Below are 115343 nucleotides of genomic sequence, written 5' to 3' on the forward strand. Positions count from 1 at the left end.
AAACAGTTAAATTTCGATAATACAGTACTTATTTATTATCTTAGACGCAAAATTAATTGCGGGGTTTAATCAAACACTCAAAAATACTAAATATTTTTATTTTTGTAAAAAATGCTGCTCAACAGCAATTTAACGCATATTTTGATAATATAATTTTCAATTAAAGAATGAGTAAAGGAATTACAAGCCGTAGTGAGGATTATTCACAATGGTACAACGATCTAGTCATTAAGGCAGATCTTGCAGAGTATTCTGCAGTAAGGGGATGTATGGTCATCAAGCCATACGGATATGCGATTTGGGAGCGCATGCAAGCGATCCTGGATAAGCGTTTCAAAGAAACAGGCCACTCAAACGCCTATTTCCCCTTATTTATCCCCAAATCATTCTTTTCCAAAGAAGCTTCCCACGTTGAAGGTTTTGCTACCGAATGTGCTGTGGTAACCCATTACCGTCTAAAAAATGATGGCAATGGTAAGATAGTTGTTGATGAAGAGGCTAAACTGGAGGAAGAACTTATCGTTCGTCCAACTTCTGAAACCATTATCTGGAATACCTACAGAGGCTGGATCGAATCTTACCGTGACCTTCCTATTCTGGTTAACCAATGGGCCAATGTGGTTCGTTGGGAAATGCGTACGCGTTTATTCCTGAGAACTGCCGAATTCCTTTGGCAGGAGGGACATACCGCACATGCGACCAAGGAAGAAGCAATCGCAGAAGCAGAACAAATGTTGGAAGTATACGCAGAATTCGCGGAAGGAACCTTAGCTGTGCCGGTGGTTCGCGGTCGTAAAACCGAGAACGAGCGTTTTGCAGGAGCGCTTGATACCCTTTGTATAGAAGCGTTGATGCAGGATGGAAAAGCATTACAGGCAGGAACTTCCCATTTCCTTGGACAAAACTTTGCAAAAGCTTTTGATGTGAAATTCACATCAAAAGAAGGCAAGTTGGACTACGTATGGGCAACTTCTTGGGGTGTTTCCACACGTTTGATGGGCGCATTGATCATGGCGCATTCCGATGATCAAGGATTGGTATTGCCTCCAAAATTGGCACCTATCCAGGTGGTCATTGTACCTATATTTAAAACGGAGGAGGAAAAGGCGAATATTGATGCCTTCGTGAATCAGTTGAACAGTTCCCTTAAAGCGCAAGGAATCTCCGTAAAATACGACGACCGTGATACCCAACGTCCAGGATTCAAATTCGCAGAATGGGAATTGAAAGGTGTTCCATTGCGCGTTGCCGTTGGTGCACGTGATATGCAGAATGGAACTGTGGAGCTTGCCCGTCGCGATACCCAGACGAAAGAAACAGTAGAACAAAATGGTTTGGCAGAACGAATCATCGGATTATTGGATGAAATCCAAGATAATATTTACCAAAAAGCATTGAACTTCAGAGATACCCATATTACTGAAGTTAATTCATATGATGAGTTCAAACAGGTTTTGGAAGAAAAGGGTGGCTTTATTTCCTGTCATTGGGATGGAACCGTAGAAACGGAGAAACGTGTGAAAGAGGAAACCAAGGCAACTATCCGTTGTATTCCATTGGATGCAAAAGACGAAGAAGGTGTTTGTATTTTCACTGGTAAACCTTCTAATAAAAGAGTGCTTTTCGCAAAGGCTTATTAATGAAAAGAATTTTGATATTGGGCTGTGGATGGCTGGCCGAAGAGTTTGCCCATCTACAGCTTAAAAATATGAATCAAGTCTGGGCTACCACGACTACTGAAGAAAAATACCATCGCCTTAAAAACGATGGTATTTTTGCCTATGTCCATAATTTTGTTGGAGCAATAAATAAGGCGTCCAATACAATAGAATCCAACCCAGAAAATATTCTTGCGGAAAGCTTGAAAAACTTCGGTCCTTTTGATCTCATATTGACATCCATTCCAGCAACCAATAGAAATACAGTTGAAGAGCTCCAAATCCGATTTTCAAATGTTTATTCTTTATTAAGTACACTCGAATTCGAGCAACATATTTTTCTGAGTTCTGTAGGCATCTATCCCGATATGAATGGTTTTTTTGATGAATCCTATCATCAGACAACAAAATTGAACCCCAAATTACTTATGGCAGAAGAAGCAATGTTGAAATTACCTAATACCCATGTCTTCCGCTTGGGTGGTCTATTTGGCAAACAACGCATTTTTGCAAAATATTTTGAGGACAGAATCGTCCAGACTGGAGATCAACCTGCCAATTTTATCCATTTGGAAGATGTTTGTGGGGTACTGGATCAGGCACTGAACAAGGGTTTAAAAGAAACCATATATAACCTGGTAACACCTGAACATCCTTTGAAAAAAGAAGTAATCCTTGCCTCGGCAGAAAAATACGGCTACAGAAAGCCAGCCGGTTTCCAATCGGAAAACAGTTTTCAGAAGATCGTTTCAGGCAATAAAATCGCACAGGAGTTGAATTATGGATTTAAATATCCTTCTCCATTGTATTTTTAATAACTTAGTCAGATTAAAATTTACAGATATGAATTATAAGTTTGCAACCAAAGCAATTCATGCTGGTCAAGAATCAGACCCTACAACAGGGGCCGTAATGACTCCGATATACCAAACATCAACTTACCAACAAAAATCGCCAGGCGACCATAAAGGATTTGAGTACTCCAGAGGTACCAACCCTACCCGTAAAGCATTGGAAGATTGCCTTGCGGCTTTAGAAAACGGAAAACATGGTTTAGCCTTTTCCAGTGGGATGGCGGCTACCGATTGTGTATTGCGTTTATTGAAACCGGGCGATGAAGTGGTAACCGGTGATGATCTATATGGTGGTTCTTACCGTATTTTTACCAAGGTTTACGAGCCATTGGGAATCGTATTTAAATTTGTGAATACCTCCGATCCAGAGGCGGTAAGGGCAGCGATAAGCGATAATACCAAGTTGATCTGGGTAGAAACACCGACCAATCCGACCTTAAAATTGGCAGATATTGCCGCTATTGCTGAAATCGCGAAAGCAAGCAATGCCTTATATGCAGTAGATAATACCTTTGCATCTCCTTATTTACAGAATCCATTGGATCTGGGAGCTGACATCGTTATGCATTCCGTGACCAAATATCTGGGAGGTCACTCCGATGTGGTCATGGGCGCATTGATCGTCAATGATGAAGAGCTATATAAACAATTGTGGTTTTATTATAATGCCTGTGGTGGAACTCCAGGTCCTCAGGACGCTTTCTTGGTGTTACGTGGTATAAAAACCTTACATCTTCGGATGAGAGCACATTGTGAAAATGGAAGGGCAATAGCTGAATACCTTAAAAACCATCCTAAGATCGAAAAGATTTACTGGCCAGGATTTACAGACCATCCAGGACATGATGTAGCCAAAAAACAGATGAAGGACTTCGGAGGAATGGTTTCCATCGTATTAAAAGGTGCTGATCTGCAGGAAACATTCCGAATCGCTTCCCAATTCATGGTGTTTACCTTGGCAGAATCGCTAGGTGGTGTGGAGTCACTGATCAACCATCCTGCCACCATGACACATGGATCTATTCCCAAAGAAGCTCGTGAAAAAGTGGGTGTGGTAGATAATTTATTGCGATTGTCCGTTGGGGTAGAGGATGCGGAAGATTTAATCGCTGACTTGGAACAAGCGTTGGGAAAATAATTGATCAACAAGGATCATATCCATCAATTTATTCTCATTATTATTTTTAATAGCTCACATACTTTTGTACATTTGTGCAGCTTTTATTAGGATTTAACAATTATGGAAAATACAACAGTAGAAAGACCAGCAAAACATACGGACAATAACGCAAACCGTACCGAATATTATGTTCAATTAACCATTGCTATCGTAATCGGTTTAGTAGGGGTATTCATTCGTTTTGTACCAGATGTAATCCCGGCTTTGGGACAGATGGGATCTATATTCTCTTGGATTGCTAACATTGCTATCATTATTGCTTCTTTCTTAGCATTCAGAGTTGTTTTCGCAATCTTAGGTTTCGGAAAAAAATAAGGTTTATTCCTAAAGGGTTTTAAAACTCGAAAGTCTAAACTAAGGATATTTAAAAGGCCTTGAATCATTTGATCCAAGGCCTTTTTTTATGGGCGATGTTTCCAGCGCCCAATTTATATTTTCAATTGGAAATTCCGCTTTCCAATTAATTTAAGATCGACCAAGTAGCGTATGGAATTCTTGATAAAGCCAAGATCAAACCCAATACATAAAAAATCAAAACCGTTTGGTTTGCTTTTTTAGGATCCGCAATTTTCTTTGCTTTAGAATATCCAATAGTAATCAATACGATCGCAAGAACCATCGCGATAGGATGTTCAACGGTGTACAACCTGGAAACACTATCCTTCATGGTTTCGCCCGAAAGGTTCTCAAAACCTCTTGAGGAAGTGAAGTATAGTATAAAACCAATAATCAATTGTAAGTGGGCACTGATCAATCCGATCAAAGCAATCTTACGGTTGAAAGGTTTGTTGCCCGCATAATTAGCTAAGGTGATCAAGATCGCGACCACTAAGGCAAGTAGCAATACAATTGCTAATGTGGAATGTAGATGTAGCATAGTTTCTATAAATTTCAATCACAAATATACTATTTTGAAAGTCGTTTGTCGCCTAATTCTTTAAACTCTGACTTAGCTTTGAAATTAGGGAAGGTATTTTCCATGGATAGGGTATATCCTATGTCAAAGAATAACCTGGTATCCGCGATTATCCCATCAAATTTCCAGTTTTCATCCACTTGATCGGTTACCGCATGGTATCTTCCGGCCAGTGCATTCCGACGGGTAGCTAAAGCAGCAGTATCCGTTTCTAAATAATCTCCCGCACTGCCCATATATAATCCAGGAATTCCCTGTTTCACAAAGTTGAAATGATCCGAACGATAAAATCCACCAGAGGTAGGACTCCCTTCAGGTTTTAAGGTTCTACCGAATTTCTCGCCCGATCTGATGGCATAATCCTCCAGTTCCGTCTGTCCGGTTCCTACCACCGAAAACCCATTTTGTGCTCCAACCGGATTAAAGGAATCCATGTTCAGGTTGGCCACTGTTTTGTTCAATGGGAAAATAGGATGCTCCGCATAATATTGGGAGCCCAATAATCCTTGTTCCTCAGCCGTTACAGCTAAAAATACGATCGTTCTTTCCGGTTTTACCTTTGCGGCTTTGAAAGCCTTTGCGATTTCAAACAAAGCGGCCACCCCAGTTGCATTGTCTATTGCACCATTGAAGATGGAATCTCCGTTGGATACCTCTCCAATTCCTAAATGGTCCCAATGAGCGGTATAAATAATCGTTTCGTCCGCACGCTTGCTTCCTTCGATCTTTGCCAGTACATTATTTGATTTCGATTCCCGGAAACTGTTTTTTAAGGCGACGTTCGTGGTTAGATTCATCGGTACAGGCTTAAATCCTTTTTTCTTGGCATCTTCCATAACCTTCGGATCAAAACCAGCAGCCTTGAATAATTTGTTTGCTGTTTCACCTGTTACCCAACCTTGAAAAGCCACTTGGTTCTTTCCTTTGTTTTCAGGAACCAATGACAATTGCGGACCAGTCCAACCACCTCTTACCACATTCCAACCGTAGCTGGCGGCAGCCGTTTCATGGATGATCAGGACACCTGCAGCACCCTGTCTGGATGCTTCCTCAAATTTATAGGTCCAGCGACCATAATAGGTCATGGTATCTGCTTTAAACAGATTTTTATCATAGCGGCCAGGATCAGAAACCATCACCACAACGGTCTTTCCTTTCACATCCAAACCCTCGTAATCATTCCAATTGTATTCTGGAGCCACGATTCCAAATCCTACAAAAACCAGCTCTGTATTTTCTACCTGGATGTTTTCTTCCATCCTTGGCGAACCGATCACATAATCATCCAAAAAATCAACCGTAACATCGGTATTTTTCCCCTTGAAGGTAAGCGTATTCTCCACCGGTTTGGCGTCGATCTCCACCATAGGCACCTCTTGGAAATAAGAATTTCCGTTCCCTGGTGCTAAGCCCAGGGCCTTAAATTGCTCTTGAATATAATTTACCGTGAGGGTATCGCCTTTTGTAAAGGGTTTTCTGCCCAAAAATTCATCCGATGCTAAAGTGGCCACATAGTTTTTGAAGCCTTCCTCCGTGATGGCATGGATGGCTGTGGAATCCAACTTACCGCTATCAAAGCTTCCAGATTCGGAACCTGATTTACAGGATACCAAACCCAGTAAAGCCGCAGCAAAAAAATAGGTCGTTTTTTTCATTTTTAATGGTTTTATGGTTTTTCTATCGGAAAAACTTCAGCAATTGGATGGAAAAGATAGATCCGCTGGCTAGAAACCTCCAGGCATTTATACCTTTTTCGAAGTTTCTCCTGTTTCTGGAATATCCTTCCGCTCTTGATACTGAAGTACTGTTGGAACTCCAGCGTGTCAATCGTCACGATCTCCTCCCGTTTGCTGTCATAGTTTTTCAACGTCTTGTATAGATTCAGATCGGTGCAGCTAGAAGCTGCTGGATTGTTCATATACTTGACCAAAGCGCTGGTCACATCTGCCGGAAATAGATTCAATCTGATGAAGGGATCCATTAATCCCTTAAAGTTATTCTTCCATTCCGTCCCATGTGGCCTAACCTTGTTCTTGTGGTTCTGCCAGGTTTTCAGATGGGCAAATTCATGAACCGTGGTGATGAGAAAAGAAAATGGATTCAAATCATGGTTAATGGTAATCTGATGGGGTTCATTTTTGAATGGCGAACGATAATCGCCGAGTTTTGAACTCCGTGATTTGGTCACCTTGAACCTACAGGCAGTATCATTGATCCATTGGGAAATGATCGGCGCTGCAGCTTCTGGAATATACTTGCTCAACTGTTTGCTAAAATCCGGCATGAACTACAAACATATTAGTTTAACATTAGAATTAATAATATAAAATATTCAAATTTCCCGTTGGAAACAGAATTAACTATATTTGAGGGTAAGTCAAAACATACATGTTAAGTAAACTGCTGATAAAAAACTATGCATTGATAGATGCATTGGATATTTCATTCGACCATAAACTCAATATCATTACCGGAGAAACCGGAGCCGGTAAATCCATCATTATGGGGGCATTGGGACTAATCCTGGGCAACCGTGCCGAAAGCAAACATTTTTTTGATGAAAAATCAAAATGTATCATTGAAGGACATTTTGATGTGCAGCATTATCAGTTGCAGGATCTCTTTCAGCAGCTTGATCTGGATTATGATGACTTATCCATTATCCGTCGAGAAATTCATGCCGACGGAAAATCCCGTGCATTTGTAAATGATACACCCGTGACCTTGCAGACCTTGAAGGTATTAGGCGAGCGATTGATCGATATCCATTCCCAGCATGCCACCTTACAGATCAATACCGAAGCTTTTCAGTTGTTGGTATTGGATACCGTAGCCCAGCATACTGACTTTTTGCAGGATTATAAACAACAATACCAAAGCTATAAGAAGTCCAGTCAGGAGCTTAAAGATATGGAAGAGGACCTGGCAAAATCCAGGGCGGAATACGATTATCAGCAATTTATTTTCAATGAATTGGAACAGGCGAATCTGCAGGAAGGAGAGCAGGCTGAAATGGAAGCCGAGCAGAGCCAATTGGAGAACGCGGAAGAGATCAAGCGCCAATTCCATGCAGCAGGTCAAGTCCTTCAAGGGGAAGAGATCAATGTATTGGATAGTCTGAAAGCTGCATCTAATGCGGTGCAGCAAGGAATCCGTTATTTGCCTTCTGCTGAACATATAAATGAACGCATGCAATCAGTGATCATTGAATTGAAGGATATTGCAGCAGAAGTGGAGCAGATCGCGGATGGGGTAAGTATGGATGAAGAAAGATTGACCTTGATAAATGAACGTTTAACAGTGCTTTATGATCTTCAGAAAAAGCATCGGGTGGATCATGTGGAAGGGTTGATTCAATTGCGCGAGGAATTGGAAAGTAAAATGCAGTCTTCTTCGGATTTGGAAGAAAAGATCGAAGCATTGAAGAAAAGTTTGGAAGTAGTATTTGCAGGGCTTCAAACGAAAGCGGAAAAGATCAGCTTGAATCGGGAGAAGGCGACTAAGATATTGGAGAAGGAGGTGACACAGGTATTGGCGAGGGTGGGAATGCCACATGCGCAATTGAAGGTGGAACTGAAAAGATTGGATAAATTTAAATCGACGGGACAGGATGAAGTTTCCTTTCTGTTTTCGGCAAATAAGGGGCAATCTTTGCAGGCTATTCATAAGGTAGCTTCGGGAGGGGAGTTGTCGAGGGTGATGTTGGCGATTAAGTCGCTGGTGGCAAAAACTTCGGCTTTGCCTACGATAATTTTTGATGAGATTGATACGGGGATATCGGGAGAGGTGGCTTTAAGGGTTGGGGAATTGATGGAAGAACTGGCGGAGAATATGCAGGTGATCAGTATTACGCATTTGCCTCAGATTGCTTCACAGGGTGATAGCCACTTTAAGGTGTATAAAGAAGATAAAGGCGAAAAAACAAAATCTAATATTGTGTTGATGGATAAGGAGGAGAGGGTTATGGAAATTGCGCAGATGTTAAGTGGAGCGAATCCGGAAGCCACAGCTGTACAACATGCACGGGAAATGTTGAAGTAGGTTATCGTCATTGCGAGGCTTACGTCATTGCGAGGAGGTACGACGAAGCAATCTTTGAACTATGCCTCCAGAGCATCAATCTTTTGTCATGCTGAGCGGAGTCGAAGGATCTGTACGGTTACAAACGAACAGATCCTTCGACTCCGCTCAGCATGACATGCGGGAAGATTGCTTCGTTCCTCGCAATGACGAATGGCTCCTCGCATTAACGAAAACCTCGCAATGACGAGTATATCTAATTACCTACCAAACCCTCCGTCAATCCAACTTTGATTAACATTTTTTCAGGTCTAACAGGTGCTCCAGTACCTCTATATTCCGCATAAACAGCAACCGATCCAACAGCATAATTTGCAGTGAAATGGTAATCACGAATGGTTCCTGGCAAAAGCTCATAAAGATTGGAATGACTCTCAAACAAAGCTGCTACACTTACAATTCCATCTTCAAAAATTACTTCATCTAAATCCGGCTCATCAATGATTAATTCATAAGTTGGACGATCAGCAGTAATTGCTTTCCAAGCTGAAGGTTCAATAGTATACACATACGTATAAGTCCTAGTAGAGTTCGGATCCATTACCTCTTTAGTACAAGAACTAAAGCTGACCAAACTTGCTGTTGCAATTGCAAAGGCTAATAAAAGTTTTTTCATGAGAAGAGTTATTATATTGTTATTAATCTGTTTCTTATGGGTTAAGACAACCCAAACCCCAAAAAGTTTAAACCTTTTTAACAAATATTTTGCCATAAAAAAAGCCGGATGAGTATCATCCGGCCTTTCCTATACAAAATTGAACTTAGTCTTTTTTCTTATTATCCTTAGATTCAGAGGCTAAAGAAGAATCATCCTTCTGGTTTTTTTCGGCAGAAGAAACCACAATTTCTTGTTTTTCTTCATTGTAATCCACCAAAATAGTGTCCCCATTTTTCAGATCTCCTTTAAGGATCTCCTCTGCGATTGGGTCTTCCAAATATTTCTGGATCGCACGTTTCAACGGACGGGCTCCAAAATTACTGTCATAACCTTTCTCTGCAATATGGTTCTTCGCTTTCTCTGTCAAGTTGATCGGATGTCCCAATGCTTCGATACGGGCGAATAAAGATTTCAATTCAATATCAATGATTTTGAAGATATGATCTTTGTTCAACGAGTTGAAGACAATAACATCATCAATACGGTTCAAGAACTCTGGTGCAAAAGCACGTTTTAAAGCCGTTTCAATCACACCTCTGGAATGAGAATCAGCTTGGTTCTCTTTCGCAGCGGTTGTGAAACCAACCCCTTGACCAAACTCTTTCAATTGGCGTGCACCAATGTTCGAAGTCATGATAATGATGGTATTGCGGAAGTCCACCTTACGACCCAAACTATCAGTCAACTGTCCTTCGTCCAAAACCTGTAACAACAGGTTGAAAACATCCGGGTGAGCTTTTTCGATCTCATCCAACAAGACAACTGCATACGGCTTACGACGAACCTTCTCGGTCAACTGACCTCCTTCTTCATAACCAACATATCCTGGAGGCGCTCCCACCAAGCGGGATACCGCGAATTTCTCCATATATTCACTCATGTCGATCTGAATCAATGCATCTTCCGAATCAAACATGAAACGTGCAAGTTCTTTTGCCAATTCCGTTTTACCAACGCCGGTCGGACCTAAGAAGATGAAGGAACCAATAGGTTTCTTCGGATCTTTCAATCCTGCTCTGGTACGTTGGATCGCTTTCACCAATTTCTGAACAGCATCATCCTGGCCGATGATACGACCTTTCATGGAATCGCCCATGTTCAATAATTTCTGGCTGTCCGTTTGGTTCACACGTTGAACTGGAATACCAGTCATCATGGATACTACCTCGGCCACATTATCTTCCGTTACGGTATATCGTTTGGTTTTGGTTTCCGCTTCCCAAGCTGTTTTTTCCTTCTCTAATTCCTCGATCAATTTTTTCTCGGTATCACGAAGTTTAGCAGCTTCTTCATATTTCTGCGAACGAACGACCTTGTTCTTCTCTACTTTCACATCCTCTATCTTCTCTTCGATATCGATGATACTCTGAGGGACATGGATATTGTTCAAGTGTACACGAGAACCTGATTCATCCAAGGCATCGATAGCCTTGTCTGGTAAGAAACGATCCGTAATATAGCGCGTAGTCAAAGACACACAAGCCTCGATGGCTTCTGGGGTATAGGTTACATTGTGGTGTTCCTCATACTTGTCCTTGATACGGTTCAAAATCTCGATCGTATCATCATAGGTAGTCGGCTCCACCGTTACCTTTTGGAAACGACGATCCAATGCGCCATCTTTCTCTATATACTGACGGTATTCATCCAAGGTAGTTGCCCCGATACATTGGATCTCTCCACGAGCCAATGCCGGTTTGAACATGTTCGATGCATCCAATGAACCTGATGCACCTCCAGCACCAACAATGGTGTGGATCTCATCAATGAACAGAATTACATCTGGTGATTTTTCCAATTCGTTCATCACCGCTTTCATCCGCTCCTCAAACTGACCGCGGTATTTTGTACCTGCAACCAAGGATGCCAAATCTAGGGTAACTACACGTTTATTGAATAGCACACGAGAAACCTTCCGTTGGATAATCCGTAAAGCCAATCCCTCAGCAATGGCTGATTTACCAACTCCTGGTTCTCCAATCAAAATCGGATTGTTCTTCTTCCTTCTGGAAAGAATCTGAGATACTCGTTCAATTTCTTTTTCACGACCAACGATCGGATCCAATTTACCTTCCTCCGCTGCTTTCGTCAAGTCACGACCGAAATTATCCAAAACTGGAGTTTTCGATTTGATATCAGAAACCTTCTTAGGGGTTGTAAATTGCGATTCTTCTTCGTTATAATCCTCGTCACCTCCGGAAGGCGAATTCGATGCCTCGTCGGTGATGCTGGTCGCATTCTGTTCTACTTCTGTTTTGAAAACATTGTAGGAAACATTGAACTGTGATAAAATCTGTGAAGCAATATTATCCTCATCCCGTAGGATGGCCAATAATAAATGTTCGGTTCCAATAATATCACTTTTGAATATCTTAGCTTCCAAATAGGTAATCTTCAATACTTTTTCTGCCTGTTTAGTCAGTGGCATGTTACTGATCGATGTACGGGAAACAGAAGGCCCCATAACGGCCTCCTCTATGGCTTGCCTTACAGCGGCCATGTCAACGCCGATATTCTTCAATATCTTGATCGCTACTCCATCGCCCTCACGGATAAGACCAAGTAATAAATGCTCTGTGCCTATATACTCGTGTCTTAAGCGAAGTGCTTCTTCTCGAGAGTACGAGATCACGTCTTTGACCCGGGGTGAAAATTTTGCTTCCATTAAATTCCTTTCTCTATTAAATCGGGTGATAATTGTATAAATGTAATAAAAATACCCTTTACACCCTTTTGTTACTTTATATTTTTATCAACAATTAGACCATAGCGCGAAAACTATCAAATTGTCAGTAATTCCATTATCTTTGTGGAAAAAGTTTCATCATCCTTATGTCAGACGAGAAAATTATCTTTTCCATGGCAGGCGTGAATAAAATTCACCCGCCATCCAAGCAAGTACTCAAGAATATCTATCTATCCTTTTTCTATGGAGCTAAAATAGGGGTCATTGGTTTAAATGGTTCCGGAAAATCTTCCCTATTGAAAATCATCGCCGGTATCGATAAATCCTACCAGGGCGAAGTGGTGTTCTCACCAGGTTATTCTGTAGGTTATTTAGCACAGGAACCCGAATTGGATAAAACAAAGACGGTATTGGAGATTGTGGAAGAAGGTGTTGCTGAAACAAAAGCCATCCTTCAGGAATATGAAGATATCAATGAAAAGTTTGGTCTGCCGGAAGTCTATGAGAATCCTGATGAAATGGATAAATTATTGGCTAGGCAAGGCGAGTTACAGGATATGATCGATGCGAGCAATGCCTGGGAATTGGATTCGAAATTGGAACGCGCCATGGATGCTTTACGTTGTCCGGAGCCGGATACCTTAATTGCCAATTTGTCAGGGGGTGAGCGAAGAAGGGTGGCGTTATGTCGTCTTTTATTGCAAGAACCAGATGTCTTGTTGTTGGATGAGCCTACCAACCACTTGGATGCCGAATCCATCGATTGGTTAGAGCAACATTTACAGCAATATAAAGGTACGGTAATCGCCGTTACACACGACCGTTACTTCTTGGATAATGTAGCCGGTTGGATCCTGGAATTAGACCGTGGTGAAGGTATTCCTTGGAAAGGGAATTATTCTTCCTGGTTAGATCAGAAAGCCAAACGTTTGGCTCAGGAAGAAAAACAGGAAACCAAGCGTCAGAAAACATTAGAACGCGAATTGGAATGGGTAAAAATGGCACCAAAAGCCAGACATGCCAAATCCAAAGCCCGTTTACATAATTATGAAAAATTAGCCTCTGAGGAGACCAAAGAACGCGAAGAGAAATTGGAGCTGTTCATTCCTCCAGGCCTTCGATTAGGCAATGTGGTGATCGAAACAACCAATGTATCCAAAGCCTATGGCGATCGGATCTTATTTGAAAATTTAAGCTTCTCCCTTCCTCCAGCAGGTATTGTGGGTATTATCGGTCCAAATGGTGCCGGTAAAACGACCCTTTTCCGATTGATCACAGGTCAGGAAGAACCAGATTCGGGAACATTCCGGGTAGGAGAGACCGTGGCTCTGGGCTATGTAGACCAGATGCACGATGATCTGGATGCCAACAAATCCGTTTGGGAAAATATTACCGATGGAAATGAGAACATCCAATTAGGAAATCGTCCGGTGAATTCCCGTGCTTATGTTTCCAAATTCAATTTCAATGGCGCCGACCAACAGAAGAAAATCGCTGTATTATCCGGTGGTGAACGAAATAGGGTACACTTGGCCATTACCTTGAAAAAGGGATCCAATGTGCTATTACTCGATGAGCCGACCAATGACATCGATGTGAATACCCTGCGGGCCTTGGAAGAAGGTTTGGAGAATTTCGGTGGATGTGCGGTGATCATCTCCCACGACCGTTGGTTCCTAAACCGCATCTGTACGCATATTCTTGCCTTTGAAGGGGATTCGCAAGTCTACTTCTTCGAAGGAAATTATACCGAATACGAAGAGAACAGAAAGAAACGTTTAGGTGATGTAGGTCCGAAAAGAATTAAGTATAAAAAACTTGTAAAATAAAGATTATTGGAAACCGCCAAGTTACTCGAAGCTATCATTGAAAATGCCATCGATGGGATTATTACGATTGATAACCATGGAAATGTGGAAAGCATAAACCCTGCCGCATTAGAACTCTTCGGATATGATGCCGAAGAGGTGATCGGGAATAATATTTCTATGTTGATGCCTGAGCCAGACCGTTCCAATCATGACCGTTATATTTCAAACTATGAAGAAACAGGTCACAAACGGATTATAGGTATTGGTAGGGAAGTGCGGGGACTGAAAAAAGATGGTACAACCTTCCCTTTCCGTTTGGCAGTTAGCGAAGTGTTCTATAAGGATCGGAAAATCTTTACCGGATTCGTGCATGACCTCACCAAAGAGAAGAAAGCCGAGATCGAACTAAAGAAACATACCCAAGAATTGGAATGGAAGGTGCGGGAAAGAACAAAAGACCTGATCAAATTGGTTTCCGAGCTGGAAAAGGCGAAAGCTGATGTCAGTGTTTCCCTTGAAAAGGAAAAGGAATTGAACCAATTGAAATCAAGATTTGTTTCCATGGCATCCCATGAATTCCGGACCCCATTGAGCTCTGTGCAATTGTCGGCCTCCTTGATTGATCGCTATGTAGAAAAATCGGAATATGCCCCCATTGAAAAACATACCAATCGGATCAAAAATTCTGTTCAGCTGTTGAATACGATCCTCAATGATTTTCTGAACTTAGAAAAACTGGAAGCGGGAGTCGTCGTGGTCAATAAAAGTGATGTGAACATGGTACAGTTGGGTGAAGAGATCGCAGAAGAAATGCAGATGATCTGTAAAAAGAACCAACATATCATCTACCAACATACGGGCGAAGAGGCGAACTTCTTTATCGATCCTAATCTGTTGAAAAACAGTATCATCAACTTGATTTCCAATGCCATAAAATATTCCGGAGAAGATACCTTCATTGAGTTCAATACGGAGATTGGCAAGGATTCGCTTGTGGTAACCGTAAAGGACAATGGTATTGGTATCCCATTGGAAGATCAGGTAAACCTGTTCGAACCTTTCTTCCGTGCAAATAATACAGGCAATATCCCTGGTACCGGTCTGGGGCTGAACATCGTGAAACGCTATGTTGAACTCATGGGCGGTAAAATGGAATATTGGTCCGCCGTGAATGAAGGCGCAATTTTTAAAATGAATTTCATCCAATAAGAATGGAAAAAAGAAGAATCTTAATTATTGAAGATAATAGTGATATCAGGGAAAGTACAGCAGAAATCCTGGAATTGACCGGAGAGTATTCGGTCATGGTGGCTCCTGAAGGAAAAACAGGCGTAGACCTGGCGATCAAACATCGCCCTGATATGATTCTTTGCGATATCATGATGCCTGAACTGGATGGTTATGGGGTATTGTATATGTTGAGCAAACACGAAAATACCCAAGATATCCCTTTTATTTTCCTGACGGCCAAGTCGGAAAAAGCCGATGTGAGAAAAGCCATGGAAATGGGGGCAGATGATTACCTGACCAAACCATTTGATGACCTGGAATTGCTGAATGCTATTGAAAGTAGGTTCAAAAAACGTTCGCAGATCCAAGCCAAGGCCGTACCATCGGCAGATAGTTTCCGATTGGATGAACAGGAACAAGCCTACCTGCTTCAGGACCTGGCCAGCCATGGCCGAATGAAGACCATTAAAAAGAAACAGACCATCTATGAAGCTGGTGACACCCCACTTTATGTATATTATATCAAAAAGGGAAAGGTTCGCAGTTTTCTAAATTATAAGGATGGTAGGGAATTATCCACCAATATCTACATTGAGGATCAATTCTTCGGCCTGGAATCGGTGTTGCTGAACACCAAATATGGCGACAATACCTCCACCCTGGAAGATGCGGAAATCGCCCTTATCCATAAGGATAATTTCTTTGAACTGCTCTATAAAAAACCAGCGATTGCCTCTAAATTGATTAAGGTATTATCCCAGAATATTTTAGAAAAAGAGGAGCAGATGCTCGGCTTTGCCTATGATTCTGTTCGTAAGCGTGTGGCAAATGCCTTGGTCAATGTTGCGGAAAAATCAGGATCGGCAAATGATGAAGTCACCATCAAAATTTCCCGGGACGACCTTGCTGCCTTAGCGGGTACCGCCAATGAAACCATTAGCCGCATGTTGGCTGATTTTAAAGATGAAAAACTTTTAACCAAAGAAGGAAATGCGATCCGCATATTCTCCGTCGTACGATTAAAGAATATCAAACAATAAGCTGGCTCCTTAAACCGTGATATATATCACTTTCTGGGCTGATGCAGTTCACTGAATATAGTGAATGTATACAGTACCTTTGAATTGTTTATATATCTAACTTAAGGATGAGAGTGATTGCATATAACATTTTAGGTCCCGAAAAGGAATACTTGGCCATAGCAAATGCGAAGGTCCATGATCTGACTTTGGTGACCAATGAATTGAATTTCAGTACAATGCATTATGCTTTGGGAAAGGAAGCTGTTATCATATCTGAACGTGATATATTAGATCGGGTCATGTTGGCGGAATTGAGCAGGATAGGCGTGAAAAGTATTGTCACACGATCTTCCACCACCGAACATATCGATCTGGATTTCGCAGGTGAGTTGAAAATGCATGTAGCCAACGTCCCTTTTGAAACATCCTTAGAAGATATTGCCAAAAGAACCATCCAAAACCTTACCCAATGGATGGTCGGCGGTTGTGCAGGAGATGCCTGCCAATGCAAGATGGACTGCGCAAACAAAATGAAATTCGGTTAATATGGAAATAGATAGATTCAATGCCCTCATTCATAAATACAATGTGGCAGCACCTCGATATACCAGCTACCCAACTGTTCCTTTCTGGGAAAATGACCACTTCAACGAACAAGACTGGAGATTAAGGGTCTCCGAAAATTTTAAGGATTCCAAAGAACAGGGGATCAGTATCTATGTACATTTACCTTTTTGCGAAAGCCTGTGTACCTATTGTGGATGCAACACGCGAATTACCAAAAACCATCAGGTAGAAGATCCTTATATCACCTCCATCTTGAAGGAATGGAAAATGTATAAGGAGATTCTGGGCAATGAATCTTTGAAAATTGCGGAAATCCACCTTGGTGGTGGCACACCAACTTTTTTCCAGGCCGAAAACCTGCACCGGCTGATTGCTGGATTGATGGAGGGAAATCAACGTGCGGAAGGCGCTTCTTTTTCTTTCGAAGCCCATCCTGCGAATACGACTTACGAACATTTAAAAACATTATACGACTTAGGCTTCAAACGCCTCAGTTTAGGGATCCAGGATTTTGATGAAAAAGTCCAGTTCATCATCAATAGGCATCAGACCGTTGAGGATGTTGCACGGGTGATGAAGGATGCCAGAGCTATTGGATATGACTCTATCAATTTTGACCTGATCTATGGTCTTCCGCTGCAAACTGCAGAATCGGTGAGCATGACCATCGAACATTCCTTGATCCTTAATCCGGATCGGATCTCCTTCTATAGTTATGCCCATGTGCCTTGGATCAAACCTGGCCAACGTAGATTTACTGAACATGATTTGCCAGTTGGCGAAGAAAAGTTAAATTTATATAAACTTGGAAAACAGATGATACAGGAAGCTGGTTTTGAAGATGTGGGTATGGACCACTTTGCAAAACCGGAGGATGAACTGTATAAAGCATCCAAAAATGGAACCTTACACCGTAATTTCATGGGTTATGCCGATAGGTATAAGCCTTTGTTGATCGGTTTGGGGGTTTCTTCAATCTCGGATGCTTGGACCGCTTTTGCACAGAATGTGAAAACGGTAGAGGAATACCATAAATTGATTGCCGAAAATAAATTACCGGTTTTTAAAGGTCATTTGTTGAATGAAGAAGATGTACTGGTAAGACAATATATTTTGGATATGATGTGTAGGGGAAAAGTATCCCTAAAACCTCATGAAGAGATAAATATTGGTATCTTAGAAAGACTTCAACCTTTACAGTTGGATGGACTTGCCGAAATCAATGGCCTGGAAGTTCAGATCACTGAAGTAGGAAAGTCCTTCTTGAGAAATGTGTGTATGGCTTTTGATGTGCGTTTGCAACGTACGAAGGAAAGAGAGAATCTATTCAGCCAAGCGATATAAGCGACTTCAAAAAACGAATCTTTAAAACAATTTATCAGGAGATTGGAATGGCGATCAACAGTAAATTAAAATTGAATACTAGCTGTTACCACTGTGGTGATCAAGTGGAAGAAACAGCCTATGTGCTGGATGATCATGATTTCTGCTGTTTGGGCTGTCAAACAGTCTACCAGATCCTCAATGAAAACAACCTAGCAAGTTATTATAAATACAATACTCATCCCGGTAAATCCCAAAAGAACCAAAAGGAGGACCTTTCCTACTTGGACGAACCCAATATTGTTGCCAAATTGGTGGATTACCAAGATGAGGAAATGGCCATTATCACCTTTTACGTACCTGCCATCCATTGCAGTTCCTGTATCTGGTTATTGGAAAACCTGTATAAACTGAATCCTGGCGTGAAGACATCCCAAGTGGATTTCATGAAAAAACAGGCCAGTATTACGTTCCATAAAAAGGAAATTTCCCTACGGGAATTGGTGGGGCTGCTCCATAATATTGGTTACGACCCGAAGATCACCCTTCAGGATGTGGTTAAGGAAGGGAAGAAATTCAATCAGAACAAACTCATCGCCAAAATCGTCGTAGCGGGGTTCTGTTTCGGAAATTCCATGATGATCTCCTTTCCGGAATATTTCGGAATGGCGGCCTTCGAAAAACAATACGCCAATTTCTTTGGCTATATGAACCTGGCCTTTGGCCTTCCGGTATTATTATATAGTGCGTCTGATTATTTTAAATCTGCCTGGATCAGTTTAAAACAAAAGCGCTTAAACCTGGATGTTCCTTTGGCATTAGGGATATTTGTGCTCTTCTTCCGTTCGGCATACGAAATTATTTCCCAAACAGGAGCTGGATTTATGGATACCCTATGTAGTTTGGTGTTCTTTATCCTGATCGGTAAATGGGTGCAGCAGCGTACCTATTACCACATCTCCTTTGAAAGGGATTACCGTTCTTATTTTCCGGTAGCCGTGACCGTGATCAAGGAGCATACTGAAAAACCTACGCAGATCGGAGATCTGCAGGTGGGCGACCGGATCTTGGTAAGGAACAATGAAATCATTCCGGCAGATGCGATTTTATTGAATGGGCATGCATCCGTGGATTTCAGTTTTGTAACCGGAGAAAGTAAACCTGTTGAAAAGGTATTGGGCGAAGTCGTCTATGCGGGTGGGCGGCAGATGGGAGAAGCCATCGAGCTGGAAGTGGTGAAAGCGGTTTCCCAAAGTTACCTGACCAAACTGTGGAACAACGACAGTTTTAAACAGTACGAAAAGAAATTCGATACCTTCATTGGCTATATCAGTAAATATTTTACCATCGGTCTTTTGGCGGTGGCCTTTGTTTCCTGTGCATATTGGTTACTTGGTGGAAATGCGGATAAAGCTTGGGCAGCCTTTACAGCCGTATTGATTATTGCCTGCCCTTGTGCCTTGGCATTAAGTTCGCCATTTACCCTTTCCGCAGCATTGAGCATCTTTGATAAGAATAAACTGTATATCAAGAATACAGCTGCTATCGAGCAGATGGCTGCCATCGATACCATGGTCTTTGATAAAACAGGAACCATATCCTCACCAAATGCCTCCAGTATGTATTTTGAAGGATCTTTATCCAGTTTGGATAAGAACCTGATCTATTCCCTCTGTCGAAATTCCAACCACCCTTTGAGCCGTGAGATCATCAAATGGTTAGGGGATGGGCAATTGTTGCCGATTTCTGATTATGAAGAGGTGGCAGGTAGAGGGCAATCTGCAAAATACCAAGATTATAGCATCCGATTGGGAAGTGCCAGTTATGTGGGATCCCAAAAGGTAGATTTGGAAGGATCGGTTGTATATGTACGGATCAACGATGCAATCAAGGGTTTCTTTACCTTGGAACAATCCTGGCGACCAGGATTGGCAGACGTCATCAACCAATTCAAAGGAGAATCCTATAGTCTTCACCTGATCTCAGGTGATAATGAGCGTCGGGCAGACGCATTGAAAATGATCTTTCCGCAGGGTTCGAAACTGTTGTTCAATCAGACACCGGGGGAAAAATTGGAGCGGATTCATGATTGGCAAAACCAAGATCAAAAAGTGTGTATGTTGGGCGATGGCTTGAACGATGCCGGTGCTTTGCGAAAAGCGGATATCGGAATAGCCGTATCGGATGATATCAATAACTTTTCTCCGGGCTGTGATGCCATCTTGGATGGCGATTCATTTGATAAATTGCCCAAATTCTTTGCGTTTAGCAAAGATGCGGTGAAAGTGATCAAGATGAGTTTCATCATTTCCCTGATGTATAATAGCATAGGTCTGAGTTTTGCCGTGCAAGGGACCATGTCGCCATTATTTGCGGCTATTTTGATGCCGATCAGTACGGTTACGATAATTTCATTCACCAGTTTGATGACCCGGTGGTATGCAAAACGAAGAAATTTAATTTAAATTTGTAGGTATGAACATCATATTTATGTTAATCGGTTGTAGTGTGCTTATTGCGCTGTTCTTTCTTGGCGCCTTCTTTTGGGCGAGCAAGAATGGACAACATGAGGATACCTATACACCATCGGTTCGAATCCTCTTCGATGATGAACCGCAGGAAGAGGGGAAAGAACCCGCTAAAAAATAGGCTGAGACCCCAAAAATCACAGTTTTTTTACAGAGTTCATGCTTTTATTGATATTCGGCATGGTATCTTTGTAACATGTTTCGATTGTTCCATTTCTTGGCACTTTTTGGTTATCTGAACTTGCTCTGTTTTGAGGTGAACAGCAGCTGCTTCTTTAATTCTGGAGAGGTAAAAACCAATGAAACATTCGTAGAAGTTTTGTTGGAAGAAGTGCTCAACATGAAGCACGCGGATTCCGACGAAGCTATCCCCAATATTTTTTTTGATGATTACCGCGCAATGTCCTTAATATTAGGTCTTTTGCCCGCTATTCTTATATTTTCCTGGTTATTGGTCCGCGTCAAGGAGCTGATTAAAACCCAGGATCATCCCTTTTACCTTTCGAAAACATTATGCCTTCCCGGCTATTATAGTTTTCTGTATCGGTACAGACCTTTCTAATTTCTTTCGCTAGGTTCTATTTTTTAATTGAACCCTGGCCATTGCATGTCTGCAATGGCTGAATTCCATGTGTATCTATTTTTTTATTACCCGAATTATATTTTATAATGAAGAATCGTTTCTTGATGCTTCCATTGGTTGGAAGTGCAATTTTCTTTGCTGCTTGTACAGCAAATAGTAATGAACAGCAAACTACTACAACGTCCAAGGTAGTGCCTGTTACTCAACTTATCCAAAAAGACACCGTGATCTTTAAGGAATATATTGCCGATATCCAATCGCAACGGAATGTGGAACTACGGTCTAGACTGACTGGGTTTTTGAATAAGATCTATGTAGATGAAGGGGCTTATGTAAGAAAAGGTCAGGTACTGTTCTCATTGACCGATGAAGAGTACAAAGCGGATCATGCCCAAGCACAGGCCGCTGTCAATTCAGCGATGGCAGAAGTGAAAAAAGTGGAACTGGAAATGGAAAGAACCCAAAAATTGGTCGATAAGAATATTGTTAGTAGATCCGAATATGAGTTATTACGTGTGCAGTTAAAAGCGGCGCATGCCAAGGTGAAAGAAGCCGAGGCAATTCTACATCAAGCAAAAACAAAATTAGCACATACCCAAATCAGGGCCCCATTTGATGGTCGGATCGATCGTATCTTACTCCGAGAAGGATCCCTATTGGAAGAAGGCTCCTTGTTGACCAGCATTTCAGACCAACAACTGGTCAATGTGTATTTTGATATTTCGGAAACAGAATATTTGGAAATCGCATCCGACCCCAGTTTTAACCGAAATCATTTCAAGAAAGAGGTACAGTTGATCCTTGCCAATGGAACGTTGTATCCACATAAGGGCACGGCTGAAATTGTGGAGAGCGAGTTTGAATCCAGTACCGGATCTATTTCCCTACGTGCAAAATTCCCTAATCCGGATGGATTGTTGAAACATGGGGCAACGGGCAGAATTGGGGTACCAACCCAAACCGGCAACCTGTTATTGGTACATCAGAAATCGGTGTTGGAAATTCAGGATAAGGCCTATGTATATACCCTAAAAGGAGACACGGTACAAATGACGCCATTTAAGAACGGGCGCCGTGTAGGACATTACTACGTGGTGGAAGATGGGCTAGCAGAAAATACCAAAGTGGTTTATGAAGGCGTACAATCCTTAAGGGATGGTATGCGGGTACAGCCTAAACTGATGAACAACTAAAGGGGGGATTGGATAGATGTTTGAAAAATTTATTAAGAGACCGGTGTTATCATTGGTCATCTCCATATTCATAACCTTATTAGGCCTTTTGGCCCTTTTTACCTTGCCTATTACGCAGTTCCCGGATATTGTTCCGCCGTCAGTAGTGGTGACAGCGAGCTATACCGGGGCAAATGCTGAGGTAAGTACCAATGCCGTCGCCATTCCATTAGAAAGGGCAATCAATGGGGTGGCCGGCATGACGTACATGAACTCCGTATCGACCAATAATGGAAATACGTTGATTCAGGTTTTTTTCAAGGTAGGTACTGATCCGGACATCGCCGCCGTGAATGTGCAGAACCGAGTGACCACCGTGCTGGACGAACTTCCGGAGGAAGTGATAAAAGCAGGGGTGACCACCGAAAAAGAAGTGAACAGTATGCTCATGTACCTCAATCTATATAGTGAGGATGAAACAGCCGATGAACGGTTCATCTACAACTTTACCGATATCAATATCCTGAAGGAACTGAAGCGTATTGAAGGTGTTGGGTTTGCACAGATCATGGGAATGAAAGATTATGCCATGCGCATCTGGGTGAAACCTGATCGATTATCATCCTATTCGATCTCTACCGAAGAATTGGTCGCGGCATTACGCCGTCAGAATATCGAGGCCGCACCAGGTCAAACAGGGATCAGTTCCGATAAAACGGTGAACATGCAACAATATGTGCTTCGCTATCCTGGAAAATTCACTGAAATCAGTGAATACGAGAACATACCGATCCGTGCCAACGTGGATGGATCTATCATCCGGGTAAAGGATATCGCTGAGGTGGAGTTCGGTTCATTGGATTATGAAATGGTTTCCAAAACTGACGGTCGACCTTCTGCATCGATCATGATCAAACAATTACCTGGATCCAATGCGCAGGAAGTGATCCAGCGCGTGAAAGATAGAATGGCCGAATTGCAGGCCGCTACTTTTCCGCCAGGTATGAAATATACCATGGGATATGATGTTTCTCGGTTCTTGAATGCATCCATCTCTTCGGTATTGATTACCTTGATCGAAGCCTTTATATTGGTTTTCCTAGTGGTATTTATTTTCCTTCAGGATTTTAGGGCTACCATCATTCCTATTTTGGCAGTGCCTGTATGTTTGATCGGTTCTTTATTTTTTATGCAGATGATGGGTTTCTCCATCAACTTATTGACTCTTTTTGCGCTGGTGCTCGCCATTGGAATTGTGGTCGATAATGGTATTGTCGTCGTCGAGGCCGTCTATGCCAAAATGGAGGAGGAGCACCTCTCTCCAATGGAAGCGACTTTGGCGGCTATGGATGAAGTGGGTTCTGCAGTAATTGCCATAACCTTAGTCATGTCGGCCGTGTTTGTTCCGGTGGCATTTCTTTCTGGGCCGGTGGGGATTTTCTATAGGCAATTCTCGCTTACCTTAGCTGCAGCTATCGTAATCTCTGGAATCAATGCCCTGACCTTAACGCCAGCACTATGTGCCATCATTCTGCGATCTCCACACGATAAGAAGCCGGGGAATGGTCCTTTGGATCGGTTTTTCCGTGGATTCAATAAGGTTTATAATCGGATCAGTGGTGGCTATAAGAATGTGCTCGGCCGAATTGCCGGCCGTAGGATCATCACCTTGGCCGCTCTGGCAGGTATGTTCGTGATCACCTGGGGATCTGCATCCATATTACCCTCGGGATTTATCCCAACAGAAGATCAGGGGATGATCTATGTAGCGGTAACCACCCCTCCTGGAGCAACCGTTGATCGGACAGAAGCGGTTCTGAACGAAGTGGATGCTATATCCCGAGAATTGGACGTGGTAGAAACCGTTTCCATCCTTGCAGGATATAGTATCGTAACAGAGGTTTCGGGTGCATCCTATGGTATGGGGATGATCAACCTTAAGGCTTGGGATGAAAGAGAACAATCCGTAGACGATGTGATGAAGGTACTACGTGAAAAAACAGCCCATATTGCCGATGCAGAGATTGAATTCTTTCCACCTCCTACGGTTCCAGGCTTCGGAAATTCATCGGGTTTTGAGTTGAGGCTATTGGATCGTAGTGGTAATGAGGATCTGGCGAAGACCAATGAAGTGGTCAAGGATTTTATCAATGATCTTCAGGCCAATGAGGTGATCGAAAGCGCAAGTACCACTTTTGATGTGAATTTTCCGCAGTACATGCTGGAGATTGACTATGATTTAGCGGCTAAAAAGGGTATTTCAGTAGAGAATTCCATGAATACCTTACAAACTTTATTGGGAAGTTTATATGCGACGAACTTTATCCGCTACGGACAGATGTATAAGGTCATGGTACAATCTGATGCTTTTTCAAGACAAAGACCTGAAGATGTACTGAATCTATATGTAAAAACTGCCGATGGCGAGATGGTTCCCTATTCTTCTTTCATGACAATGAAACGGGTGTATGGCCCAGAACAGATCACCCGATATAACATGTTCACATCGGCGATGATCACGGGTCAGGCTGCACCTGGCTTTAGTTCCGGTCAGGCTATCGATGCGGTGGAAGAAATTTCAAAGGTCCTTCCCCAAGGTTATGAGATTGAATGGTCGGGCATGACCCGGGAACAGAAGATATCCGGTAATCAAGCGGGATATATCTTTTTACTTTGTTTGGTCTTTGTATATCTCTTATTGGCAGCACAGTACGAAAGTTTTCTACTTCCGCTACCGGTTATTCTTTGTCTGCCTGCTGGTGTATTTGGCGCTTTTATCTTCCTCAAGATATTTGGGTTGGAAAATAACATCTATGCGCAGGTAGCATTGGTCATGCTGATCGGTTTGTTGGGAAAGAATGCGATTTTGATCGTGGAATATGCAAACCTGAAAAGAAAACAGGGAATGGATGTACTTACAGCTTCTATTGAAGGTGCGGTTGCGCGATTACGACCAATTTTGATGACATCCTTTGCCTTTGCAGCGGGCTTGATTCCGTTGATGTTGGCTTCGGGAGCTGGTGCGATCGGAAACCGGACCATCGGAACCGCTTCAGTTGGTGGTATGGTAATCGGTACAATTCTAGGTGTGATCGTTATACCTGGTTTGATCGTGCTGTTTTCCAAAAGAAATAAAAAGAAAAAAATGAAATCTTTGAATAAGGGTGCAGCGGTGCTATCCGTTTTGGTCATTACGTTGTTGGGTTCATGTGCTATACCAAAACAGACTGCCCAACAAAATCTTCCAACAGCGATCGGCGAATCGGCAAATGCCTTTTTGCAAGACAGTTTATCGGTTGGAAGTTTGGCGTGGAAGGACGTTTTTACTAATCAGGAATTAGCGTCCTTGATCGATTCTGCATTGATAAATAACTTGGATGTTCGTCAGACCATCCACCGTATTGAGGTGGCACAAGCGAATTTCAGGTTCCGAAAATCCGCTCTTTATCCTACTTTGGAAGGTGCCGTAGAAGCGGGGCTGCGAAAATATGGACATTACACCGAATCCGGGATCGGAAATTATGATTCCAATTTTTCGGAAAACCTAAAAGAGGATGAAAAATTACCGGAACCATTTATCCCGGATTATTTTGTAGGGGTCCGTTCTTCTTGGGAGATCGATCTTTGGGGAAAATTGCGGAACAGGAGGGAAGCTGCCTTTTCCCAATTGCTGTCGGAAACCGAAACTCGTCGATTGTTGGAAACAGAATTGATCGCCAGTATTTCCTCGGCCTATTATGAACTGTTGAGCTTGGATGAGAAAGTGGCCGTTTATGAGGAAAACATCAAATTGCACGAGCGGGCTCTCGAAATTATCGAAGCGCAGAAGGAAGCTGGTCGTGCGGATGAGTTGGCTGTTCAGCAGTTCAGATCCATCTTGGCCGAATCAAAAGCCAATCGGGAATTGGCAGAACAGGAGATCCTGGCTTATGAACATCAGATCAACGCCTTGCTGGGTAGGGTATATCAACCCATCTCCCGAAAAACAAAAGCATTGGCGGAGGAATTGTTATTTGCCGATCTACAGGTCGGTAATTTGGAAGATGTGCTGAATAACCGTTTGGATATCCGAAGAGCAGGTCTGGACATGAAAGCAGAATACCATGAACTGGAAGCCGCTCGCTTATCCTTTTTGCCAGAGGTTGCCATCAGTCCTTACCTAGGACTGCAATCTTTTAGCCTGGATAAACTTTTTAGCCTGGATAAATCCGTCACATACGGTTTGTTTGGAGGCATAACGATGCCGATTTTTAAACAAAGGGAATTGAAATCACAGTATGAGATCATGAAAGCCAAGTATGGGATCAGTTTTTTGGAATATGAAAAGTTGGTGCTGAACGCGGTCAATGAGGTTTCTCTGGCCATCAATACCCAAGATGCGATTGCAAAGCGGGAGGTACATGTTCGGGATCAGGTTCTTGCGCTGGAGTCTGCCATTGCAGCAGCTGAAGAACTTTTTATTGCTGGAAGAGTAAATTACCTGGATATCATTACTGCTCAAAAGAGCATGATCGCGGCTCAGGTTGCAGAGGTGGATGTCAATAAGGAGAAACTATTAAACCAAATTGTGCTTTACAAAGCCCTTGGTGGTGGATGGAGGTAGGGGATTGCTTCGTTCCTCGCAATGACGCAGGGCCTCGCATTGACGCAGAGTCTTGCGATGACGCAGAGTCTCGCAATGCGAGGAGGTACGACGAAGCACACCCTCGTCATTGCGAGGAGGTACGAGGAAGCACACCCTCGTCATTGCGAGGAGGCACGAGGAAGCAATCTTTGGACATGCGGCTCCCCATGTCATCCTGAGCATCGCCGAAGGATCTGTACGTGTACCACATGTAGATGCTTCGACTGCGCTCAGCATGACATGGCTCGAAGATTGCTTCGTTCCTCGCAATGACGCAGGGTCCCCGCAATGACGCAGAGCCCCCCAAGTTGCCTTCGATGCAAAACCATGGTGAAAGCAATGCTAAAGTATGCTTTTCCTATGGTCAACATCCATTTTCGTGCTTTTTCCCTGCTTCCATCCTGCTTCAGATACGCACCAAGTGGGTTCCGGAGCAAAATATGTTTACCTATCAGCAGGCCAACATGGATAAATGGGATAAAATCCCTCCGGTACAAACCTATCCTGCATCCCCGGACACAAATTTATCCACCATTGCCACAGCGCTTTACACGGTAACCGTAAAAAATGTTCACCGGGGGTCTTGGAAATATGGATGGGAAGTCCCTATCTTTGCACCACTCCGCAAGGGAGGGACGGCCGAACGGCCACTGAAATAAGGGTAGATGCAGGTTGCTATTTGGGGGATTCCCCGGGCCAACGATGCACGGAAAAAAAGCTCCAAAAAATTATTTTAAAATAAATTTTGCGGAACCGAAAAAACCTTCTACCTTTGCAGTCCCAACCACGGGGAACGGCAGCCGGCGCGACGCTGGCAGCCCACAGAAATGACAGTTCCAAGGTGCTGCAGTGCACACCGAAAAACATACAGATGCCGAAGCGCGAGCGGAGGCGGAGAGTTCTTTAAGATTTTATGATCATGTAACGCAGCGAGTAGTCGGAAGACGAAAGCTGAAAATTAAGACGATCTACAGATCGATCGATTTCAGATTTCCGGGAGCAGGACAGAGATACAAAAAACAAGACGTTTCTATTTTTATGAATAGTCACGGTCTTACACTTCATTCTACAATGGAGAGTTTGATCCTGGCTCAGGATGAACGCTAGCGGCAGGCCTAATACATGCAAGTCGAACGGGATCCGGTGGTAGCTTGCTACCATCGGTGAGAGTGGCGCACGGGTGCGTAACGCGTGAGCAACCTACCCATATCAGGGGGATAGCCCGGAGAAATCCGGATTAACACCGCATGCAACCATTAGATGGCATCATCATATGGTTAAATATTCATAGGATATGGATGGGCTCGCGTGACATTAGCTAGTTGGTGGGGTAACGGCCCACCAAGGCGACGATGTCTAGGGGCTCTGAGAGGAGAATCCCCCACACTGGTACTGAGACACGGACCAGACTCCTACGGGAGGCAGCAGTAAGGAATATTGGTCAATGGGGGCAACCCTGAACCAGCCATGCCGCGTGCAGGATGACTGCCCTATGGGTTGTAAACTGCTTTTGCCGGGGAATAAACCCCTCCACGAGTGGAGGGCTGAATGTACCCGGAGAATAAGGATCGGCTAACTCCGTGCCAGCAGCCGCGGTAATACGGAGGATCCGAGCGTTATCCGGATTTATTGGGTTTAAAGGGTGCGTAGGCGGCACTTTAAGTCAGGGGTGAAAGACGGCAGCTCAACTGTCGCAGTGCCCTTGATACTGAAGTGCTTGAATGCGGTTGAAGACGGCGGAATGAGACAAGTAGCGGTGAAATGCATAGATATGTCTCAGAACACCGATTGCGAAGGCAGCTGTCTAAGCCGTTATTGACGCTGATGCACGAAAGCGTGGGGATCGAACAGGATTAGATACCCTGGTAGTCCACGCCCTAAACGATGATGACTCGATGTTTGCGATATACAGTAAGCGTCCAAGCGAAAGCGTTAAGTCATCCACCTGGGGAGTACGCCCGCAAGGGTGAAACTCAAAGGAATTGACGGGGGCCCGCACAAGCGGAGGAGCATGTGGTTTAATTCGATGATACGCGAGGAACCTTACCCGGGCTTGAAAGTTACTGAAGCATCCAGAGACGGATGCGTCCTTCGGGACAGGAAACTAGGTGCTGCATGGCTGTCGTCAGCTCGTGCCGTGAGGTGTTGGGTTAAGTCCCGCAACGAGCGCAACCCCTATGTTTAGTTGCCAGCACGTCAAGGTGGGGACTCTAAACAGACTGCCTGCGCAAGCAGAGAGGAAGGCGGGGACGACGTCAAGTCATCATGGCCCTTACGTCCGGGGCTACACACGTGCTACAATGGATGGTACAGCGGGCAGCTACACAGCAATGTGATGCCAATCTCGAAAAGCCATTCACAGTTCGGATCGGGGTCTGCAACTCGACCCCGTGAAGTTGGATTCGCTAGTAATCGCGTATCAGCAATGACGCGGTGAATACGTTCCCGGGCCTTGTACACACCGCCCGTCAAGCCATGAAAGCTGGGGGTACCTAAAGCATGTAACCGCAAGGAGCGTGTCAGGGTAAAACCGGTAATTGGGGCTAAGTCGTAACAAGGTAGCCGTACCGGAAGGTGCGGCTGGAATACCTCCTTTCTGGGGCCTGTACCCGGCCTCGCTGCATAACAGATCATAGATGATGGATAACAGACTCATAAAGAAGAAAGTGCCCGCCCGGACGGAGTCCAGGACGGTGTCGCGAGAAGAGATGAAGATAGCCAGTCCCGTAGCTCAGTTGGTTAGAGCACTACACTGATAATGTAGGGGTCAGCAGTTCAAATCTGCTCGGGACTACCAGGATACGGAAGGGGAATTAGCTCAGCTGGCTAGAGCACCTGCCTTGCACGCAGGGGGTCAACGGTTCGAATCCGTTATTCTCCACAGGCCTTCCCGCAAGGGGAAGGGATGAGAGTTCTTTGACATATTGGAAGAAAAGAGATAACAAGAGAAGACAACAGAGGAGAAGTGCCCACGGGCATGGATCCAAAGCAACGCACCATCTGGCAAAAGGGATGGTGGCGTGAAGAAAGTAAACAAGGGCACACGGGGGATGTCTAGGCTCTCAGAGGCGATGAAGGACGTGATAAGCTGCGATAAGCCACGGGGATCGGCAAATGCGACTCGATCCGTGGATCTCCGAATGGGGCAACCCGGCATGTTGAAGACATGCCATCAAATGAAGCGAACGCGCCGAACTGAAACATCTAAGTAAGCGTAGGAGGAGAAAATAACAATGATTTCCCAAGTAGTGGCGAGCGAACGGGAAAGAGCCCAAACCATACCTGTTACGGCAGATATGGGGTTGTAGGACCACGATATTGTACTGTGCTATGAACTGGAAGCAGGTGGGAAACTGCGCGATAAGGGTGAGAGCCCCGTACAGGCAAAGAATACAGGCATAGTGGTATCCTGAGTACCGCGGGACCGGAGAAATCCTGTGGGAATCCGCCAGCACCATCTGGCAAGGCTAAATACTCCTGAGAGACCGATAGTGGACCAGTACCGTGAGGGAAAGATGAAAAGAACCCCGAACAGGGGAGTGAAAAGAACCTGAAACCGTGTGCTTACAAGCGGTCGGAGCGGAGCGATTCCGTGACGGCGTGCCTTTTGCATAATGAGCCTACGAGTTACTCTTGTCCGGCAAGGTTAATCGATTAAGTCGAGGAGCCGAAGCGAAAGCGAGTCTGAACAGGGCGCACAGTCGGATGAGGTAGACGCGAAACCTTGTGATCTACCCTTGGGCAGGTTGAAGGTGCGGTAACACGTACTGGAGGACCGAACCGATAAACGTTGAAAAGTTTCCGGATGACCTGAGGGTAGGGGTGAAAGGCCAATCAAACTGGGAAATAGCTCGTACTCCCCGAAATGTTTTTAGGAACAGCGTCGGCATATGAGTCTAGCAGAGGTAGAGCTACCGATTGGGTGCGGGGGAGTCAAATCCTACCAAATCCAGACGAACTCCGAATGCTGCTAGATATGGCCGGCAGTGAGGCTTTGGGTGCTAAGGTCCAAGGCCGAGAGGGAAAGAACCCAGACCATCAGCTAAGGTCCCCAAATCCGTTCTAAGTTGAACTAACGAGGTCCGGTTGCCCAGACAGCTAGGATGTTGGCTTGGAAGCAGCCATTCATTTAAAGAGTGCGTAACAGCTCACTAGTCGAGCGGCCGGGCGTGGATAATAAACGGGCATCAAGAACGGTACCGAAGCTATGGATTGCAGATGAATCTGCACTGGTAGGGGAGCATTCCATAGGGGGCGAATCCGGCAGGTGACTGTCGGTGGACCTTATGGAAAAGCAAATGTAGGCATAAGTAACGATAAGGCGGGTGGGAAACCCGCCCACCGAAAGACTAAGGTTTCCTGATCAACGCTAATCGGATCAGGGTCAGTCGGGACCTAAGGCGCATCCGAATGGAGGCAGCCGATGGACAACGGGTCAACATTCCCGTACTGTTCCTTACTGCGATGTGGTGACGGAGTAGTGACACTGCCGCGAGCTGACGGAATAGCTCGTTGAAGCGCAAAGGTATTGGACCGGTAGGCAAATCCGCCGGTACAGCCGAAGCGCGATAGTACTGCAAACCTCCGGGGGCGCAGATAGTGCAGGTAATCAGACTTCCGAGAAAACCCGCTAAGCTTCAGGTAAGGAACACCCGTACCGTAAACCGACACAGGTGGTCGAGGAGAGGATCCTAAGGTGCTCGAGTGAATCATGGCTAAGGAACTCGGCAAAATGGCCCTGTAACTTCGGGAGAAGGGGCGCTTCCTCCAGCGATGGAGAAGCCGCAGTGAAAAGGCCCAGGCGACTGTTTAGCAAAAACATATGGCTTTGCGAAATCGAAAGATGAAGTATAAGGCCTGACACCTGCCCGGTGCTGGAAGGTTAAGAGGGGATGTCATCCGCAAGGAGAAGCATTGAATCGAAGCCCCAGTAAACGGCGGCCGTAACTATAACGGTCCTAAGGTAGCGAAATTCCTTGTCGGGTAAGTTCCGACCTGCACGAATGGTGTAACGATCTGGGCGCTGTCTCAGCCATGAGCTCGGTGAAATTGTGGTATCGGTGAAGACGCCGGTTACCCGCAACGGGACGGAAAGACCCCATGAACCTTCACTATAGCTTAACATTGAGATTGGGTACAGGATGTGTAGGATAGGCGGGAGTAATTGAAGCGGTTTCGCCAGGAACCGTGGATACGACCTTGAAATACCGCCCTTTCTGTATCCGGTTTCTAACTCGCCCAAGGCGAGGACATTGTTTGGTGGGTAGTTTGACTGGGGTGGTCGCCTCCAAAAAGGTAACGGAGGCTTTCAAAGGTAAGCTCAGTACGCTTGGTAACCGTACGTGGAGTGCAATGGCATAAGCTTGCTTGACTGTGAGACCTACAAGTCGACCAGGGTCGAAAGACGGACATAGTGATCCGGTGGTTCTGTATGGAAGGGCCATCGCTCAAAGGATAAAAGGTACTCTGGGGATAACAGGCTGATCTCCCCCAAGAGCTCATATCGACGGGGAGGTTTGGCACCTCGATGTCGGCTCGTCACATCCTGGGGCTGGAGAAGGTCCCAAGGGTTGGGCTGTTCGCCCATTAAAGTGGCACGCGAGCTGGGTTCAGAACGTCGCGAGACAGTTCGGTCCCTATCTGTTGTGGGCGCTGGAAGTTTGAGTGGATCTGACCTTAGTACGAGAGGACCGGGTTGGACGGACCGCTGGTGAACCTGTTATGCCGCCAGGTGTACGGCAGGGTAGCTACGTCCGGGATAGATAAGCGCTGAAAGCATCTAAGTGCGAAACTAGCCACGAGATGAGACTTCCTCATAAGGGCCGTCGGAGATGACGACGTTGATAGGCCACAGGTGTAAAGGTTGAGAGACCAAAGCCGAGTGGTACTAATAACCCGAAGCTTTCCAATGCGGATAGTACTGTTGTCCTCTCTCTTTTTTGATCCTTTCTTCCAATAACATGTCAATGACGTGTTCAGTAACTACTATCTAGTAGTTAGTATTTAGACTGCTGCATGCGTGCTACAGTGTCAATTTCAGACAGAACATAGAACAATATCTCATAAAGATCTTCAGGTGCCTATATCGGCGGTGTCCACCTCTTCCCATTCCGAACAGAGAAGTTAAGCCCGCCAGAGCCGATGGTATTGCCGTAACAGGTGGGAGAGTAGGTCGGCGCCTAATTTTACAAAGGAGCCCCGTTATCGATAGATGACGGGGCTTTCTGTTTTTATAGCACCCTACGCGTCATTGCGAGGAACGAAGCAATCTTCCCGCATGTCATGCTGAGCGGAGTCGAAGCATCTACATGTGGTACCCGTACAGATCCTTCGACTGCGCTCAGGATGACATAAGGCGCAGCATATCCAAAGATTGCTTCCTCGTACCTCCTCGCAATGACGGAGGGCGCCATAGGTCTAACTACTTAATACTAACTACTAAATACTATTAAAGGAAATCAAAGATTTCCTTTATCTTTGCAACCAATGGGTACACAACTAGATAACGGGGTTAAACCATATAACCATTATGGGGCTTACCTGAAGGAGAAATATGCGGGGCAGCGGGTTTTTAAGGTCATTGTGGATGGTAATTTTACCTGTCCGAACAGGGATGGCAGTAAAGGCTACGGCGGTTGTACCTATTGTAATGTGGATTCTTTTACGCCGGATACGGCCAGGAAGATCCCAAGTATTAAGGAACAGGTGGAGAATGGGATCGCTCGTGCGCGCAATAGTTATGGCGCTGAGAAATTCATTATCTATTTTCAGCCCAATACCAATACCTATGCGCCGACTCATCTGTTGAAGATGATGTATGATGAAGCCTTGAGCATCTGTCCGGAACATACCCTTGGTTTATCGGTGGGTACAAGACCCGATTGTTTGGATTTTGAGAAGATTGCTCTCTTGGAGAGTTACACCGATAGGTTCGATGTAGATCTGGAGATGGGGATGGAATCCATCTATAATGAGACCTTGGAACGCATCAATAGAGGTTGTTCCCACGATGAATTCAATCATGCCATGAAGATGTTGGAGAACACCAATCTAGACCTTTGTGTGCATACCATCTTTGGTTTTCCTTGGGAAACGGAAGAAATGATGTTGAAATATGCGGAGGAGATCAATAAACATCCAAAGATCAAGTTTGTTAAACTGCATCATTTACATATTGTGGAAGGTTCGATCATGGGTGTCAAATATAAACGGGAGCCGTTCGAATTGTTTACCATTGAAGGTTATACCGAATTCCTTGCGAAATTCATTCCTTTATTGAGACCAGATATTATTATCCAACGGATTTTTGGAATAGCTGATAAAGAACTTTTGATCGCTCCAAATTGGGGATTTCCAAAATCAGGGATTCAGACAAAGATCGATAAGGGATTGGAAGAACTGGGTGTGAAACAAGGTTCAGCCTATGTTCCCGAAGCAATTGTTTAAGAACTGTATTACTTATATAAAGCATAAAAGAGGGCTGAAATTAATTTCAGCCCTCTTTTATGCTTTAAATGTAACTTAAACTTTTTCCATATTATTTACCTAAAACAAGTTTCCTTAAGTTAGCAGATAGCGATCTATCGCTCCACAATAGACTTCAGATCCGCAGGAGAATAATAGATGGATTTCAAGGTCTTGTCATCGCCTTCACGGAACACCAAATATTTACCATCAATTTCTTTATAATAAGAATCCACTCCTTTTGCTTTGTAGTGTGCTTGGGTTTCGATAGCTTCTTGTTCTGTTGTGCAGGCTTTGCTCATATTGGAACGCTGAACTTCATTGAATAGATCGTTGAATTTATCCTTCAATCCGAATTCCAGGATGGCACCCGACAATACATATTGAATATCGCAAAGGGCATCCGCAATTTCTACCAAATCCTTATCATCGATGGCCTCTTGAAGCTCTTTCAATTCTTCGGCAATCAGGGAAACTCGCAGCTTACATCGAGCTTCAGAAGGGATGGTTGGTTTATCTAGAATAGGATGTTGAAAGGTAGTATGGAACTCAGCAACTGAAGTTAAACATTTTGGGTCTGTCATAATAATTCAAATTTTATTAAAAATACAAAAGATAGCGGAATTTATGAAAAATGAAAGGCCATCAATTCCAGATTATACAATAAAAAAAGGCACTTACGTGCCTTCTTCTATTATTTCATTAAGTGTTTCAACTGTATGATTTCTTTATCATCCAAGTATCTCCAACGTCCGCGAGGAAGATCTTTTTTGGTCAGGTTCGCATAGACCACACGGTCCAATTTAACCACATCATAACCTAAAGATTCGAATATACGACGAACGATACGGTTTTTACCAGAGTGGATCTGAATGCCTACTTCACGTTTGGAAGCACCCATTACATAACTCAGATCATCAGGTTTCACAAAACCATCTTCCAGTTCCACACCGAATTGGATCTTATTGAAATCACCTTGTGTAAGGCTCTTATCCAACTCCACATTGTAGATCTTGCTGATGTTATTTCTTGGGTGGGATAATTTTTCCGCCAGGTTTCCGTCATTGGTCAACAACAGCAATCCTGTGGTATTTCTATCCAAACGCCCAACCGGATAGATTCTTTCCTTGGTCGCTTTGGATACCAATTGCATCACTGTTTTGCGCTCCTGAGGATCATCCGTGGTGGTAATATAGTCCTTTGGTTTATTCAATAACACATAGACCATTTTCTCACGCTTCAAACGCTCATCATTGTATCTGATTTCGTCTTTTGCAGGATCTACCTTGGTACCTAATTCCGTTACGGCAACACCGTTCACAGAAATTACACCGGCTTCGATCAATTCATCCGCTTTACGGCGTGAACAAATACCTGAATTGGCAATATAACGGTTCAAACGGATCAAGCCATCATCTTCAGGCTCAGCGAATGAACGCTCTTGCGCAGGTTTTCTTGTTCTATAAGTTGTTTTTCTGTCGCCACGATCTTCGCGCTTTCCAGAAAATTTACTGTCTCTGTCAAATTTCTTATACCCACCTTCAGAACGATCTCTTCCTTCTGAACGGTCGAATTTCTTATCCCGGTCGAATTTCTTGAAACCTGAATCTCTTCCTTCGGAACGATCAAATTTCTTGAATCCTCCTTCCGAACGGTCTCTTCCTTCGGAACGATCAAATTTCTTATCACGGTCGAATTTCTTGAAACCTGATTCTCTTCCTTCCGAACGATCAAATTTCTTGAATCCTCCTTCAGATTTATCAAACTTCTTGAATCCTCCTTCTGAGCGATCTCTACCTTCGGAACGATCAAATTTCTTATCGCGGTCGAATTTCTTGAAACCTGAATCTCTACCTTCTGATTTATCAAACTTTTTAAATCCACCTTCAGATTTATCAAATTTCTTAAATCCTCCTTCCGAACGATCGAATTTCTTGAATCCTCCATCACGGTTATCGGAGCGGCCAAATTTTTGGTCTCTATCGTTGTTACGGAAATTGTCGGATGAATTACGGTTGGAATCTCTTTTTGCGTTAAAAGAACCTTTATCGGATCTTTTACGGTCTCCGAAGCTTTCTGAGTTGCTTCTGTTTTTTCTGGACTTGTCGTCTCGACTGTTCCTGTTGCTACTAAATGGCATAATTTTCAAAAAAAAATTGAGCTACAAAGATAGCTATATTAATTGATTTTACTCTTTTTTATTTGTAAATGTTTCAATGTCCCTTATAAGGTGTGTTAGCGCCTCTTTAAACGGTTAAAAACTGTTAAAACTCATAACTATTTGGTAGATAACAAAATATGTCTTACCTTTGGAGCTTGATTTTCACCAAGCTGTCTTTTGATCGGTATTTTACGCGTGGATAGGATAGCAGTAAGGGATTGAATGATAAAAAAAAGAGTATTATGTTGTAGTGCACTTTTGACTGTAATGTTGTTGTCAAAACTGTACTCAAACCCACAGCCAGACATGGTTTCGGACCCTTTTAGAAAGGCGTTAAACCATTCAATGAAAACCAATGTAGCAACAACGTTGGCTGAATTGAAAAAGAATGAAAAGGATGATTTTTATTCGAGCATCTCATTCGCGAATGAAGAGATTCCATTGGAACAAGAAAGCGTTAAGCGTAAATTGGACAAGTACCTGCGCAAGTTTTCTTATTTAGAGCGATCATCGCATCAGATTCATCGCAAGGCGGACCAACTCCTACCTCGGATCGCCAAAATCCTCAAAAGCTATGGTATTCCCGACGATTTCAAATACATTGCGGTAGTTGAAAGTAGTCTGAATCCTGGAACTACATCGCATAAAGGCGCAGGTGGTTATTGGCAATTCATGCCAGCTACTGCAAGGCTTTATGGATTACGTGTCAACGGCAAAGTGGATGATCGTTTAGACCTAACCAAATCTACCCATGCAGCAGCACGGTACCTGAAATCACTTTATAGTGAGTTTGGTGACTGGACCCTTGTAGCTGCAGCCTACAACGTGGGCGGTGGAAGCCTTCGCGGTTCTTTAAAAAGACAACGTAAGGACAACTATTACGACCTAAAATTAAATGCCGAAACAGCCGCTTATGTCTACAAAATCATCTCCATGAAGACGGTTTTGGAAAAAGGATAAGCCCTCAAGAAGAACAATCTTATTTATTATATATGCAAGGAAACCCAAAAGGTTTCCTTTTTCTATTTATTCCTTTCTGAAAAGTAAACAAATTTTACCCTGTCATAGAAATGTCACGAAAATCTTCTGTCATGTTGGTAAATTTAAAAAGTGTTTATTAAATTTATTAGTGATTGCGTAGCACATCTAACCAATGAAAACGGAAAAATAACCTGCCTATGGCCAATCTGAGCGCATAACTTAAAAAAGTGATTCATATCATTATTTCTTGCTTCCTATTATCATTAGAATGTCATCGTGATACTGCTACTTTTGAACAAGTTAACTTAATATAAAGAATAATGCAGGTAGAGCAATTTAATTATGACAACAAGATTGTCAGAGATTTTGGAATCGCGACTGTAATCTGGGGAATCATCGGTATGACGGTCGGCCTAATCGCTGCATGTCAGCTGGTATGGCCGGAAGTCAACTTCGGGTTGCAGTTTACAACATTTGGTCGGATTAGACCATTGCACACCAATGCTGTGATTTTTGCGTTTGTGGGAAATGCAATCTTCATGGGAGCTTATTACTCCATGCAACGGGTGCTAAAAGCTAGGATGTTTAGCGATATGCTAAGTAAAATCCATTTCTGGGGATGGCAATTAATCATTGTAGCCTCCGCAATTACCCTTCCTCTAGGTCTGACCACTTCGCATGAATATGCGGAAATGGAATGGCCGATCGATTTAGCCATTACCATTATCTGGGTGGTTTTTGGTGTTAACATGTTCGGTACGATTATTAAACGTAGAGAACGTCATATGTATGTAGCCGTTTGGTTCTACATTGCCACGTTTGTAACCGTTGCTGTACTGCATATTGTTAACTCTGTACAGTTGCCAATTTCGATGTGGAAGAGTTATTACGTTTATGCAGGTGTTCAGGATGCCTTGGTGCAGTGGTGGTATGGCCACAATGCGGTTGCATTCTTCTTGACTACCCCATTCTTAGGGATGATGTACTATTTCTTACCTAAGATGGCTAACCGTCCTGTTTATTCTTATAAATTAAGTATCCTTCACTTTTGGTCGTTAATCTTTATCTATATCTGGGCAGGTCCTCACCACTTGTTGTATACCTCGCTACCGAGCTGGGTACAATCTTTAGGTGTGGTCTTCTCGATCATGTTGATCGCCCCAAGTTGGGGAGGTATGATCAATGGTCTATTGACCCTTCGTGGAGCATGGGATAAAGTTCGTACAGAACCTACCTTAAAATTCATGGTAGTCGCATTGACCTGTTATGGTATGGCTACTTTTGAAGGGCCGATGCTATCCCTAAAACAAGTAAATGCGATTGCGCACTTTACCGACTGGATCGTTGCCCACGTTCACGTAGGTGCTCTAGGTTGGAACGGATTCATGACCTTCGCCATTTTATATTGGTTGATCCCTAGAATCTATAGAACTCAACTATATTCTAAGAAATTGGCGAATACCCACTTCTGGATCGGTACATTAGGTATTCTTTTCTACGCTATCCCGATGTATTGGGCAGCTGTTGTACAAGGTTTGATGTGGAAGGACTTTACACCAGAAGGTGTATTGAAATATCCTAACTTCTTGGCAACAACCTTAGAGATTCTTCCAATGCACATGATGCGTGCGGTAGGTGGTTTATTGTACTTATCTGGAGTAATCCTGATGACCTACAACTTGGTGAAAACCATTAAAACAGGATCGCTATTGGCTGATGAGCCTGCTGAAGCACCAGCTCTAGAACCAGTAGTGGTTACAGAAAGAGCACAACACCGTCGTTTAGAGCGTAAGCCGCTTTTATTCATGGTGCTATCCTTGATCGCTATCTTGATTGGTGGTTTGGTAGAGATGATCCCAACTTTTACGGTCAGCAGTAATATTCCGAAGATCGAATCGGTTAAACCTTATACCGCCCTGGAATTGACCGGAAGGGATCTGTATATCCGTGAGGGATGTGTTAACTGTCACTCACAAACTATCCGCCCATTCCGTTCGGAGACCGCTCGTTACGGCGAGTATTCCAAAGCAGGGGAGTTCATTTACGATATGCCATTCCTTTGGGGATCGAAACGTACAGGACCAGATTTACACCGTATCGGTGGCAAGTATCCACATAAATGGCATTATGACCATATGTTGGATCCGACCATCACATCACCGGGAAGTATCATGCCTCCATACCCATGGTTGATCGATCAGGAGATCAGTTATAAATACTTAACTGCGAAAATGAAAGCCATGAGAAATCTAGGTGTTCCGTATAGTGATGACGAGGTGATCAACGCTGTTGAACATGCGCAGGCACAGGCAGCAGCCATTACGAAAGACCTTGCGGCCAACCAGGTTCAAGTAGAACCTACGAAGGAAATTGTAGCCATGATCGCTTACCTACAACGTTTAGGTACGGATATTAAAGCTGCTCCAGCGAAAAAAGAGGAAGCAGCAGCATCAAATGGTTCTAATTAATGACTATCTAAAAAATTAAAAGCTATGTGGAAGCAAATTACTGACTTACATGGGGACGAGATTTATATGATAATCTCCTTGTTGATCTTCTTAACATTCTTCATTGCGGTTTCGATCATGTTGATCCGGATGAAAAAGAGCTTTGTTGATTACATGAAAGAACTACCGTTTGAGGAGTCTGAAAATGAATTGAAGAACTTACCTGAATCGAAATAATTATGAATTTTATAGTATTATTGGCAGACGCGGCACCCTCAACTGATATGACATTGGGGACCGGGAATATGTACAACGATATCTTTTACTTGGTTGTGTTCCTGGTGTTGTTAGCTGTTTTGATAGCGGCCATTGCCATCAATCGTGCCTTACGTTCCATGCTAAAGGTGACTATGCCGGAGGTGGTAAAAGAGGAAACTCGTTTAGCAGCGGAGAGAAAGGCAGCACGCAAGAATTACTGGCGTGGCGCGTGGAACTATTTCATGGGGCTAAAACCTATGGAGCAAGAAAAAGAATTGGTTATCGATCATGAATACGATGGTATCCAAGAATTGAACAATCCCATCCCGGTATGGTTCAACGCCTTGTTCTATTCCACCTGTTTATTCGCGGTGGTCTATCTATTGATCTACCAAGTCTTTGGTATCGGTTTGAACCAGGATCAGGAGTATGAGCAGGAAATGGCAAAAGCAGAAACCGAGAAACAGGCGTTCCTTGCGCAATCAGCCAATCTTTTTGATGAGAATTCCATCACCATCGATGAAACAGGGATGTTGGCAGCCAATGGTAAAGCGATCTTTGCCACCAACTGTGTAGCCTGTCATGGTGGAGCGGGTGAAGGCGGAATCGGTCCTAACTTAGCCGACCGTTTCTGGATCCACGGTGGGGAGATCAAGGACATCTTTAAGACCGTAAAATACGGTGTGCCTGATAAGGGAATGGTGCCTTGGGAACAAACATTGACCCCAGCACAGATTGCAGAGGTAAGTAATTACATCATAACTTTAAGGGATACCAAACCTGCCAATCCAAAAGGAGCAGAAGGTCCTGAGGTGGTGAAGTATGAAAGTGAAGGAGGGTCTGCTTCCTCAGAAGCAGCAGCGACTGATAGCACAGCCACTGCAAATTAATCAAACAAATTTGTATCAATAATATCATGGGAATAGTAGTAAGTGAAGCCGGAAAACCAAATCAACCTGAAAAATCGAAAAGACAATGGATCTACGCCAAAAAGCCTGGCGGTAAGCTCTATAACTATCGACAGGTGGTCGGTTATGGCTTACTACTATTCTTTTTCTTAGGACCCATCATTAAAATAAATGGAAATCCTTTCTTGATGTTCAACATCGTAGAAAGGAAATTCTCCATATTTGGGAACCTATTCTATCCACAGGATTTCCATATCTTCCTTTTTGGAATGCTCATCGTGATGGTGTGCATCGTGCTGTTCACCGCGGTGTATGGCCGAGTCTGGTGTGGTTGGACTTGTCCGCAGACCATTTTTATGGAACTGATCTTCCGACGGGTTGAATACCTTATCGAAGGAGACTGGACACAACAAAAGAAATTGAATGAAGGTCCGGATACCGATGCGAAAGCCTGGAAGAAAGTGCTCAAACACAGTATCTTTCTGCTGATATCCTTTGCCATTTCCAATCTGTTTCTCGCCTACATCATCGGCGCAGATGCTTTACTCAAAATAGCAACCGATCCTATCGATCAACATATCGTTGGGTTCCTATCCATCCTTGTCTTTACCTTGGTCTTTTACTTTGTGTTTGCCTTTGTTAGGGAAATCGTCTGTACCCGGATTTGTCCTTATGGAAGATTACAGGGTGTATTATTGGATGATAATTCGGTAACTGTTGCCTACAATACGGCAAGGGGAGAACCCAGAGGAAAAATCAAAAAAGGGGATGATACCCCGAAAGGCGATTGTATTGATTGCCATTTGTGTGTACATGTTTGTCCTACGGGGATTGACATCCGCAAAGGCCCTCAATTGGAATGTGTTTCCTGTACGGCATGTATCGATGTCTGTGATGCTGTAATGGATAAGATCGATAAACCTAGAAGGTTGATCGGATTTTATACCCTGGCACAAGCCGAAGGAAAGGAAAGCATAGCAGAAAGCAAAAAGAAAAACACCCGTACTTGGGTTTATACATTGATTTTGCTGGTATTAATGGGTATCTTCGGGTTTATGATTTTCAGCCGTTCGGATGTGGATGGTAGGCTTCTGCGCGCAAAGGGTAGTACCTATCAATTAAAGGACGATGGAACAGTATCTAACCTGTATACCTTAGAAGTATTGAACAAGACGAGTAAGGATATTGATTTCGAGCTGGTAAGTCCTGATCCTGGTGTAAGGATCCAGATCGTGAATCCTATTTCGCATTTGGCGAAAGAAGGAAGCGCAAAATTAAGTCTTTTCCTGATCAGGGATCAGAAAGATATCAAGACGTATAAATCTGATATTAAAGTGGATATTAAAGCAGGAGATAAGGTGATAGACCAAATGGAAACCACCTTTATTGCTCCACCTAAAAAATAAATAAAATGAACTGGGGTTATAAAATAGTTTTTGGATTAGGGGCCTTTATGCTTTTCATAGTTGGCGCCGGTGTGTATATGGTCAGTAATGATTCCGATTCGTTGGTAGATCCTGATTATTATGAAAAGGGATTAAATTATGATGATACCTATCATAAAAAAGAAAACCTGCTGAATCACGAGGCGAAGCCTAACATGCAGGTGACGAAGGATACATTGACCATCACATTTGTGGCTGTAGGAAATAAAGGTAATTTAAATTTCAAGCGACCGGATAATGGGAAGCTTGATAAAACCCTTCCTTTTGCTACCCAGACCAACCAGTTCAAATTGCCTTTGTCGAGTTTTGAGAAAGGGAATTGGAATGTAGAGATCGATTGGAAGAATGGTGACCTGGATTACCTTTCTGACCAGGCACTTTTTATACAGTAACAAGATGACCTATCACTATCTAGCGTTTTTTATGGGGCTGCTTGGTAGTATCCATTGTGCCGTCATGTGCGGGCCATTATTGTTGGCTGTTCAGGCTGGGCAACAGGTTTCCTGGAAAACTACCTTCAACAAGCTTCTGTACCAATTTGGTCGAATACTTACCTATGGGCTACTGGGTTTGTTCTTGGGGCTGATCGGGAATGTGGCAGCTGTTCAAGGATGGCAACAGGTCTTTAGTTTGGTGACTGGTCTGATCTTGTTCAGTATTGGTCTGTTTTATATGTTCGGAAAATCATCGAGTCAATTGGCGGCTTTCCAAACAAAAGCCATTCAGCCTTTTGCCAAATTCATGGGCAAATGGTTGTATCGTCCCGGTGGGAGTTTTGTTGCAGGTGTACTAAATGGGGTACTGCCCTGTGGGATGGTCTATATGGCCTTGGCATCCGCCGTGAATGCCGATTCCATGCTCAATAGTTTTTTGTTTATGATCCTGTTCGGCTTAGGTACTTTGCCGCTTCTTTTACTATTTTCCTTTGCCGGTAATTTCCCAAGACGAATTTTTAAGAAGGGATTTAGTTCCGTACTGCCTGTGCTTTTTCTACTGATGGGGATGTGGTTTATCCTTCGTGGTGCCAACTTGGATATCCCTTATCTAAGTCCGTTATTGCATGTGGATGGTGCACTGAATTGCGTCATGTAAAAAATCTGTTTTCTTCCTAAACATTTTCTTTAGTATCTTGTCTTTCATAGACCAATATGAAGGAACATTTAGACACCGCTATATTATTTTTGGAGCAATGGGGATGGATCCCTATGCTGATCGTTTATATAGGTGTAACCATTACCATTCTGATCGAAAATCGCAATCCCACTAAGACTATTTCTTGGGTGATGGTGATTGTGTTTATTCCCTTTGTGGGCTTGATCCTGTATTACCTTTTTGGACAGAAGTTTTCCAAGGTAAAGAAAATGAAGCGGATCAACCAGGAACAGACCCTACGCCTCAAAAAAGAGTTCCAGCGTTTGGAACCATTGATGCTTTGGTCGATCCGGAATATTCATGATAAAATAGGTGATCTGTCCCGGGTCTTTTCTTATTTGAAAAACGAAAAGCTCTCGACTCCGACTTTGAACAATGAAGTGAAATTATTGGTCAACGGAGAGCAGAAATTCCCGCTGTTCCTTCAATCATTGGAAGAGGCTAAGCATTCCATTCATATGGAATATTATATTTTCGATGTGGATAATATCGGGATGCAGGTATTGGATCTTCTGGAGAAAAAGGCTGCCGAAGGGGTAAAGGTCCGACTGATCGTGGATAGTTTTGGTTCGCCGAAACTGGTGCGGTACATGCGGAAAAAGAAAGATTCCAAGATTGAATTTCAACCTTTCCTGCCTGTTACTTTTACTTCCCTGGCGAACAGTAATTACCGGAACCACCGGAAAATCGCGGTGATAGATGGGTATACGGCCTATATTGGAGGTATCAATATTTCCGATCGTTATATCAACCCGAATGAATTTGGACTCTATTGGCGGGATACCTCTGTAAGGATAAAAGGAAATGCTGCAGCTATGTTCCAGATCAGTTTCTGGAATTCCTGGAACCAGACTGAAGGGGAATCCTTCAACTTGGAAGATGGCTATTTCAAGGATACCGCTACGGTATCCGAAGAATTAAGTGCTGTTGCATTGGCATCGAGTGATCCTGGATCTATCGGGCCATTCAACATGGAAGCATTGCTGATCAGTATTGGGGAGGCAAGTGAGCGAATCCAACTCTGCACACCTTATTATATTCCGACGGAAGAACTGGCAACTGCCCTTAAAACGGCCGCCGCAGCTGGGGTAGAGGTAGAGCTGATGATTCCGGAGATGGGTGACTCCTGGATTGTACAGCATGCCTGTTACTCCTTCATCAAACCATTATTGGAACGAGGAGTCAAGGTTTATTTTTATAGCAAAGGATTTTTGCATGCCAAGACGGCCATCATCGATGGTAAGATCGCATATGTTGGAACGGTCAATCTCGATTTCCGAAGTTTCTATATCAATTATGAGGTAGCTGCCGTGATCTCCAATAAAGAATTCTGCAAAGAGATGGAGGAACAGTTTGCCATTGATAAATCAAATTCTGTATTGATCACCGCTAGAGATTGGAAGAAAAGAAAGGCATGGAAACGGGGCATCGATTCCTTATGTCGTCTTTTTGCGCCCCTACTCTAGGGAAAAGCTGTTAAAAATCCTTAACAGCCATCCGTCTTCCCCAAAAAATCGATATATTTAGCTTTTTGAAAACGAATTTTAGATGAGTAGACTTAACCGAATATTATTCGCTCTTATTGCTTTTATTGCCAGCCTGTCACAGGTAAATGCTCAAGTAAAACCTGCAATCCCTATTAATACAGCGGTAGAAAACGTTCAAAAGTATTTTTCTGTATATCCTGTAGAAAAGGTGCATCTCCATTTTGATAAACCTTATTATGCCGTGGGGGACACCCTTTGGTTCAAAACCTATCTGAATACCAATCTTTTTAATTATGCCTCCAGTAAAGTGGCTTATGTGGAAGTGATCAACGGGCGAGATTCCTTGATCCAAACCATGCGTATCCCATTGAAAAATGGAGGTGGATTTGGTCAGTTGGTGCTGGATCCCCAGTTCTATGCGCAGGATAATTATAGGTTTCGTGCTTACACCAAATGGATGATGAATTTTGACCTGGATTATTATTTCAATAAGGTTGTAACCGTAGGTGATGCCATCAATAAGAAATTGGGTGCTCAAGTGAGTTTCGCGCCAGATGGAAGTCGCACAAAAACGACTATGCAGTTCCGGTCGAAAGATGGGAAATTGTTGGCTAAAAGAAAATTGACCTGGGAAGCCAATGATGGTTGGGATGCTTTTGATAAAGGAAAAGCAGAGACGGATGAGATGGGACGTGTGGTCTTGAACCTATCCAATAAAGAAAGGGAGAAATTCAAAAAAGGAAGGATTGTCGTGAAGTTGGAGGATGGAGAGACCTTGGTTGGGAATTATCCTTTGGCAAATGCCCTTTGGGATGCGGATGTTCAGTTTTTTCCGGAAGGTGGTGACCTGATTGCCGGCCTAAGCAAAAAAGTAGCCTTTAAAGCGGTAGAGTCTTCTGGTAAAGGAGCGAAGGTAAAGGGTAAGATTATTGATAGTAAAAAGAAAGAAGTAGCTACTTTTGCTGATTTGGGAATGGGTATGGGTTCATTTTCCATGGTTCCCCAGCCAGGAGAAACCTATAAGGCTGTCGTAAGTTTCGAAAATGGAACCGAAAAGACATTTGACCTGCCAGCTGTGGTTGAAAATAAACTCAATGTGATCTATGTTTCCCAGGATGCAGAGTCTATAAATATTGGTTTGGTGACCAATGAAACTTATTTCAAGCAGATAGAAGGGAAACCATATTATATTTTTGGACAATTGAATGGACATTTGATCTATGCCGCACAGGTATCCATCAAAAATTCTGCAGTTTCCATTAAAGTTCCTTTGAGTGAATTGCCGAATGGAATCGTTCAATTGACCTTAATCTCTCCGGATGGACAACCGCTATCGGAACGATTGGTCTATGTTCAGCCTCAGCAATTAATAGACATCAAAATTTCCACGGATAAACCAAGCTATGCGAAGAAAGACTTGGTAAAACTAAAACTGAACCTGAATAATTACTTGGATAGTATCCCTGCCACTTATTCTGTTTCGGTCATTGATGAAACAAAGGTTCCTTTTAATGATGATGAAGAAAGGGGCATTGTAAGTAATATGCTCGTGAATTCGGATCTAAAGGGCTATGTGGAGAAACCGAATTATTATTTCAATCCTAAGAACGAGAATCGATTGGAGGCACTGGATGCCTTGATGATGACCCAGGGTTTCCGAAGATTTGATTATAAGGACCTGATCCAAGGAAAACTGCCAACTGTGCGTTATATGCCAGAGGAAGGTATCGTGATTTCGGGAACTTTAAGAGATAATACTGGGAAGTTGCAGAACAATGCCGGATTGTTGTTGACCATACCTGGTGCTGCGATCAAGCGTGATGCTTATACGGATCCACAAGGTCGTTTTATATTTGATAAGTTGGTGTTCAATGATTCGTTGAAGGCTACGGTAAATGCAAGAAGTAATCCTAATTATAGAAGTTTGGTGATCAATATGGACCCTACGGAGTTTCCGAGGATTGATGATACGAATGCTTATAAAAGTGCCGCGATCTACAATATCGATGAGAATCTTTCGGCTTACCTGGACAATAGCAAAAAGGAATTCCGGACTTCCACGTTGATCGAGGAGGTTGTGGTGACCCAAAAAGTTGAAAGCAAACAGACGAGTAAGGATTTCTCGGCGCTCTCTGGGCTTTCGATGCCGGAACACCGTATCGATGGTAGTCGATTGAATGGCTGTAATGTATTGACCATGTGTTTGAATACAATATTAACAGGGATTACCTATGATTCCAATACCTTGAAATATTATATTACAAGAAATTATAATCAGGGGAGCAGGGTGCCGGTTCAATTCTTTTTGAATGGTATGCCGATCGATGAAAACTCCTTGAATTCCATTCAGATTCCGGATATTGAAGGGATTGAGATCTTTTTGAGAGATGATCTGGGGACTGTAAGGAATGTTTACCAGAATGATGGGGTGGTATCTATTATCACCAAAAAAGAAAAGAAACAACCTCGGATGACGATGGCACAGATTGAGGCGATGTTGCCGAAATCAAATGTGATCGATTTTAATCCTTTGGGTTATGTGAAGACCAGGAAATTCTATGTTCCGAAATATAGTACTGCGGAAAGTAAAGCCACTAGCGATTATCGGACTACGGTGTATTGGAATCCGGATGTGAATGTGGTTAAGAATGGAGAGGTAAATCTGGAGTTTTATAATGCCGATGGTGTTGGGAAGTATAAGGTGGTGGTTGAAGGTAATGATCTGGGAGGCAATGTGGGTAGACAGGTTTATTATTATGATGTGAAGTAGGAATTGTTAAGTCTGGTCATGGCGGGGGATTAGCGTCATTGCGAGGGTTCTGCGTCATTGCGAGGAGGTACGACGAAGCAATCTTTGAACTTTGTCATCCTGAGCTGCGTCGAAGGATCTGTACGTTTTTGTACGAACAGATGGTTCGACTACGATGACATATCGAAAGATTGCTTCGTTCCTCGCAATGACGAGTATGGTTGCAATGACGAGTAACCTCGCAATGACGAGATAGGTTATTATAGCAGCAGCCCTTTACTGCACCGGCTCATTATGTTTCTTAACAACTTCCCGTTTTCCAGTCTCTGGGTCGATTTCCAACTCAGTCTGCTTAACCAAAACAGCAAAGGAAGAAGGCTGTATTCCTTTACCATATTTCACTGCATACTCCTTCGTAAACTCTGCGCCAAAATAGAGAATCGCTGCTGAGTAATAAACCCACGCCAAGAGGATAATAATGGATCCAGCGGCTCCAAATGAGCTTGCAGTCACATTCTTCGAAAGGTACAACGAGATCAAGAACTTTCCTAACATAAATAGGAGAGCCGTAAATAAAGCTCCACCCAAAATATCCTTAAACCTAACCTTCGCATCCGGAAGGAAAGCATAGATGATCCCAAAAAGAGAGGTGATCACCAGAAAGGTAATTCCCGTATTCACCCAATCAATCAACGCAATATCCCAATTCCCCATAAACTGATTAAAATAATCCGTCATAATTCCTATAACCGAAGAAATAATCAGGGAGGCCATCAATAAAAACACCAGACCGATGATCATGGAAAAGGAGATCAACCTATTGATAATAATCTTCAGCCATCCTTTTTTAGGTTTCGGCTTCACCTTCCAGATATTATTGATGGAGTTTTGGATATCCACGAAAATAGTGGTGGAAGTAAACATCAAGGTTGCTGTACCGATGATGATCCCAATATTGGACTTGCTATCCAAAGAAAGATTATGTACGGTAGATTCGAGTAGGGTAGCGATTTCTTTACCGAAAATATCATTCAGTTCCTGCAATACCTGTTCGCGCGCGCCTTCACTTCCATCCAATGCGCTGCCGTAAAAAAATCCTAAAGTCCAAGTGAGGATAAGGAGGAGGGGACCTATGGAAAAAACCGTATAATAAGCCAAGGATGCGCTCATTTTCATACAATTGTCTTCTGCGAACGCATTTCCTGCATTCATTAATAAACCCCAAAATTCCTTGATCTTGGTCCAGATCGTGTTTAACATTATTCCGAGTAGATTTGCTTGATGTTTTCTTCGTTACGTTTGGTGATCACTTTACGCTTAAGACTCAATTTTGGTGTTAGCTCACCACCATCGATCGTCCATTCTTTAGACAGTAAAATGAATTTTTTTACCTGTTCCCACTTTCCAAAGTTAGCCATTGATTGGGATATTATCTGTTCATATTTCGATAATACTTCAGGCTGCTTGATTGCTTCCTCTTTGGAATTATAAGGAATGCCTTTATGTTTACAGTATTTCTCCAATTCCTCAAATGCCGGAACGATCAATGCCGAAGGGAATCGCTGATTCTCTCCAACCACCATCACCTGTGCAATAAGCGTGGATTCCATCAATTTATTTTCAATGACCTGAGGGGCCACATATTTTCCACCCGCAGTCTTGAACATTTCTTTTTTGCGATCGGTAATCCGTAAAAACCCATCCGGAGTCAGCTCACCGATATCGCCGGTATGGAAGAATCCTTCTTCGTCGATGGCTTCTTTGGTGGCCTCATCGTTTTTATAATAGCCGATGGTAATACTTGGACCTTTCACCAGGATTTCGCCATCCTGGGCGATCTTCACTTCCAGGTTTTTCAACACACGGCCTACTGTTCCAAATTTTACATCTTCATCTTTCCAGGAATTTACGGCAATCACTGGCGAAGTCTCGGTCAAACCATAACCTTCCAATACTTTGATTCCAGCTGCCCAGAATACGCGTGCCAACCTTTCCTGAAGCGCGGCACCACCTGAGATGATCAATTTGATGTTTCCACCTAATGCTTCCTTCCATTTACTGAAGATCAACTTTCGCGCTATACCCAATTGGAAATTATAGAAGGAAGAGTTTTTCTGCGGCTCTTGATAGCGAAGACCCAAGTTCAATGCCCAGAAGAACAAAGATTTTTTGATTCCGGTTAAGTTCTTTCCTTTCTCCACCACCTTGTCGTATACTTTTTCCAGTACCCTTGGCACTGTAGTGAATAGATCAGGTTTTACCTCATTGATGTCCACAACGATATTGTCCAAGTTTTCGGCATAATAGATCTGAACACCTTTTGAAAAATACATGTACACCACCATTCTTTCGAAGATATGGCATAAAGGAAGAAAGCTTAACGCTTTTTTATATTCATCTGTTACTAGGTGATTACAGGCTTCTACATTGCTGATGATGTTTTTATGGGATAGAAATACCCCTTTCGGCTTTCCAGTGGTACCAGAGGTGTAAATGAGCGTTAATAGATCATCCAATCCTACAGCCTCCCGATAAGGGGTCAGGTCTGTATTCTGTTGCTTACCCAGTTCAACCACCTCTTTATAGGATTTTCTTCCTTGGATAACATCAAAGGTGAAAGATTCCAATTCCAGGTTGTTTTCTTTTAAGGCATTATCCGCTTTCACAGATAGTTCCTCATTACTCACAAAAAGAAGTTTTACTTCGGCGTCATTTAAAATGTAAACTAGATCTTGATTGGAAAGGGTAGGATAGAGGGGGACAGTAGCAGCACCAATTTGATTACAGGCAAAATCGATGAAATTCCATTCGGGTCGATTCCCGGACATAATCGCTATCCGATCACCCTTTTGGATGCCTTTTGCAAGTAATCCTTTACTTAAACTTTCTACTATTTCTACAAACTCTTCAGTTGAATAGGTTTTCCAAGAACTTCCTGCGCGCCCAGCAACCATGATTTCTTTGCTGTACTTATTCTTATAATTAATGACCAGGTCATACAGTTTATTCAATTTGCTCATGTTGTCTCCTCCTAAATAATAATTCCTTAATTGGTTATTGATACTATAGGTAGACTAATATATAATTTTTTAGGTAAAAACTATGCGTGCAGAATAAATTTTTGACTGAAAATATACAAAAAGCGCGTTTTTTCCGTTAGAAAATTAATGTTACTTTTGAATTAAATTAGATGTTATAATGAATAGAATTTTACAAATCACTTTTATTTCTGTTATTACTTTTTTGGGGTTTTCAACGGCTGCACAAGCGCAATTGACGACACAACATGCTATCGGAGCGCGATTCGGATCGGCCACTGGTATTACCTATCGATATACCCTTAGCCCGGATAGGGCCATTGAAGGGATCATGAGTGTTCAAAGTAACTCTAAATCAAGTAGATTCCGTTTGGTAGGATTGTATCAATACCATAAACCATTGATCGATGACCTTTCCTGGTTCTGGGGATTTGGTGGTAGTGTGGGTTCTTATACTGGTAAGGCGTATACTGATGCGAATGGAAAAAGATTTGATAAGTATTCGGAACTAGCTTTGAGTATTGATGGTATTGCAGGTTTGGAATATAAGATTCCTTCAGCGCCTATCGCGATTACGTTGGATGCAAAACCTTATTTTGATTTCTTGCAGGAAAGTGGATTTAGGATTGTGGATGGATTGGGATTTTCGGTGAGATATACTTTTTAGGTTTTAATTGCGTCATTGCGAGGAACTGCGTCATTGCGAGGAGGTACGACGAAGCAATCTTTGGACTTTGTCATGTGTGGACTTTGTCATGTGTGGACTTTGTCATCCTGAGCGTAGTCGAAGGATCTGTACGGTTGTATACGAACAGATGCTTCGACTACGCTCAGCATGACATGCGGGAAGTCAGCATGACATGCGGGAAGATTGCTTCGTTCCTCGCAATGACGCAATTTCTCCCAATGACGTTAGTCCTCGCAATGAAGGATTTACTCAACCTAAGGCAAATAAATTACCCCAAACTCAACCAAACATCCCCTAATCTTCTTTCTTCCTCGCTTGCTTCCGGGTTTCTTTCAATATAATACGACACTTTTTCACTTGCCTTCAGTTTTACAGGAATCTCCATCATCAAACCATCCCTCGCCACCAAAATAACCACTTCATCCCCAACCTGGCTATAAGTCATTGCTTGATCCAATTCCCGACCCTGCTGATCCAAACGATTTCCATTAACCGCAATAATCTCATCATCCACATTCAAACCATACTCCCAAGCACTGGAATTCCGATCAACAGCTTTAATGGTTGTCCTGCCATCCGAATGGGAAACCTTAATTCCCAAACTACTGGTCTGATTCAATTTATTTTGATCAATAAACTGATAACCTACCTTATTGAAATAAGCGTTATAATCCAATTCTGTAATCTCATACACCGCTTTAAAGATCTCTTTCAGCGAAACGCCTGTAACCTCTTCTGCCAAAGCCTGAAATTCCTTCTCCTCTATACCTCGGTTCTCCATCAAATAAAACCGCTCATAAGCAGCACGCATCACATCATCCAAACACTTCTCACCATTGGTTCCAACAATAATACTAATGTCTATCATACAGGCCAACATCGCTCCTTTATTATAATAGGAAATACTTACATTCGGTGAATTCTCATCCGGACGATATTGCTTTATCCAAGTATCAAAACTAGATAAACCGACAGATTGCAATAAATGACCAGGTCTATTCAACACCAAATTAAATTCCGAAACCAGTTCATTCAAATATTCCACCTCATTCCTAAATCCACATCTTCTTGTAATCAGGTTATCGTAATATGCTGTAAATCCCTCGAAGATCCATAATAATGGCGTATAGTTTTCCTGTTCATAATCAAAAGGGCCCAAGTTCTTCGGACGCAACCTTTTCACATTCCACAGATGGAAATATTCATGTGCTACTAAGCTCAGGAAATTATTATAACCAATATTGGTAATATAGGCATTACGAGAAGCTGCTAGGACCGTCGAATTCAAATGTTCCAAACCACCATGTGCGCTTTGGTAGTTATGCGTGATAAATACATAGCGATCATTCGGGTTAGAACCCCAGATTCGGGTCTCTTCAGCAACAATCTTTTGAATATCCCGCGTCAATTGGTCTTTATTGTAATTTCCTTGTCCCACCATCGCAAATTCATGCGGTATTCCTGCTGCCTGGAAATGCCAAATATCCTGGTTTCCAATCTCCAAAGGAGAATCATAAAGGATATCAAAATCCTCAGCATAATAGACTAATTCCCCAACCTCGGTTTGTGCCAAACCGGTAGATACATAGGACCACTGAGGTGGTAAAATCACTTGTACGGTGGAGGCATGGCTCAATTGACCATCCACGTAAAGAAAAGTTCCGGCAGGACTGATAAAGGCGTGGCTATCATCCACAAAATTGGTTCGCACCGATCTTTCAAAGGAATAAACCCGGTAGGAACACGCAAAATCATGCCCATAGCTATATACGCGCCAAGTGTTCTTGGAGATTTTACTCACCAATAGCTTTTCACCATCCTTACTCAAGGCAGTTACCTGTTCAACATTCTTGGAGAATTCTCGGATCAGGTAGGAGCCAGGAGTCCATACCGGCATTTTAAGGTCGATATAAGGCTGGCTAAAGCCTTCGATGAACAGGCTTACCTCCACATAATGCGCCTGTGGTTCGATAAAAGAAAGTTGAAAGTGTATGCTGCTTGTATTCATGGTAAATTATTAAACGTAAAAAGGGAAGCTTAGTTTGACTTCCCTTATTTTCTTTTATATACCTCAAAGGTATAATCAAATTGATGTTTCTCGTCTTTTTGATGAGCATCCGAACTGATCAAATCCCAATCCTGTTCAGGTAATTCCGGGAAGAAAGCATCGGCATCTTTTATATCGGTATGTACGCGAGTTAGCAGAACCTTATCTGCTATCCCCAAAGTCTGTTTATAGATCTGTGCACCACCGATGATAAATATCTCATTTTCATCCCTGCAATAGGTCAAAACCTCCGGAATGCTATTGGCCACATCAACATCCTCATGAATGCTTGTTGCGGTTCTGGATACGACGATGTTCCTTCTACCGGGCAAGGGTTTACCGATCGATTCAAAGGTATTCCTGCCCATCACGATGGAATGGTCCATCGTCTTTTCCTTGAAATATTTGAAATCATTTGGAAGATGCCAAGGCATCTGATTACCTTTTCCAATGGCATTGTTTTCTGCGGCAGCGACGATTAAAGTAACTGTTGGTTGGCTAGAAATCATGAATTTTATGTTTGTTAAACCGCTACTGGAGCTTTAATATGTGGATGACTTTCGTAATTAACCAGTTCAAAATCCTCAAATTTGAAGTCGAATATATCCTTTACTTCTGGATTGATGATCATTTGTGGTAAAGGCTTAGGATCGCGGCTCAATTGCAGTTCCGTTTGTTCAAAATGGTTACTGTAAATGTGCGCATCACCAAGGGTATGCACGAATTCTGCCGCTTCCATATCACAAACCTGCGCAACCATCATGGTCAATAAGGCATAAGAAGCAATATTGAACGGTACGCCTAAGAAGATATCGGCACTACGTTGATACAATTGGCAAGAAAGCTGTGGTTTTAGGATTCCTTTTTCCGGCTGGGCTGGTGCCACATAGAATTGGAAAAAGGCATGACATGGAGGTAAGGCCATGTTTTCAATCTCCGCCACATTCCAAGCTGAAACTATGATCCTTCTAGAATCCGGCGAGTTTTTAAGCTGGTGGATTATTTGGCTGATCTGGTCGATATGACGGCCATCAGGACTAGGCCATGAACGCCACTGCGAACCATATACCGGTCCTAGATTTCCATCTTCATCGGCCCATTCATCCCAAATACTCACCCCATTATCCTTAAGGTATTTGATATTGGTTTCCCCTTTCAAAAACCAGATCAATTCGTGTATAATCGATCTTAAATGAAGCTTTTTGGTGGTCACCAAAGGAAAACCTTCTTTTAGATTGAAACGCATTTGGTATCCAAAAACACTTTTAGTTCCTGTTCCTGTTCTATCTGTTTTTTCGACCCCTGTCTTGTAAACATGATCCAATAGATCCAAATACTGTTTCATAGCTATTCTTTCCTTTTTCGAGTTAGCTACGAAGATACCTTTTTTTAAATCATCAGAATATCACAATTTTTCAACAACTAACAATTTGAGTCTTTTTGTGTATTTTTGCAAAATATCATGGGAAAAAAAGTTGCTTTCTATACCTTGGGATGTAAACTGAACTTTTCAGAAACATCTTCCATTGGTCGGATTTTCAAAGATGCAGGTTACGAGACGACGCCTTTCAACAGTGCGGCGGATGTATATGTAATCAATACGTGTTCTGTTACAGATCATGCGGATCGAAAGTGCCGAAAGGTGGTGAAAGAAGCGTTGAAACATTCCCCTAACGCCTACATTACCATCGTAGGTTGTTATGCACAATTGAAACCCAAAGAAATTTCTGAAATTCCGGGCGTCGATATGGTCTTAGGTGCTGCTGAAAAGTTCAATATCCTGGAGCATATCAACGATCTGACCAAGAATGAGAAAACGGTGGTGCATAATGCACCGATTGATGAAACCCATCAATTTGTTTCCGCTTTTTCCATTGGGGATAGAACCCGTACCTTTTTGAAGGTTCAGGATGGATGTGATTATTCCTGTACATTCTGTACCATTCCGTTGGCACGCGGTGCAAGCCGCTCCGGTAAGATAGAAGATATCGTAAAACAGGCGGAAGAGATTGCCGCTTCTGGCGTTAAGGAAATCGTACTGACAGGAGTAAATATCGGTGATTTTGGTGTCCGTGACGGAAAGCGTCAAGATCGTTTTGTCGACTTGGTAAAAGCCTTGGATGAGGTGGAAGGAATTGACCGAATCCGGATATCCAGCATTGAGCCAAACTTATTGACCAATGAAATCATCGAATTTGTAGCCCAATCCAAACGTTTTGTGCCTCACTTCCATATGCCTTTACAATCTGGAAATAATAATGTACTGGCAAAAATGCGGAGAAGATATAAAAGGGAATTATACGCTGAAAGGGTCGCAAAGATTAAAAGTTTGATGCCTAATTGTTGTATTGGGGTGGATGTAATCGTAGGTTTTCCTGGCGAAACACGGGAGGATTTTATCGATACCTATAACTTCCTGAATGAGATGGATATTTCCTACCTGCATGTCTTTACTTATTCTGAACGAGAGAATACCATCGCTGCCCAAATGGAGGGAGCTGTACCGGGAGCACAACGTAGCGACCGCAGTAAAATGCTCCATATCCTATCCGAAAAGAAAAGAAGATCCTTCTATGAAAGCCAATTAGGTGCAGAAGACCTTATTCTTTTTGAAGGGGATATCAAAGATGGCTATATGCATGGCTTTTCCAGAAATTATGTTAAAGTACGCACCGCTTATGATCCGCTATTGGTGAACGAGGTGGTTCCTGTGAAATTCTTGAGCATATCAGAGAATGGAGATGTAGATATTGAGGAAATCCCTGAAATCCTGACCCACTAATTTTCATTAAAAAGCTATTTTCCTATTTAGCCGGATAGATTTGATGGAGGGAGATCTTATTTCCCTCGGAGTCTTCAAATTCGGCCAGGATATTCCTGGTCTGGGGATCGATGAATTTATCCTTTAAGATCCTTGCGTTTTTATACTTTACCCTTCTTAGGACATCCTCGATCTCCAAGGTCTTAAAATGAAATACTGCTTTATTTTCTTGCAATTCTTCTGCTGCATGCTGAACCAATATACCTTGCTGGCCGGTTTCGGGAATTTCAAACTCCACCCTATGAGCTGAGGTTATTTCAGGATGCGGAGGCAAAAAACGGAAGCTGAATACATGCTTGTAAAATGCTATGGCACGGCTTAATTCAAAAACGGGGATCTGGATCTGATAATCTTTATTGGACATAATGAGCTTGTTAATCAATCGTTTATCAAATCTACGGTTTTTATAAAAAAAATATGGCTGCCTAAAAACTTAGGCAGCCATATTTCTTATTTCATCGGAAAATTACTTGTTCCGTTGTCTGAAACTTTCAAATTCCTTATGCAATCTTAATAATTTAAATGTTGAACTGATCAGCTCATTTGTCTCCAATAAAATAGAGAAGTACAAGCGGCTGTTTTTAGGACTATTCTCGGAGGTACGGATCCTATCGATCTGTTTATCCAATAGATTATTGATGTAATCTTGGATTTCTTCCCTATCCCGAATATGCTCATCAATTTTAGAGAAGTCCAATCTTCGGTAGGTATTATGGATCTGGGAGAACCAGTTACCAATCTGCTCCACCACGTATTTCAAATCCTTGGCCTGGCTAATGCGCAGGTGTTTATGGTTGTTGTCCACATGGGATAGGGCATTGGAATTGATAACAGCAACATTCTCCACCATATCCTGTAAATAACCCAAGGAAATGATATAATAACGGCTTCCTTTAACCGAACTATCATCCAGGTTCCGAATGAATTCGTACATGGCGTTATTGGTACTGTTCAGGTCATTGAGCAGTTTCTTCACCAATTTCTTATTGGTACTGAGTGCAACCAGATCCTCCTTGATCAACGAGTCAATGGCTTCCTTATAGAATATATTGGTCTTGGAGAAGGTTTCACTGATCTGCTGGGCACTGGTTTCAATAACCTGTTGAAGCCCGATAATATCAGATTTCTCCAGATTTAATTCCTGTAATGCCTTAGCCTTGATTTTTTTATCGTGGCTTTTCGCGTTTCTATATAATAATAGAGCTAATACCACTAGGGAAATCACGAAGGTTATAATACCACCGATCTTCAGGAAATAGGCAAAGATAAATGCACCAGAAAAGGCACATGCTGCGGTTACAAACCAACCCCCAATTACATGGAATACTCCAGAAACGCGGTAAACAGCACTTTCTCTTCCCCATGCACGATCCGCAAATGCAGTACCCATCGCGACCATGAAGGTTACATAAGTAGTGGATAAAGGTAATTTCATCGAAGTACCCAAAGCAATCAAGATACTGGCCACCATCAGGTTAACCGAAGCCCTGATCATGTCGAACATAGGCTCATCCTTACTTTTCTTCTTTTTAAGCCCCGGATCGATCATCGGGTTTTCAAACTTCTTATCTATGCTAGCTTGCATGGTTCTTGGCATCACATAGGAAAGAACGGAACCTACGCGGATAAACCCTCTAACAATGGATCTGGAAAGTTTGTTGGATTTGAACTTTTCATTGCCATCGCCTTGGTTAGACAAGCTCATCTCCGTTTCGATAACGGTTTTTGCTTTTTTAGAAGTCCAAAGGGTTATAACCATTACTATACCTGCAAATAATAATGCCCATAAAGGCGCTACAATTTCCGAAGAGGCCAAGGCTCCCATGGTATATGCATCTGGGTCAGCTCCTGGAACAGACTGGAAGATATCCACAGACTGCATCGCAGCAACCGGTACACCGATAAAGTTGACCAAGTCATTTCCAGCGAAAGATAAGGCCAAAGCAAATGTTCCGATACCAATGATAACCTTTAGGATATTATACCCTAATAGGTTGATGATATAACTCACTAAGGTGAACACGACGAAGCTTATTCCTAACAATAATAGTTCATGGTGTTTCACCCAATCTTTAATATTATCACTTAAAAAGGAGACTTCTTTCAGTCCTTTGATCAGGATGAAATAGGAGATGGCTGCCATAGCAATACCACCGAAAAATACCCCTATGGTCTTTAATTTCTTCTCAAATTGAAAGGTGAACAGTACCCTGGAGATGTATTGCACGATCATACCTAAGGTAAAGGATATGAGTACAGATAAGAGGATACTATACACGATTTCAGAGGCCTTATCCGTATTGATATAGGAAGATAGGGTTGCCCAGCTTTGATCGGTGGTTACTATTTTGTAGATCGCCAAACAAAAGGCTGCCCCTAATAGCTCAAATACGATGGAAACCGTTGTGGAGGTCGGTAAACCGAAAAAGTTGAATACGTCCAACAAGATGATATCCGTGATCATGACGGCGAGGAAAATGGTAATGACATCATCAAAGGTGAATTTCCCGGGGACATAGATTCCCGATCGGGCAATTTCCATCATACCACTTGAAAACACCGATCCAAAAAGGATCCCTAAGCTGGCAATGATCATGATGCTCTTAAAGGGTAGGGCTTTAGATCCGATTGCCGAGTTTAAGAAATTAACGGCATCATTACTTACCCCAACCATTAGGTCAATGACCGCCAGAACAGCTAAGGTAATGAGAACGAGATAGAGATAATTTTCCATAAATCAAAATACGCAAGTAAATGCTACTAATGTTAAATATTTGAGTTTGACTTCACTAAATTTTTCCAAGCGATTACCAAAAGTATAAATAATACACCAAACCATTTCAAGTAACTTACCGATTCGTCTAAAATGAGGTAAGACATGCACACCGCTACAGGTAATTCTACTGCACTCAAAACCGCTCCCAGAGAATAGCCTGTCTTGGGTAATCCATAGGCAAATAACAAGGGTGGAATTATTGTTCCGAAAACAGCCAATAATAACCCGTATGGTAGAATTCCAGTAAATGTTGTTGGATGGAATAGACTGAAAGGCTGAAGGAGGATAAAAACCAAAAGGCATGCACCGGTAATCATCAGGGCTGATTTATGGAGTGCCGAATAATCATTTCCAATCCTGCCATTCACGATCATAAAGATGGAATAGGCTGTGGCAGCCAATAGCCCATAAACGATACCTTCCAGAGAAAAGTTCTCCAGTGGTTCCTCCAGGATGCCGGTAGCAAAAAGGGTTCCGGCCAAGATCAGGACGATCATTAAGATCTGTGTCCAATCCGGTTTTGCCTTAAAAAAGAGGAATTCGATCAATTGTCCGATCCAGATATATTGCATCAGGAGCACGATGGCCAAGGAAGCAGGTACAAGTTGTACACATTTGTAATAAAGGATGCTAACCGTACCGGTGCTCACCCCACTGAGGATGATCTTCCAAGCGGGTGTTTTCTTTTTGTCGTATGCTATTTTTTCTTTTTTGCCGAAGAGTAACCAGAGGAGCCAAAGGATCAGGGCACCAAATAAAGCTTGTGTGCCTGTCACTTCACCGAGATTATAGCCTTGCTCGTAGGCTTTTTTTACGAAGGTAGATAGGATGCCGAAACTGGCAGCACCAATGAAGACAGCGATTGCTCCCTGTGTTTTTTTCATATCTTGCAAAGTAACAGAATAAATGAAACAATTTCACAATTGTGGAAAAGTTCAGTTTGTAATTGCTTGCTGCATAAAGGTATTTTTGGTTAATGGATATGCGATTTAGGTTTGGTTTATTGTTGGTTTTGCTGCCGCTGCTTTTTTTAGGATCCTGTGGTGTTAAGAAAAAAACATTGGGAAGCTCCAGTTCCGCTGGTGGCTATCGGAAAGATGCCCCGCTTTCTGACGCCTCGGATGCCCGTGGAATGGAATTCTCGGGGAACAAACTTGAAAACTATGCAAATTTATTGGGTGTTCGCGCAAAAGACTTGGACAGTAAATCCCTGTACATGATGATTGATGATTGGATGGGGACTCCACATCGCATGGGAGGGTTGGATAAAAAAGGGGTAGATTGTTCGGGTTTTGTTGGCATGCTCTATCAAAAGGTATATGGAAAGGATCTCCCTCGGACCTCACGCGATATGGCCGAAAATATCAAAAGAAAATATGACAATCAACTGAAAGAAGGGGATCTGGTGTTCTTCTCATTTGGAGGCAGAAACATCGATCATGTGGGCATATATCTCCATAACGGCAAATTCGTTCATGTATCGACTCGGAAAGGAGTCATTATTTCCAGTCTGAAGGATGCTTGGTACGCGAAGTATTTTACCTGCTGCGGTACCCCAAGTAGTTAATTGTCGTTTAAATGCTTACTTTTGTGCAGAATTTGAAATAACATGTCAGACAGAAGCAAAAAGATATTCCTAGCCCTCAGCATTATAGTTCCATTTATGCTGTATTGTGTGTTTTACTATTCCAATATGATCAAGAATGCTCCTTTCCGTTTTACGGATTTTGAGTCATTGGAATTGACCTACGGCTTTCCGGATTCCATGCTGAATTACTATAACTCAAAAACCCATCAGTACAATTACCTAACCAAAGAAGGACAATTGGTAAAAGATACGCTGACACTGAAAAAAGATGAGTTATTGTATTTACATAGAAAAGCACAGGAGTTTGGATTTTGGAATGTGGATAATGATATGATTACCCCAGAGGAGGGAAGAAAGCAGGGGCAACGTGTAGCTCGTTATAAACTTACCTTCACCTATAAAGAAAAATCAAAAACCGTTACCATGGATGCGGATTATCCCGGAAATCCGAAGATGGTAGAAGCAGCCAGAACTACAGTAGACGAAGTTTTGCGTATGCTCGCTTCAGCAAAAGCAAAATAAGTTATTTATTAATTTAGGCTTAACGGTAATTTTACGATACAGCCATACCTTTGTCATAAGTAATTTGTTTCAATAAATTGTTTGGTGATTAAAAGGTTATTAGGTAAAACAATGAAAAAAGGTCGATGTGATATCGACCTTTTTTTATGATGTAAGTCATGGTTTGTAGAGTTTTGGCTAGAAGCTAAATTATTCAGCAGGTATTTCACGAATTTTATTAATAGGTAAATTTTTATTTATTAACTTGTCTTAAATTATTACAATTATGGAGACAAAAATTTCATCTAAATTCATCGCGGAGCTGATTGGAACATTCGGCTTGGTATTGTTTGGTTGTGGTGCAGCAGCAGTTGCGGGCGGTACTACTCTGGCACAAACTTCAGGATTGGGCTTGTTGGGAATTTCGTTAGCCTTCGGGTTGTCGGTTGTGGTGTTTGCATATGCCATTGGTGGTATTTCGGGTTGTCATATCAACCCTGCGGTAACTATTGGTGTATTGGTAGCAGGTAAAATATCTGCTAAAGATGCTGTTATTTATATAGCAGCACAGATCTTAGGCGCTATTCTAGGTGCTTTTGTTTTAAAGACCATTCTTGCGGGTCAAATGGCCGGCTTTAATCCAGGCGAATGGGCGTACGGGTCTAATGGTTGGGGTTCTGGCTATCAGAACGAATACAACATGACAGCGGCATTCGTAACAGAGGCTGTCCTTACTGCCATCTTTCTTTTTGTTATTTTGGGTACTACCTCCAAAGTAGGCAATGGTACCATGGCTGGGCTAGCTATCGGTTTTACCTTAGTGTTGATCCACATGGTGGCTATTCCTATCACGGGTACTTCGGTTAATCCGGCACGTAGCTTGGGTCCTGCCATTTTTGCTGGCGGTGAAGCCATCTCGCAGTTATGGTTGTTCCTGGTCGCTCCAGTATTGGGTGCCATTGTGGGCGCCGTAATCTGGAAAGTTACTTATCAAGAACCAAAAGCGGTGGCATAGTGTTTCGAGTGACAAATTAATTTTATTGGAAATCTTTTATGGTGCAGTTCAATGGGGAGCTGCACTTTTTTTTGCCATAAAATGACTATCTTCGTGTATGGATAATTTTATTGTTTCTGCGCGGAAATATAGACCGGTTACTTTCGATTCGGTTGTTGGCCAGCAACACATCACAGGTACTTTAAAAAATGCAATTCACAACCAACAATTAGCCCAGGCATTCTTGTTTTGTGGTCCTCGTGGTGTTGGTAAAACAACCTGTGCCCGCATCCTAGCAAAAACAATAAACTGTGAGAATATTTCCGAGAATGTGGAAGCTTGTGGAACCTGTGATTCCTGTAAATCTTTCCAGAACGGTAATTCCTTCAGTATCCATGAATTGGATGCCGCCTCGAACAACTCGGTGGAAGATATCCGATCTTTGATCGATCAGGTGCGCATTCCGCCCCAAACCGGGAAATATAAGATCTATATCATCGATGAGGTGCACATGCTTTCCCAACAGGCCTTCAATGCTTTTTTGAAGACACTGGAAGAGCCACCTTCCTACGCCATCTTTATTTTGGCGACCACCGAAAAACATAAGATTCTCCCTACCATTCTATCCCGTTGTCAGATATTTGATTTCAATAGGATCAAGGTAGAGGATATGGCAAACCATCTGGCCGCGATTGCCTCCAAAGAAGGAGTGACTTTTGAAGCTGATGGATTACATGTCATTGCCCAAAAAGCAGATGGTGGTTTAAGGGATGCCTTATCCATATTTGACCAGATCGTCAGCTTCTCTAATAAAAACTTGACCTACAAAGCCGTAATTGATAATCTGAACATCTTGGATTATGATTATTTCTTTCAGATTTTGGATGCGGTGAATAAAGAGGATGCAGCAAATGTATTATTGACCTTTGATCAGATCCTGAATAAGGGATTTGATGCAGGTCACTTCATTGCAGGGTTGTCCTCGCATATCAGAAATCTTTTGGTCACAAAAGATCCATCTACCCTGAAATTATTGGAAACCAGTGAGAATGTGAAGAAACGTTATCTTGATCAATCTCAGTTGATTTCCAGTGGTATACTCTTGTCTGCATTGAATATTTCCAATCAATGCGAAGTCAATTACAGGACCAGTAAGAACCAACGGTTACAAGTGGAATTGGCCTTACTCAAAATGTGCCATTTGGCCAGTGCCATTCAGTTAGCTAACCATGGGATATCAGCAAATGCTGAACTAAAAAAAAAACTCCCTGAGTCAGGGTTAAGCAATACAGCGCAAGTAGCGTCAGTAGCAGCTCCAGCTGGTCAGCCGAAAGAATCTCCAGCGATTAATCATGCTAAGCCGGTCCCATCCGCATTTGTTGCTCCAACCCCTGAAAAAAAAGCTCCTGTGGAGCAAGCAGCGCCTGCGCCTGCACCTACGCAGTCAGCCCCTTCTGTTAATGGTTGGGGACAGATAAAGCCATCCATAGCGGTGCCTGACCTGAAAAAAATATTCCTGCCCAAAAGCGAAACAGATAAGGAAGAGAATGAACTTGTCCAAGGGTCAGAATTTCTGGAAGTGACCACCAATGCTTTTCTTGGGAAATGGAATGCCTTTGCGGAGAAATTAAAATCCGAAAATAAACTTACCTTATTTACGATCATGACTGCCAATACGCCCACCCTTCAGGGAACGAAAATCCTGGTAGAGGTAGAAAATATGGTGCAGATGGATGGATTGAAACTCGGTAAGATCGATATCCTGAATTACCTACGGGTTCAGCTCCGAAATTTTGCCTTGGAAATTGAAGGCGTGATGGTGGAAAAGTCGAAAGAAAGAAAGCCTTATACCTCTCAAGAGAAATACCAAGCCATGCTTGCCAAGAATCCGGCCTTGGAACAATTGCGAAAAACATTTGATTTAGGGCTTAGCTAATCAATAAATTACTACTTTTGTAGCAAATCGATAATACATGCAACAATTTCAGCGTAGAGAAGGAAGAGAAAAGAGAGAGACTAATCAAATGGTATTTGGTATCCGTGCGGTTATGGAAGCCATTGACAGTGGAAAAGAGATTGAATCTCTTTTTGTTCAACGTGGTCTTTCAGGGCCATTATTTGCTGAATTCAAGGCAATGGTTAAGGAATATGAACTTTCGTTTCAACAAGTTCCTATCGAGAAGCTGAACCGCATTACAAAAAAGAATCACCAAGGGGTCATTGCCGTTATTTCCCCTATAACTTACCATAACGTAGAAGATATCCTTCCAGAGATCTATGAGAAGGGTGAAACACCTTTGTTCATTATGTTGGATGGAGTTACCGATGTGCGTAACATGGGCGCTATTGCCCGTACCGCAGAATGTGCTGGTGTACATGCGATCATCGTTCCTAAAAAAGGATCTGCAGAGATCAATCCGGATGCGATTAAAACATCCGCAGGTGCATTATATAAAATCCCAGTCTGCCGTCAGGATTCCTTATCCAAAACAGGTAAATTCCTGATCGAGTCTGGTGTACAGTTGGTGGTAAGTACCGAAAAGACCGAAGAATCCATTTATTCGGTTGATTATACCGTTCCTACCTGTATCATTATGGGTGCGGAAGATGTCGGTGTTTCCGATGATCTGATTCGTATCTCTGATAAATTAGCGAAGATACCGATGTTCGGAGAGATTGAATCCCTCAATGTTTCCGTATCTGCAGGAGTGGTCATCTATGAAGCACTTCGTCAAAGACACAAGGCATAAATAAGTGAATAAGCTTCGGAAATCCGTCCATAGACATTTTAGGGTTTATCGGTATGTGATGTACCGAGAGACCTTAGTTGATTTCAGGGAACATTTTTGGTCATTTGTCGGTGCCTTCATTGGTATCGGCATTATTGCTTTTATACAATCCCATCAATTACCTTTGATGGAGAATATCTTTCTGATCGGTTCATTTGGTGCTTCAGCAGTGCTGGTGTATGGTGCTATCCAAAGTCCTTTGGCGCAGCCTAGGAACCTGGTAGGGGGCCATGTGGTATCTGCTTTGGTCGGTGTAACAATTGGGAAGATCATGCCGGATATTATCTGGTTGACAGCACCACTTGCAGTAGCATGCTCCATAGTGGCTATGCAGGTTACACGGAGTTTACATCCTCCAGGCGGGGCAACGGCTTTGATAGCCGTCTCGGGTGGGACCAAGATCAGTGCATTAGGTTATTGGTATGTCCTAACGCCGGTATTTTCTGGAGCATTAATTCTATTATTGGTTGCTTTGGTATTCAATAACATCACCAATAAAAGACATTATCCTATCAAACGTTCGAGATTAAGAAGATCCAGGCGTAGGGAAATAAAGAAAAGGTTTAAAACCATCTCCTAATCAGCATCTAAAAAAAAGATCATAAAAAAGCCCGAAATTAATATTTCGGGCTTTGCATATTTAATATTAACTATTAATATCTGCTTTTGGATTCTCTACGGCCTTTGCCAGAAGAGAAGTCGCGGAATCCACCGCCGGAGTTTCTGTCTCTACGACCTGAACCACCATTGCGTGAACCGTAGCTTCCACCTCTTTCACGGTCTCCGCCTGAACGACGACTACCACCTCTTCCTCCGCGGTCTGAAGATCTACCTTCGCCAGAAACTTCGATACGAACGTTTCTACCGTTGAAATCTACACCTTGGAAGCCTTGGAATACGCGTTCTACCTCTTCATCCTGTACTTCGAAGAACGTAAATACTCCTTTTAGATCGATCTTACCGATTGATTTTCCAGAAATCTTACTTTTGTTACAGATGAAGGATAACATGTCACCTCTGCTGAATTCATCTACCGAACCTAAGTTGATAAATAAACGAGTGAATCCTTTAGATGCTTGACGACGACCATCTCTATCTCTTCCTTCTCTTTCGCGACCATTATCACGACCGTCGATATTCAAATCAGGAGCGTCTTCGTAGTAATTTAAGAATCTATTGAATTCTAAAGATGCAAAACGTTTTACGATCTCCTCTTTGGAAAGATCTTGAAGGCTTTCTAAGATTTGAGGAAGGAACGTATTGATCCTATCTTCGTGTACTTCTACGTTATGCACTTTATCGATGATTGCGAAAAGCTGTTTCTCACAAACCTCAGTTCCTTGAGGAACTTGTTTGCGGATGAATTCTTTTCCAATGATCTTTTCGATATGACGAATTTTGCTCATTTCTTTCACATTGATCAAAGAAATAGAGATACCCGTTTTACCGGCACGAGCTGTACGGCCTGAACGGTGGGTATAGTTTTCTGTTTCGTCAGGTAATGAATAGTTGATAACGTGTGTTACGTCATTTACGTCGATACCACGAGCAGCAACATCCGTAGCAATTAATAATTGCAAGTTGCGTTCGCGATAGCGTTTCATTACTTTATCGCGTTGTTGTTGAGAAAGGTCACCATGTAAAGAATCGGCATTGTAGCCATCTTTGATCAAAGCTTCCGCAATCTCTTGGGTTTCAATTTTAGTACGACAGAACACAATACCAAAGATCTCTGGGTAAAAATCTACGATGCGTTTGAAAGCAGCGTATTTATCTTTCGCCTTGATCATGTAATAATGGTGTTCGATGTTCGTATTACCGGTGTTCTTTGTACCTACAGTTAACTCAAAAGGGTTAGTCATGTAGTTTTGGGCAATACGACGTACTTCTTTAGGCATGGTTGCTGAAAACAACCACGTTTTTTTGTCGTCAGGAGTTTCGGAAAGGATATTGTTGATGTCCTCTTGGAAACCCATGTTCAACATTTCATCAGCTTCATCTAATACGACATAACGTACGTTAGAGAAGTCGATGGCATTACGGCCGATGATATCAAGCATACGACCTGGGGTAGCAACAACGATTTGAACACCGCGACGGATCTGTCTCAATTGATCGCTGATGTTTGCACCACCATATACGGCAACCACGTGCACATTGTCTAAATGTTTGGCAAATTTTTCTAGGTCTCTTGCAATTTGCAAACACAGCTCGCGCGTTGGACAAAGTACCAATGCTTGTGGTTGTTTCGATGAAAAGTCTAGTTGTTCTAAAAGAGGAAGACCAAATGCCGCAGTCTTCCCTGTACCTGTTTGGGCTAATCCGACAAAATCGTCGTTACCAGTCAGTAATACAGGAATGGCTTTTTCCTGGATGGGAGAAGGTTTTTCGAAACCTAACTCAGTGATGGCAGAAACAATCTCATGACGGATTCCCAGTTCTAAAAATGGGTTCATGAAATAAATTATACAATAGGCACAATTGCCTAAGGCGGTGCAAAGATAAGAACAATTATTGGTTTTTCCTATTGTTCAATACTTTATGTTTATGAAGGGCTTGATAATCAATAAATTTGTAGCTGAAAAGGAATCGGATGTAGCTGCGAAATAATAAGTAAGTGATTTTTTATTAAACCAACATAACGCTAAAAAGTATCCCTGAACAAGAAATATGATTCTGCAAAAGGGCTTTTAGTAAAAATAATCGTCCGATTTAAATCAATGATTATAAAACAATACTAAAAATAGGGTACATAAAATGATAAATTGTCAAAAAATTGTTGATATTTTTAATTTTTTTGTAGGTTTGAGTTAATAACTTATTAATCTAATTTATGTGGTATAAAAAATCAATTGCAAAGTTAGTTTCAGAAGCGGAACAGAGCGGCGAAGGAACCTTAAAGAGGACCTTATCCAGTTCAGGACTAATTGCATTAGGGATCGGTGCTATCATTGGAGCCGGTCTTTTTTCGTTAACAGGAATTGCTGCGGCAGATCATGCCGGACCAGCAGTAATGTTATCTTTCATAGTGGCAGCGGTTGGTTGTGCATTCGCAGGTTTGTGTTATGCTGAATTTGCATCCATGATCCCGGTAGCAGGTAGTGCCTATACCTATTCCTATGCAACAATGGGTGAATTCATGGCCTGGATCATCGGTTGGGATCTGGTGCTGGAATATGCCTTAGCAGGTGCCACCGTTGCGGTCAGTTGGTCTCAGTATTTCAATGAGCTCATGCAGATCATGGGTATCCATCTTCCTCAGCAGCTGTTGGCTGGTCCTTGGGAGGGCGGGATGATCAATCTTCCTGCGATTATTATTGTTTGTTTATTATCACTTCTGTTAATGCGGGGAACGCAGGAATCTTCTGTTGTTAACAATATCTTGGTTATTCTGAAAGTTAGTGTGGTGATCTTGTTCATCGTTTTAGGATGGCAGTTCATCAACCCTGCTAACCATACGCCATTTATCCCGACGAACGAAGGGGAGGAGCTGGTAAAACAAGGTAAGATGGGCTGGGGAGAATTCTTCTCCAGTGGTTATTTTGGACATTACGGTATCTCCGGTATACTACGTGCATCAGCAGTGGTTTTCTTTGCCTTTATCGGTTTTGATGCGGTAAGTACTGCGGCTCAGGAAGCGAAGAACCCGAAGAAAGGCATGCCGATCGGTATTATTGGTTCCTTGGTGATCTGTACCATTCTTTACGTGTTGTTCTCTTATGTGATGACGGGGTTAGCGCCTTATACCGCTTTCTCTGGTGATGCGAAGCCAGTTGCCACAGCTTTTGAAAAAACCGGTTATCATTTCTTGAATACTGCGATGATTGTTACGATTATTGCTGGTTATACTTCCGTTATCCTGGTGATGTTATTGGGTCAGAGCCGCGTGTTCTATTCCATGAGTAAGGATGGCTTGTTGCCAAAGATCTTCTCAGATCTTTCCAAACGTCAAACGCCTTGGAAAACCAATCTGATCTTCATGGTTTTTGTGAGTATTTTCGCAGGATTTGTTCCGGTATCTGATTTGGGACATATGGTAAGTATCGGTACTTTATTTGCCTTTACGTTGGTATGTATAGGTGTTTTAGTATTACGCAAGACCAATCCGAATATCGAAAGACCTTTCAAAACGCCATTGGTTCCATTGGTTCCAATTTTAGGAATTTTGGTGTGTATCGCGATGATGGCATCCCTTCCGTTGGTGAGCTGGGAGCGTTTAGGAATTTGGATGGCTATTGGTGTAGCAATCTATTTCTTGTACGGTTATAGACACAGTAAACTACGTATGGAGCGGGAGGCTCAAGGGAAGATAGGTTCTCAAGAGTAAATATTACAAGATTAAAGATAATTTAAACAGCAGTAGCCATTAGGTTGCTGCTTTTTTTTAAAAAATTAAGTTTTGATATGTTATAATGTTGTTATAACTTTATTGGTATGAAAACTAAAATTAGAAAAATCGGTAATTCTTTTGGTATAATCATAGGAAAACAAATTCTTGACCAACTCCATATTACGGATGAAGTTTCTTTATCAGTAAAAGATTCAAAAATCATTATTGAAGCTGTCAAATCAAAACCTCGTGAAAACTGGGAAGAAAAACTATTAAAAGCTAACTCTTTAAAAGATAAAGGAGATTTAGAATATTTTGATAATGATTTTGATAAAACTGAATGGACATGGTAAAAAGATTTGAAATTTATTTTGTTGATCTTAATCCTACGATAGGAAGCGAAATAAATAAAATTAGACCTGCTGTTATAGTTTCACCAAATGAAATGAATAATGCTTTAAACACAGTAATTATTGCACCTCTAACATCAACTTTAAAACCTTATCCTATGCGTGTCAATTGTATTGTTGATGGGAAAAAGGGTCAGATAGCATTAGACCACTTAAGGTCTATTGATAAAACAAGATTAATATCTAAAATGGGAATAATTGAATTCACTACACAAAAAGAACTTATAAGTACTTTAATAGAAATGTTTTCTTAATATTAATCCCAAAAGCGATCATAAATTCCATTCATGAAAAATATTGTCTGCTTACTATTATTTTTAGATATAAATAAGGCTAAGGATTATTTAACAAAGATTACTCAAAATTGAAAAGTATAACAGTCGTGTAGCGGACCTATCTTTATTTCAGAAAAAACATTAACATAAAAAAGCTGTATCCGAAAAGGGGATACAGCTTTTTGTCTTCATATTGCATGTACATTGTAGGCAGGGTGTAAGTGAGGTGTAAGTGCCTTTTAGCACTTACATCTCACTTACACCTCGAACCAAATTTGTACTAATTATTGTAATCAATAAAAAGATATTGCACTAAACCTACTCCTCACACTTTTTGAAAATTGTTGTTGCAATATGACCTCCAAAACCAAATGTATTACTCATTGCATGGTTAACTTGTCTTTGCTTTCATTTCGCTATTATCCCCCTGTAGTGTGGAGGTAGCACGAGTATTTAAATAATGGAAACGGTGGTGAAATTTATTCCTCGCAAGCCATATTTTATAGTAGGCAAATTTTTGTATACTTTTTTTTATTGAATGGATATTTTTTAACAAATGGTAAGTGGTGCTATTTATAATATTTTCAATTTTGAATCAAATCATTTAAGCTATGAGTTCAAAAAAAGTATTATTAACAGGGATTAGTGGTTTTCTAGGGTCCCATACAGCTATACAGCTATTGGAAAAAGGTTATGAAGTAAGAGGAACATTGAGAAATCTTGAACGCGCACCTGCTATAAAGGAAGTCATTGCAAGACACACGAATAAGATTGGAAATCTAACAATTGTGAAAGCAGACTTAAGAAATGGAAAGATATGGAATGATTTGATGGAAGGTATAGATTTTGTTCAACATATCGCATCTCCATTCCCAAGGGAATTACCTAAGCATGAAGATGACTTGATCATTCCTGCTAAAGAAGGAGTAATGCATATATTAGAGGCAGCAATAAAAAATAAAGTTAAACGGGTCGTATTAACATCTTCTTGTGCAGCAGTCGTATACGGTAAAACGAATGAACAACTTAAGCATCCTATGGACGAGTCTATTTGGACTGATATCAACAATAATAAAGATAACGCACCATATTTTAAAAGTAAAACCATTGCAGAAAGAACAGCTTGGCAATTTATGGAAGAAAATCCTTCTGAATTAGAATTTGTTTCTGTTTTACCGGGAGCAATACTTGGACCAGTTTTGGAGGAAGATTTCGGAACTTCGGCAAATATTGTGATCAAATTAATGGAAGGAAAAATGCCAGCAGTCCCACAGATTGGATTTGAAATAATTGATGTTCGGTCTGTTTCAGATGCGTTGATCAAAGCTATGGAAACTCCTCAGGCTGCGAATAACCGATACTTAATTTCCTCTGGATTTTTAATGATGAAAGAAATCGCACAAATACTTAAAAGGGAATATCCAAATATGAAAATACCGCAGAAGGAACTACCTAATTTTATGGTGAAAATTCTATCGAAATTTGACGCTACACTTAAACCTATTCTGATTGATTTGGGCGTAAAACGGCGAGTAACTTCTGAAAAGGCTAGGAATGAGTTAGGTTGGCAACCGATCCCTACAGAGGAAGCTGTCCTTTCTTGTGCCAAAAGTATTTTTGAACAAGGAATATTATAATTATGGAAAAACTACTTTCTTCACTATCGTTTGGTGGAATCTTATCCGAAATGGATATTCAACTTTTTGCATCCTGTTTTAAGGAGAAAATCATGAAAACGGGTGATTTTTTTCTGGAATATAATGACATTGCTAGAGAGATTGCATTTTTGGAAAAAGGTATCCTTAGAATGTATTCTCCAAGCATTGATGGTTCCGAAATTACAAAATATTTTATACGTGAGGGCCAATTTACAGTAGATCTTGAGAGCTATTATGCGGTAAAAGCCTCAACAGAATCCATCCAGGCGGTAACTAATACGGTGATTTTTACTATTGGTAAATCTGAAATTGAAAAATTAAGTAAAGAAATCCCTAACCTATATATTTATATAAAGACCATTACGGAAATGAGTCTACTAAATAAAATAAAAGATAATGATTTTTTGCATTTTGGTGATGCAAAGACTAAGTATCGTGAATTTTTAAGACGTTATCCTGACCTGGCATTGCAGGTCCCGCAACAATATGTTGCATCTTACTTGAAAATTACATCCCAATCATTAAGTCGGATACGTCGAGAGATCAAATAATAAAATCATTTGATGAAAAACTCCTCATAAAATTAATTAAGGAACAAATAGTTAGAGGTAAACATACCTGGCGAAGGAGAAGTCAAAAAGCAAGAGGCCGTATCAAACATTTGATACGGCCTCTTCCAAATTTATTTTAATAGTATCTACTAGTATAAAGTAAATTCTACACGTCTGTTTTGTTGACGACCTTCTGCAGTTGCATTGGTAGCGATAGGTTGGTTAGGACCGTAACCTGTAGCTTCGATGCGGGAAGCGTTAGCACCTTTAGATACTAAATACGCTTTTACTGATTCAGCACGCTCTTTAGACAAACGTAAGTTTGTTTGCATAGAACCTGTGTTGTCTGTGTGACCAGCAAGTTTCAAGCTGAAGTTTTTCTCGATCAATAAAGCAGCAACTCTGTTCAATGATGCGTAAGAAGTAGGACGGATAGTCGCTTTACCTAAATCGAATTCTAGGTTTTTGATCGCCTCATCTACTACTTTTTTATCTTCTTCCGTAACAACGATTTTCTCTACTACTTTAGTTTCGTTTTTCATTTCTGGAAGTGGACATCCTGAACCATCTACTTTAGTTCCAGCAGGTGTGTTCGGACATTTGTCGAATTTATTCGCAACACCATCACCATCATCATCTTTCAAATCGTTATTGATCGTAGAGATTTCAGATTTCAATTGTTCGTTAGCAGCCATCAATGCATCACGTTCTGCTTTCAATTCGTCATAGTTAGCTTTGATTGTCGCTACTGGGTTGCTGTTTCCTAAGTAAGGTTTGCTACCATCACCCAAAGCGATCTCTAAACCTGCGTGAGCATAAGAGAATAGGTCGTTTTTGTATTGACCACCCGCTTTACCATCGAAATCCTGGTTAGCCCAGTTCAATTGGTATCCTAAATCGATGTTGATTCCTTTAGCTACTGCGAATTTGAAACCAGCATCAACTGGTACGTATAGTTTAGTTTGAGATTCTGCAGTTGCAGCAGTTCCATCAGCTGTTGTTGTAGTTGTTTCGAAGTTCATCGCACCTAAACCAACTGCCATATAAGGCTTGATGATGCTGTTGAAGAATCTCCAGTTTGTGTTCGCTGCAGTGAATTCACCAGATAGCGCAACAGACCAAGGAAGTTTAGTTTCAAATTCAGAAACCATCGTACCTGTTGCATTTTCATTTACACCAGCTACTTTACCACCTAGGTATTGTGCTTTCAATCCGAAAGAAGGAGAGATTTGTTTTTTGATGTATGCGCTGTATCCAACATTGTGCTTCAACTTATCGAAACCATCTCTGTTGAATCCGAAGATGTTAGATTGGTTCAACACACCAGCATTGATTCCGATAGACCAGGTTCTGTATTCTGTTGAAGGACCTAAGATCGTCGTTCCATCTACTGTAGTGGTGTTTTGAGCGAATGCTGTAGTTGCAAGTAGACCTGCTACTGCAAGCATGCTAGCTTTTTTAAAGTAAAGTGTTTTCATATATGTTTTATGCTATTTTGCCATACATGACAAAATTGTTGCCAAAATGTTTGTATCCTGGCAACAATTATTTACTCGAGAAAATTTTTGTAGTTATTTTGCTATAAGAACTCTAGCGAAGAAAGTAGGGATTTGGATGTTAAATGCCAGTTTCTTAATGACATTACCCTCCGTCCACTGGCGGAAAACACTCTTTTTACTTTTTGTAAGCAATAAAATATCCACTTGCTCATCAATTAGGACGGATGTGATGCCCTGTGCAACACTTTCTTTCTTGCCCATGAACAAGGTCTGTGGTTTGATGATGTAGGAAATATCATGGATTTGCAGTTCCGATTCGATACGGTTGATCCAGTTTTTGAAATCAGCATCGATATCCTTGATGGCTCTATCGGAAGCATTCACATGGATCAAGATCAATTGATAATCTACCTTGAACAAGGGAATGGCCTGCGCTAAAGCTGTTAATTCCGCCTCTTTGAAATTACAAAGCAAGGCGATCTTGTTTTTCTTATAGGTTTTTGCAGAATCAGGAATGGCCAAAACTGGTGTTGTGGTATTCATGATCGTATCGTAGGTATTACTGCCGATAAAAACAGCTTCTAATCCAGAAGAACCTTGTGTGCCCATAACCACTGCATCATAAGCCGTTGCATTGGTTACCGCTTTGATCTCATCATAAAGATTCCCTTCTTTAAACAATCCTTCGATGCTAAGCCCAGGGAATTTAGTCCGGTATTCGTTCAACAGGTCTTCCATGTTTTGTTTGGCCTCTGGAACACGAGGGTCAATTAGAGGAGACTCTCCGGTCACATTGGCGTAGCTGTTGGAATGCTGCGAGAAAACGTGAATAAGGTCGATGCTATGTCCAGCATCCTTGGCCAATTCGCAAGCGTAGTTCAACGCTGTATTGGAATATTCAGAGAAATCAATAGGTATTAGTAATTTGCCCATGAGCTATTGTTTATAATGTTTTAAACTTTTTCAAAAAATGCAGGTTTGTTCAATTCCAGTGCGATGGCCTTGGAAACCGAAGACTTGAACAAACGTTCAAAGAATGTTTTTCGGCTTGGAGTAACCAGGATGATGCTTGGGTTGACCTGGTCGATGAGGTTGTTCACCACTTCTGGCACGGTATCCAAGGATTCATCATCGTTATGAACCTGTTCAGAAATACTGTTCACATGACCAATACCCACCATTTCACGGATGTTGAACGCCCAAGAATTCAAGGTATCATCCACATTCTGTTTCTTGTTGCTATCCTTGAATACATGGATCAAGGTTAGTTCATCCACGTTGGCGATCCATTTCATGTAGGCTTTTAAGGTGTCCAATTCCTCAGGTTTGAAATTGGTCAATAAAGCCACATGTGTATTGTCCAATTGGGTAGGTTTATTAGGAATAACCAAAACCGGGATTTCAGATTTGGCAGCCACCGCAAGGGTGGTACTTCCATAGTAGATCGGTTTATGCTGGCTTTCGCCGGATGCACCCATGATGATCATGCCATAATTGTTGTTGCTGGATAATTCGGTCAGCTTATCGATGATCAGGCTGCGGGAGCATTCAAAGGTAATGGAAAGACCAGGGTGTCGCTGCAGTAATTCATCCTTCAATTCCTGGATAGATTCATCTGCTTTGAGCGTCGGGTCATTCGGTTCTTGCGCTCCTTCATCCAATACCGAAGAAGTGGTGTAGCTATGTAATAAATGTATGCCGTAATCTTTGGATTCCGCCAGTTCACAAGCGTATTCTGCAGCGTATTTTGCATTGCTGGAGAAGTCCGTTGGAACGATAATGGTCATCTTCATGTATTTCGAGTCTATGTTTTTCAGTGTTTAAATTTACTAAAATTATCCCTATTTTTAGTAGTTTTGCGTTAAAATTCATATATCATCACCAATGACAAGTAGAGAAATTCGTCAGGCTTTTTTAGATTATTTCAAGAGTAAAGGACATCAGATTGTTCCATCGGCACCAGTAGTGGTAAAAAACGACCCCACCTTAATGTTCACGAACGCGGGCATGAACCAGTTCAAGGATTTGTTTTTAGGGGAGGCCGCCATTAAATACCCACGTGTGGCCGATACGCAACGTTGTCTTCGTGTATCTGGAAAGCATAACGATTTGGAAGAGGTGGGGATAGATACCTACCACCATACCTTGTTTGAAATGCTAGGGAATTGGTCCTTTGGCGATTACTTCAAGAAAGAGGCGATTGCTTGGGCTTGGGAACTGTTGACCGAAGTATTCAAACTGGATAAGGACCGTCTATACGTGACGATTTTTGAAGGTGATGCTGCTGAAGGTTTGGAGCGGGATATGGAGGCTTATGATTTCTGGAAGGAACTGATTGCAGAAGATCGCATCCTTCTTGGAAACAAAAAAGATAATTTCTGGGAGATGGGTGACATGGGGCCATGTGGTCCATGTTCCGAGATCCATTACGATATGCGTCCGGATTCGGAACGCGCAGTTGTTGCTGGTCAGCAATTGGTGAATGCGGATGATCCGCAGGTGATCGAAATCTGGAACTTGGTATTTATGCAGTTCAACAGGCTGAAAGATGGTTCGTTGGTGCAATTGCCAGCGAAACATGTAGATACAGGGATGGGTTTCGAGCGTTTGGTTCGTTGTATCCAAGGAAAATCTTCCAACTATGATACGGATGTGTTCCAACCATTGATCCAGTTTCTCGTGGAGAAATCCGGGATTGTTTATGGAGCAGATGAAAAAACGGATATCGCGATGCGCGTATTATCCGACCATATCCGTGCGGTGAGCTTTGCCATTGCAGATGGACAATTGCCATCCAACAATAAGGCAGGTTATGTAATCCGTAGGATATTGAGAAGAGCCGTTCGCTATGCCTATACCTTCCTGAATTTCAAAATACCGTTTATCCATGAGTTGGTGCCCGTTTTGGCGGAGCAGTTCAAAGGGGTGTTTGATGAACTATACCAACAGCAGGATTTCGTGGAGAAGGTCGTTTTGGAAGAAGAAGTATCTTTCTTGCGTACCTTGACCGCGGGTATACAACGATTTGAAAATTATATTGAAACCAATTCAAATATTGATGGCAACTTTGCTTTCGAGCTGTTTGATACCTTCGGATTTCCGATCGACTTGACCGAGCTATTGGCAAGAGAAAAAGGGCTTTCGGTAGATATGGACGGTTTCCAAAAGGCATTGACTGCCCAAAAAGAACGCTCTCGTGCGGCTACGGCCATTGATACGGGCGATTGGGTACTGGTAAATGAAGATCAGGAAAGTGAATTTGTGGGCTATGATCAATTGACAAGCCAAACAGAGATCCTGAAATATCGTAAAGTATCCGCCAAAGGAAAAGAACAATATCAATTAGTGCTTGCCGAAACACCTTTTTATGCAGAAGGTGGTGGTCAGGTAGGCGATACAGGTTATTTACGCTCGCTTGAATCTAACGAGAAGGTAGCAATCGTGGATACGAAAAAAGAGAATGGCCTGTTCATTCATTATACAGATCAATTGCCGACCAGTTTGGAAGGTGGTTTTGAAGCTGTAGTGAATGTGTCGAAAAGGAAAGATACGGAAGCGAATCACTCGGCAACCCATTTGATGCATGCGGCACTGAAGCAGGTATTGGGCGAGCATGTCAACCAAAAGGGATCGTTGGTATCACCGGATGTGCTGCGTTTTGACTTTTCCCATTTCTCCAAATTGAGCTATGAGGAGATCAAACAGATCGAAGATATCGTAAATGCGAAGATCAGGGAGAACATCCTGTTGAAAGAGGAACGCAATGTGCCGTATCAGAAAGCGATCGAATCGGGAGTTACTGCATTGTTCGGTGAGAAATATGGTGATCATGTACGTGTGATTACGTTTGATGATGCATATTCCAAAGAACTTTGTGGTGGTACGCATGTAAAAGGAACGGGAGAGATCGGTTTCTTTAAGATCATGTCGGAATCGGCTGTTGCAGCAGGAGTAAGACGGATCGAGGCTATTACTGGTACCAAAGCGGCTCAGGTAATCCGTGAATATTTTGAATTGATGGGTAATTTCAAGGAATTATTGAACAATCCAAAAGATTTTGTTTCGGCTTTAAGCAAAGTGATCGATGAAAATCATTCCTTGAAGAAAGAGATCGAAAATTACATCAAGGAGAAATCCCAAGGATTGATGAATGATCTGAAATCCAAATTAGAGCAGATTGATGGGGTGAATTATTTGGCTACCGTAGTAGAATTGCCGAATGCCGATGCGGTAAAAACATTGGCATACACCTTAAAAGGTGCCGTTGATAACCTGTTTTTGGTATTGGGTGCTGATTTTGATGGAAAACCAAGCTTAACGGTGATGATCTCTGATGGTTTGGCTAAAGAAAAGGGATACCATGCCGGAAATATCGTTCGCGAGTTAGCGAAAGAGATCCAAGGTGGAGGTGGTGGTCAGCCATTCTTTGCCACTGCCGGCGGTAAAGATGCCAAAGGATTGGAAAAGGCCATTGCAAAAGCAAGGGAATTCGTAAAATAAACAAGATGAATAAATTTGTAAAACATGTGGGAATATTCAGCAGTTTGCTGTTGGGGCTTTCCGCATGTTCCAATAAAGATACCATTCTGGTAACCGGAGAGATCAATAATCCGGGTAATGTAAAAGTAGTGAACTTCTTTGAGGGCGACCGGAAATTGGATTCCACCTTTATCGCAGATGGGAATCGATTCAAATTCGAAAGACCAGCTACGCAGGAACGCTTATTGACCTTGCAGGTAGGGAACAATAGGTATCCTATTATCCTGGAACCAGGGAAGGAACTGAAGTTTGTGGTAGATCTGCAACAACCGGAGACCTATGATGTTCAAGGATCTGATCTTACCCAGAAATTAAAGGAATTCGCGCCATTGAAATCGAGGATCGATTTTGTGCGGGACTCGCTGCAGCAGGTTTTCACCAAGGCTACTGCCGAAATCGGAAGTAATGAAGTGCAGAATCTCCGTGCTGAAATGCTGATGAAATTTGAGCCTTATTTCAAAGATTATACGGCTAAGGCGGTTGACTTTGCGGATAAGAACAAGGATTTGGCCGGTTTCTATGCCATGACCACCTTAGATCCTGAAATGTCGGAAAGTGAATTGATCACCTATACCGACCAGATCAAGGATCTGTTTGTGGAGAACAGGTATGTGAACGAATTCCGCGCCGAGGTGGATAAGTTAAGGAAATTGGCGGTTGGGCAAAAGGCGCCTGAAATCACGGGGTATACACCTGATAATAAAACAGTGAAGCTGTCTGATTATAAAGGAAAAGTTGTTCTTGTGGATTTTTGGGCATCCTGGTGTATGCCATGTCGGGAAGAGAACCCTAACCTGGTCAACCTTTATGCAAAATTAAAGGATAAGAATTTTACTATCCTTGGGGTTTCCTTGGATGATAACCCGGGATCCTGGATGCGCGCCATTTCGGATGATCAGTTAACATGGACAAATATCTCCGATCTGAAGGCCTGGAGTTCGCCTTTGATTATCGATTATTCCATTAAAGGGATACCAGCATCGTATATTTTGGATACCGAAGGAAAGATCATAGCCAAGAATTTAAGAGGCAAATCATTGGAAGATTTCTTAACTAAATATTTAAATTAAGAAAAAGCCATTGTTAAGTATTTTTAACCACTTAACAATTTGGTAATATTTGGTTAACTTTATTTTATGATTAAGTACATATCTTAGCAAAAAATATTCAGAATATGGCTAATAAGCAAAAGATACTGGTTGTTGATGATGAGGCAGATATAGTTGAATTAATTTCCTACAATTTAACTAAAGAAGGTTACCAGGTATTTACCGCACCAAATGGAAAAGTGGCTTTAAAAGTAGCCAAAGAATCCAACCCCGATTTAATTATTTTAGATGTGATGATGCCTGAGATGGATGGTATCGAAACATGCCGTTTATTAAGGGCTCTTCCAGAGTTCAAGCAGACCTTTATGGTATTCTTGACCGCTAGGAGCGAGGAGTATTCGGAAATTGCGGGATTTCATGTTGGGGCGGATGATTATATTGCCAAGCCGATTAAACCACGTGCTTTGATGAGCCGTATCAATGCGATCTTACGTAGAAATGCTGCGGATAACATTGATGATTCTACTACGGATAAGTTGGAGATTTCCGATCTGGTTATTGATAGGGATTCCTTCTTGGTTTATCGCGGCGAAGAAAAGTTTGTATTGGCAAAGAAAGAATTTGAATTATTATATCTTTTGGCATCTAAACCAAATAAGGTTTTTTCAAGAGAGCAGATATTAAAAGCCATCTGGGAGGATTCGGTAGTTGTTACAAATCGTACGATCGATGTGCATATCCGAAAGCTTCGAGAAAAAATAGGCGATACCTATGTAACCACTGTTAAAGGAGTGGGTTATAAATTTGAACTCGATAAATAAAATATTTTTTTAAAGAACCGAACTTCGTTCGGTTTTTGTTTTTATTAATTCTGCAATCGATTGCGCGGAAAATATTTATATTTGGCGCGTATTTAACAAGAAACTTAAATTAAAATAATCAAATATGTGTGGAATCGTCGGTTATACCGGAACGCGACAAGCCTATCCAATTGTTATTGATGGCTTAAAGAAATTAGAATATCGTGGTTATGACAGTGCCGGTGTTGCACTTCAACAAGGCGATAAATTGCAGGTGTTTAAAAAGGCTGGTAAAGTTGCAGCTTTGGAAGAATTTGTAGGCGATCAATCCACGGCTGGCACCACAGGAATTGGTCATACCCGTTGGGCAACCCACGGCGAGCCTTCAGACCGTAACGCACATCCCCATTATTCCAAATCTGGAAAATTGGCCATGATCCACAATGGTATCATTGAGAATTATGCCCAGATCAAGAACGAATTGCTGAAAGATGGCTATGAGTTCCATTCGGATACGGATTCGGAGGTTTTGTTGAATTTTATTGAAGACATTAAAGAGAACAATGATTGTAGCTTGGAAGAGGCTATCCGTATAGCCTTAAAACGCGTTACAGGAGCATATGTGATTCTTTTGATTGCAGCGGATCAACCTGATACGATCATTGCAGCGAGAAAGGGAAGTCCATTGGTGATCGGAATTGGTCAGAATGAGCATTTCTTAGGTTCTGATGCTTCACCGATGTTGGCATATACCAAAGAAGTAGTCTATATCAATGATTATGAATTGGCGATTGTAAAGCCTGACGAATTGATTCTGAAGAATCTCGGTAACGAGATCATCACACCTTTTGTTCAGAAATTAGACCTTGAATTGGCAGCGATCGAGAAGGGTGGTTTCGACCATTTCATGTTGAAGGAAATCTTCGAACAACCGATCACCATTGCGGATTCGCTAAGAGGACGTTTGGTATTGAACGAGGACCGTATTATCCTGAGTGGTATCGATGCTATCAAAGATAAATTAATGGCGGCTCGTAGGATCATCATTGTGGCTTGTGGAACAAGCTGGCATGCAGGTCTGGTTGCAGAATATGTGATCGAGGAGCTGTGCCGAATCAATGTGGAAGTGGAATATGCATCCGAATTCCGTTATAGAAACCCTATTGTTGATGCGGATGATGTGATTATTGCTATTTCCCAAAGTGGGGAGACTGCAGATACCCTGGTCGCTTTGGAAAGAGCAAAACAGCAGGGAGCGACCATTTTTGGTATTGTGAATGTGGTAGGTTCATCCATTGCGCGGATTTCCCATGCAGGTTGTTATACCCATGCTGGACCGGAGATCGGGGTGGCGAGTACCAAAGCCTATACTGCCCAATTGGCTGTATTGATGCTGTTGGCATTAAAAGTTGCCAAAGAAAAAGGTACCATATCTGCAGAACGCTTTACCGAACTATCGCAGGAATTGAACAATATTCCGGAGAAAGTTCAATGGGTATTGGACAATGAAGTGGATAATATCAAAGCGATCGCTTATAAATATAAAGATGCGCATGATGTGCTTTATTTAGGTAGAGGCTATAACTTCCCTACTGCCTTGGAAGGTGCATTAAAATTGAAGGAAATTTCCTACATCCATGCAGAAGGATACCCAGCTGCGGAAATGAAACATGGTCCAATCGCATTGGTCGATGATCAACTTCCGGTGGTGTTTATTGCAAGTAAGGATGCTTATCATGAGAAAATCGTCAGCAATATCCAGGAGATCAAAGCGCGTAAGGGAAAGGTTATTTCCGTGGTTTCGGAAGGCGATGAGATTACCCCGAGCATCTCGGATGATGTAATGTTCGTACCTGTTGTTGATGAGGTGATCGCACCATTATTGACCGTGGTTCCTTTACAGTTGCTTTCTTATTATATCGGTGTTTATCGTGGATTGGATGTTGATAAACCAAGAAATCTAGCGAAATCGGTTACAGTAGAGTAGGAGGTTTATGGGGTACATCAATAAAATTCCATTAAGCCGTATTGGATACGACTTTATTCCGCAGGCTTATCTGCCTGAAGGAAAAGATGAATATTATCTACGATTTAAACAACAGAAAAACGAAAAACAATATCGCAACCTAACGGAGGAAGAGATCCAGATCTTGGAGTCCAATAGTAATGAATCTACCAATTGGAATGATGTACTGGTGACGGATAAATTTCTTCCGCGCCAGATCAAAAGGTCCAAATTCTATGGCTTGGTCCGTATCGGTGATATGGAGGAGGTCTATCTGGAATACAGGGATATCCGTTTAGCTGTTGGGATCTATAATTCCCAAGTGATCAGTTGTGATATCGGTGACTGTGTTGTCCTGCATCAGGTGCGCTATATTGCGCATTATATTGTAGGCAATGAAGTGATCCTGTTGAATGTGAATGAAATGGAGACCAGTTCCAACGCGAAGTTCGGGAATGGGATCTTGAAGGAGGGGGATCAGGATTACAGCCGGATCTATCTGGAACTGTGCAATGAGAATGGTGGCCGATCGGTACTGCCATTTGATGGGATGCAGGCGGCGGATGTTTACCTCTGGACCAGGAACAGACAGGATAAGAAATTGCAGCAACGTTTTTGGGATATCACTAATAACGGTTTTGATACTACAAGAGGATATTATAGTGAGATTGGTGATCGTACGGTCATCAAGAATTCGCATACGATCAAAAATGTGAAGATCGGGTCTGATGCCTATATCAAGGGAATCAGTAAGCTAAAGAACCTAACGGTAAATTCTACTGCCGAAGCCTATACGCAGATCGGTGAGGGATGTGAGTTGGTGAATGGGATCATCGGCTATGGTTGCCGGGTGTTTTACGGTGTAAAAGCGGTGAGGTTTATATTATCTTCCTATTCGCAACTGAAATATGGCGCGCGTTTGATCAACTCCTTTTTGGGAGATAATTCGACCATATCCTGTTGTGAGGTATTGAATTCCTTGATCTTTCCGGCGCATGAGCAGCATCATAACAATTCTTTTCTATGTGCGGCATTGATCAAAGGACAGAGCAATATGGCTGCTGGAGCTACGGTTGGTTCCAACCATAATTCACGTGGCGCAGATGGAGAGATCATTGCAGGTAGAGGATTCTGGCCGGGCTTATGTGTCAGTCTGAAGCATAACTCCAGGTTTTCATCCTATACTTTAATTGTAAAGGGTGATTTCTTGCATGAACTGGATATCAAGATCCCTTTTTCGTTGATCAGTAATGATACGGCAAATGATCGGTTGGTGATTATACCAGGTTACTGGTTCATGTATAACATGTATGCCTTAATGCGGAATACCAATAAGTTCATCAGCAGGGATAAACGGAGTTTTAAGAACCAGTATTTTGAATATGATATTTTAGCACCGGATACGGTGAATGAGCTTTTTACTTCCCTAAAAGAGATCGAGATTGCCGTAGGGCATTCGATTAACTCTACGGATGCGATATCTTGGTTAGAAGGGGAAGGAGATTCTAAGGTGGAGATCACGCTGCAGAATGCGGAATTTTCGAAGCGGAAGGTGGTATTGATGAAGCCAAGGGAGTCTTATAAATTGTTCAGGAAGTTGATTCGATATTATGCGGTTTGTCAGATCTTGGATCAGGTTGAGCCGGAATATTTTGAAGCTTTCTGTGCCTCGATTTCGGATCTGGAGGTTAAACGGGAGGAATTTGAGAATATTGGTTCGCAGTTGATGCCGGTTTCGAAATTGGATGCGTTGTTGGGGGATATTAAGGAGGAAAGGCTTGATACTTGGACGGATATCCATCATCGGTACCATGAAATCAGTGCGGATTATTTAAAGGATAAATTGATCCATGCGGTCGCTTCCTTGCAGGAGGTGACTGCTATATCGGCTTCAAAATGGGATCGTGGTTTTTGGGAGGATGTGTTGGATGAGGCTCTGGAGACCAAGACTTGGATCTGTGAGGAGATCTATAAATCGAGGAGCAAGGATTATAGTAATCCGTTTAGGCTGATGGTTTATGAGAATGAAGAAGAGATGAATGAGGTAGTGGGAAGATTGGAGGATAATAGTTTTATCAATCAGCAAACAGCGGAATTGGAGAGATTTAAGGCTGCTGTGGATGGTATTAGAGCGGTGATAGGGATTAAGGTCGAAGAAGAGGGGTAGGAGGCAATCGCGTCATTGGGATTGAGGCCTAAGGCATTGTGTGAAGGGGGGGCATGGGATGGCATGGCATGGCAAGAAGCCCATCGCGTCATTGCGAGGAGGCACGACGAAGCAATCTTTCGTCGTGCCTTTTTTTGTTTTATTGAATGGTATTTTTTGTCGCTCTATTCGGTACTGTTTGTCATCCTAGGCGTTTCTTTTTGTCATCCTGAGCGAAGCCGAAGGATCTCTACGCTAGTGCACGAACAGATGCTTCGACTACGCTCAGCATGACAAGTTCAAAGATTGCTTCGTTCCTCGCAATGACGTGAGGATTGCTTCGTGCCTCGCAATGACGGTGGTCTCGCAATGACGTGGAGGATTGCTTCGTGCCTCGCAATGACGGGAAGAAAGGTGCAATGACGCTACTTCAGCTCCTTGATTTTTATGCTTCTAAAAGAAACATTATCTCCATGATCCTGCAGCAATATATGGCCTTGCTCTGCTTCCCCAAACCTTTCCCAATCCTTATACTTACTTCCGGCCACCAATTTCCTGAACTCTTCCGATCCCCTCACAAACTCCAACATCTTAAACCCATTCAAATAATAAGTAACCTTATTATTAGGCTCCACCACGATCCTTCCCCTGTTCCATACCCCAATCGGTTTACGAGGTCTTGGGTTCCGATCCGAAGTAATCAGATCGTATAACGACGCCAAGGTCCTATTCCCATTCTTTCCTAATTTTGCATCCGGATGCAAAGCATCATCCAAAATCTGATATTCCGGTCCAATACTCGATCCAGCAGTCTTCTCATTCAAGGTCACAAAATACTTCACCCCTGAATTCGCCCCCGGTGTCAATTTAAAATCAAAGGACAGATCAAAGGCCTTGTACTGCTTTTCCGTAATAATATCCCCACCATTCGTAGATTCTCCACCATCCGATTTCTGCACGGAGATAATCCCATCCTTGATATTCCAGCCTTTCTCCGGAAACTTACTTCCTTTCGCACTTATCCAACCAGCATGATCCTTTCCATTGAACAACAGCTTATACCCATTCGCCTGCTCATCCCTACTCAATTGATTGGCATTGGTATTCACGATATAAACCTCTTTCGGAAAAGCCTTGGGTTTCAGATTCTCCGTCTGGATTTTTATATTCTTAAAATAAACCTTCTTTCCATCCAAATTATCCGGTATGCTATGTACCTGCAGCGCAATAAACCCAGTAGCATCCAAACTATCCACTACATACGATGTCGGAACTCCATTGATCCAAGTCCTCGTCTCATTCCCAATGGCTTCAATCCGCACATGGTTGAATTCCTCCGTTTTATACGCATTCCGTGCCACTGGATTCAGATCCAATGGATATAACCATTCCCTTCTTCCTTCATCATAAATACCTCCGGTCCAGGCACGCTCCGTAGGATCGATTTCTACTTGCCGACCATACACCCTTCCTCTGCCATTATTCCCTTTAGGATCGATATGACTCCGCGTCTGAATGCCCGAATTGGTACTATTCCCTTCCAGTTTAACATCCAACTCCAGGATAAAATCGCCATATTCCCTATCCGTAACCAAAAAAGAATTAGGTGTTTTCTTGGTCATCACCCCTACGATACTATTATCTTCTACCAAATATTTGGCATTACCGCCGGCTGTTTTCCAGCCACTAAGGTCTTTGCCATTAAACAAGTCTTTCCAATTGCCGCTGCCACCTGAAGATTTGGTCGTACTGCAGGAAATGCCTACCGAAGATAATCCAAGAATTAAACAGGAGCTAAAAAATAGGCTACGAGGTCTTTTTAGATTTAACATGAGAATATGTGTAACAGGTTTATGATTATGTCAACAAATGATACCGAAATTAGGATTTTTTTTTAATTTTAAGATATAATCATAAAATTAACATAAACCTAGACGTTCAAATGATGAACCATCATTTTTCCCGAAGAAGTTTTATTAAGAAGTCGGTAATTGCTGGGGGAGCAGTAACATTGGCCCATAGTGGCATCGGCAATATCTTAATGGCCAAACCCAATGAGCGCGTTAATTTAGCGGCTGTAGGGATTGGAAACAGGGCTGCGGAGATTCTTTTGGAATTCCACAAGACCGGGCTTTGTAATATTGTGGCGCTTTGTGATACCGATATGGGTGCAAAGCATACTCAGGCAATTCTAGAGAAATTTCCGGAGGTTCCTCGCTTTCAGGATTTCCGCGTGATGTTTGATAAGATGGGGAATCAGATCGATGCGGTATCCGTCGGAGTGCCCGATTTTTCGCATTTCCCGATTACCATGATGGCCCTGGATCTGGGTAAGCATGTATATGTAGAAAAACCAATGGCAAGGACGTTCCAGGAAGTGGAACTGATGATGGCCAAAGCAAAGAAAAACCCTAAATTGGCGACCCAAATGGGTAACCAGGGACATTCAGAAGCCAACTATTTCCAATTCAAAGCGTGGAAGGATGCAGGCATCATTGAGGATGTAACACAGATTGTAGGGCATATGAACATGCCTAGGCGTTGGCATGGCTGGGATGTGAACATGAAGAATTTTCCCACGGCAGAACCAATTCCAAGTACATTGGATTGGGAACTGTGGCAGATGCAGACTTTAGGACATAATTACAACAAGGATTTTATCAACGGCCAGTGGCGTTGCTGGTTTGATTTTGGAATGGGAGCCTTAGGTGACTGGGGAGCCCATATTTTGGATACCGCCCATGAGTTTTTGGACCTGGGCTTACCATCGGAAGTTTCGGCCATAAAATTGGATGGTCATAATTCTTTCTTTTTTCCGATGTCTTCTACTTTAAAATTCAGTTTCCCGAAACGTAAGCGCATGCCTGCTTTGGATATCATGTGGTATGATGGTCTGGATAACCTGCCGCCTATTCCCAATGGGTATGGCGTTTCTGGTCTGGATCCCAATATTCCGCCACCAAGTACCGGAAAAATGGAACCTGCCAAATTGAATCCTGGTAAAATAATATATTCCAAGGATTTAACGTTCAAAGGAGGGTCCCATGGTAGTACATTGAGTACCATTCCAGAGGAAAAGGCGCAAGATATGGCATCAAAATTACCGGAAGTAGCGAAATCGCCTTCCAACCATTTTGCGAATTTCCTGAAAGCCTGTATGGGGCAGGAAAAAGCGCGTTCGCCTTTTGAAATTGCTGGGCCTTTAAGCCAAGTGTTCTGCTTGGGCGTAATAGCACAAAGATTAAACACGACATTTAAATTCGATCGGGAGAAAAAAGAGATCGTGAATGATAAATTTGCGAATGCGCTCCTGATGGGGCCACCACCTAAAAAAGGTTGGGAACAATATTATATCGTATAAAAAAAACAATAAATAAGAGATGATCAAACAATTAGCTTATGGACTAGCATTTACAGGGATGTTAGGAATGACATTAACATCATGTAATTCTGGTGCGCAAGAGAAAAAAGAAGAAGAAGTGCATAATCCAGCCTCACAAACCATTCCAGAAGAATCCAAAGACCTTTTGGGAAGATGGGATTTGACCGTTGATAAAGGTGGAAATCAAGTTCCTTCCTGGATTGAAATCAAATTATCCGGTTTCTCTACGTTGGTAGGATATTGGGTAGGGGATAGTGGCAGTAGCCGTCCAATCTCACATATAAAATTGGCCAATGGAAAGTTCACTTTTGCCATTCCTCCACAATGGGAAGGTGGTGAAGGTGATTTCGTTATTGAAGGAGAATTGGCCGCTGGCGAACTGAAAGGTACGATTACCTCGAACAAAGGCGAAAAGTATAGCTTTACAGGTGTTAAAGCGCCTTATCTTGTACGTGCGAATGCACCTACTTGGGGAACTCCAGTGGAACTGTTTAATGGTAAGGATCTGACGAATTGGAAACCATCGAATGAGAACAATAAATGGGTAGTAAAGGATGGTATCCTGACCAATGAAGCAGCTGGTGCCAACCTGATCACCGAGCAGAAATTTGATGATTTCAAGATCGATGTGGAGTTTAGGTATCCAGAAGGCAGTAATTCAGGCTTATACTTAAGAGGTCGTTACGAAGTTCAGATCGAGGACTCTCCTAAAGATAGACATCCTGGAGCCTTGTTTTTTGCAGGTGTTTATGGTTTCTTAGCGCCAAATGAGATGGTGGCTTTGGGACCCAATGAATGGCAGAAAATGGAAATTACCTTGGTTGGAAGATTGGTGACCATCGTAGCGAATGGAAAAACGGTGATCAGTAATCAGGAAATCCCTGGAATTACGGGTGGCGCGTTGGATAGCAAGGAAGGCGAACCTGGACCGATTTATATCCAAGGTGATCATGGACCAATAGAGTTCCGCAAAATCACGATTACCCCCGCTAAATAATCAATTTATATGTCAGAAAAACTGCCTTTATAATTCCAATAAAGGCAGTTTTTTTGAACAAATACTCCTGGTTTTTGTTCTATTATACAAAATCTTGTATAATCTTCAATAATAATTTCAGATGGACTATCTCAAAATTCCCAAATATTTTGCCTCGAGTATGTTAATTTACTTTGCCATGAACAATCCTCTCTCTGCCCAGAATAAAGACTTAAATAATCTAAAGGATCCCAGATTAGAAGTGGTTTCTTCTTTTGATAAATCGCAGCCCATAGGTGTTTCCGTCAGTTCGGATAATCGGGTGTTTGTTTCCTTCCCAAAAAGAGAGCCTTATACTATGGGTTTGGCCGAAATCGTGAATGGTAAGCGTACTGCTTTTCCTTCTGCTAAAAATGGCAAGGATCCTATCCTGAAACAAACTGATTTTATCAATGTTCAGGATATTTATGTAGATACAAAAGATGTGCTATGGGTACTGGATTCAAAACCTGCCTCCAACAGCTCCATTTTTGGAAAAGGAAGTTCAGATGAAAAAGAAGGTGGTAAATTCACCCTTTATGGAATCGACCTTGCTGATCAGAATGCGGTTTCTAAATATGTATTTGAAGATTTGGACAAGGAAAAGTCTGCTTTGAATGATGTTCGGGTGGATACAGAAAAGCACATGGCTTACTTTTCAGATCCGGGTCAAGCGGGAATTGTGGTGTTGGACTTAAAAACAGGCAAGACAAGGACCGTGCTCAAAAACAGCCGATTTACGAAGGCAGATCCGAAGGTTGTTCTTTCTTATCAGGGCAAGGAAATGCGGGATGCGAAAGGCAATCCATTCAAATCGAATGTGAATGGAATTGCATTGACAAAGGATAATAAATGGTTCTATTTTAAACCCATCAATGCCCATCATCTCTATCGAATAGAAACGAAATATTTGGGGGATACAGAATTATCTGAAAAAGAACTAATCAGTAAAGTAGAAGATATGGGGGAAGTTGGCATTACACATGGTTTGGTAGCGGATAAGAAAGGAAATATCTATCTGACGACTTCCTTGGATTACTCGATCAGAAGATTGACTCCAGAAGGAGATTTAGAAATGGTCGTTCAGGATAGTAGATTGATCTGGCCAGATTCGCTAGGTGTAGGATCTGATGGATATCTTTATTTCTCCTGTGCGCAGATGCAGTTGCTTCCAAACTGGAATAATGGTGAGGATAAGGTAGAATACCCTTTCCAGGTGTATCGCGTTAAGGTGTTATAGGGAGTTTTTAACAGTTAAATTAACTGAAGGATCTATTTTCTTAAACACCGATTTGTACAACAACAATATCTTCGTTTTGATAGGATGGGTGGTAATGGCTAATGGAACCGGTACTTTTATAGTACTGCAATTCTTCATAAACCATCTTTTTTAATATTCCCTTACCTTTACCATGGATAAATTTGATCTCGGGATAGCCCCAATAGATTGCGGCATCCAGCATTTCTCTCAAATGATCTAGGCTTTCCGCCAATAACTCATCAATTTCGTAACTATCTAAATCGCCGATAAAAGCCTCAGCATGCAAATCGACAGTTTTAGGAGGACGGGAAAGGGATCTAGCCATGGAATGGGAAATAGCTAATTATTGTTCGTTCAGGATTCCGGGTACCAATGCTTTTGCTGAATCAATCTTTTCGGATTCCAATAACGCGATATAATTTTTTAGGCGCTGATAGGTTTGCGATTGCGGTGCAAAATCTTCCAGGTAGTTATAGGCATCCTGAAAATAAGCGGCTATCTGTTCACTTTCAATGGCCGGAGTGTTGTCCATACCAATGGTAAGGGTAGTAAAATACCTGTTGTATTGCTCTTTTGCCTCTTGCCCTACAACGGTGTTTTGTGTTGCTTTTGAGAAATCTTCCCACCAGATCACCCTTTGCACCAAAGATTGGTAGGGAATGGCGATGGCCGCATCTTCCGCATACCCCTCCATATTCTCTTTTCCTAATTGCTGAAGGTAGATTTCGAAGTTGGAAGAGATATAAGGGTAAAACTGTTCCTGAAGGTAGAATGGGTTTTGTTGAAGGCTGAACATCCCTTCTGATTGCCTTACGCGGAAGCCGTTGCTATTGATGGCTTTATAAACAGATTCCAATTCTGATGGAACGGATTTCTTTCCGCCATCAAATTCAATTCCCACTAAGGATTCATAATTTGTTTTATCATCGAATACATTCCGATTGGCATAAAGGGAAACTTTATCCAAGTAGTCCAAGATGATGGAAACGCCTTGATCATTCATCAAGGTATCCTCCTTATCTTCGAAAAGTTCCTTGAATTTTGCAGTGACCTTGCTTACGCTGTTCACATCGCTTGAATCCAATGCCAGGATAAAGTCTTCTAGTTTTTCTGCTTTGGTAAGTACGTGTTCTTTTCCATCAACGATTCGGATATCCGAAGAGTCCGTTTTGTTCTCATTGTTGGACACACAACTTGCAAAAAATAATACAAGCATTATACACCCTATGCTGAATCTCATGTCTTTCAATTTTATTATGTTTCAAACTTCGGTTAATTATCTACAGCATCCAAATTTTACCATCAATTCTTATGTCTTATTAACAACAATTATACATGGGGATTTGTGTTAGTTTATTGAATATTTGTATAAAGAGGATAGGTTTTAGGGTTTGATGATTGTGAATGTTAAATTATTGTCCAACTAATCAAGGGATTAATTTAATGTTTTAATGAGGGGCTTGAAGGTGACGGGTAAAGATTGTATATTTGTGCCACACAAAACAAAGGTGATACCTTTTCGGGGTGTAGCGTAGCCCGGTATCGCGCCACATTTGGGATGTGGAGGTCGTAGGTTCGAATCCTGCCACCCCGACAAAAGCCACTGATAATCAGTGGCTTTTTCTTTTTTCGGACACATTTCGGACAAATTATATCTGAATATTGATTATTCAATAACCTAAGCAAAGTTAAGTTAAGCTAGAAGAATAACCCTTCTTAAAGAATGATTGGAGCATAATGCTTGTTTCTACAGAGCGTGAAAAGTTCATCTTATTCTTATAAAAAATCAAGAGGGCTAGGAGTCTTTTGCTTGTCTATGTCAGTGATATGAGTGTAGATCATAGTCGTTTTTATATTTTCATGACCCAATAACTCTTTTACAATTCGGATATCGATACCTGATTGGATTAAATGTGTGGCATAAGAATGTCGCAATGTATGTACAGAGCCTTCCGACTGAACATTTGCTTTGATCAATGCTTTTTTCAGAATCAACTGTACACTTCGTTCGCTATACTTGCCACCCTTCTCACCTTCGAAGAGGTACTCCTTTGGCTTGAATGCTTGATAATAATGTCTCAAAGTCGCCAGCAATTTGTCTGGTAATGATACAATCCGATCTTTATTACCTTTGCTTTGATGGATTCTGATAATTCCATCGGAAGATTTTATGTCTTTGATTTTGAGATTCAACAGTTCGCTAAGACGTAGTCCACAACTATAGATTGTCATCAGAATAGCCTTGTGTTTTAGATTTTGAGTGCTGTCGAGAATATTTCTTACTTCTTCTTTTGAAAAGAATTTAGGTAATTTAGAAAATGAGCGTTTCGGGTATAAGTAATCCAGTTGGATTTTTTTGTCCAATATCAGTTCGTACATCTTCTTGATTGCGCCCACTAATCCTTTTTGATAGGAAACACTAATTTTCCCATTTTGAACTTTTTCGTTTATAAACGCCTCAATATCTGACAGTGGAATTTCTTCAAGGGAGGGATATTTGCTAACATGTTTAAGAAATATACTAGCGTAATCCTTGTACGATCTAATGGTATTGCCAGCATATCTCTGCATCAGCAATCTCTTTTCGAAGGTTTCAAGTATGATTTCGCTATTCATATCAGGGAAATAGTATTTTATAATATTTTGTTTCGCTATTTGTGCGGTTTTATTTTTTAAATACAAATATATCAATATCTTATGTAGAAAGAAAAGTCAAATAACGAAACACGTATATAGGGCTGGTTAAGCGAAATTTTCCGTATATTCGTTTCGTTAAAACAGATGTTGTACGACATAGTAAAACCGAACCAAACAAAATGAAAGTCAGAGAAGAAAAGTTAAGAACAATTATAGAATGGTCGGAGAAAAACGAAGATGTAAGAGTTCTTCTTCTGACAAGTTCACTTGTAAATCCTTTAGCACTTGTTGACGAATTTAGTGATTTAGACATTGAATTTGTTTTTGAGGATAATACAAATTACATTTCAGACAAAAGCTGGACGCTTAAATTCGGAAATCCAATTGCTATGATTGAAGAAGACGAAAGTTGTTTTAACCATAAACACGCAATGAAAATGCTACTTTATGAAGACGGTGTGAAAGTAGATTTTAAACTTTACAGCAAATCAAAATTTATAAAGGAAACGCAAGAGAAAGAATTACCAGAAGATTGGGATATTGGTTATAAAATTTTAATTGATAAAGATGGTATTACAAAGCAAATGCTGAAACCAACTTATCAAATTTCCATTATCAAAAAACCGTCTGAAAAAGAGTTTCAAAATCTAATAAACGATTTTTGGTGGGACACAACTTACGTGGCAAAGTGTCTTGTGAGAGATGAAATATTCTATGCGAAATTTATGTCGGAAACCGTTATTCGCACAGAATATTTAATTCCTTTAATTGAATGGCACATTGCAAGTGAACACAATTGGAACATAACGACCAATAAATATGGACGACTTTTCAAAAAGTATCTTAACCAGGAAATGTGGGCTAAAACAGAACAAACATTTTCAGGGAGCGATATAAAGGAAAATTGGACTGCTCTATTTTCAATGACTGATTTAGTTTCAGAAATAGGAACTGAATTGTCAAAAAAATTAGAGTACAAATACCCGGATAAATTAGAAAATGACATACGAAAATATTTAGCTGGACTAAAACCCAAAACATAACTACGTCGTACAACATCGTATTGGCAATAGGCGGGCTGAACGGCTTCGTATCAACGGAAGTGCAAAATTCAACTTCTGTTCTTTGATTAAAGTTCAGTGCTAAAAATCCCGCCCATCGCCAATACGCGGCACGTTAGCGGAAATTTTAATGAGACTCGATATGGAATACAACTTTAGAGATAAAAATTACAAGGTTTCTAAATTCAAGACTTTTTTAACAAATGAACTTAAAAAACAAGAAATTGAAACTGTTTATCAATTCTTACTTGAATTTATTCAAAGTAATGACTTCGAATATAAAGATATGTTGTCAATTTTAAGTAGATATATAGATTACTCACATAAATTTAATGTTATAGAGGTAAAAATATATGAATTTGTAAATTACAATCTTGAAAAATATGCAGATAAAGATAAAATCGAAAATGTGTTACCAACATCTAATTTGATTTATCAAATTAGCGCCGATTATTCATTAAAATTTATAGATGAAAATCTTGACAAGATTTATAACAACACAAAAGAGAAAGTCGAAATTTTATTATTCAAAGCTGATATATTAATTGAAAGAAAGGAATTTGATAAAGCATTTTCATTATTGCGAGACTGCTCTAACCAAAGTTATGATCTATACATTTTCGATTCCCTAGAATTAAAAAGGACTATATACGAAAAGATGGCAATCATTGGAGAGTTAGAGAAAAAAAGTGATGTAGCAATAAACTATTACATCTATTATAGTGCTTTCCAAGCAAGTTTGGAGTTTCTCCACTTTCCCTATTTAAATACTTATCGAAATTTTAGAATACCCTATTCAATCATAGAAAATCCGAATGATGAAATAATTTCATTAGGTCATCATTTAGATAATAGAAATTTAAATATTAATGAATTCAATAGTTTTTTGCAAGAAATTTATAAAGTTGAAATTCCAAGAGCATTTAAACTAGAAAATCTTGATATTGATACATTTAGTGTTTCTGACTCTCCGATAAAGGAACTCACCTATTATTCAAACTATGTTATGAATCTAAATGTTCAAGAATTGGTCTCAACAATAGAATTCATTGTAGCGCAAAAAATAAAAAACTTCCGCTAACAGTGTATTGGCAAAAGACGGGGTGAATATTGTCTTTGAGAATTCAGTTAACAAAACCCGCAAAATTGCTTTTCATATTTCTTTTTTTCGTAAATTAGAAATCTGAAAAAGCATTTTGCTCAGGTTCGGTTTCCTTTGAAATTTTCTGCAAGGTAGCCCGTCCTTCGCCAATACTTTTTCCGTTAGCAACCATTTTAAAACAATCGAACAAAGAAAATGACACTTGGCGAAAAAATAAGTTTACAAAGAAAAAGCAAAGGCTTTTCACAGGAGTCACTTGCTGATAATTGTGGAATTTCAATACGCACTGTTCAAAGAATAGAAAACGGTCAAACCACCCCAAGACCGTACACCTTAAAAGTAATCGCTGATTTTTTGGATTTGCCTGAAGAAAAATTGGAATTTAAGACCAACCCTGAATTGCCAAAAGAAAATCTGTCAAAAATCAACTTAATTAATTCTTCAGCACTATTAGGTATTTTGATACCCTTTTTAAATATTATTATTCCTACAATTTTGTGGAGGCAGAACAAGGATAACCTTTTAGTTAATCAAAAAGGACGAAAAGTTATTAGTTTTCAAATATTGTGGTTTATCTTCTCATTAACAATTTTGTTAGTAACACATTTTCTGCATTATAAGATAACAGGGCAATTTGTATCTGGTCGAATTCCGATGGTGGTAATTGCCTATATAATCCTTCTGATGATTAATGTGTACTTCATTATCAAAAACGCTACACGACTAAAGGAACAAAACACTGAAATCTACCCTTCAATTCCTAATATATTGTAAATTAAGCAATTGTCGTAAAAATGACGCAGTAATGACGTAGCGGAAGAGGTTTATTAAGGATAATTTTGTCCGAAAATAAATCTTTTATAAAATGAAAAAAACACTTTTAGTTTTAATTGCTATAACACTCATATCAGCAATCTCTATAGTTCTGTTTTCCTATTTAACAGGTAGCCCATCCTATCCTAAATCTGTTGTTCAAACTACAATTCATTCAAAAATATTGAATGAAGACAGGGAAATCATCATCCATCTTCCGAGATATTACGACAAGAACAAGGATTATCCTGTAATATACGTACTTGACGGAAGTTCACAGGACAAACACATAGCCAATAAGTTCGACATTTTATCAACGGCTGGTTATATTCCTGAAACGATTGTTGTAGGGCTTCCAAATGTGAGTGGAAAAGGGAGACAAAGAGATTATACGCCACCTTATATGAGAATGGATATAGACGAAAAAAACAGTCCATTAGGAAAAGCAGACTACTTTTTATCATTTATGGAAAAAGAGCTTTTCCCATATATAGAGAAAAATTATTCGGTTTCAAAAATTCGTTTACTTGCAGGAAATTCAAGAGGCGGACTTTTAGTAATCTACTCTCTGCTTTACAAACCTGATTTATTTGCAGGTAGGTTTTGTTTTAGCCCTGCTTTGTGGAGAGACGATAACTTAATTGTGAAAAAAACTTCGGACTTTCTTGCAGAAAACCAAAATTTGAACTCATTTCTGTATTTGAGCATCGGGGGCGAAGAAAATGACAAAATGAAAAGTGGATACACGGAAATGATTGAAACATTGAACCATGAACAAAACAAACAATTGGTTTGGCATTCAGACATCACCAAAAATGCAGACCATCAAAATAACGCTGAAATATCTGCATCTATTGCAATCAGAAAATGGTTTGACTTTTTAAAAGCAACGGAATAAAAACGGTTGCTAACATCGTATTGGCAATAGTGGGGCTGACAGTTGTAAACTCAACATTTGTAATTCTATTGTGCATTTGTGCATATGTTGGGCTGACGTTTTTCAAATACCCCACCATCGCCAATACGTAGCCGTTATTCAACCTCTTTTAGCTTTTTGATTTCTTCTCGCCTCCTATCTATACTGTATAATAGTTTGTTTTCCTCTTCTCTTTTAATCACCAAATCGTGGAATTTATCAGAGTTTAGAGAGTATGCGGAATCGATGTGCGCAGTAATATCTGGCATTTCCAAAGTCATCATCCGGTAACGAAGTTCATACGATGTCTTATCACCGATCTGTCGATCCTTTTCCAGTAACATACCTAATCCCAATGAAATAATGACCGAAAATAATATCATGATAATAATCACGGGTGTGGATTTAAGGTCAACACCGTAAACGTGTTTTATATTCACGCTGTCGGGTATCTTGGATAATTTGGCAACTATTTCATTTTCCTTTTCAGTCAATATTGAAAGGTGTTTGCGTGTTGCTTCGGAACTCCTGTTTGCTAAATCTTCCAAAGAGCCGTAATCCTTGATGATCTTGGATAAGATGTCGTGTTCCTGTTTGATAAAGGCTTTTATCTGGGTTAGATGTTCCTGATCCTTTGCACGCATATCGTGAAATTCCTGCATCGCTTTTTCATTTGCCGAGAGCAACGATACAATGGTCGGCATGATGCGTACAATATCCTCCGTAATGAGGTCTGTGTTCTCCTGTAGGGAATCGACCTGCTGTTTGATGTTTTCCAGTTCTGTCTGCATAATTTCTAACGTTTTAAATTACTGTTCTTTTTCTTTTTTCGCTTTTTGATAAAGGGATCTTTCTGTTCTGGTGTAATTTCGGGGATCGAGAATAAAGCGGATGCTATATCACCGATAGTTTCGCCGATACTGGTATCTGTCAGGTGACCTGTCGAAACGTTGCTTTCCACCTTGTGGAATTGTTCCTGTACGTTATCGATCCCGTTCAATGCCTTGTCGATCTGTCCGAAGCTCAACGAACGGTCTACGGCAGAACCCTGAAATACCTGTCCGTTCTTGGAAAATGAAACGCCCTGTATTTCATCTGTTCCCGACCGGTACTTAAACTGGATTTCCACACCCCTGTACCGTATATAGTTTTCCAGTTCAGCCCAGTTTTTGCTGTGGCGTAGACCTGCCTTGACAGTATCGTAAATCTGGTATCTTGTCCTGTCGTTACCTTTGAGCCGTCCTCTGTTGACATTCTCTTTGCCCTCGGACTGCTTGAAGCCATACATGGCATTGAGTTCCTTACAGGCTTTAAAGCTCTTGTACCTCCCATTGCTGTTGGAGATAGTCTTGCCATAATCGTTCACACGGTTGTAAATGATGTGGATGTGATCGTGTTTGCGGTCATGATGTCTGACCATCAGACACTGTGTATCCTTGATCCCCATTTTGGAGAGATACCGCTTGGCGGATGACACCATGATGTCCTTGTTCAGCATGTTCTTGTCATCGGTATTCCATGAGAGAATAATATGCCCGACTGCCTTGCCCAATCTGGGGTTCAGCATCCGCTGAAAATTAAAATCCTGTGCAATGGTCTTAGCCGAATCCGTCCGCAGTCCGTTAGCGTGGATGATCTCACTGTCTTTTTTCAGCACATACCCCACACATCCGCCGAATGATTTCCCCTCAATTATCTTCGCTATCATGGCGCAGTAGTTTATCGATACAATGGTTGATGTGGCTGATCGTATTCCGGCACTCCGTTGCCACGTCAAGCAATCCTGTTTGGTGGGCTTTCTTTGTCAACTGGTTGAGGTTGTTCGAAGCTCCTGTGATTGCCCTGAACGCTTTCAACTGTTCTTGTGTAAACCTCGGCACGATCTTGCGAAGGATCGCACTTTTACGTACCCATTCTGATTTGCTCATGCCTGCGGTTTCTGCATTATGCAGAACCTTTTTATGTTCCGTTTCATCGAAACGGACATTGATCCTAAACCGCTTTTTATTTTCCAGTGCGGGTCTACCGCCTTTGTTCTTTGTGTCTGTCATGATGTTCTTTTTTCGCTGCGACCATCGGGAGCTTATCGGTTTTGGGGTCACCAAAACACAACCTTGCTTCTTACCTATTCGATAACTTTCTCCCATTTTGTGTTTTGTTGTTTTCATCTCTAATTAAGGTCTGGATGAGATAGTCATTGACATCTTTTATTTCACAATTCTTTATCTGCAATTTTTCCATTCCATTTTTTAAGACATGTGTGTTTTCAAAATGACTTCTTAAAAAATTATAAGCATTTAAACCGCTCATATCTGCGTCCATATAACTTGTTATGATATTATGTCGCTGGAGGAACGGGAATGATTTTTGGAGGTTCGCTGTCGTGTTTAGGATACAGTAATTGGCGTCTAAATACGGCTTACCAGCGTTCTTTTTTAAAGTCATATAGGAAAGCCAGTCGGTAAACCCTTCAAGCAATACAACGTCCTTATTGCTATTGTCAATTGTGGTAATATCCTTAGTTAGTAGCGAACGTTTGTCGTAGCTGTTGCGCAGTTCGAACCCACCTGAATCATTTTTGAAGCATACTGCAAAAAATATCTGTCCTTTTGCTGTACGATAATAGATTTCCTGACAATAGTTTGTGGCAATTTCTAAATCTATTTTACGAACATTAGTCAGGTAATCCGTTAGTGCTTTGTTTTTGAGAGGTTTTACAGCGAGTATGGTGTAACTCCGATCATTTTCATCTTGGATGATCGGAGTTTTGTCTAATACGGTTTGCTGGTGAAAAGAAAAGATATTTTTTCTTTCATCAGCCCAATCTAATATTGTTGATAGGTTATCTGTATTCAAAAATTTCATAAGAAAATCGATGTTGTTACCACCGTAACCTTCCGAATGAGAATACCAGATGTTTCTATGAATGTCAATTTTTGTTGAAGGTGTTTTTTCGTTACCTCCATTGAACGGGTTTTTGAGCCATGCTTCACGGCTGTTTAATTTGGTACATGGTATCTGTAGGTGTTGTAAAATAGATGTTAGCGGTATTCGTTTTAATTCATCACATGTCATAATCATAATTTTTATATAGGTTTAGTTTAGTCTATTACTATATAGGGGCAGACTAAACTAAACCTGTTTTTAATAGTAAAATTCAGGGTTGAATCTGTAGATCTTGTCATTCTTAATGATCATCCTTTTGTTTTCCAAAAAAGTCTTTAACTGTTTGGCTTTATTGATTCCGAAATTGAATCCTTTGGATAAATAAGCATCCCTTAATTTGGTTATATACTCTTCGTAGGTACAGTTGATCTCGCCATCCTTGAACATTTCCTGTAGTACTTCACGGTGATTTTCTTCGGAAAGCTCCTGATAGCTGAATCCTTTTCTAGATTTGAGATTTGTTGTGTCAAAGTTCTCGTCTAGTACGGGTATGCCATCATCGATAAAAAAGGTGAAAGGTTCAAACTCGATATCCCTGATGAATTTTGGTGCTACTGTACTATAATTTGCATCCAGATCACTTTTAGTTATCTGGAGAATTGATTCTGCTTTGTTATTGAGCTCAGTTCCTAGGTGCCCTCTAGTATTATCATCTCCCTTGTTTAGATGGAGTACCGTATGGATATGGATATTCAGTTCCTGTGACCATTTCATAAGCTTATTGGTGATTTCCGTGGCTTCGGTAGCGTTATTGATATCGTAAACCAAATCCCTGATCCCATCTATGATGACCAGTCCGATCCTGTCCGCATATTTGAAAAGCGCGTATTCGATAATATTGATACGTTCCTTCGTCGGGTATTCTCTTAAGGAGATGAACTTTAGATTCTCGTGGACTTCTGTCGTAGGGTAGTCGATGAGTTTGTAGATTCTTGAAAGTAGCCTGTGGCAATGGAATTTACTCTGCTCTGTATCACAATACAGTATAACTGGACGGGTTGGAGGAACTTTAACTTTATATTGTAGTATCTGCTTTCTACTCAATGCGGCTGCGACCAATGAAATTACATTGAATGTTTTTCTGCTCTTTGCCTTTCCCGTGGACGCACTGAAATTGCCCAGTGTACCAATGACAGAGTCGGAGTTACTGATGGTTATCATGATGGGTGGTTCTAAGAAATTATCTGTTATCTCTACTATGGCTCTGTCCAGTGCTCTGGCTGTTTCCTGGTTAAGTGGAATCATTATTTACCTCCTTTGTTTTGGTTGAATCCTGCCATCGAAGCCACTACTTCATGCTTTTTGAAATAGATACGCTTTCCCATACGCATGTAGGGAATACGTCCCTGTTTCATCCATTCAGTCAGACTGACCAGAGAAATGTCGAGTTCATCGGCCATTTCTCTTTTTGTCAAAAGCTTTTCGGTAGGTGTGTTGTTTGCGGTGTGCGATGTCTTTTGGACATCCGAGATAATAAGGTGGAGTTCTTCCCTTATTGCATCCTTGATACAATCTCTAAGGGCTTTTTGGTCAAATTGAATCATACTTTGCTCATGTTTACATATTTAATAATTCGAAGTCGTGGGATACGAATTCGAGTGAGTTAACATGAGCAAAGATGGCTTTATAGCCATTTTTGGATGCCTTTCGGAGGATGAAAGGCAAAAACAATTACTAAGCAGCTGATTTTCAGCTGATCTTGGTTTTTCGTTTGGAAACCTTTATTTCAAAAATTCTGTCTTTTTCTCTTACTGCGGTGGTGCTGTCAAAATAGTTCAGTGCTGTTCCTAGTGGAATTTCTTCATCATTGACCTTGAAATGGTTTGAAACTATCTTAGCCCATGTTTTGTGTGGAAACTCTGAAAACATGGTTTCTTGATCGGCATGTTCTATGGATGGGTTCGGGATTAATCCAATAGTGTCAAATAAGCTAAATAAGTGGTTTTTGTCTGCGCAGCTTACCTTAATCTTATGTTGTGGAGCTACTACAAAATCTTCGAGTTGTTTTTTTAGGGTTTTGATCTCTTGTATCAATCTTAGATTTCGTTCACTTTCGGTACCTATAACTCCCCAAATGTCGCGTGATTTCAGTCTGTCAATAAAGTTTTCAGTCTTTTCGATATATCCTTCGTATTTTTTCTTGTCGTCCCAGACGTAGGATCTATTTTTTGCCTTGGATTTGAAATGTTCTATTTCATCTTCGCAAACAGCGACTACTTTTTTGAAGAATTTTTCTTCGTTTTCACTGTCGCTCTGTTTGAAAAAATGGTCTAAATGGTATTCATAATACGATATGAACCTTTCAGGATGTAGCGTTAATACCTTATTTACAAAGTGTCTATCGGACATTGATCTGGGCTGGAAAAAGCGCAATAGTGGAAGTCCAATGTCGAAATGATGGTTTGAGGATTTGAAAGCTTGTTTGAATTTAAAATATCTGTCCGCCATAGTATTAAAATTTATTTAGTGCGTCAATTAACGAGTCTGTGCTTGCCGATTCATATTTCATTAAAGTCCGTATGTCGGAATGTGCCGTAAGTTTTTGCACAAGCGTAATTGGAACGTTTCTGCTCAATAGGTTCGTTACCATTGATCTCCTACCGACATGGCTGGACAAAAAATCATATTTATTTTTTTCTATCACCAGCTTTTGTTTTCCCGAATATCGGGTGATCTTAATGGTTTCGTTCATTCCTGCAAGTTTACCCACCGTTTTGATGTACTCGTTAAACTTCTGGTTTGATATTTTAGGTACATTGTAGTTGATGCGTTCCAGAATATCTTTTGCAGGGGCTATGTATCCCTCAAAAGGAACGATTACTCTTTTTTTTACCTTGATGGAAATAAAATCCCAAGCATTGTTTTTGATGTCATTTCTGTCAAAATTGATCAGATCCTCAAAACGCTGTCCTGTGTAGCACAACAAGCAAAATAAATCCCTGACCCTTTCCATGCTGGGTTTGTCCGAAAGGTCATGGTTCATCAGTTTTTCTATTTCCTTTTCGGACAGTGCTATGATCTCGTTATATGCTTTTTTCTTGAAATTAGTTTTTTGTGTCTTAAAGATGTCGGGATGTACCAGATAATCATTGTCGTTGCACCACTTTAGGAAAACCTTTAACGTTGATATGTATTTGTGGATGGTGTCATTCAGCAAGCCTACTTTTTCATCATTGTTTGTATTCTTTTTCTTGCTTAAAAACACCTCGAATTGGTCAAGAAATTTACTATCCAATTCCCTCAGGATAAGCTTTGTTCCATTCTGCTGTTCATAATCTTCCAAGCCTTTAAATACTGTTCTATATTCTTTTAAGGTACCCTCTTTAACAAAATTGGATTTGTAAGAAAGAAACTGTGTTTTTAATTGTGAAATGGAAATTTCGTTATTTACCGCATTATCTTTGTCGATACAAACCTTTATGATTTGCCGATAATCATCTTTTGATAAAAATTGGTTTTTGTCTTTTTTGCCCATCGCTTCACGAGTGCAAAGGTTGGCGATGTTGTTCAGTTCAATATTAAATTCCAATGCTCCGCTGATGCTTGGTCTAAGTCTTTCCTTTTCAAAATCCCAGTTCTTGGACAGTATCTTGTAGTTTGTTCTGTACTTTATTCTGCAGGACTTATCTGGTGAAAAGAAAAGATACAGTGCAGTAGGGGATGGGTTCCAGAACTTTGGAGCAAGATTCTTTTTTTTACCACCCACCTTAGCTAGTTCCTGTTTGATCTTTTCAGGCTTGAAGTCGGGATTGTAGGGCTTGTCTAAATAAAAATTAACTTTCATATTTCTCGGACATATTTCGGACAATAATGCTTAATGTTACCATATATTACCTTTGTAAGGTTAGGTAAAGTTAGTAAATATATTCTTTAAATTACTAATAATCAGATATAAATAAGATAAAGTAAATTAGGTTTTGATAGTGGTTCGAATCCTGCCACCCCGACAAAAATAAAGCTCTAACGAAAGTTAGGGCTTTTTTTTTGTCCGGGTGGCAGATTCGAACCGTGGTTCGATCCGTAGGAGCTTGAGGGATTGAGTTTGGGGCTGTGGGGCTGAAGCAATCCTGCCACCCCGACAAAATAAGAAGCTCGACTCTGTCGGGCTTTTTTTATTGTTTTAATGTAGATTTGCAGTGGAAGGATTAAGTATCTTAGAAAAGCTAATAGGAACATGACCAAGCGAATGTTTAAAGATTTGATTGATGCATGATTGTTATTACGGATAGTAATATCATTTTCAGTGCGTTGATAACTCCTAATGGCATAGTCTCACAAATCTTAAAATCAAAAAGCAAGTTACAGTTTTTTGCACCCAGTTATCTGTTTGAAGAAGTGAACAGACATTTGGCTAAAATAGAAGAATTTTCTCCATTTATAAAAGTCAGCTAAAGGCTGAAATAAAAGCTTTTAAGAAGCTATCACGATAATAGAAACCAAAGACATTCCCAAAAAATATTATCTCGAAGCCTATTAAGGTAATAAATGCGATAATGATGTTATTGTGAACCAATTTTCAGGTCTTAATGATGCTGGAGCTGGGACAGGATTTACGTTAGAAAATGCAAAGTTTAAAGCCGCCTTGGTGAAATTTGATGATGAGGTTGGAAAGATGTTGACTGCTATTAAAGGAAGAAGCAATTATGCAAATGAAGAATGGTTAATCATTCTATCATCCTCTTTTGGGGGGTCTAAAACCGGACAAATAGGATTGTTCGATAAAGATGCTGTGGAGACATTCAATGTATACTCCAATAGTAAATTCAAATCGAGCGAGTTTAAGGGGGGGTATTCCGCATATTTAAATGTTAATGGCTATTTTCCTGGAGTTTATACCTTCAATAATGTAGCGGATCAGAAGCCAAGAACCATAGAGAATTTAGGGGTGAATGCAACTACCAAAATGGGGCCAGAAAGTGAAGTGTTCAATGCTTCCAATTATGGTGGATTGACCGTGGATTTTAGGGTAAAGCTATATCCGGATAACTTCTGGGAAGAATATTCGCAATCTGGAGGAGATACACTTTTTTATAATAACATTGTTGGTAAAGATGAATCTTTTGCCTCCGCTACAAAAGGTTGGAGTATCTTGACAAGTAGAACCAATGTTTACCTCAAAATGGATTATGGTAATGCTTCTGCATCTTCACCATCTTATTTATTAGAAAGAGGTAAAATGGGAGAGTGGGCGCATTATACATTAAGTATCGAAAATGGATCCCAAAGGGGGACTATCACCTATAAATGGTATTTAAATGGGGTACAGTCAAATCCTTTAAACCAAACTTTATATGGTCCTACATTAGAGACTATTGCCTCGGATGCCTCTTTAAGAGTTGGATTTAACCAACAATCTACTTCGTATAGATCCTTTTTAAATGCAGACGTTAGTAATTTACGGATATGGAAAAAAGTATTAAGTGCTGATGAGATTAAGGCTATTTCCTGTTTAAAAGAAATCCCAGAAAGTTTTTCATCCTATGAAAGCTTATTGGCAGATTATAATCAGTTATTCGAAAAAGGTAGTAATGGCCCTGTTTGGAAAAGTTCAACCAAACAAGCTGTCGCTGATCTGAATATTAGTAGTAGAAATCCCTATTTTAACTTTTCAGGGATTTCAACAGTTTGTGATCCATTAGATTATTTGAGCACTTATGATGTGCTTCCGCAAGTTTTCTATTGGATGAACCTGAGCACTCAATTGGACTGGAATTTAAATGGTAGGCTGTTTTTGAACAAGTTTGAAAGCGAATTTTTGTAAGATGAAAAGATTTATATATGTATTATTAGGCATCAGTTTATTACAATTTTCTTGTAAACAAGATGAACTATTTATACCTGTGGATGAGAATGGTAATCCAGTAGAACAAATAGATATTGTTAAGAAGTTATCAGGATTGACTGTTAAAGGCGATTATGATCTTAAGATTAATGTAGCTTGGCCTACTGATTTAGACCCTCAAATAAAAGAAATTAAAATTTCTTTTATGGATGAAGGCGAGAAAAAGGAATTTACCGTGTCTGATTTTTCAAAACCTTATATTTTTGAAGTTTCCAAATTTCAAGAATATGCAATATCGTTTTTTGCGGTAAATGCTTCTGGCATCTCATCGAATGCTTTGGTAACACAGGTTACTCCCAAAAAATCTTATAATGAGGATTTATTGGATAATATAACAGCAAAAGTAGGTCCTAATATTGTTCAAATTACTATTCCAAATTTGCTGTCCAAAACTTTAGAATTAAATTATTCGTATCAGGATTTGGAAAACCAAACTGTAACAGGTAAACTGACAGTTGACGAAATGAATGAGAGATTACTGATCAAAGGACTAAATGGAGATGATCCAAAAGTAAAGTTCAGCATTGTTTCTGCTGATGGAACGGATGAAAGGACATTGACCATTAATACAAAGCCTATCTTATTTGAATCTGGTGAAAGCAAACAAGGATGGACAATTTACGCCAATGCTGCCAATACCTCTACCTCGGCTGGGAAATTGGATTTAGCATTTGATGGGAAAGTTTTCGAGAAAACATCGGCAAACTATGGTTTTATATCGCATAGTTACCCAAAATCCACTAGCACCAGGGAAATTTACATGACATTCACCAAAACACGAATGGAACCAACTGATTCGAGATACGTAAATGAGGAACTTAAATCTCCTGCAGGTCCATACGATAATATTATTCCTCTAAATCTTCACATCTATTTAATAGGTGGTAACAATGTGTCGGCATCCGAGGTCTTTCTTGATCCATTAAATACAGTTCAGGTTTTTGGTATTAAGAATAATGGGGAAATGGTAGAGCTTGCCCTTAAAGATATACCCAAAAATGAGATTTTGCCTTTGCTAAATTATAAAGTAAGCATTCCTCTTGAACAGCTTGGAGATTTACAGGTATATAAAGGCTTAAAAGTCCAGTTTAATAATAAGACCACTGCTCAAATGGGTGTTCATGAATTTGTATTGGAAGGTTATATCTATGAATAAGCCATAAAAAGATTCTGTTTAGTTTGTTATATTTATTTATTAAGGAGGCTGTCTAAAAAGGTCTCTTAAAAGAGAACCCCGTCATTAAAAAATGGCGGGGTTTTTCTGTTTTTTGTCCTCAAGATTTTGTATCTTAAGGTGCAACCAAAAAACAATATGGCAAACATACAATTCAAAGCGCTTCCATCCAATAGTCCTAGTCTTTTTCCTGAGAATATTTTAGACCGTATCCCCTTGCACCATCCTGTTCGGTTGGTGAGCCAGGTTGTTGACCAGTTGGATCTGGAACATATCATCCGTCAGTATAAAGGAGGGGGAACGACCAGTTTCCATCCCAGGATGCTCATTAAGGTACTGTTCTACGCGTATCTGAGCAATATCTATTCTTGCCGCAAGATCGAGCGCGCCCTGCACGAGAACATCCATTTCATGTGGCTTTCGGGCAACAGGACACCGGATTACCGTACGATCAATTATTTCAGGGGAAAGCGTCTTAAGGGACAGATACAGGAGCTGTTTGCCAGTATCGTTCGGATGCTGCATGATATGGAGTATGTCAGCCTGAAAGTCCAGTATGTAGATGGTACCAAGATCGAATCGGCCGCCGGTCGTTATACCTTCGTTTGGAAGAAATCGATCGAGAAGAACAAGATAAAGCTGGAGGCGAACATCGCTTCGGTCCTTTCGGATATCGATGCACAGATCAGCCGGGACCAATCTTCATTAGGGGATCAGCAGGTCGGCAGGGCCATCGATAGTGCCCAGCTGAGGGAAAAGATCAAATCGATCAATGCCAAGCTCAAAGGAGTGGATAGATCCACCGATAGGCAGCTGAGGAAGCTTGAAGACGACTATCTGCCCCGACTGGAGAAATATGAGGAGCAACTGGAAGTACTGGGAGATCGCAATAGTTATAGCAAGACCGATACCGATGCCGTGTTTATGCGGATGAAAGAGGACCACATGAAAAATGGCCAGCTTAAACCGGCCTACAATACCCAGATCAGCACCGAAGAGCAGTTCATCACCCATTATAGCATCCATCAAACGGCCGCAGATACCACAACCCTGCCCGAACACCTGGAAGGCTTTGAGTCCCATTACGGAAAACAGAGTGAATCCATCGTCGCAGATGCCGGATATGGTAGCGAGCAGAACTACGAGCTGATGGAAGGACAGGGTATAACCGCTTTTGTGAAGTACAATTACTTCCATATGGAACAGAAGCGCAAGGATAAACAGGATCCTTTTTCGGTACAGAACCTATATTACAACCAGCAGGAGGACTTTTATGTGTGTCCGGCAGGACAGAAGCTCAGCTTTATCGGTCATGCAACCAGAGTCAGTGCCAACGGATACACTGCCCAGGTCAGCTGTTACCAGGCTCGGCGATGTGAGGGCTGCCCGATGCGCAGTGGGTGCCATAAAGCTAAAGGCGATCGGCTCATTGAAGTGAACCACAGGCTCAATCAGCTCAAGGATAAAGCCCGGGAAAGACTGCTATCGGAAGAGGGAATGTACCATCGGAGCAAGCGACCCATAGAAGTGGAAGCTGTTTTCGGTCAGATGAAAAGCAACAACAGGTTTACCCGGTTCACAATGAAAGGACTGGATAAAGTCGCTGTGGAGTTCGGATTGATGGCCATTGCCCATAACCTCAGAAAATGGGCAAAAAAGTGGAAAGACAAAGCTTTTATCGGTAAACCAGGTGGCAAAAACTCCCTATTTGCGATAAATCAAGCCATCAACATGCTGAAAAGTACAAAACATCGACTTGCAGCCTAATATTGCTCATGAAATTATAATGGAGCTCCAGAAAGCTATAAAACAGAAGAAGGTGCCTTTTTAGACACCTTCATTTTTTATTTAAGAGGTATAGTTTGTATTCGATTTGCTCGATTTATGATCGATCTGTATTCGATTTTTTTTCGAAGTCTAAGTGTGATTTAAGTGAGGTGTAAGTGAGTTGTAAGTGACTTTACACACTTACAACCTGCTTACAACCTACTTGTTTAGAACTTACTTATAGAGTAGTAAATAAGAATAAAAAGGAAGCCGTTTTATTTTAATTGGATAATGAAATATGGTTGATAAACTGATTATGGATTTTGCATTGGCTGATGAGCGAATTAGAGCAGTTCATTTAAATGGCTCGAGAGCTAATCCACTGGTTAATTCTGATGACCTCCAGGATTATGATGTTTTATTATTAGTGGAGGATTTGGAAAGCTTTTTAATCGATAGAAGCTGGATAAATAAGCTAGGTAGCCTCAGTTTATTTCAATTGCCAGATGATATGGAACTAGGAAAAGATCCCTTAAGTAGTAAGCCTTCATTTACCTTCTTGATGATGTTTAAGGAAGAATATCGAATAGATCTTACTTTATTTCCTTTGGATAGATTTAACAAGGAGGAACCTTTGGATAGTTTAACGGAAGTATGGTTAGATAAGGATGGGATTTTTCAGGATGTTCCAGCAGCTTCTGATGTGGATTATCATATTAAAAAACCAACATCCAGGGAATTCCAGGAAGTGGCAAATGAATTCTATTGGTGTAGCACCAATGTGGTAAAGGGATTAAGAAGAGGAGAGATATTATATGCTAAAGATATGTTGGAAACAGTTGTGCGGCCCATGTTTTGGCGAATGATTGAATGGCAAACAGCTTGTGCTTATGATTTCAACATCGATCTGGGAAAATCAGGAAAATTTGCCAAGCGATTTCTTTCTGATGACGAATATAAAAGGATTTTGGAAACCTATGCTGATGCGGATATCAAACGCAATTGGGAATCCTTGAAATTGATGATGGAATTGTTTAGGAAATACCAGGAAGAAGTTGCACAGCAACTTGGTTTTGAATTCAATAAGCTAGAAGCAGTATGTGCTATGGAATATTTTAATACACATAATCATAAATGACCTCATCCTCTTCTAAATCTGCTGTTTTCTTAAAACCTAATCGATTAAGAAGATTGATGGCAGCCTGATTGGAATTAGAAGTCTCTGCCCAGATCCTTTTTAATCTAAGCGTATTTTTACCATATTCGATTGCCAGATTCATTGCCTCCGTCATGAAACCTTTCCCATAAAATTGAGGCAATAGTATACAGCCTAATTCTCCTGCTTCTTTTTCGAATCCTCTATAATATCCACAAGTACCAGCAAGAATATTTGAATCATTCAATGCTATTCCCCAATGAACCGATGAGCCTTCGTGGTAATTCTGTTGGATAAGGTTTTGCATTGCTGCAGCTTGTTCAACGGTTGAAGCTTTTTGGCCATCGTAATAAGAGATATCTAGAATATCCAATAAATCGGTGGGCTGAATTTCCCGAAGGGTTATTCTTTTTCCTGGAATAATCGGGAACTCCCTTAATGGTAATTTGAGCATATTTTTAGAGATTGATGGTAAAATCCTTTACTATTTTGATAATTCTCTTTATAAATATATGATATTCTAATCAATATATTTGTTTTTATAATGTATGACATATTAGTTTAAATCACACCATTTACTAATATTCAACAAGAATAACCATTTATATTTTTAATACAGTCAGATATTTATTAATACAAACAGATTACGGTATATAAAACAATCACCTAAAAAAGAAAGGAGGGATAAACTAAACAGATGTACTAAAAAAATAACGAGGAACCGCCATTCCCCGTTATGGAATAATTCGAATTAGCACAATTACACTAAATCGCAAATAAACTAACCAAAAGTAATGAAAATAACCAAATTATGTGTTGCAACATTTGTAATACTATGTGGGAATATTGCCCATGCAACTAATGAAAAAATTAACCTAAATAATCATTCAAGCCATACAACTTTTGAATTCGGGCCAAATATCCAATCAACCATTAAGGGAAAGGTGCTTGATAAGGATGGAAAGGGATTCCCAGGAGTTACCATTACTTCCCTACAATCCAATGAAAGTGTCACCACCAAAGAAGATGGTTCTTTTGAGATTAAGGGTAAGTTGGGTGATGAACTCCTATTTACCTATGTGGGTTACAAGAGATTACAGGTAAAGGTAGAAGACCCCGATAACATGGAGGTCAAAATGAGCGACGATGTGATGAGCATCGAGGAAACGGTGATCGTCGGTTTCGGAACGCAAAAGAAATCAAGTTTAGTGAGTTCTGTAGCCACGGTTAAAGGATCTGACCTAGCCTTTCCAACCCGTAACCTGACCAATAACCTGGCCGGTCAATTACCAGGTTTGATCGCTATCCAACGTACCGGTGAACCAGGCTATGATAACTCTGAGTTTTGGATCCGAGGTATCAGTTCCTTCTCAGGAGGTACTTCACCTTTGGTATTGGTGGATGGTGTTCCTAGGGCCATGCAGGATATCGAACCGGATGAGATAGAAACCTTCACATTACTAAAAGATGCTGCTGCTACAGCAGTATATGGCGCCGAAGGAGCTAATGGCGTTATTATTATCACTTCAAAACGCGGTCGTCAGCAAAAAACGCAGATTAATTACCGTGGAGAATATAGTGTACTACAGCCTACTAGGCTACCTAAATTCTTAGGTTCTGCTGATTTCATGACGCTCTATAATGAAGCCTTGCGAAATGAAGGCTCTGCAATTATGTTCTCTGATGAATTAATTGAAAATTACCGTCGCGGAGAGGATCGAGATCTATATCCTAATACCGATTGGTTGGATCTGATGCTCGACAAAACCACGAACAACATGCGACATACCTTGAATTTCAGAGGAGGGGGTGATATTGCTAGATTCTTTGTTTCTGGTGCTTACTTTTCAGAAAGTGGGATATTTAAAGAGAACAATCTGGCAGAATATAACAATAATATTGGTTTGAAGAGATTCAATCTACGTTCCAATGTGGATCTGAGTGTGACCAAGACCACGACTATTGGTGTTGATCTAAGTGGACAATATCTGATGACCAACTATCCAGGAGTCGGTACAGGACTTATTTTTCAACGAATGACCACTATTCCTTCTTACTTATTCCCGGCTGTCTATTCCGATGGAACCATTGCTGGGCACCCAAGGCCTAGTAATAACCGGATAAACCCATACAATTTATTAATGGAATCGGGTTATGCCAAAGAATGGCGTTCCAGCATACAATCTAATGTTTCCTTAAAACAAGAATTGGATTTTCTGACCAAAGGATTGGTCTTTCAAGGAAACGTAAGCTATGATGCGGTCATGAACTACTATATGAACAGAACCAAAACGCCTAAACAATTCTATGCTACCGGAAGAAATCCGGATGGTTCTTTGATTTACAAGGAAGTAGTAGCAGGGAATCCAGATTTTGGTGAACCGGCAGAAAGCAATACGGGGAGTAAGAATGTTTACCTGGAAATGTCGCTCAGATATAACCGTAATTTCTTGAATCTTCATGATGTTGGTGCCATGCTCTTGACCTATCAGAAAGAATCGCAATTGCATAACGAAGCATTGGCTTTCAGAAAACAAGGCTATGTTGGTCGTTTGACCTATTCTTATGATAACAGGTATGCTATTGAAGGTAATTTTGGTTTTACAGGTAGTGAAACCTTCGCCAAGGATTACCGTTTTGGATTTTTTCCAGCCGTTGGAGTTTCCTGGACTGTGAGCAATGAAAAGTTCATGACCGAAGAGATGAAGACGGTGGTCAATAACCTAAAATTCAGGGCATCGTATGGACGTACAGGAAATGATAACACTGGTGGTGCAAGATTTCTTTACCGAGGAACCTTTTCAACTGGTGCAGCGGGATATCCATTTGGTATTGGAGGATCTGGTTCTTTGAATGGCTTGCCAGGATTGATCGAAGGGAGATTCGAGGCACCATACCTTTCTTGGGAAATCGAAGATAAAAAGAACTTTGGTATGGAACTCGGGATGTTCAATAACAAATTAACGATGCAGGTGGATTATTTTGATAATATCCGTTCCAATATTTTGCTTCAACGTCGAACCGTTTCCGCAGTGGCAGGATTTCGTCAAAACCCATGGCAGAACTTCGGAAAAGTAGCCAACCATGGTATTGATGGTAGCTTGAACATCAGACAGCCAATTGGAAATGAATTTGTATTGAGTCTACGTGGAAATGTCACCTTCGCAAGAAATAAAATCCTGGAATACGATGAGGTACCTCAATTATACCCTTGGATGAACGAAACAGGGAAAAGCTTAAGGTCATGGAACCTATACGTCGCTGATGGACTGTATAAGCATGAAGATTTCCATATTTCAGAGGTGAATGGTGTAAAAACTTATGAACTGAAAGATGGAATAGTGGAGTCGACCTTAAGTTCTAACATCCGTCCTGGAGATATAAAATATAAGGATTTGAATGGAGATGGCATCATCAATCAATACGATCAAACGCGAGATATTGCTAAACCAGGGGTGCCAGAATTAATTTATGGCTTTGGGATTTCAGGAGAATATAAAGGCATGTATGCCAATGTATTCTTTCAAGGGGCTGGAAATACTTCTACGGTTTTCGGGGCAAATATGGCATCAGGATTCTTCCCTTTTCAATGGGGAGTGGATGAGTCCAACCTCCGTGTAGAGGCTTTGGATAGATGGACAGAAGAAAACCCTTCGGATAACGTGTTTTATCCACGTCTACATTCTGCGACCTTTGCCAACAATTCTGTACCAAGTACTTGGTGGCTAAGGGATGCTTCCTTTGTCCGGTTGAAAAATGTAGAACTGGGATATAGATTTAATGAATCCTTCCTAAGTAAATACGGCATCAAGGCAGGTAGACTTTATCTGAACGGGAATAATATTTATGTATGGGACAATATTAAAATGTGGGACCCAGAATTGGGCAACGCTAATGAAGGTCTGAATTATCCTATACCTTCTGCCTATACTTTCGGTCTAGAATTTACCTTTTAACTGACTATCATGAAAAATTTCAAAAAAATATACAGCATACTTTTAGTGACAGCCTCCTTAAGCCTAACCCAATGCAGCACCAGTTTTTTGGATGTTTCCGACGAACTTGCAGGTCAATTGACCATGAAGGAAGTTTTTGACAATACAGCATATACCCGGAATTGGCATAGAAATGTATTCACAGGAATACCAAATAGTTCTGGGATGATTTTGGATGCAGCTGCGCTGACCAATCCCTGGGCAGGGGCTTCGGATGAACTCAAAATGGCCCAAGGGACGTTAAGAACGCTTAATTCAAGTGGCTTTAATTCGGGGAATGCACCTTTCCATCGATGGGGATCTTTGTATACCCTCATCCGTCAGGCAAATCTGTTCTTAGAAAATGCCCATGAAATTCCCCGTAGTGGTGATACGGATTATATAGATGCTACAGAATTGGCAAAAATGAAAGCTCAAGTTCGTTTTTTAAGGGCATATTATCATTATTTGTTGTTCGAACAATATGGTCCGATTCCAGTGATCGATAAATCTATAGATCCATCTGGAAGTGATATCGATTTTGAACGAAATTCCATCGATGAAGTGGTGGATTTTATTTCCAATGAACTGACTGCTGTAGCCAATGAGTTAGATGAATTTATTACGGATCAAAATTACCTGGCTTTACCTACCAAAGGGGTTGCCTTGGCTGTAAAAGCTAAACTTCATCTATATGCGGCAAGCCCATTGTTCAACGGGGGCTACCAAGAAGCTTTGACTTTGACCAATCCTAGTGGGAAAAAGTTGTTTTCAGCGGCTGATCCTTCCAAATGGAATAAAGCTGAGACAGCGTTAAAGGAGTTTATTGATTTTGCCAATTCTGGTAAATATCAATTGTATAAAGTGAATACGAACGGTGTTTATGATCCAGATAAATCGCTATATGAGTTGTTTATGTCGTATAACGCAGAGATTATTTGGGCCAATCCAAACCAGTCATGGGGTGCCATTAACGGAGAAGGTGTTGATCGACGATCTACGCCAAGATCGGAGAATGCTGGATTCGCCTGTATTGCGGTTACCCAAGAATTAGTGGACGACTTTTTTATGAACGATGGATTGTCGATTGAAGAATCTCCTAAATATTCAGAACAAGGGTTCTCTACCGCTGGCGATGACATTACGGGTAGAACCGAGGTTGGGACCTATAATATGTGGGTAAACCGAGAACCTCGTTTTTATCAAACGGTATTTTATCATGGTAGAAAATGGCACTTAACCAATAGGGTCGTTAAATTCAATAGAGGAAATGGAAATGATAATACTGCAGCAGATCATCCTTGGTCAGGATACTTGCTTTATAAACGTATTTCAAGAAATGTGCATAATCAGGGATCTTTTCCAAAAAGTCATTATAGACCATCTATTATCTTCCGCTTGGCAGAATTCTATCTTTTGTACGCAGAAGCAATGAACGAAGTAAATCCGGGAAATCCTTTAATTTTAGAATATGTAGATAAGATCCGTGAGCGAGCAGGTATTCCAAAATTGAAGGATATCAAACCTGAGATCATTGGTAATAAAGATTTACAACGGGAGGCGATCCGGGCAGAAATGCGCGTGGAATTAGCCACTGAGGGGCAACGTTATTTTGATGTTCGCCGTTGGATGATCGCAGAAAATGATGCTGGAGAAGGAGGTCAGGGCGGCCTGTTCTACGGAATGAATATGGGGGCAACTACAGAGAGTGAGTTCTTTAAGCGGACATCGTATGAAAACAGGGCGTTTACTCGTGAAATGTACTTGTATCCAATCCCTCTAAATGAAATACAGAAAAGTAAAAAATTAGTGCAGAACCCAGGTTGGTAATTAGTAAATAATAAAATAA

General features: G+C 41.3%; 90 protein-coding genes, 3 tRNA genes and 3 rRNA genes. 64 read left to right on the forward strand and 32 right to left on the reverse strand.

The window, feature by feature from the left end:
- The first annotated feature begins 167 nt into the window (after positions 1-167).
- The 4 genes from proS (at position 168) to E3D81_RS11275 (ending at position 4007) form a co-directional block, all read left to right on the forward strand.
- Entirely contained in the window at positions 168-1640 is a 1473-nt protein-coding gene (gene proS, locus E3D81_RS11260; RefSeq protein WP_134777435.1) for a proline--tRNA ligase, read from the forward strand.
- On the forward strand, positions 1640-2473 hold the full coding sequence (locus E3D81_RS11265) for a GDP-L-fucose synthase (RefSeq protein ID WP_134777436.1): 834 nt from the start codon (positions 1640-1642) through the stop codon (positions 2471-2473). The genes proS and E3D81_RS11265 overlap by 1 nt, the downstream gene beginning before the upstream one ends.
- A 28-nt stretch (positions 2474-2501) precedes the next feature.
- A complete protein-coding gene (locus tag E3D81_RS11270) occupies positions 2502-3650 on the forward strand; it encodes a cystathionine gamma-synthase (RefSeq protein ID WP_134777437.1) in 1149 nt (382 codons plus the stop codon).
- A gap of 102 nt (positions 3651-3752) precedes the next feature.
- Entirely contained in the window at positions 3753-4007 is a 255-nt protein-coding gene (locus tag E3D81_RS11275) for a hypothetical protein (RefSeq protein WP_099366579.1), read from the forward strand.
- A gap of 145 nt (positions 4008-4152) precedes the next feature.
- On the opposite strand, the gene E3D81_RS11280 is transcribed toward E3D81_RS11275, so the two are convergent.
- The 3 genes from E3D81_RS11280 to E3D81_RS11290 are packed head-to-tail and all read right to left on the reverse strand — an operon-like array spanning position 4153 to position 6892.
- Positions 4153-4569 (reverse strand): hypothetical protein, encoded by a 417-nt coding sequence (locus tag E3D81_RS11280; RefSeq protein ID WP_099366580.1) that lies wholly within the window; start codon positions 4567-4569, stop codon positions 4153-4155.
- 29 nt (positions 4570-4598) lie between these two features.
- On the reverse strand, positions 4599-6263 hold the full coding sequence (locus tag E3D81_RS11285; protein WP_134777438.1) for a M28 family metallopeptidase: 1665 nt from the start codon (positions 6261-6263) through the stop codon (positions 4599-4601).
- A gap of 11 nt (positions 6264-6274) precedes the next feature.
- Positions 6275-6892: a sprT domain-containing protein gene (locus E3D81_RS11290; protein ID WP_134777439.1), complete on the reverse strand. Its 618-nt coding sequence runs from the start codon at positions 6890-6892 to the stop codon at positions 6275-6277.
- A 104-nt stretch (positions 6893-6996) separates the two neighbouring features.
- Here E3D81_RS11290 and recN point away from each other — a divergent pair, with 104 nt between their 5' ends.
- Entirely contained in the window at positions 6997-8649 is a 1653-nt protein-coding gene (gene recN, locus E3D81_RS11295; RefSeq protein WP_134777440.1) for a DNA repair protein RecN, read from the forward strand.
- Between the two features lie 235 nt (positions 8650-8884).
- Here recN and E3D81_RS11300 read toward each other — a convergent pair whose 3' ends face one another.
- Together E3D81_RS11300 and E3D81_RS11305 are read right to left on the reverse strand one after the other, a co-directional pair.
- Positions 8885-9304 (reverse strand): hypothetical protein, encoded by a 420-nt coding sequence (locus E3D81_RS11300; RefSeq protein ID WP_144038136.1) that lies wholly within the window; start codon positions 9302-9304, stop codon positions 8885-8887.
- Positions 9305-9449: 145 nt separating this feature from the next.
- Entirely contained in the window at positions 9450-12011 is a 2562-nt protein-coding gene (locus E3D81_RS11305; protein ID WP_134777441.1) for an ATP-dependent Clp protease ATP-binding subunit, read from the reverse strand.
- Positions 12012-12178: 167 nt separating this feature from the next.
- Between E3D81_RS11305 and ettA the strand changes: the two genes are divergently transcribed.
- The 17 genes from ettA to E3D81_RS11390 all read left to right on the forward strand — a co-directional run bounded on the left by ettA (position 12179) and on the right by E3D81_RS11390 (position 34338).
- Positions 12179-13861, forward strand: coding sequence for an energy-dependent translational throttle protein EttA (ettA, locus tag E3D81_RS11310; RefSeq protein WP_134777442.1), 1683 nt, complete (start codon positions 12179-12181; stop codon positions 13859-13861).
- Between the two features lie 6 nt (positions 13862-13867).
- Positions 13868-15052, forward strand: coding sequence for a PAS domain-containing sensor histidine kinase (locus E3D81_RS11315; protein WP_134777443.1), 1185 nt, complete (start codon positions 13868-13870; stop codon positions 15050-15052).
- Between the two features lie 2 nt (positions 15053-15054).
- Positions 15055-16113, forward strand: a complete 1059-nt coding sequence (locus tag E3D81_RS11320) for a response regulator (RefSeq protein WP_134777444.1) — start codon at positions 15055-15057, stop codon at positions 16111-16113.
- Between the two features lie 107 nt (positions 16114-16220).
- Positions 16221-16640: a lactate dehydrogenase gene (locus E3D81_RS11325; RefSeq protein WP_099366589.1), complete on the forward strand. Its 420-nt coding sequence runs from the start codon at positions 16221-16223 to the stop codon at positions 16638-16640.
- A gap of 1 nt (position 16641) precedes the next feature.
- Positions 16642-18006 carry an oxygen-independent coproporphyrinogen III oxidase gene (gene hemN / locus E3D81_RS11330; protein ID WP_134777445.1) on the forward strand — a complete coding sequence of 455 codons (1365 nt, stop codon included), beginning with the start codon at positions 16642-16644 and terminating at the stop codon, positions 18004-18006.
- 47 nt (positions 18007-18053) lie between these two features.
- Positions 18054-20450, forward strand: a complete 2397-nt coding sequence (locus tag E3D81_RS11335; RefSeq protein WP_134777446.1) for a heavy metal translocating P-type ATPase — start codon at positions 18054-18056, stop codon at positions 20448-20450.
- A 10-nt stretch (positions 20451-20460) separates the two neighbouring features.
- A complete protein-coding gene (gene ccoS / locus E3D81_RS11340) occupies positions 20461-20634 on the forward strand; it encodes a cbb3-type cytochrome oxidase assembly protein CcoS (protein WP_099366592.1) in 174 nt (57 codons plus the stop codon).
- Between the two features lie 75 nt (positions 20635-20709).
- Positions 20710-21075: a hypothetical protein gene (locus E3D81_RS11345; RefSeq protein WP_134777447.1), complete on the forward strand. Its 366-nt coding sequence runs from the start codon at positions 20710-20712 to the stop codon at positions 21073-21075.
- Between the two features lie 107 nt (positions 21076-21182).
- A complete protein-coding gene (locus E3D81_RS11350; protein ID WP_134777448.1) occupies positions 21183-22289 on the forward strand; it encodes an efflux RND transporter periplasmic adaptor subunit in 1107 nt (368 codons plus the stop codon).
- 16 nt (positions 22290-22305) lie between these two features.
- On the forward strand, positions 22306-26871 hold the full coding sequence (locus E3D81_RS11355) for an efflux RND transporter permease subunit (protein ID WP_134777449.1): 4566 nt from the start codon (positions 22306-22308) through the stop codon (positions 26869-26871).
- Between the two features lie 338 nt (positions 26872-27209).
- Positions 27210-27551 carry a hypothetical protein gene (locus E3D81_RS11360; RefSeq protein ID WP_134777450.1) on the forward strand — a complete coding sequence of 114 codons (342 nt, stop codon included), beginning with the start codon at positions 27210-27212 and terminating at the stop codon, positions 27549-27551.
- 409 nt (positions 27552-27960) lie between these two features.
- A 16S ribosomal RNA gene (locus E3D81_RS11365) occupies positions 27961-29488 on the forward strand.
- Positions 29489-29612: 124 nt separating this feature from the next.
- A tRNA-Ile gene (locus tag E3D81_RS11370) sits at positions 29613-29689 on the forward strand.
- 10 nt (positions 29690-29699) lie between these two features.
- Positions 29700-29773, forward strand: a tRNA-Ala gene (locus E3D81_RS11375).
- A 142-nt stretch (positions 29774-29915) separates the two neighbouring features.
- A 23S ribosomal RNA gene (locus E3D81_RS11380) occupies positions 29916-32802 on the forward strand.
- Positions 32803-32964: 162 nt separating this feature from the next.
- Positions 32965-33076 (forward strand): 5S ribosomal RNA (gene rrf, locus E3D81_RS11385).
- The 16S, 23S and 5S rRNA genes sit together here with 2 tRNA genes alongside, the layout of an rRNA operon.
- A gap of 302 nt (positions 33077-33378) precedes the next feature.
- Complete coding sequence (locus E3D81_RS11390) at positions 33379-34338, forward strand: TIGR01212 family radical SAM protein (RefSeq protein ID WP_099366807.1); 960 nt, start codon at positions 33379-33381, stop codon at positions 34336-34338.
- 134 nt (positions 34339-34472) lie between these two features.
- Here the strand turns inward: E3D81_RS11390 and E3D81_RS11395 are convergent, their stop codons facing one another.
- Positions 34473-34940, reverse strand: a complete 468-nt coding sequence (locus tag E3D81_RS11395; protein ID WP_099366806.1) for a nucleoside triphosphate pyrophosphohydrolase family protein — start codon at positions 34938-34940, stop codon at positions 34473-34475.
- 110 nt (positions 34941-35050) lie between these two features.
- The gene (locus tag E3D81_RS11400) at positions 35051-36496 is read right to left on the reverse strand and encodes a pseudouridine synthase (protein ID WP_134777451.1); all 1446 of its coding nucleotides are present in this window, start codon (positions 36494-36496) and stop codon (positions 35051-35053) included.
- A gap of 366 nt (positions 36497-36862) precedes the next feature.
- Between E3D81_RS11400 and E3D81_RS11405 the strand changes: the two genes are divergently transcribed.
- From E3D81_RS11405 to E3D81_RS11445, 9 genes are all read left to right on the forward strand, one after another.
- Positions 36863-37477 (forward strand): lytic transglycosylase domain-containing protein, encoded by a 615-nt coding sequence (locus E3D81_RS11405; RefSeq protein WP_245153203.1) that lies wholly within the window; start codon positions 36863-36865, stop codon positions 37475-37477.
- 341 nt (positions 37478-37818) lie between these two features.
- Positions 37819-39966: a cytochrome-c oxidase, cbb3-type subunit I gene (gene ccoN, locus E3D81_RS11410; RefSeq protein WP_099366803.1), complete on the forward strand. Its 2148-nt coding sequence runs from the start codon at positions 37819-37821 to the stop codon at positions 39964-39966.
- A gap of 24 nt (positions 39967-39990) precedes the next feature.
- Positions 39991-40182 (forward strand): hypothetical protein, encoded by a 192-nt coding sequence (locus tag E3D81_RS11415; protein WP_099366802.1) that lies wholly within the window; start codon positions 39991-39993, stop codon positions 40180-40182.
- A gap of 2 nt (positions 40183-40184) precedes the next feature.
- Entirely contained in the window at positions 40185-41093 is a 909-nt protein-coding gene (locus E3D81_RS11420; protein WP_099366801.1) for a cbb3-type cytochrome c oxidase N-terminal domain-containing protein, read from the forward strand.
- Positions 41094-41119: 26 nt separating this feature from the next.
- Positions 41120-42517: a cytochrome c oxidase accessory protein CcoG gene (gene ccoG / locus E3D81_RS11425; protein WP_134777452.1), complete on the forward strand. Its 1398-nt coding sequence runs from the start codon at positions 41120-41122 to the stop codon at positions 42515-42517.
- A 5-nt stretch (positions 42518-42522) separates the two neighbouring features.
- On the forward strand, positions 42523-42948 hold the full coding sequence (locus E3D81_RS11430; protein ID WP_134777453.1) for a FixH family protein: 426 nt from the start codon (positions 42523-42525) through the stop codon (positions 42946-42948).
- Positions 42949-42952: 4 nt separating this feature from the next.
- Positions 42953-43648, forward strand: coding sequence for a sulfite exporter TauE/SafE family protein (locus E3D81_RS11435; RefSeq protein WP_134777454.1), 696 nt, complete (start codon positions 42953-42955; stop codon positions 43646-43648).
- Between the two features lie 56 nt (positions 43649-43704).
- Complete coding sequence (gene cls / locus E3D81_RS11440) at positions 43705-45174, forward strand: cardiolipin synthase (RefSeq protein WP_134777455.1); 1470 nt, start codon at positions 43705-43707, stop codon at positions 45172-45174.
- Positions 45175-45256: 82 nt separating this feature from the next.
- On the forward strand, positions 45257-47965 hold the full coding sequence (locus E3D81_RS11445) for a carboxypeptidase regulatory-like domain-containing protein (protein ID WP_245153204.1): 2709 nt from the start codon (positions 45257-45259) through the stop codon (positions 47963-47965).
- 255 nt (positions 47966-48220) lie between these two features.
- Here the strand turns inward: E3D81_RS11445 and E3D81_RS11450 are convergent, their stop codons facing one another.
- Complete coding sequence (locus E3D81_RS11450; RefSeq protein ID WP_099366795.1) at positions 48221-49204, reverse strand: YihY/virulence factor BrkB family protein; 984 nt, start codon at positions 49202-49204, stop codon at positions 48221-48223.
- The gene (locus tag E3D81_RS11455; protein WP_134777456.1) at positions 49204-50964 is read right to left on the reverse strand and encodes an AMP-dependent synthetase/ligase; all 1761 of its coding nucleotides are present in this window, start codon (positions 50962-50964) and stop codon (positions 49204-49206) included. Before E3D81_RS11455 ends, E3D81_RS11450 begins: the two co-directional genes overlap by 1 nt.
- Positions 50965-51142: 178 nt before the next feature.
- Here E3D81_RS11455 and E3D81_RS11460 point away from each other — a divergent pair, with 178 nt between their 5' ends.
- Positions 51143-51649, forward strand: a complete 507-nt coding sequence (locus tag E3D81_RS11460) for a hypothetical protein (protein WP_134777457.1) — start codon at positions 51143-51145, stop codon at positions 51647-51649.
- A gap of 289 nt (positions 51650-51938) precedes the next feature.
- Here E3D81_RS11460 and E3D81_RS11465 read toward each other — a convergent pair whose 3' ends face one another.
- Genes E3D81_RS11465 through E3D81_RS11475 form a run of 3 tightly spaced genes read right to left on the reverse strand, consistent with a single transcriptional unit; the run spans position 51939 to position 55062 of the window.
- Positions 51939-53678, reverse strand: a complete 1740-nt coding sequence (locus E3D81_RS11465) for a M61 family metallopeptidase (protein ID WP_134777458.1) — start codon at positions 53676-53678, stop codon at positions 51939-51941.
- A gap of 44 nt (positions 53679-53722) precedes the next feature.
- Entirely contained in the window at positions 53723-54226 is a 504-nt protein-coding gene (locus E3D81_RS11470; protein WP_134777459.1) for a dihydrofolate reductase, read from the reverse strand.
- A 14-nt stretch (positions 54227-54240) separates the two neighbouring features.
- Positions 54241-55062, reverse strand: coding sequence for a thymidylate synthase (locus E3D81_RS11475; protein ID WP_134777460.1), 822 nt, complete (start codon positions 55060-55062; stop codon positions 54241-54243).
- Positions 55063-55179: 117 nt separating this feature from the next.
- Between E3D81_RS11475 and mtaB the strand changes: the two genes are divergently transcribed.
- Positions 55180-56499, forward strand: a complete 1320-nt coding sequence (gene mtaB, locus E3D81_RS11480; RefSeq protein ID WP_134777461.1) for a tRNA (N(6)-L-threonylcarbamoyladenosine(37)-C(2))-methylthiotransferase MtaB — start codon at positions 55180-55182, stop codon at positions 56497-56499.
- A 22-nt stretch (positions 56500-56521) separates the two neighbouring features.
- Here mtaB and E3D81_RS11485 read toward each other — a convergent pair whose 3' ends face one another.
- The 3 genes from E3D81_RS11485 to E3D81_RS11495 form a co-directional block, all read right to left on the reverse strand.
- Positions 56522-56902 (reverse strand): VOC family protein, encoded by a 381-nt coding sequence (locus E3D81_RS11485; protein ID WP_134777462.1) that lies wholly within the window; start codon positions 56900-56902, stop codon positions 56522-56524.
- A gap of 102 nt (positions 56903-57004) precedes the next feature.
- Positions 57005-59272, reverse strand: coding sequence for an inorganic phosphate transporter (locus tag E3D81_RS11490; protein ID WP_099366787.1), 2268 nt, complete (start codon positions 59270-59272; stop codon positions 57005-57007).
- Between the two features lie 32 nt (positions 59273-59304).
- On the reverse strand, positions 59305-60198 hold the full coding sequence (locus tag E3D81_RS11495) for an EamA family transporter (RefSeq protein ID WP_134777463.1): 894 nt from the start codon (positions 60196-60198) through the stop codon (positions 59305-59307).
- Between the two features lie 98 nt (positions 60199-60296).
- On the opposite strand from E3D81_RS11495, the gene E3D81_RS11500 reads away from it, so the two are divergent.
- From E3D81_RS11500 to E3D81_RS11525, 6 genes are all read left to right on the forward strand, one after another.
- Positions 60297-60881, forward strand: a complete 585-nt coding sequence (locus E3D81_RS11500; RefSeq protein ID WP_134777464.1) for a C40 family peptidase — start codon at positions 60297-60299, stop codon at positions 60879-60881.
- Between the two features lie 42 nt (positions 60882-60923).
- Positions 60924-61424, forward strand: a complete 501-nt coding sequence (locus tag E3D81_RS11505) for a hypothetical protein (protein ID WP_245153205.1) — start codon at positions 60924-60926, stop codon at positions 61422-61424.
- A 265-nt stretch (positions 61425-61689) separates the two neighbouring features.
- Positions 61690-62418 (forward strand): aquaporin Z, encoded by a 729-nt coding sequence (aqpZ, locus tag E3D81_RS11510; protein ID WP_134777465.1) that lies wholly within the window; start codon positions 61690-61692, stop codon positions 62416-62418.
- Between the two features lie 97 nt (positions 62419-62515).
- On the forward strand, positions 62516-64333 hold the full coding sequence (locus tag E3D81_RS11515) for a DNA polymerase III subunit gamma/tau (protein WP_134777466.1): 1818 nt from the start codon (positions 62516-62518) through the stop codon (positions 64331-64333).
- Between the two features lie 37 nt (positions 64334-64370).
- Positions 64371-65147 carry a 23S rRNA (guanosine(2251)-2'-O)-methyltransferase RlmB gene (gene rlmB, locus E3D81_RS11520; RefSeq protein ID WP_134777467.1) on the forward strand — a complete coding sequence of 259 codons (777 nt, stop codon included), beginning with the start codon at positions 64371-64373 and terminating at the stop codon, positions 65145-65147.
- 4 nt (positions 65148-65151) lie between these two features.
- Positions 65152-65766 carry an HPP family protein gene (locus E3D81_RS11525; RefSeq protein ID WP_245153206.1) on the forward strand — a complete coding sequence of 205 codons (615 nt, stop codon included), beginning with the start codon at positions 65152-65154 and terminating at the stop codon, positions 65764-65766.
- A 73-nt stretch (positions 65767-65839) separates the two neighbouring features.
- Here the strand turns inward: E3D81_RS11525 and E3D81_RS11530 are convergent, their stop codons facing one another.
- Positions 65840-67642 carry a DEAD/DEAH box helicase gene (locus E3D81_RS11530; protein ID WP_099367872.1) on the reverse strand — a complete coding sequence of 601 codons (1803 nt, stop codon included), beginning with the start codon at positions 67640-67642 and terminating at the stop codon, positions 65840-65842.
- A gap of 377 nt (positions 67643-68019) precedes the next feature.
- Here E3D81_RS11530 and E3D81_RS11535 point away from each other — a divergent pair, with 377 nt between their 5' ends.
- From E3D81_RS11535 to E3D81_RS11555, 5 genes are all read left to right on the forward strand, one after another.
- On the forward strand, positions 68020-69513 hold the full coding sequence (locus E3D81_RS11535) for an amino acid permease (protein ID WP_134777468.1): 1494 nt from the start codon (positions 68020-68022) through the stop codon (positions 69511-69513).
- Between the two features lie 107 nt (positions 69514-69620).
- Complete coding sequence (locus E3D81_RS11540) at positions 69621-69869, forward strand: hypothetical protein (protein ID WP_209023060.1); 249 nt, start codon at positions 69621-69623, stop codon at positions 69867-69869.
- Positions 69863-70180, forward strand: a complete 318-nt coding sequence (locus tag E3D81_RS11545; protein ID WP_134777469.1) for a type II toxin-antitoxin system PemK/MazF family toxin — start codon at positions 69863-69865, stop codon at positions 70178-70180. The genes E3D81_RS11540 and E3D81_RS11545 overlap by 7 nt, the downstream gene beginning before the upstream one ends.
- Before the next feature lie 632 nt (positions 70181-70812).
- Positions 70813-71838, forward strand: coding sequence for an SDR family oxidoreductase (locus tag E3D81_RS11550; RefSeq protein WP_134777470.1), 1026 nt, complete (start codon positions 70813-70815; stop codon positions 71836-71838).
- A 2-nt stretch (positions 71839-71840) separates the two neighbouring features.
- A complete protein-coding gene (locus E3D81_RS11555) occupies positions 71841-72410 on the forward strand; it encodes a Crp/Fnr family transcriptional regulator (RefSeq protein ID WP_134777471.1) in 570 nt (189 codons plus the stop codon).
- Between the two features lie 149 nt (positions 72411-72559).
- On the opposite strand, the gene E3D81_RS11560 is transcribed toward E3D81_RS11555, so the two are convergent.
- The 3 genes from E3D81_RS11560 to E3D81_RS11570 form a co-directional block, all read right to left on the reverse strand.
- Positions 72560-73858 (reverse strand): OmpA family protein, encoded by a 1299-nt coding sequence (locus E3D81_RS11560; protein ID WP_410528425.1) that lies wholly within the window; start codon positions 73856-73858, stop codon positions 72560-72562.
- A gap of 123 nt (positions 73859-73981) precedes the next feature.
- On the reverse strand, positions 73982-74842 hold the full coding sequence (locus E3D81_RS11565; RefSeq protein ID WP_134777473.1) for a universal stress protein: 861 nt from the start codon (positions 74840-74842) through the stop codon (positions 73982-73984).
- Positions 74843-74862: 20 nt separating this feature from the next.
- Positions 74863-75702, reverse strand: coding sequence for a universal stress protein (locus E3D81_RS11570; protein WP_134777474.1), 840 nt, complete (start codon positions 75700-75702; stop codon positions 74863-74865).
- Between the two features lie 91 nt (positions 75703-75793).
- On the opposite strand from E3D81_RS11570, the gene alaS reads away from it, so the two are divergent.
- The 5 genes from alaS to E3D81_RS11595 all read left to right on the forward strand — a co-directional run bounded on the left by alaS (position 75794) and on the right by E3D81_RS11595 (position 84469).
- On the forward strand, positions 75794-78409 hold the full coding sequence (alaS, locus tag E3D81_RS11575; protein ID WP_134777475.1) for an alanine--tRNA ligase: 2616 nt from the start codon (positions 75794-75796) through the stop codon (positions 78407-78409).
- Positions 78410-78414: 5 nt separating this feature from the next.
- The gene (locus E3D81_RS11580) at positions 78415-79518 is read left to right on the forward strand and encodes a TlpA disulfide reductase family protein (protein WP_134777476.1); all 1104 of its coding nucleotides are present in this window, start codon (positions 78415-78417) and stop codon (positions 79516-79518) included.
- Between the two features lie 104 nt (positions 79519-79622).
- Entirely contained in the window at positions 79623-80318 is a 696-nt protein-coding gene (locus E3D81_RS11585) for a response regulator transcription factor (protein WP_134777477.1), read from the forward strand.
- Positions 80319-80442: 124 nt separating this feature from the next.
- Positions 80443-82284, forward strand: a complete 1842-nt coding sequence (gene glmS, locus E3D81_RS11590) for a glutamine--fructose-6-phosphate transaminase (isomerizing) (RefSeq protein WP_134777478.1) — start codon at positions 80443-80445, stop codon at positions 82282-82284.
- Between the two features lie 7 nt (positions 82285-82291).
- The gene (locus E3D81_RS11595) at positions 82292-84469 is read left to right on the forward strand and encodes a DUF4954 family protein (protein WP_134777479.1); all 2178 of its coding nucleotides are present in this window, start codon (positions 82292-82294) and stop codon (positions 84467-84469) included.
- A 404-nt stretch (positions 84470-84873) separates the two neighbouring features.
- On the opposite strand, the gene E3D81_RS11600 is transcribed toward E3D81_RS11595, so the two are convergent.
- Positions 84874-86280 carry a DUF1080 domain-containing protein gene (locus E3D81_RS11600; RefSeq protein ID WP_134777480.1) on the reverse strand — a complete coding sequence of 469 codons (1407 nt, stop codon included), beginning with the start codon at positions 86278-86280 and terminating at the stop codon, positions 84874-84876.
- A gap of 110 nt (positions 86281-86390) precedes the next feature.
- Between E3D81_RS11600 and E3D81_RS11605 the strand changes: the two genes are divergently transcribed.
- The 3 genes from E3D81_RS11605 (at position 86391) to E3D81_RS11615 (ending at position 90085) form a co-directional block, all read left to right on the forward strand.
- Positions 86391-87809, forward strand: coding sequence for a Gfo/Idh/MocA family oxidoreductase (locus E3D81_RS11605; RefSeq protein WP_134777481.1), 1419 nt, complete (start codon positions 86391-86393; stop codon positions 87807-87809).
- A gap of 19 nt (positions 87810-87828) precedes the next feature.
- Positions 87829-88827: a DUF1080 domain-containing protein gene (locus tag E3D81_RS11610; protein WP_134777482.1), complete on the forward strand. Its 999-nt coding sequence runs from the start codon at positions 87829-87831 to the stop codon at positions 88825-88827.
- Positions 88828-89005: 178 nt separating this feature from the next.
- On the forward strand, positions 89006-90085 hold the full coding sequence (locus tag E3D81_RS11615) for an SMP-30/gluconolactonase/LRE family protein (RefSeq protein WP_245153207.1): 1080 nt from the start codon (positions 89006-89008) through the stop codon (positions 90083-90085).
- Between the two features lie 40 nt (positions 90086-90125).
- Here the strand turns inward: E3D81_RS11615 and E3D81_RS11620 are convergent, their stop codons facing one another.
- Together E3D81_RS11620 and E3D81_RS11625 are read right to left on the reverse strand one after the other, a co-directional pair.
- A complete protein-coding gene (locus E3D81_RS11620; RefSeq protein ID WP_134777484.1) occupies positions 90126-90431 on the reverse strand; it encodes a Smr/MutS family protein in 306 nt (101 codons plus the stop codon).
- Between the two features lie 18 nt (positions 90432-90449).
- The gene (locus tag E3D81_RS11625; protein WP_167554277.1) at positions 90450-91346 is read right to left on the reverse strand and encodes a hypothetical protein; all 897 of its coding nucleotides are present in this window, start codon (positions 91344-91346) and stop codon (positions 90450-90452) included.
- Between the two features lie 280 nt (positions 91347-91626).
- On the opposite strand from E3D81_RS11625, the gene E3D81_RS11630 reads away from it, so the two are divergent.
- Positions 91627-91700 (forward strand) — tRNA-Pro (locus E3D81_RS11630).
- A gap of 182 nt (positions 91701-91882) precedes the next feature.
- Here E3D81_RS11630 and E3D81_RS11635 read toward each other — a convergent pair.
- The gene (locus tag E3D81_RS11635) at positions 91883-92788 is read right to left on the reverse strand and encodes a tyrosine-type recombinase/integrase (RefSeq protein WP_134777486.1); all 906 of its coding nucleotides are present in this window, start codon (positions 92786-92788) and stop codon (positions 91883-91885) included.
- A 134-nt stretch (positions 92789-92922) separates the two neighbouring features.
- Between E3D81_RS11635 and E3D81_RS11640 the strand changes: the two genes are divergently transcribed.
- The 4 genes from E3D81_RS11640 to E3D81_RS11655 all read left to right on the forward strand — a co-directional run bounded on the left by E3D81_RS11640 (position 92923) and on the right by E3D81_RS11655 (position 96617).
- The gene (locus E3D81_RS11640; protein WP_003013318.1) at positions 92923-93786 is read left to right on the forward strand and encodes an aminoglycoside 6-adenylyltransferase AadS; all 864 of its coding nucleotides are present in this window, start codon (positions 92923-92925) and stop codon (positions 93784-93786) included.
- Positions 93787-93946: 160 nt separating this feature from the next.
- Positions 93947-94885, forward strand: coding sequence for a hypothetical protein (locus E3D81_RS11645; RefSeq protein WP_134777487.1), 939 nt, complete (start codon positions 93947-93949; stop codon positions 94883-94885).
- A gap of 216 nt (positions 94886-95101) precedes the next feature.
- Positions 95102-95680 (forward strand): helix-turn-helix domain-containing protein, encoded by a 579-nt coding sequence (locus tag E3D81_RS11650; RefSeq protein WP_134777488.1) that lies wholly within the window; start codon positions 95102-95104, stop codon positions 95678-95680.
- A 91-nt stretch (positions 95681-95771) separates the two neighbouring features.
- Complete coding sequence (locus E3D81_RS11655) at positions 95772-96617, forward strand: alpha/beta hydrolase (protein WP_134777489.1); 846 nt, start codon at positions 95772-95774, stop codon at positions 96615-96617.
- A 134-nt stretch (positions 96618-96751) separates the two neighbouring features.
- Here E3D81_RS11655 and E3D81_RS11660 read toward each other — a convergent pair whose 3' ends face one another.
- The 8 genes from E3D81_RS11660 to E3D81_RS11695 form a co-directional block, all read right to left on the reverse strand.
- Positions 96752-97426 (reverse strand): hypothetical protein, encoded by a 675-nt coding sequence (locus E3D81_RS11660; RefSeq protein WP_134777490.1) that lies wholly within the window; start codon positions 97424-97426, stop codon positions 96752-96754.
- 5 nt (positions 97427-97431) lie between these two features.
- Complete coding sequence (locus E3D81_RS11665) at positions 97432-98343, reverse strand: relaxase/mobilization nuclease domain-containing protein (protein ID WP_134777491.1); 912 nt, start codon at positions 98341-98343, stop codon at positions 97432-97434.
- The gene (locus E3D81_RS11670) at positions 98324-98782 is read right to left on the reverse strand and encodes a plasmid mobilization protein (RefSeq protein WP_245153208.1); all 459 of its coding nucleotides are present in this window, start codon (positions 98780-98782) and stop codon (positions 98324-98326) included. Before E3D81_RS11670 ends, E3D81_RS11665 begins: the two co-directional genes overlap by 20 nt.
- Positions 98757-99710: a toprim domain-containing protein gene (locus E3D81_RS11675; RefSeq protein ID WP_134777492.1), complete on the reverse strand. Its 954-nt coding sequence runs from the start codon at positions 99708-99710 to the stop codon at positions 98757-98759. Before E3D81_RS11675 ends, E3D81_RS11670 begins: the two co-directional genes overlap by 26 nt.
- Positions 99711-99779: 69 nt before the next feature.
- On the reverse strand, positions 99780-100826 hold the full coding sequence (locus E3D81_RS11680) for an AAA family ATPase (protein WP_134777493.1): 1047 nt from the start codon (positions 100824-100826) through the stop codon (positions 99780-99782).
- Positions 100826-101125 (reverse strand): helix-turn-helix domain-containing protein, encoded by a 300-nt coding sequence (locus E3D81_RS11685; protein WP_134777494.1) that lies wholly within the window; start codon positions 101123-101125, stop codon positions 100826-100828. The genes E3D81_RS11680 and E3D81_RS11685 overlap by 1 nt, the downstream gene beginning before the upstream one ends.
- Before the next feature lie 145 nt (positions 101126-101270).
- Complete coding sequence (locus E3D81_RS11690; protein WP_134777495.1) at positions 101271-102029, reverse strand: hypothetical protein; 759 nt, start codon at positions 102027-102029, stop codon at positions 101271-101273.
- A gap of 4 nt (positions 102030-102033) precedes the next feature.
- Positions 102034-103365 carry a site-specific integrase gene (locus tag E3D81_RS11695; RefSeq protein WP_134777496.1) on the reverse strand — a complete coding sequence of 444 codons (1332 nt, stop codon included), beginning with the start codon at positions 103363-103365 and terminating at the stop codon, positions 102034-102036.
- 425 nt (positions 103366-103790) lie between these two features.
- On the opposite strand from E3D81_RS11695, the gene E3D81_RS17640 reads away from it, so the two are divergent.
- The 5 genes from E3D81_RS17640 to E3D81_RS11720 all read left to right on the forward strand — a co-directional run bounded on the left by E3D81_RS17640 (position 103791) and on the right by E3D81_RS11720 (position 109502).
- Positions 103791-103973 carry a PIN domain-containing protein gene (locus E3D81_RS17640; RefSeq protein ID WP_134777497.1) on the forward strand — a complete coding sequence of 61 codons (183 nt, stop codon included), beginning with the start codon at positions 103791-103793 and terminating at the stop codon, positions 103971-103973.
- A gap of 112 nt (positions 103974-104085) precedes the next feature.
- Positions 104086-105342 carry a LamG-like jellyroll fold domain-containing protein gene (locus E3D81_RS11705; protein ID WP_134777498.1) on the forward strand — a complete coding sequence of 419 codons (1257 nt, stop codon included), beginning with the start codon at positions 104086-104088 and terminating at the stop codon, positions 105340-105342.
- Position 105343: 1 nt separating this feature from the next.
- Positions 105344-106579, forward strand: a complete 1236-nt coding sequence (locus tag E3D81_RS11710) for a hypothetical protein (RefSeq protein ID WP_134777499.1) — start codon at positions 105344-105346, stop codon at positions 106577-106579.
- A gap of 156 nt (positions 106580-106735) precedes the next feature.
- Positions 106736-108364, forward strand: a complete 1629-nt coding sequence (locus tag E3D81_RS11715) for an IS1182 family transposase (RefSeq protein WP_209023061.1) — start codon at positions 106736-106738, stop codon at positions 108362-108364.
- Positions 108365-108662: 298 nt separating this feature from the next.
- A complete protein-coding gene (locus E3D81_RS11720) occupies positions 108663-109502 on the forward strand; it encodes an aminoglycoside 6-adenylyltransferase (protein WP_134777500.1) in 840 nt (279 codons plus the stop codon).
- Here E3D81_RS11720 and E3D81_RS11725 read toward each other — a convergent pair.
- Entirely contained in the window at positions 109480-109974 is a 495-nt protein-coding gene (locus E3D81_RS11725) for a GNAT family N-acetyltransferase (RefSeq protein ID WP_134777501.1), read from the reverse strand. The genes E3D81_RS11720 and E3D81_RS11725 overlap by 23 nt on opposite strands.
- A gap of 340 nt (positions 109975-110314) precedes the next feature.
- On the opposite strand from E3D81_RS11725, the gene E3D81_RS11730 reads away from it, so the two are divergent.
- Both E3D81_RS11730 and E3D81_RS11735 read left to right on the forward strand, forming a co-directional pair.
- Entirely contained in the window at positions 110315-113476 is a 3162-nt protein-coding gene (locus E3D81_RS11730) for a SusC/RagA family TonB-linked outer membrane protein (protein WP_134777502.1), read from the forward strand.
- Between the two features lie 9 nt (positions 113477-113485).
- A complete protein-coding gene (locus tag E3D81_RS11735; RefSeq protein ID WP_134777503.1) occupies positions 113486-115324 on the forward strand; it encodes a RagB/SusD family nutrient uptake outer membrane protein in 1839 nt (612 codons plus the stop codon).
- Positions 115325-115343 lie beyond the last annotated feature (19 nt).

Source organism: Sphingobacterium sp. CZ-2 (assembly GCF_004526235.1).
Lineage (GTDB): Bacteria > Bacteroidota > Bacteroidia > Sphingobacteriales > Sphingobacteriaceae > Sphingobacterium > Sphingobacterium tenebrionis.

Coding starts and splice junctions, on each gene's coding strand:
- proS (WP_134777435.1), top strand. CDS start 168: ATGAGTAAAGGAATTACAAGCCGTAGTGAGGATTATTCACAATGGTAC.
- E3D81_RS11265 (WP_134777436.1), top strand. CDS start 1,640: ATGAAAAGAATTTTGATATTGGGCTGTGGATGGCTGGCCGAAGAGTTT.
- E3D81_RS11270 (WP_134777437.1), top strand. CDS start 2,502: ATGAATTATAAGTTTGCAACCAAAGCAATTCATGCTGGTCAAGAATCA.
- E3D81_RS11275 (WP_099366579.1), top strand. CDS start 3,753: ATGGAAAATACAACAGTAGAAAGACCAGCAAAACATACGGACAATAAC.
- E3D81_RS11280 (WP_099366580.1), bottom strand. CDS start 4,569: ATGCTACATCTACATTCCACATTAGCAATTGTATTGCTACTTGCCTTA.
- E3D81_RS11285 (WP_134777438.1), bottom strand. CDS start 6,263: ATGAAAAAAACGACCTATTTTTTTGCTGCGGCTTTACTGGGTTTGGTA.
- E3D81_RS11290 (WP_134777439.1), bottom strand. CDS start 6,892: ATGCCGGATTTTAGCAAACAGTTGAGCAAGTATATTCCAGAAGCTGCA.
- recN (WP_134777440.1), top strand. CDS start 6,997: ATGTTAAGTAAACTGCTGATAAAAAACTATGCATTGATAGATGCATTG.
- E3D81_RS11300 (WP_144038136.1), bottom strand. CDS start 9,304: ATGAAAAAACTTTTATTAGCCTTTGCAATTGCAACAGCAAGTTTGGTC.
- E3D81_RS11305 (WP_134777441.1), bottom strand. CDS start 12,011: ATGGAAGCAAAATTTTCACCCCGGGTCAAAGACGTGATCTCGTACTCT.
- ettA (WP_134777442.1), top strand. CDS start 12,179: ATGTCAGACGAGAAAATTATCTTTTCCATGGCAGGCGTGAATAAAATT.
- E3D81_RS11320 (WP_134777444.1), top strand. CDS start 15,055: ATGGAAAAAAGAAGAATCTTAATTATTGAAGATAATAGTGATATCAGG.
- E3D81_RS11325 (WP_099366589.1), top strand. CDS start 16,221: ATGAGAGTGATTGCATATAACATTTTAGGTCCCGAAAAGGAATACTTG.
- hemN (WP_134777445.1), top strand. CDS start 16,642: ATGGAAATAGATAGATTCAATGCCCTCATTCATAAATACAATGTGGCA.
- E3D81_RS11335 (WP_134777446.1), top strand. CDS start 18,054: ATGGCGATCAACAGTAAATTAAAATTGAATACTAGCTGTTACCACTGT.
- ccoS (WP_099366592.1), top strand. CDS start 20,461: ATGAACATCATATTTATGTTAATCGGTTGTAGTGTGCTTATTGCGCTG.
- E3D81_RS11345 (WP_134777447.1), top strand. CDS start 20,710: ATGTTTCGATTGTTCCATTTCTTGGCACTTTTTGGTTATCTGAACTTG.
- E3D81_RS11350 (WP_134777448.1), top strand. CDS start 21,183: ATGAAGAATCGTTTCTTGATGCTTCCATTGGTTGGAAGTGCAATTTTC.
- E3D81_RS11355 (WP_134777449.1), top strand. CDS start 22,306: ATGTTTGAAAAATTTATTAAGAGACCGGTGTTATCATTGGTCATCTCC.
- E3D81_RS11360 (WP_134777450.1), top strand. CDS start 27,210: ATGCAAAACCATGGTGAAAGCAATGCTAAAGTATGCTTTTCCTATGGT.
- E3D81_RS11390 (WP_099366807.1), top strand. CDS start 33,379: ATGGGTACACAACTAGATAACGGGGTTAAACCATATAACCATTATGGG.
- E3D81_RS11395 (WP_099366806.1), bottom strand. CDS start 34,940: ATGACAGACCCAAAATGTTTAACTTCAGTTGCTGAGTTCCATACTACC.
- E3D81_RS11400 (WP_134777451.1), bottom strand. CDS start 36,496: ATGCCATTTAGTAGCAACAGGAACAGTCGAGACGACAAGTCCAGAAAA.
- E3D81_RS11405 (WP_245153203.1), top strand. CDS start 36,863: ATGAAAACCAATGTAGCAACAACGTTGGCTGAATTGAAAAAGAATGAA.
- ccoN (WP_099366803.1), top strand. CDS start 37,819: ATGCAGGTAGAGCAATTTAATTATGACAACAAGATTGTCAGAGATTTT.
- E3D81_RS11415 (WP_099366802.1), top strand. CDS start 39,991: ATGTGGAAGCAAATTACTGACTTACATGGGGACGAGATTTATATGATA.
- E3D81_RS11420 (WP_099366801.1), top strand. CDS start 40,185: ATGAATTTTATAGTATTATTGGCAGACGCGGCACCCTCAACTGATATG.
- ccoG (WP_134777452.1), top strand. CDS start 41,120: ATGGGAATAGTAGTAAGTGAAGCCGGAAAACCAAATCAACCTGAAAAA.
- E3D81_RS11430 (WP_134777453.1), top strand. CDS start 42,523: ATGAACTGGGGTTATAAAATAGTTTTTGGATTAGGGGCCTTTATGCTT.
- E3D81_RS11435 (WP_134777454.1), top strand. CDS start 42,953: ATGACCTATCACTATCTAGCGTTTTTTATGGGGCTGCTTGGTAGTATC.
- cls (WP_134777455.1), top strand. CDS start 43,705: ATGAAGGAACATTTAGACACCGCTATATTATTTTTGGAGCAATGGGGA.
- E3D81_RS11445 (WP_245153204.1), top strand. CDS start 45,257: ATGAGTAGACTTAACCGAATATTATTCGCTCTTATTGCTTTTATTGCC.
- E3D81_RS11450 (WP_099366795.1), bottom strand. CDS start 49,204: ATGTTAAACACGATCTGGACCAAGATCAAGGAATTTTGGGGTTTATTA.
- E3D81_RS11455 (WP_134777456.1), bottom strand. CDS start 50,964: ATGAGCAAATTGAATAAACTGTATGACCTGGTCATTAATTATAAGAAT.
- E3D81_RS11460 (WP_134777457.1), top strand. CDS start 51,143: ATGAATAGAATTTTACAAATCACTTTTATTTCTGTTATTACTTTTTTG.
- E3D81_RS11465 (WP_134777458.1), bottom strand. CDS start 53,678: ATGAATACAAGCAGCATACACTTTCAACTTTCTTTTATCGAACCACAG.
- E3D81_RS11470 (WP_134777459.1), bottom strand. CDS start 54,226: ATGATTTCTAGCCAACCAACAGTTACTTTAATCGTCGCTGCCGCAGAA.
- E3D81_RS11475 (WP_134777460.1), bottom strand. CDS start 55,062: ATGAAACAGTATTTGGATCTATTGGATCATGTTTACAAGACAGGGGTC.
- mtaB (WP_134777461.1), top strand. CDS start 55,180: ATGGGAAAAAAAGTTGCTTTCTATACCTTGGGATGTAAACTGAACTTT.
- E3D81_RS11485 (WP_134777462.1), bottom strand. CDS start 56,902: ATGTCCAATAAAGATTATCAGATCCAGATCCCCGTTTTTGAATTAAGC.
- E3D81_RS11490 (WP_099366787.1), bottom strand. CDS start 59,272: ATGGAAAATTATCTCTATCTCGTTCTCATTACCTTAGCTGTTCTGGCG.
- E3D81_RS11495 (WP_134777463.1), bottom strand. CDS start 60,198: ATGAAAAAAACACAGGGAGCAATCGCTGTCTTCATTGGTGCTGCCAGT.
- E3D81_RS11500 (WP_134777464.1), top strand. CDS start 60,297: ATGCGATTTAGGTTTGGTTTATTGTTGGTTTTGCTGCCGCTGCTTTTT.
- E3D81_RS11505 (WP_245153205.1), top strand. CDS start 60,924: ATGTCAGACAGAAGCAAAAAGATATTCCTAGCCCTCAGCATTATAGTT.
- aqpZ (WP_134777465.1), top strand. CDS start 61,690: ATGGAGACAAAAATTTCATCTAAATTCATCGCGGAGCTGATTGGAACA.
- E3D81_RS11515 (WP_134777466.1), top strand. CDS start 62,516: ATGGATAATTTTATTGTTTCTGCGCGGAAATATAGACCGGTTACTTTC.
- rlmB (WP_134777467.1), top strand. CDS start 64,371: ATGCAACAATTTCAGCGTAGAGAAGGAAGAGAAAAGAGAGAGACTAAT.
- E3D81_RS11530 (WP_099367872.1), bottom strand. CDS start 67,642: ATGAACCCATTTTTAGAACTGGGAATCCGTCATGAGATTGTTTCTGCC.
- E3D81_RS11535 (WP_134777468.1), top strand. CDS start 68,020: ATGTGGTATAAAAAATCAATTGCAAAGTTAGTTTCAGAAGCGGAACAG.
- E3D81_RS11540 (WP_209023060.1), top strand. CDS start 69,621: ATGAAAACTAAAATTAGAAAAATCGGTAATTCTTTTGGTATAATCATA.
- E3D81_RS11545 (WP_134777469.1), top strand. CDS start 69,863: ATGGTAAAAAGATTTGAAATTTATTTTGTTGATCTTAATCCTACGATA.
- E3D81_RS11550 (WP_134777470.1), top strand. CDS start 70,813: ATGAGTTCAAAAAAAGTATTATTAACAGGGATTAGTGGTTTTCTAGGG.
- E3D81_RS11555 (WP_134777471.1), top strand. CDS start 71,841: ATGGAAAAACTACTTTCTTCACTATCGTTTGGTGGAATCTTATCCGAA.
- E3D81_RS11560 (WP_410528425.1), bottom strand. CDS start 73,858: ATGCTTGCAGTAGCAGGTCTACTTGCAACTACAGCATTCGCTCAAAAC.
- E3D81_RS11565 (WP_134777473.1), bottom strand. CDS start 74,842: ATGGGCAAATTACTAATACCTATTGATTTCTCTGAATATTCCAATACA.
- E3D81_RS11570 (WP_134777474.1), bottom strand. CDS start 75,702: ATGAAGATGACCATTATCGTTCCAACGGACTTCTCCAGCAATGCAAAA.
- alaS (WP_134777475.1), top strand. CDS start 75,794: ATGACAAGTAGAGAAATTCGTCAGGCTTTTTTAGATTATTTCAAGAGT.
- E3D81_RS11580 (WP_134777476.1), top strand. CDS start 78,415: ATGAATAAATTTGTAAAACATGTGGGAATATTCAGCAGTTTGCTGTTG.
- E3D81_RS11585 (WP_134777477.1), top strand. CDS start 79,623: ATGGCTAATAAGCAAAAGATACTGGTTGTTGATGATGAGGCAGATATA.
- glmS (WP_134777478.1), top strand. CDS start 80,443: ATGTGTGGAATCGTCGGTTATACCGGAACGCGACAAGCCTATCCAATT.
- E3D81_RS11595 (WP_134777479.1), top strand. CDS start 82,292: ATGGGGTACATCAATAAAATTCCATTAAGCCGTATTGGATACGACTTT.
- E3D81_RS11600 (WP_134777480.1), bottom strand. CDS start 86,280: ATGTTAAATCTAAAAAGACCTCGTAGCCTATTTTTTAGCTCCTGTTTA.
- E3D81_RS11605 (WP_134777481.1), top strand. CDS start 86,391: ATGATGAACCATCATTTTTCCCGAAGAAGTTTTATTAAGAAGTCGGTA.
- E3D81_RS11610 (WP_134777482.1), top strand. CDS start 87,829: ATGATCAAACAATTAGCTTATGGACTAGCATTTACAGGGATGTTAGGA.
- E3D81_RS11615 (WP_245153207.1), top strand. CDS start 89,006: ATGAACAATCCTCTCTCTGCCCAGAATAAAGACTTAAATAATCTAAAG.
- E3D81_RS11620 (WP_134777484.1), bottom strand. CDS start 90,431: ATGGCTAGATCCCTTTCCCGTCCTCCTAAAACTGTCGATTTGCATGCT.
- E3D81_RS11625 (WP_167554277.1), bottom strand. CDS start 91,346: ATGAGATTCAGCATAGGGTGTATAATGCTTGTATTATTTTTTGCAAGT.
- E3D81_RS11640 (WP_003013318.1), top strand. CDS start 92,923: ATGAAAGTCAGAGAAGAAAAGTTAAGAACAATTATAGAATGGTCGGAG.
- E3D81_RS11645 (WP_134777487.1), top strand. CDS start 93,947: ATGGAATACAACTTTAGAGATAAAAATTACAAGGTTTCTAAATTCAAG.
- E3D81_RS11650 (WP_134777488.1), top strand. CDS start 95,102: ATGACACTTGGCGAAAAAATAAGTTTACAAAGAAAAAGCAAAGGCTTT.
- E3D81_RS11655 (WP_134777489.1), top strand. CDS start 95,772: ATGAAAAAAACACTTTTAGTTTTAATTGCTATAACACTCATATCAGCA.
- E3D81_RS11660 (WP_134777490.1), bottom strand. CDS start 97,426: ATGCAGACAGAACTGGAAAACATCAAACAGCAGGTCGATTCCCTACAG.
- E3D81_RS11665 (WP_134777491.1), bottom strand. CDS start 98,343: ATGATAGCGAAGATAATTGAGGGGAAATCATTCGGCGGATGTGTGGGG.
- E3D81_RS11670 (WP_245153208.1), bottom strand. CDS start 98,782: ATGGGAGAAAGTTATCGAATAGGTAAGAAGCAAGGTTGTGTTTTGGTG.
- E3D81_RS11675 (WP_134777492.1), bottom strand. CDS start 99,710: ATGACATGTGATGAATTAAAACGAATACCGCTAACATCTATTTTACAA.
- E3D81_RS11680 (WP_134777493.1), bottom strand. CDS start 100,826: ATGATTCCACTTAACCAGGAAACAGCCAGAGCACTGGACAGAGCCATA.
- E3D81_RS11685 (WP_134777494.1), bottom strand. CDS start 101,125: ATGATTCAATTTGACCAAAAAGCCCTTAGAGATTGTATCAAGGATGCA.
- E3D81_RS11690 (WP_134777495.1), bottom strand. CDS start 102,029: ATGGCGGACAGATATTTTAAATTCAAACAAGCTTTCAAATCCTCAAAC.
- E3D81_RS11695 (WP_134777496.1), bottom strand. CDS start 103,365: ATGAAAGTTAATTTTTATTTAGACAAGCCCTACAATCCCGACTTCAAG.
- E3D81_RS17640 (WP_134777497.1), top strand. CDS start 103,791: ATGATTGTTATTACGGATAGTAATATCATTTTCAGTGCGTTGATAACT.
- E3D81_RS11710 (WP_134777499.1), top strand. CDS start 105,344: ATGAAAAGATTTATATATGTATTATTAGGCATCAGTTTATTACAATTT.
- E3D81_RS11715 (WP_209023061.1), top strand. CDS start 106,736: ATGGCAAACATACAATTCAAAGCGCTTCCATCCAATAGTCCTAGTCTT.
- E3D81_RS11720 (WP_134777500.1), top strand. CDS start 108,663: ATGGTTGATAAACTGATTATGGATTTTGCATTGGCTGATGAGCGAATT.
- E3D81_RS11725 (WP_134777501.1), bottom strand. CDS start 109,974: ATGCTCAAATTACCATTAAGGGAGTTCCCGATTATTCCAGGAAAAAGA.
- E3D81_RS11730 (WP_134777502.1), top strand. CDS start 110,315: ATGAAAATAACCAAATTATGTGTTGCAACATTTGTAATACTATGTGGG.
- E3D81_RS11735 (WP_134777503.1), top strand. CDS start 113,486: ATGAAAAATTTCAAAAAAATATACAGCATACTTTTAGTGACAGCCTCC.